The following is a 94,965-nucleotide window of genomic DNA, read 5'->3' as shown; positions in this document are numbered from 1 at the left end:
GAAAAACTTTAAACTGGAATACACCAGAAGAGGAAATCAGGAATCTTGTGCGCTAAATTCTTGAACCTACCTTAAATTAAATCGAAAATTAGGAGAAAAATGAATAACCTATCAAAATTACTTACTATTTTGGAAAATGAAGATTTTTCATTTTATCTAAAAAATCAAGAAGAGAGAATTAATCTTCTTCCAAGTTTCAATATAGATGAGATATCAAAAGACTTACTAAAGCTGTATTTTCAATTTTTGCCATTCAATAGCTCAAAAACCAGGCAAGACTATTATTTTAACATACTTATAAAGATTCTTAGCAAAAATACAGAATTTTTCCGATCATACATAATAATTTTTAACGAATTAGAAGAAGATGAACTTTTCATATTAAATCATCTAAAAAATAGTGAAATCGATATAATCGATGAACTTGATTTAGATAAAAAAAATAATCGATTTATCAATCGAAGAATTACACGGACAACCTTTCCAATCGAAATACTTTCTCATAAGGAAAATGAAAAATTATATATCGATCATTTAACTTCCAAAAACTTAATCACTTGGCCTATTAACAAGCAAGATCCAATTATTGAAAATAATTCACAAACAGGCGTTCGACGTTTTAGCAAAATTATTCTAACTTCTTACGGAAAATCTTTCTCTGAATATATTTTTAATTGAGTATTCTATGAAAGCTAATATCCAAAGTAATTTTTATGACAATTTACAAAGAGCGAGAGATTTAGCTCAAGTATTTCTAAATACGCAAACTTTGAATAATCAAAGTCCTAGTTTGTACGATGATGATATTTTAAGAGCAGCGGTCGTTTTTCTTCATGCTACTTTAGAAGATTTACTAAGAGGTACGTTTAAATTTTTAATCGGCAATAAAGGACCGTTATTATGGAAAAAAATACCACTATACGGATACACTGATCGAAACCAACCGAAAGGATTCACTTTCGAAAATTTAGAAAGCTTTAAAGATCCAAAAGTAAAAGAATTATTCGATAAGTCAGTAGACGAGTATCTAAATTACAATAACTATAATAAAATTCAAGATATCTGCATTATGTTTCAGGATTTAGATATTAATAATAGGCAATTTAAGGAGATTTTTCCAATACTTGAAAAAATGATTGAAAGACGCCATAATATTGTTCACAGAGCAGATAGACAAGGAACATTAGATGAATTAAATTTCAATTTGACACCGATATCTTACACAGAACTTCTCAACTGGATCAATAATCTAGACAAATTTGGTGAAATACTATTTAATTCTATATAAAATAACGTCGCATAACAGCAACTAACCGCTGCGCTTCGGCACTTGCGGCCTCGCTTGGTCTGCGACACATAGGCTTTCTGTCACTCGTTTGCATCTGTAAACTCCGTGCCAGTCCCTAACGTCCCGTTCCGGGACTCAGGGTCAGCCTACGTCGGTTAGTCTAGTTCGTTATACGCAATAAGTGTAACCTAAAACAAGAATGAATAAATATATTTCAACAATATTTCTTATTTCTATAACTTACGCTATAATTGCAATATTTTTCATCTCAACTCCTTGCCTAGATGGCGAAGAAAAGACAACTTACTTTAGCCTACTTAATGCAACACTACCTCTTGGTTTTTCGATAATAATATTTCTACTAGAGTCTAACAGAGACAAAAAGAAAGATTTAGAAAATATTCGCATCAGAAAAATCGAAGAAATAAATAAAACAATAAATTCCTATAACACTATAATCTTAAAAAGTATAAAACGAATAAATTCATTAGCAAGTGAATTTGTCCGATTCGAAGAAATACTAAAACGATTTAATAATGAAACACATTTTAAAGACCTAATCAATTACTGGAGACAATCCCTACTCTCAAATCCCGATGCGAATAACATTCCAGAAGTTAGAGAACTTATGGAAGAGAAAATATCCATAATTGCCAAAAACTACCTTACAAATGATTTCTTCAAAACCGAACTGGAATATCTTTCCGCACTATATCCCATAGATTTAGATAAGCCCTCTTTCGACTTAGCTGACAGTCTCTTTGTATTTCAAATAAGAGAAAAAATAGCCATCGATAAGAAGCTATTTAAATTATTTTCAATTACAATAGATATTCTAGGTGATGGAAACTTAAACAGAATCATCGGAAAGACTTACAACAACACAATAGAATCTTACAAATCTTCATATAAGTCAAAAACAAGAGCTAAGGAAATTGACGAACAAGAACTAACAAGCCTACTGTGTTCACTCTTTATAGATCAATTTAATCTAATTGAAAAAACAGTTCTTGAACTGACAGTATTACTAGAATTTATCGATATTTTTAGCAAAAATTTTATACAAATATATAGCAAATACAAGGAAGAGTTTGGAAGTGACCTAGCATACATGGTTAACCCAAAAAGTTTTGACAGGGAAATTCCGGTTAATAAATATATTCGAAAAGAAACAGTAGATGTTTACTACCAATAGTTCGCATAAAACACTTACTGCGTATAACAACGGCGAATCGCTGCACTTCGGCACTTGCGGCCTCGTTTGGGCTGCGCCACATTCCTCTCCGTCACGCTTCTCGCTCTGCAAGAAGGCGCGCCGACGCTAACGCCTACTCCGTAGGCTCAGCTACGAGGAACGTCGATTAGCCTAGTTCGTTATTTGCAATGGCGAAAAATAAGCCTAAAATTAAGAAAAATCAACATTGACAAAGATATATACTACGATATATACTACTTACATGCAAACAGCAAAAATCTTTATAAACGGAAGAAGCCAAGCAGTAAGAATTCCAAAGGAATTTCAATTTAAAGGCGATGAGGTCTTTATTCAAAAAGTTGGAGAAGCCGTAATTCTTGTTCCAAAAAATAAAGCTTGGAACGCCTTTCTAGATGGTTTAAATGGATTCTCGGATGATTTTATGAAAGATGGGAGAAATGAATTACCTGATTCTGAAAGAGATTCTATCTAATGTTTCTACTTGATACTAATATTTGTATTTTTCTTATTAAAAAGAAAAATCAAATTCTAATAGATAAAATTAATAAAAATTATAACAAAGGTATTTTCATTTCAACTTTAACCCTCGCTGAACTTGAATTTGGAATTCAGAACAGTGAGCAAAAAGAAAAGAATAGAATTTCATTAATCGAATTCCTTACTATTTTCGATGTTTTACCTTTTGAAGAAAGAGACACTCAAGCTTTTGGAATTATTAAAGCTGATTTAAGAAAATCAGGAAACTTAATCAGTTCGATAGATGCTTTATTAGCAGCCCAAGCTATTTCTAGAAATTTAATATTCATAACTAACAATACAAAAGAATTTAAAAGAGTTAAAAACTTAATCTTCGAAGATTGGTCTCAATAATATCGCCACTGCAAATAACAGCGACTAACCGCTGCGCTTCGGGACTTGCGCCCTCGCTTGGTCTGCGACACATAGGCTTCTGGCACTCCTCTTGCTTGCGCAAGCGTCGTTCCAGTCCCTAACGTCCCGTTACCGGGACTCAGGGCCAGCCTACGTCGGTTAGTCTAGTTCGTTATACGAAATTTGCGCAAATTTACTTTGTTAAACTAAAAATAAGGAAAAGTTTCTCTTGACAGTTCAAAGAAAATGTAATACAAATGTATTACAGGGTCAATATGATAAGCCTAAGATTACCAGAAGAACTAGAAAAAAAACTTTCAGAAGTTGCAAAAATTGAAAACAAAAGTAAATCAGAAGTAATTAAAGAATCTTTAGTTTACTATATTGATCATTTTGCAAAACAACCTTCTGCCTATGAATTAGGTGAAAAGTATTTCGGTTTATATAAAAGTGGGATTTCTGACAAATCAACTAACCATCAAAAATATATTAAAGATGTTTTAATCAAGAAACAAAAATGATTAAAGCCATTATTGATACTGGACCTATAGTTGCCTTTTTTGACGAATCTGATAATTATTGCCTACAATGCAGATCATTTCTTAAAAATTTTAAAGGCAAATTATTCACTACGCTTGCGGTAGTAACCGAAGTATCTTACTTATTATCTGATAACAAAAGAATACAAAAGGCATTTATCGAATGGATTGATAACAATGCGATATCAATTTTAAATCAGGATAATGAACAATTTAGTTCAATTCTATTTTATATGGAAAAATATTCCGATCGACCAATGGATTTTGCGGACGCTTCGCTTTTGACAATTTCAGAGGTATATGAAATTCCCAATATTTTCACTTTAGATAGTGATTTCAGGTTTTATAAATCAAAGAAAGGAAAATCTTTAAAAATCATAAATGAAAGCATGATTAAAGGTTAATAAAGCGCAAACTTCGTATAACAGAGACTAACCGCTTCACTTCGGGACTGGCGCCCTCGTTCGGCCTACGACACATAGGCTTCTGGCACTCCTCTTGCTTACGCAAGCGTCGTTCCAGTCCCTAACGTCCCGTCCGGGACTCAGGGCCAGCCTACGTCGGTTAGTCTAGTTCGTTATGCGCAATTTTAAAAATAGGATTGAATATGAAAAATCTGACAATAACTCTAGCTTTGCTTACAACATTAACTTGTTATTCAAAACGTTCCAACAATACAGTAATTGTTAAATCCAAAAATGGCGTATCTTTAAAAGCTGCTCCAGGAAATTCTGAAAAAACTATAACGAATATTTCAGAAGGTACTAAATTCAGAAAAATTCAAAATTCAGAAATTCAAATTGAGAATAGTGAAGAGTGGATTGAAGTAACAAATGAAAACTATAACGGATATTTATTAAGTTCTCAAGTTATCAGCTTAAAAGCCATTCCTCAAACAAAAATTATTCCAGAAACACACTACAAAACTACGTGCGCAAAAAATTACTATTCTATTACAAAATTGCCCACTTTTAATAATATTACGAAAATTACACTCAAAAAATCAACAAATCACAATTCAAACATTACTATTTCAGAGAGATTAAATATTAATAAAGACCAAATTGTAACTTTCGATTTAGATCAAATTTACTCAAAAAATATTCCCGAGAAGCTGAGATTTATACCAGAAATAAAAAATTTCTTAGCAATTACCGAAATAACGGAAGCGAGGGAATATGAAAGAAAAGTAAATATACTATACTTAAATTTAAATAGTAATATCTATTCCATTAACCTAAAACATCTAATTATAGAAAACGAATGTGTATCTTATGATGCATATAAGTTTTATGAAGAAGATCTTCCATTTGTAGATTACTCTCTAATTGTTAGCGAATCTCCTTCTGGTTTAGACATTAAGTATCAAAAGTTTAAATGCGCATATAAAGAAAGCCGAGATTTCCTTTCAACGGAAATTTTGGAATCTACATTAACGAAAGTCTCCATTGATGAATCCAATTTGATTCTAACAGAATATTGCTTTGAAGGAAATTTCCCTGATATAAACAGGAAAAAAACAGAAAAAAGCAAGAGTATATTTGACAATTCTTATAAAGATTACTTCTTATAGTTAAAACTTCGCATAACAGCAACTAACCGCTTCACTTCGGGACAAGCCCTCGTTCGGTCTGCGACACATAGGCTTCTGGCACTCCCCTTGCATCCGCAAGTGTCGTGACCAGTCTCTAACGTCCCGTTCACGGGACTCAGGGCCAGCCTACGTCGGTTAGTCTAATTCGTTATGCGTAATCGCTCAAATTTAATCCTCAAAACATAGGAAACACTTTTTTGTATGCTAAAAACATCGAAAACAGAGGCAAAATTACCTCATTCAATCGCTTGACTTTTACACAAAAACGACCAATTTTGAGATATGGCGATTGTAGAACTTCTAGATTCTAACTCTATTCAAAACTCCTTAAAAAATTACAAAAAGGAATTGGATATTCTAGGAGTGGAGACCATTCATCTTTTTGGATCTGTCGCTAGAAATGAAGCAAAACAAAATAGTGATATTGATTTCCTGGTCAAATTCAAGTCTGGAATGAAAAATTTTGATAATTATATTAATCTAACATTTCTACTTGAAGAAATTTTTAAAGTAAAAGTTGATTTACTTACTACTGAATCTATATCTGGTTCTCTCAAAAATTCCGTTGAAAGTGAGTCAGTATTAATTGAAGTCTGACTTAGATTATATTAAGCATATATATAATGAAATTCTCTTTCTAAAAGATGAATTATCAAAAACTGATGAAAATTCATTTCTTAATAATAATGTCCTAAAACGAGCATTTGTCCGAAGTATCGAGATTATTGGCGAAGCCTCTAACAAACTTTCTGATTCTTTTAAGAAAAAACATAACCAACCTGAATGGCGAAAATTTTCTGCAACGAGAAATCATTTAATACATGGCTACTTCATCGTTGATTATGATATCGTTTGGGATCTTGTTAAAAATAAAATTCCAATCCTTGAAATTCAGATTAAAGAAATTTTACAAAAAGAAAAAACACTTTTTGATTAACTTCCGCGACTACGCATAACAGCGACTAACCGCTTCACTTCGGGACTTGCGCCCTCGTTCGGTCTACGACACATAGGCTTTTGTCACTCCTCTTGCCTTCGCAAGCGTCGTGCCAATCCCTAACGTCCCGTCCGGGACTCAGGGCCAGCCTACGTCGGTTAGTCTAGTTCGTTAGTCGCAATGTCGAAAATAATTTAAAGAAATGAAAATACCTATCTCCCTTTTGATTATATTAACTTTTGCTCCCTTGGTTACTTATATCTATAATTTTGGTTTCGGTTTTTCAGATAAAATCGAAACTTGGGGTGTCTTTGGTGACTTTATAGGTGGAGTTCTTAACCCGATTTTAAGTTTTTCCACACTCATTGCAGTTTTATACTCTCTAAAAATACAAAGAGATGAATTTACGGAAGTTCAAAGAAAAGAAAGTTTTCAGATTTACGAAAACAAAAAACATAATTTCGAAACTACTTTTTTTAATTTTATTAACCACCTGAACAACCTGATTAATTCATTTCAACAAAATATAGAATACAGTAGTAGCCTAGAAATTGATATGGTAAATACCCAACCCGGCAGAGTAACATTCTATCAAAACATTGCCGATAGTTTATCTGAATTTGAAAAAGATAGCGAACAAAATATTTATTCATTAATACAAAATGCAATCCTAAAAATTTATTTCAAATATATCTGGAACATATTAAAATATATAGCTGACACAAAACTAATTGAAGAAAATGAAAAACACTTTTATTGCGAAATTTTCAAATCACAATTAAGTTCTGATGAAATAAAGTTTATTACGAAAGCGCTATCTAAAATAGATAAAAAACTTTATGATAAATTATTAGTTTTTGATTTTTTTACTGATACTTTTTCATCTGGGCCTGATTAAAAAATATCGACACTGCAATTAACAGCGACTAACCGCTTCGCTTCGGGACTTACGCCCTCGCTCGGTCTGCGACACATAGGCTTCTGGCACTCCTCTTGCTTACGCAAGCGTCGTTCCAGTCCCTAAAGTCCCGTCGGGACTCAGGGCCAGCCTACGTCGATTAGCCTAGTTCGTTATACGAAAGCCCCAGGAAATTTCTGTTAAGATTAAAAAAATATGAATTTAACTGAATATTCACTTGACTGAATCAAATTTTTAAGCCACAAATTGAGTGTGTGGGAAATTGAATCTACTGAAGAGATAGATAATTGGCTTCGAAAACTCGATTTAAGCACTAAAGAAGAAATCCTTGCTCACTTTTATCTTTTACAACAAAAAGGACCTCTTCTAGGAAGACCTTTTGCTGATTCAATTCAAGGTTCTAAGATCAAAAATCTTAAAGAACTTCGTATTCAAGTTAAGTTAAAAGTAATTAGAATCTTTTTCGTTTTCACAGAAGGAAGAATTGGCTTATTACTTGCTGGTGGCGATAAAAGAGGAAATGATAAAAGGTTTTATGAAGAAATGATTCCAATGGTAGAAAAAATTTACACGAATTGGTTAATCAAAAACGGGACGAAAAGTGATGAAAACAAAAGTAAAAAGAAATCCAATAGAAAATCTTGAAAAATCGCTTCCTGCTGAAAGTATTGCGAGAGCAAAACATAAAGCTGAACAAATGCTTTTTCAGATTAATCTAGCCGAATTAAGAAAACTTGTCGGACTAAGACAAGAAGATATTACTAATTTTTCACAATCTGGACTCTCTAAACTCGAATCTAGGAAAGATATGAAAATTTCTACTTTAATTGATTATTTGGATAGTCTCGGAATGGATTTAGAAATTAAAGCAAGACTAAGAAATAAAAAAGATGGAAAGTCTAAAAAAGAATTTGTTCTCCTAAAAGCCTCCTAAGTTTTTTATAAATAATATTATTCTATAGTTGGGGCCTTCGTATAACAGCGACTAACCGCTGCACTTCGGCACTTGCGGCCTCGTTTGGGCTACGCCACAATCCTCTCCGTCACGATTCTTGCCTACGCAAGATTCGCGCCGACGCTAACGCCTCATTCTGAGGCTCAGCTTCGAGGAACGTCGATTAGCCTAGTTCGTTATGCGAAATAATTGCAGAATTAATCAAAAACTGAAAATCACGATAAGGAAATAGAAGTTGACAAAACCATACTTGCCTATATACTTGTTCCAGAGCTGAGAAAAGGTGAATAAAATGCCACAACTATCATTATATATAGATCAAGATACGCTCAAAAAAATTGAATTAGCTGCCAAAAAGGAAAAGGTTTCTATATCTCAATGGGTTAAAGGAAAATTACAGAGTTCTTTTGAAAAAAAATGGCCTGAAAATTTTTTCCAGTTATACGGTTCAATAGAAGATAATTCCTTTAATAAACCAGAATCCTTAGACTTTAAAAATGATAACAAGAGAGAAGCTTTTTGAATTATTTTTTAGATACAAATATATGTATTTATTTCCTAAAAGGTAAAAACGATAAAATTGAAAACAATATTAAGAAACTAAATCCAAACAGAATTAAAATTCCATCTATTGTAAAAGCAGAACTTTTATTAGGAGCACTCAAAAGCCAAAATCCTAAAAAAAATAGAAATGTCATCTTAGATTTTCTAGATCCTTTTGAAATAGTCGGCTTTAATGATATAGAATCTGAAATTTACGCGGAAATTCGTTCAAATTTAGAATCAAAAGGATTACCAATTGGACCAAATGATCTTATTATTGCTTCAATCGTATTAAATAACAATGGTATTCTTGTCACAAATAATGAAAAAGAATTTGCAAGAATAAATTCTCTTAAACTCGAAAATTGGACTTAGTAAAAGCAATTACTACGCATAACAGCGACTAACCGCTTCACTTCGGGACTTACGCCCTCGTTCGGTCTGCGACACATAGGCTTTTGGCACTCCTCTTGCTTACGCAAGCGTCGTGCCAATCCCTAACGTCCCGTTCGGGACTCAGGGCCCAGCCTACGTCGGTTAGTCTAGTTCGTTATGCGCAATAACGCAAAAATGAACACGATTCACAAAGATTCAGACAATTCCAACTATTAAAGGAGTCAAACTAACAGGAATAATAAATTTCTTTTCAAAGATAAGAGAATTAGGAAAGTAAAAAAAGATGGCTATTCAAATCAAAGACACACCTACTCTTAAAGGTCAAGATGCCGATTTCTTCTTTGAGTCTTTAGATAAGAATGAGACAAAAAAAATAGAAAAACAAGAAGTTGTCAAAATTCAAGCAAGCTACAAAAAAATCTCCGACCTACTAGAAAAATAAAACTTGATGGATTGGGAAAATATCCGTCTTTATCGACTTGATAGTAAAAAATCTATCCTACCTTTTGATTGTGGTGACTCTGATCTAAACGATTTTTTATTAAATGACTCTCTAGTATATACTGAAAGTTTAATTGCTGTTACTTACATCTTTGAAAATTCCAAAAATCAGAATACAGTAGCATTCTTCAGTGTTATCAATGATAAAATCTCTGCCGAACAAACAAATAATTCAGGATGGAAAAAATTTAGAAAGTCCATACCTGAAAAGAAAAGATTTAAAAGTTATCCTGCAGTTAAAATCGGAAGATTAGGTGTTGCCATTCAATACCAAAATCAAGGTCTAGGATCAGATATTCTAAACTATATTAAGGGTCTATTTCTAGATTCAAATAAAACTGGCTGTCGATTTGTAACCGTAGATGCATATAATAACAAAGAGACACTTAGCTTCTATGAGAAAAATGGATTTGTTTACCTTACTCAATCAGATACAAATGAAGATACAAGACTAATGTATTTTGATTTAATCACTCTCGTATAATGCGTTTCTGCGCATAACAGCAACTAACCGCTTCACTTCGGGACTTGCGCTCTCGTTCGGTCTCCGACACATAGGCTTTTGTCACTCCTCTTGCTTACGCAAGCGTCGTGCCAATCCCTAACGTCCCGTTCGGGACTCAGGGCCAGCCTACGTCGGTTAGTCTAGTTCGTTATACGACATGCTTGGAAGCTCATATGACTAATTTTAAATCTGTTTGAGAAGTTTAATCGAAGAAACCACAAAAAGTCAATTTTTGAAATCTAAGTTTCATAAGAAAATATCATCAAATCATAAGTAATAGTGCTTGACACCAGTATTGAATTGTGATAAAATCCTTCAGAGACAAAGAAACTGAAGCTATTTGGAATGGTGCTCTATCTAAAAAATTTCCAAAGGAAATTCAAAGAACCGCTAGAAGAAAAATGATCCATATCGATAGTGCGAAAAATCTAGATGATTTAAAAACACCACCAGGAAACAGACTGCACCAGCTTACTGATGACCGATCTGGACAACATTCAATTAGTATCAATATGAAATATAAAATCTGTTTTAATTGGAATAATGGTTCTGTCGAAAATGTCGAAATTATAGATTATCATTAAGGAGATTCTGTATGAATAAAGAACTTATGAACATTCATCCTGGGGAAATTCTATTAGAAGACTTTCTTAAACCTATGGAATTATCTGCTTACAAACTTGCGCAAAGTACTCTTATCGATCAAAAAAGAATTAGTGAAATTATTCATGGGAAAAGATCAATTACAGCAGATACAGCCCTGCGTTTCTCTAAATTCTTCGGAAATTCTCCTGAGTTCTGGCTCTCTATTCAAGCTCATTATGATTTAGAAATCAAACAATATGAATTGAAAAATGAGTTAAGAGCAATAAAAAAATATAAAGAGCAGAAAGCCAGTTAAACCCAAGCACGTCGTATAACAGCGGCTTAACGCTTCGCTTCGGCACTACGGCCTCGCTCGGTCTGCGACACATAGGCTTTCTGTCACTCGTTTGCATCCGCAAACTACGTGCCAGTCCCTAACGTCCCGTTCCGGGACTCAGGGTCAGCCTACGTCGTTAAGGCTAGTTCGTTATGCGAAAGTAGCTAAAATCAAAAGAATTCAAAAAAAAATGGGTAAAGATTAAAGAAATAAGCAGATTATTTGCGATAAAAATTAGCTTGAAAACTTACTTTTATTGGTAAAATCTAATTATATGTCAGTAGCTGTGAAGAATATCTCGGAATTCCAGATTTTCCTCAAAAATTCCAAATTACTTTCAAAGTATAATTTAGATAGGCTAGGAGTTTTCGGATCTTTTGCTAGGAAAGATTCGAATTTTCATGACATTGACATTTTAGTTGAAAATGATATAGATTTTCAATCGGCATTATCTTTAAAAGAAGAACTTGAAAAAAAACTAAATCTTAAAGTAGACTTAGTTTTAAAGAAATATGCAAACCCAATAATTCTACATAGGGCAAATAAAGAAATGATCTATGTTAAAGAATAGAAAAAATGATCTTCTTTACCTTCTCAATATAATCGAATACATCGAAAAAATTATTCTCTATTCAAATAGTTTTGAAAATCCTGAAACTCTTTACGAAACTAATGATCAAATGAATTATAATGCTATTTTGAGTCTCCTAACTCAAATTGGTGAAAATAGCACTAAACTCAGTGACGAAACAAAAAATGAATACTCATATCCTTGGAAAGATGTAGTTGGTCTAAGGAATCGAATAGCACATGATTACACTGGTATTAACATTTTCATAGTATTTCAAACGATAAAATATTCCTTACCTAGCTTAAAAGAAAAAGCTTACCAAATTATTCAGGAAGGAATTTCTGAAAACATTTTCGATAAATCCGAATTACTTTCAACGAAAGAAAGTTATTATTATTCACATATTGATTTCAAAAAATTAGAATTTGAACAATAGCTACCTTCGCATAACAGCGGCTACGCACTGCGCTTCGGCACTACGGCCTCGCTTGGGCTGCGCCACATTCCTCTCCGTCACGCTTCTCGCTCCGCAAGAAGACGCGCCGACGCTAACGCCTGCTCCGCAGGCTCAGCTACGAGGAACGTCGATTAGCCTAGTTCGTTATGCGCAATTTTTAGGTAAAATTATAAGTAGCCAAAAGAGCGAGCATCCGTGCTCGTAAAATAATAAAATGTTAAATTCATTTGGCAAATTTCTATTACAGTCAAAATTTTTCTTTTTTAGTAACTTAGCACAACGGTATATAAATGAAAATGAAGAATATACTATTTCTAATTTTGATAAATTTCAGCTGTTTAACCGTTGAAAAGTCAAAACAAATAATTATAAAAGACGGATTTCGGGAATTATCCCCAGGTATATATTATTTCATAAATGAAAATGATAACTATTTTGAAATGTATAAACAAAATGGTTATACTCTCGAAAAATATATAAGCAAAAATATACAAGCTGTCGTAGAAAATTTTTTGAACTCTGCTTTTGAAGGAGATCTTAATAAACTGAATGAGTATATTGGAAACGAAACAATATCAGAATTTGAAGAAAGATGCAGAAAATATGGAATTATAAGAAATAATCAAAATGAATACTTAAACTTACTTTTTAGCGATCTTAAAACAAGGAAGAAAACTTGCAATAATTCCGGTTATTTTTCATTACATAATATTTTTAAAATAAAAAAAGAACAAATATTCAAATTTGATGGGAAGAGATATTTTTTTCTCGTCTGGCTTAACCCAACGTATGAGGAAGATAAATTCTATTTGGATGAAAATTTCAAAACCTCTAAAATCGGTCTTCCGTGGGAAGGGAATGTTGAGCACGGCTCTGATTTTGTCATTTATTATTTAAATCAAAATTTTATTGAAGTCGGTGTATATGGATTTACCTTCAATTCAAAAAAAAAAGCTACAGCCTAACAAGTTCGCAACCTTATTATGCTGCCGATAAATTAGAAGAGTATAGGCAAAAATTTAACCAAAACTAATATAATTGCAGCGCCATCCGTGGCTTAGTCTTTATCGATAACCCCTAAAAACTGCGCATAACAACGACTAACCGCTTCACTTCGGGACTTGCGCCCTCGTTCGGTCTGCGACACATAGGCTTCTGGCACTCCTCTTGCTTGCGCAAGCGTCGTTCCAGTCCCTAACGTCCCGCCGGGACTCAGGGTCGGGAAACGTCGAGTAGCCTAGTTCGTTATGCGTAATGGGCAAAAATAATTGTAAACTTATAATTCGGATAAAAGAAAACAAAAAAGTATTGAATTTGTACCGTTATTCCGGCACACTTGAAAAGTGATAGAATTTACAGCTTATAAAGGCGAAAAATTCACTGTTGAATGGTATTTTGATGAAAAAGAAAAATCTGATGTTCTAGATTATTTCAATGATCTTCCAGATGATTTAAAGATTAAAACTTTGGCTTTGTTCAAAAGATTTGCTGACATTGGTGAAATTAAAGACAAAACTAAATTCAATTTTGAAGGTGACTCTCTATTCGCTTTCAAACCAATGCCCCACAGGTTTCTTTGCTTTTTTGTTAAAGGGAAGAAAATAATCATTACTAACGCTTTTGTTAAGAAAACTGATAAACTACCTAAAAACGAAAAAATTAGAGCTATTAAAAGAAGGGAAGATTATGAAACAAGAAGTAAAAAAGGCATCTACTACTAAATCTACATTTGATCGTTTAATGAAAGATAAATCCTTCAAAGCTAAATTTGATAAGGAATATGATGCACTCAATCTTTCTGAAACACTAATCGAACTAATGGAATCACAAAAAGTATCTGTTAGAGAACTTTCAAAAAAAGCAAATGTATCAAGCACGGTTATTCAAGAAATTAGAAGCGGCAAACAAGATAATCCAACATTACTTGTCCTTTCTAAATTAATTCACACTTTAGGTGGTGAAATAGTAATTAAGAAAGGGAAGAAAACATTAGCTAGTGTATAAACCACACGTCGTATAACAGCGGAAACGCTGCGCTTCGGCACTTACGCCCTCGCTCGGTCTGCGACACATAGGCTTCTGGCACTCCTCTTGCTTGCGCAAGCGTCGTTCCAGTCCCTAACGTCCCGTTGGGACTCAGGGCCAGCCTACGTCGTCTCCCCTAGTTCGTTAGCCGCAATGCTTTAAAATTATGATTGAATACATATACAATTCACTAAGAAAACTATTTTCAGCAGATCCAAATAAACTATTGGAATATGATAGAATTTTTTCTCTTCAATTTATTGAGAAAAATATAAAAATCCTTAAATTCGAAAACTTCGAAGCAGAATACTTACTATATTTTGAAAAATATGTAAATGAACGATATTTAAGGAATGAACATCTAAAGAACACTTATCATAACTTTAGAGTAAATAAGCAGATTAGATTTACGGAACATTTTCAAGACGAATTGTTCAAAATTCTCTTCAGCTTAGGAAATCAAAAAAAGAAATTCTATCATTATACATCATTTGATTCACTAGTTAGCATTTTACAAAATAACACAATACGATTTAGCGGAATTGCAGGCTTAAATGATAAGTCAGAGACTTACTACTCTGACTATTTGCTAAATAAAAATATTAAAAATCCATTTCATCATACTAGAATTAAAAGCTTTAATTCAAAATTTATTTTATCTACTTCTCTTAACAAAGACGAATTAAATCAATGGCGATTATACGGAGACAACGGAAGCGGAGTTTCACTAGAATTCGAAACCAACTTTCAAGGTAATGGTTATTATTTTCTATTCGGTAAAATTGCATATGGAAGTGAAATCTTCAATATTATTTTAGACCTTATAATTGGCTTAATTCAAGGATATAACTCTTTCGCAATATTCAACCAATTGAGTATATGGAAGAATTTTGTAAAGCATGAGGATTATTAACCTGAAAATGAATTAAGAATCATTTTCTATAATATGAATAAATATGGAAATATGAAAAACTTAAATTTCAGGAAAAATTCTTTTGGCATATTCTGTCCTTTCGTTGAATTTGATTTAAATAATCTTCCATTCTCTTTGACTGGAATTCAATTAGGACCGAAACTTTCTGATAAAGACTTAAATCGTGCTCAATTAAGATATTTTTTAAATGCAAAATCATTAAATCATGTAACAATAGATTTTTCAGGTAAAATCATTATAGATAAAAAGCACGGCGGCTAACAGCAACTAACCGCTTCGCTTCGGGACTTGCGCCCTCGCTCGGTCTGCGACACATAGGCTTTTGTCACTCCTCTTGCTTACGCAAGCGTCGTGCCAATCCCTAACGTCCCGTTGGGACTCAGGGCCAGCCTACGTCGGTTAGTCTAGTTCGTTATACGAAATCGCAAAAAAACTTTCCTAAAATAAGAAAAAAGAATTTGACTCATCTCATATTGAGATATTCCTGGATTAAGTGCATATTATTAGTTGGAAGAAACTTGATGATTTTATTAATAAACATCCGAATTCTGAATCTTCCTTAAAAACCTGGTTTAAAATAGTAAAAAACACATCTTTTAAAGATTTTAATGAATTAAGAAAGATTTTTAACTCTGTTGATCAGGTCGGTAATCTTACAGTTTTTAATATTTCTGGAAATCATTTTAGATTGATTGTGGCAATTCATTACAATAGACAAAAAGTTTTTGTAAGGAATATTTTAACTCATAACGAATATGACAAAGGTAAATGGAAAAAGGAGAATATATGATTCAAGAAATTGAAAAAGTTAAGAATGTTTGGCAGGATGTTAAAGATATTCTCTCTGTTCCACACACTGATAAACAATATAAAAAACTTGTGAAAGTTTTAGATGAACTTATTGATGAAGTTGGTAATAATGAAAAACATCTACTTGCTCCTCTTCTCGAAACAGTTGGTAATCTGATTGAAGAATATGAAAATGATCACTTTATTCAGCCTAATGCTGAACCAATCGAAGTTTTAAAGTTTCTGATGGAAGAAAATAATCTTACTCAAAAGGATTTAAGTGTTTTGGGTAGTCAAGGTGTTGTTTCTGAAATATTGAATGGAAAAAGAGATTTAAATGTTCGGCAAATCAAGGCTTTGGCTGAAAAATTCAATATTTCTCCTGCTGTTTTTATCTAATCTTATAACTTGCGACTTCGTATAACAGCGGTTACCGCTACACTTCGACACAAGGCCTCGCTCGGCCTACGGCAAATTCCCCTTCTGGAATTCGCTTGCAAACGCAAGCTACATGCCAGTCCCTAACGTCCCGGCGGGACTCAGGGTCGGGGAACTTCGGTAACACTAGTTCGTTATGCGAAAGTTTGTAAAAATCACAGGAAAGAGAAAATGAAATACTTATATATAACTCTATTAATATTTCTTACACTACAATGCAACAGACCAAAAATAGAAGAATATGAGTATGAAAAATACGGAAAAGTAACCGGTGATGTGACACTTAGAGAATCTTACACTAAGGAATCTGAAAGAATAAAAACGATAACTAAAGGTTCAATAATTTTACTCACAGCAAAAATAGAAAAGACTTTAAAAACTGGCGAAGTGGTAATTTGGTATAAAGCAAGATCTTACTCAGGAGAGGAAGGGTATGTTTTCGGTGATTTTGTCACACTTATCTCCCTAGATATAGCAAAAAAGGAATTATTAAGAAAAAGAAACCAATTTGAAATTTATCTTAAAAATCTAATCATTATCGCTACTTCAGAACGAATAAAATCATCAAATCAGTTTCCCTACGATATTCTGACAGATATACAAATAATTACTCCTCTCGAAGAAACATCTTCCTCTTCATATAACCTCTTGGATGAAAGGAGCTCTCTTACAACTTGATACGACACAAGTTGTTTCTACAGTAAATCTATTCATAGATATTGACTATGACAACCTGGATCATTCAATTATACGGGTAAATCATACAGATTTAAATAGTTTTCAAAAACTAGAAGGGATAGATCCAAATAAAGCTATAGACTTACTTTCAAAAATTCTATAACTAATTCCCATTATATTCATGGAAAAAACTAAAATACTATTCGATACTAACGTCTTTAATGAAATCCTGGATGGAAAAATACCTTTTCCTAATCCAAATAAATATACTTTCTATGCTTCCCCACTACAATTGGCTGAAATTCACAATACTAAAAATATATCGAGAAAAGAAGATCTCCTAAGAATATATAATATAATAAACCCAGAAATTTTTGGACTTAAAAGTATGATTTGGGGTTATATGACTTGGAACACAATGCAATGGAACGAAACTGGCGGAGAAGAAATTTCAATTCTAAAACAAAAATTAGATGGAAAAAAGAAAAAGTCCAATAATATAGAAGACTCACTTATTGCTGAAGTAGCAATAGCCGAAAATATTCTGTTCGTAACTAACGATCAATTACTATATGAGGTCATGCAAGAGATGAACCAAAGAGTAATTAAACCATCAGAATTAGAATTTATCGCGTAAAACAAACCTTCGCATAACAGCAATTGAATCAATTGATTTTCAAAATCTTCAAAAATCGCTGAAAGTGAAAAAATATAGAATATCAATTTTGATACATGACCGGCAGATAACCGTTACCAATGTCCTGAAGTCATGCCAAAAAAATTAACGATGCCAATCCAACAATGAAAGAAGCAATTAAAAGAATCTTATCCTTGCAACATATAAATGATCGCAGTTGTAAGGAAGTAGATTTTAATAAATCTGAATTCGATAGACTTAAAACAACTATTGGCTTTAAGCTTAGTAGTTCAAAATTCAGAAAAACCAAAACGAGAAAATAAAACCTGATAAAGCTTTGATTTCATCAATTCTGCATACACACAGAACATAGTTAAAAAGATAAAATGAATAGGTGATAATATTTTTTTTAAAAAATATTATCTGCGAAACACGCTACTTTTATTTAATTTCACTAAAGTTAATTTAAAAAAAAATGAGCTATTTAAATATAAAAATATCTTGGAAATTTGTGAAAAAAAATGACTATCGCTTTGTTTATATATTCTTTTTCATAAAAATTTTTTATTTTATGCCAGATGCTACTAATATTGAGGCTAAATCTTTTTTTTAATTATATGCTGCGTTACATAACAGTAGCTACATCTATTCATATTAGAACTTTCCTGCTATGAATACAAATATTCCATAGAAAAAAATCAGTAAATTTTTGAACAATTTCAGGCACAAGCTTCAATGCATCAAAAAATAAGTTGCTATGTATGCAATATATGCAACAGAATAATGAACAAAATATAAAATTCAATAAATATGAATCAAATAAATACTATTCCAACACTAGAATTTAAAACACAAAACAAATTTGAAAATTGGCTCAAAAAGAATCATGAAAATTCAATTGGAATTTGGTTAAGAATATTCAAAAAAGATACCGGATTAAAATCTATAAGTTACTCAGAAGCACTTGATGTAGCACTATGTTATGGCTGGATAGATAGTCAAAAACAAAAGTTTGATGAACAATCTTGGTTGCAAAAGTTTTCTCCTAGAACTGCAAAAAGCATTTGGTCGAAAGTAAACACTGGACACGTTGAAAGATTAATCAATGAAGGTAAAATGAAATCACCAGGTTTAATAGCTGTTGAAAAAGCAAAGGCAGATGGTCGATGGGATAAGGCATATGATTCGCCAACAAAAATGATTATCCCAAATGACTTTTTATTAGAACTAAGTAAAAACAAAAATGCAGAAGATTTTTTCAAGAAGCTAAATAAAACAAATCTTTTTTCTATTGGATTCCGAATCCATACAGCAAAAAAAACAGAAACAAGAGATAAACGCATTAAAGAAATAATCGAAAAGTTAGCAAAAGGAGAGAATATTTAATAACTACTTTATCAATAGGAAAACCAGCAATATTTATATTTTTCAGTTTGTTTTGACTTAAGCTCAAATCAAACTTTGTCTTTTTTAGGATTCGAAAATTTACTTTGTGTTTAGAAAAGTCTGATTACATTTGGAGCAAACCATTTTAATTCTTCGTTAACTAGTCGATGTTTTAAACTAAAATCTAAGACAATAAATCCTTCTCACAATTTGACTCAATATAATAGCTATTAAAACTACAAACAATTTATCAAGCTAAACCACATCTTTAGATTCTAAAACACTAAAAAAATCAATTGTAAGGTTTTAATGGAAACCTTACAATTGTTCATAGATAGTTTGTTCGAAAAAGGGAAAGAAACAATTGTTGCAATTTATTTATACAATATGGCAATTATAATTATTAATAAGCTAACATCCCAAAATAGAGTAAAAGTATGAGTAAAAAGAAGAAATTAACTTTAAAACAATCAGAAGACTTGATTAAAGAACTTAGAACTCGCTTCGAAAAAAACAGAAACCGCCACAAAAACCTCGAATGGGAGAAGGTCCAAAAGAAATTAGAATCAAATCCTGATAAACTCTGGTCTCTTTATGAAATGGAGAAAACGGGAGGAGAACCAGATGTGGTAGGATATGATCAAAATACAAATGAATACGTCTTTATTGACTGTTCCCCAGAATCTCCAAAAGACCGTCGAAGTATATGTTATGATCTCAAAGCTTTAGAAGAGAGAAAAGAAAACAAACCCAAAAATTCAGCTGTAGGTATGGCAATGGAAATGGGTATTGAGTTATTAACAGAGAAACAATACAGAGAATTACAAACTTTAGGCAATTTTGATACAAAAACATCAAGCTGGATATTAACACCTGCTAGCATTAGAAATTTAGGCGGAGCATTATTTGCCGATTTTCGTTACAATACGGTTTTTATCTATCATAATGGTGCTGAATCTTACTATGCAGCGAGAGGATTCCGAGGATCACTACGAGTATAAATAAATTAGCTGTTAGTTACCACACTGAATGTCAAACATAGACAACCGATTGATATTCCAGGATTACAAAATATTTAGTTTATAAAAAAAAACTAAATCACAACACCTGTTTATCGATTCCTTGCATAGAAATATAGTTTGGCAAACTTTCAATACGAACCATCCATTTTCTAATATTCTCATAAGGAAATAAATCAACCTTTCCTTGGTGACAAAGCGCTATATAAGGATATATTGCTATGTCAGCTATAGTAATGGAATCCGTTGCCAACCAATTGCGATTCGTGAGTCTATTTTCCAAAATAGAGAGAACATTTTCTGTTACAGATTTTGCTTCCTCAAGATTAATAGGACGTCCCAGTAAATAATGAGATCTTAAAGCGCCTGGACCACGTGAAACTTCATTCGCTGCAGTAGATAACCACGCCACTACCTCGGCTGATTGAACAGGATCCATTGGGAACCAAGAAGACTCAGCATAAGCAAGAGCTAAATAAACTAATATTCCTTGACTATCCCGGAGAACGTTACCTTTATCTTTAAGAACTGGGACTTGACCAAAGGGATTCATAGCCAAAAACGAAGCAGCTTTATGTTCTTTTTCTAATCCATTTACAATTCGACTTTCATATTTTAAGTTTATTAAAGACAACATCAATCTTACTTTGTAGCAATTTCCCGATAAAGCAAATTCAAATAATTCAATCATATTTTTCTAATAACTAAAATTCGATATTCATGACAATAAATTCTTAACTTCATTATCCATAATTTTTCTAATATGGATGTTTTAACTAGATTTAACCTTAATTTTCCAATCAACGAATTTTCTTTGTTAAAATGGGTACATCTTGTACTATAAAATGTGTGGTTATTTTCTGTACGAATTCTTATTTTTTCCACAGCATTGCTTACACCTACCACTCGTAAGGAAGTGAATACAAATTTCGAAGAAAAGGCATCAGTTCTTTGCGAAACCAAAGAACTACACAATTCAATTGAAATTAAAAATTAAATGTTAAAAAAAATTGAATAGTTGAAATGTAGATACCAGAATTCTAGTTTTAATTCCTATCGCTGATCATTAGCCTTCGTTTTAAATGGACAAAGGCAAATCACAATCTTAGATGAAAAAAAATTAATTTATATCATCGATTTTGATATCCTCAGGTGATGGTTTTCCTACCCCGTTTTCTATATAGTTTTTTAAGCTAAGAAGAAAAGTCGCCCATTTCATACTACAATGAGCAGTAAACTCCGTTTCCAACTTCCAATCTTTATGTCGAAAAAATAAAATTGTCAATTTCTCTCCACTGGAAGTGTTTCCTAATTTCAATTGGAAATCTATATGGGATTCTATCCAATCTTCTGGCCCCGATATACATTCCCATAATACACGATTAGGTGTTAGTTCTTGGACTTTCATTTCAATTACATTCCCATGCCCAAACCCAAATGAAATCATATCTCCTACTGTAGAAACACCTGATGTAAAATCTCCACCAACTTCCTTTGTCCACCAATTGGCTAAACCTGATTTAGTGGTCAGTGCGCTGATCACTTCTTTCTCTGTAGCCCGGATCCCAACTTTGTGATAAATTCCCATACAACACTCCTTAAATTTATTCTAATTTATTTATCTTCTAATACAACCAAACTCTACTTACTAAACCATTGATCCAATCCTTCCAAGATACTTGTCCATCCGTAGTTGTGATTCTTTATCTGAATATCGTTAGTTAGCATTTCATGAACTAAGGTTACCAAAGTTTTTGGTTTTTGAGATTTTTCTTTTGAATTCTCAATGATAACATCAGATAAATCAGTAAATGTTACAGTAACAAGTGTATTACGGTTATCTGTCGCATGAGAACACCAAGTAAAAACTAGTTTATTAGGTTCATCAATGGTAATGTATTCACCAGTATGAGGAAGAATTTTCCCATCAAGACTCATATTGATTAAAAACTTTCCACCGGGTCTTGGATCTAAGGTAACAGATTCAATGCCAATTAGTTCACCAGACAAAAACCAGCGAGAAAAATCTTTAACATCGAGCCAGGCTTGAAATAAACTCTTTCGTTCCGCGTTAATTTTTCTTTCTACTTTTAACACTTGGTTGTTCACGAACTTTCTCCTCAAAAAATGCTTCTAAATTTGCTAATTTATTTGTCCAAAACTCTTGATGATAAATAATCCAATTACTTGCTTCTGTTAAAGTTTGGTTTTGTAGTTCCAACCGATAACTGCGCCCATCTTCAGGTGCGCGAACTTTTTTAACGAGTTGTGCTTCGGTTAATACTTCTATGTGTTTAGCAACCCCGGCAAAAGACATTTCAAATGGTTCCGCAAGTTCGGAAATACTCAAAGACCCCTTTCGAAGCCTAGCCAACATTTGTCTTCTTGAATGGTCCGCAAGAGCAGCAAAAACACGATCCAATACTAGTTCTTTCTTCTTAAATTCAACCATTAGGTTGAGTAAATTAGTCAGTATTTTTTTAGTCAATTATTAAACTAAATGGTTGAATAATTTTTAAGCAAATTCAAAATAAAAGCCGAGGCCTCACTACGTAAGATTGGTGTTTCAATAAACACTGTCGCGATACAAACTACATCTACTTACCCAAATCACTTCATTCATATGGAGTTTACAACCAAAGATGATTGGAGAGGATAGCCTTTCAGGAGCGTATATGAGTTGGATTTTACTCTTAATCGCAGGTCTTTTCGAAGTTTTATTTGCTTTTTGTTTAGGCAAAACAAAAGACACGACTGGAACAGAAACCTATCTTTGGTATTTGGGATTTTTAATTTCGCTAATTATCAGTATGGGTTTACTTATTAAAGTAACACAAACGCTACCGATCGGAACGAGTTATGCGGTATGGACCGGTATTGGTGCCTTAGGAACTGTAGTGATTGGCATTCTATTTTTCAAAGAGCCAATGGAATTTTGGAGACTATTTTTCCTCTCGACTTTAGTATTATCTGTTGTGGGCCTCAAAATAGTATCACATTAAATGTCAGTAATGAAATCTATCTCTACATCTAAAAAAAACTTACCTGAATTTCTAAAAAATTTGCAAAATTCACTATTTGATCCTTTTGAATTATTAATTGAAGAAGTTTACTTAGACGAAGAAAGCAAAGAATATAACGCATGTTACCTTAAAACTAAAAATATAAAATTTATATTTAGAACCGCCAAATCTACTCCGAAAAAAATAGGACAGTTTGTAACCTTATGGAAACGAAGTAAAAATGGACCGATTGAACCTTTTCTATATAAGGACAATATTGATCTTTATATCATAGAAACAATCAATCAAAACAAAACCGGTTACTTTCTTTTTTCCAAAGTGGTCCTTAATGAAAAAGGAATTTTATTTGGTAAGCATATAGGTAAACGAGGATTTAGAGTGTATCCGTCTTGGGATAAACCGAATAATAAACAAGGAATCACAACTCAAAAATGGCAATTATCCTATTTTGTTGAATCAACAGATATTAAAGATAATTTGAAAGCTTTGAAAACTCATTTAGAGATTTTTATAAAATAATTTACCAAATTGATTTTCCTTGGAAGTAAATCGATTCGGACTATGTCCGGTATATTTTTTAAATTCTTTAATAAAATGTGACTGATCATAGTATAAATCTAATAACCCAAGTTTCTGAAAATGAATGATGTCTGTTTTCGCCCATGTTTTGTAAATTGATTGAAATCTCTCAATGGATGAAATCAACTTTGGAGAAACTCCGACATAAGATTGGAACAATTTATCAATATAACGTTTGCTGTATCCTATATCCTCAAAAATTTCCTGAATGAAATATTGTCCTTTTTGTATTTGTATCTGACTAACCACATAATTCACGATTGGATTTTCTCTATTTAATAAATTTTTCATATAGATTAAGAATTCTTGAATACTGTCCGAAATCCGATATGGATCTTTTATGTTACTAATTGATTCTTCTAAATTGTTTACTGGTTTACCAAAAATATCAGAGAAATATAAAATCTTATTTGTTGATTCATGTAATGGGAATGGAAAGATTTGATAACCTCCTATAGTGGTCAATCGGAAGATAAGAGTATTGATTTGATATTCAGATGAACGAATTGAAACTGGATGATCCCATATCCCCGTAACCAAAATTTTTGATAATGGGTATTCATTAGTTAAGCCAAATTCTTCGGTTTTTAATTTTCCACAAACAGGAACGATTAACTTTGCACTACTGTGCGGTACAACAATTGCACTATCCGAGCTAGGAATGCCTATTCCACTTTCAAACCACCAGATACTTTCGATAATTTCAGCCAATTCAGCTCTTATCTTTAGAGATAATAATTTCAATGATTAGTTCCCTTTTTTACAATACCTTTCCACTTTTAAATTGTAAATTAAAATCAGAATACAATTATTTCAATTCAATGGAGATTTTAAAATGAAATCTAGATGGAGACTTATCACTGCAATAGGATTAATGATTTTTTTTCTTATTGGTCATACAATTGGCAGCCTTACTAGAAAGGATTTAAAACTAGAAAACTCAATTCAGACATTGCAAGCAATGGAAAATACACTTGTCGAACTTCCTGGTGGCTTATCTAATCATACAGTTGACGATTTTTATCAAGGTATGAGTCTTTCCTTGGATATATCCATTTTACTCGTCATCGGCATTTTAACAATTTGTCTAACAGATGGGCAATTACCTGGTCGGCCAAAAAGTAAAATTTTATTATTTGCCTTTTTCTGGACTGCGTGCGTTTCGATTATAAGTTTTTGCTATATCTTTCCAGTACCTGCTTTTACATGTCTTTTCACCGCAACACTATTAGCAATAGAGTGGTATATAGTATATTTTAAATCCGACAGGATTTAACTTTATGTAAATGCGAAATTTATGCAGGTATTTTTCTTTACCATTCACTTGAAATCGAAAGAAAGGTGGTATGAGCAAAATTTTCCGTAAAACCTTGTCTACTCGTCACTTTGATTTGGACTGGAATCGACACGTCACAAGTCGTACGTATGAACGGTTTGCTTACGATGCACGCTGTGAAGTTTTAAAAGAATTTGGTTTTCCCATAGAACTAATGTTAAATTCAAATATTAGTTATTTTCCAGGTTCAACCAAAGTGCGTTTTCTGAACCAACAATTTGTTAATTCAGAAATGACAGTAGAGTCCCAAGTATATGGATTGGAAGATGGAACCCTACTTTGGAAACAATCTATATTTGGATCGGATGGGAAAAATGCATGTGAAATAGAAACAACTTCTAGATTGGTTCAGGAAGGAAATACAATCCGCATCCCCAATGTTCCTGATATCAGTTTCAACCCTTATCAATTTACAATCCATCCAAAACCAATATTACAAAATACTGTTGAACATGATTATTATATTCCTTTCAGCGATATGAATTGTTTCTGGAATTTACCGTCAGATTCTATCTGGAAAATTTTTGAAGAAGGTCGTTTTTTATTTTTTAAAGAAATTGTAGATTTGAATTTAATCAAAGAAACCGATTCCACAACTTTTTTTATGGGCGGAGAAATTTTAATCCATAAACAACCTGATCCTGGCTCACATATAAAAATTTTAAGTTGGATTGAGAGTTTTGAAAAAATTCGATTCTACTTCAGACAAGACGTTTTAGACTCTAATGGTAATCTGTTGGCAAGCATGAAAGACGAACAGCTGTTTGTTTCTCTATCAAATTCTAGACCAAGAAGAGCACCAGCTGCATTTTTTGATAAAATAGAAAGGTTTATTGAATGATAGGTATTTTTTGTTTGAGAAGCGATTCTTCTTCTGATGTTAATTCCCTGTATTCACCAAGAACCAGTGTCGGATCCAATTCTAAATTTCCCATTTTCATTCGTTTTAAATAAACTACCTCTTTTCCCAAACTTTGGAACATTCTGCGTATTTGTCTATACTTACCTTCTTTTAACCAAACAGTTACTCGATGTGGTTCAGAAGGATCTGGAATGGCTAACCTTGCAGGTAGGGTTTTATATCCATCATCTAACACAATCCCATTTTCAAACGCATGAATGTCTTCATCTGAAACTGGCGCTGAAATTTCTGCATAGTATTCTTTTTCGACAAAATGTTTAGGAGATGTATAATAATGGGCAAGTGTTCCGTCTGTTGTAAATAATAATAGACCTTCCGTTTCTTTATCCAGTCGACCCACAGGGAATAAATTCATATTCCTATGCCTCTCGCTCAAATAATCCATTACCGTTTTTTCCCGAATATCTTCCGTTGCAGTGATACAATCGGGGGCTTTGTTCATCATAAAATAATAGAATTCTTTTCGTATTAGAGCTTCTTCGTAATAAACAACTTCATCTGAAAGAGAAACTTTAAATCCAGGATCTTTAATTACCGAACCATTGACTTTAACATGGCCCTGGTGGATCTCCTTTTTGACATCCGAACGAGAACCCAATCCGTAATTTCCTAAAACTTTATCTAATCGCTCTTTTGTCATAATTTGTTTTCAACTTCTAAATCCTAAATAGTTATGGCAACAAGGAAATCTTTAGGATTGTTTTCCTTACCTGCAAAAAAATGTATCTAAAACAATTGGCTAAAACAATCTAACGAGTATGTCCTCAACCTTTTTTAGGATTTTGAAAACTTCTCGTATTGCCTTCGACCTGGCTTATAAAAGTTCTCCAGTTTTAACCGCGCTCATCTGTATTTTAACGATCGCCAATGGTTTATTTCCATCCACGTTGGTTTGGATTGGAAAATTAATTATAGATTCCATTTTAATAAGCCAAATTAAATCAGAAGATTGGATTGAATTACTACAATCAGATGCCGTTAGGTTAGTTTATGCAGAAGGTCTGTTAACGATTCTCTATTTTGGTACACAGAAATTATATAACATTGCTTATACACTACTTAGAATTCGTTTAGGCCAAGAAGTAAACGAAAGAATACTATCAAAAGCTATTCGTTTGGAACTAACACAATTTGAAGATTCTGAGACATACGATAAAATGACTCAGGCAAGAACCGAAGCTTCTTCAAAACCTCTATCGATGGTCACAAGATTTTTTACCATCGCACAATCTTCAATCACCATAATTAGTTTTTTTGGACTATTGATTAAACTTTCCCCATTGGCTTCTTTAATTTTAGTGATTGCTGCGATTCCTTCTTTCATTGCTGAAACTAAATTTTCCAACCATAGTTTTCGATTGTTTCGTTGGAAAGCAAAAGAGACAAGGGAGCAGGTATACCTTGAAACTCTTATGGCAAGAGAAGACAATGCAAAAGAAATTTTACTCTTCGACTTAGGAAAAGAGTTTTTAAATCGATATAAAGAAAATTTTCATAAAATTTATACCGAAGACAAAAAGCTAACAATCCATAAAGGTATGTTTAGTTTTCTTCTGGGACTTCTTAGCCAATTTGCTTTTTATGGTTCTTATGTTTGGATAGTCAGTCTTGCCTTATTACATAAAATTACTTTAGGTGAGATGACAATGTACCTTGTTATTTTTAGACAAGGACAAAATACATTTTCAAATGCATTGTCTGCTTTCGGCGGAATTTATGAAGATCATTTGTATATAGAAAATCTTATGGAATTTCTTGATTTACCAATTCTAAAACGATTTGGAAATAAAAAAGGGAATCAACATAGGTCAGGAATTGTTTTTGATTCTGTTTCTTTTTTATATCCTGGAGCGAAAGAGCCTTCCCTGTCCAATGTTAGTTTTGAATTAAAAACAGAAGAAAAACTTGCTATTGTAGGAGAAAATGGATCAGGGAAAACAACTCTAATCAAACTTCTAACTCGGTTATATTCACCGACATCTGGCAATATCTACCTAGATGGAATCAATTTAGAAGATTGGGATGAGAAAAGTTTACGCAGAAGATTCGGTGTTATTTTTCAAAACTTTGTCCAATACCAATTCAAAGTAGGAGAAAATATTGGAATGGGTGATGTCCAAAAAAAACAATCGGAAGCCGAATGGATTTCTGCTGCAAAACTTGGTATGGCTCATGATTTTGTTACACGTTTAGAAAAAGGTTATTCTACAAGGCTTGGCAAGTGGTTTCAAGATGGTCGTGAACTTTCGGGAGGCCAATGGCAAAAGGTGGCCCTATCACGCGCTTTTATGCGTACAAATGCAGACATTTTGATCCTTGATGAACCTACATCAGCAATCGATGCAGAAGCAGAAATGAAAGTTTTTGAACATTTTAGAGAGCATACGCAAGATAAAACTGTGATCCTCATCTCACATCGATTTTCCACAGTAAGAATGGCGGATCAAATTTTAGTGTTAGAGCAAGGCAAAAAAACCGAATGGGGAAGCCACGAAGAACTACTATTCAATAAAGGAAAATACGAAAAACTCTTTCGGTTACAACAGGCTGGATATCAATAGGGCCATAGAGACAACCGATACTATAAAAGAACGTTCTAAATGAACTATACAGGATAGGAAATGGAAGATAATTATTCTAATTTAGGAATGCGAAAACTTAAAGTTCTTATCGATTCTTTTGGAGAAAGATCCAAAGAGATTGGCCTTGTTGCAGCTTCTATCCAACAAGTGGCAAAACAGACAAACTTACTTGCGTTAAATGCATCGATAGAAGCAGCAAGGGCCGGTGAACATGGAAGAGGATTTGAAATTGTAGCAAATGAAGTTACCAAATTGTCTTTTCAAACCTCAGAAGCTACAAAAAAAATCTCTGAAATTTTATCACGAATCAATTTAGAAAATTCTTCCGCAAACGCCGATGTCATCGAAATGGAAAAACAGTCTGTGGTAGACTTTGCCGAACTTTGGACAAACAATATAGCGAAAGAATTAGAATCTAAATTTTATATTATGGCTACTTCATTGTATGGTTTAAAATTTCTAATTCAAAGTTTGGTTCATGCAAATATTGGAATGAAACGAGAACACTTACTTCTTATTTTACAAGAATACTTAATTCAAAATGAACAACAACTTGCCTATGCAATTTGTTGTGAACCGAATGTAATTGATTTGATGGATTCGGAATATGCAAACAAGGAAGGTCATGATGCAAAAGGAAGATTTGTTCCATACTGCCATAGACATTCCGGAAGAATTGCTATCGAACCATTGCAAGGTTATGATACGGACGGGGAAAACGAATGGTATACCCTGCCCCGTGACCTAGGTGAAGATGTCATGATGGAACCTTATGATTATCCCATTGAAGGGAAAACAGTAAAAATGACAAGCCTCATGACTAATTTGTATTTACATTCTAAATTTGCAGGCATCCTTGGAGCCGATTTTTCTTTGGAACAATTACAAGCAGAACTCTCCCCGAAAAAAATATTCGGAATTGGAAAAACCACTCTCATTACCTTCAATGGAAATTTTGCCTCCCATCCTGACCGAGACACCTTGGGAACCTACGCAGATGTACTTACGGAGGATGCCAAAAAGGCTATACAAAGAGGCGAAAGTTATACTTTTATTGATCAATCAAACATGGCAAGAATCCTTAAGCCAGTCCGAATTGGGCAAAGCAAAAGGCCATGGAGTATCATGGTCGAATTCAATTTAATTGCCGCTCTTAAAAAATAACCAGTCTAATCTGCGATGGAAAGTTCAATCGCAGAAAACTTAGAATCTCAAATTGTAAATCTTTACAAAGAAAAGGAAGAACTAGAATCCAATTTAGGTACATCGGATGCGGATATGATCCTAAAGGAATTCTATCAACTAGAATCGGATTTAAATCGCCTTTACAAGTTCAAAGAAAATTACAAACGAATCGATACCAAACAGGTTATTGTTGAATCTATTCGTGCAGCCTACATCCCAAACCATCGACTTTCAAAATAGAAACGAATAAGTGGATCGAAATAACTATGGAATTAAAAATCATTAAAGACAGATTACAAAATGAATCCTTTGCAAGATCGGTGAAGGAAAATCTAGAAGATTGGTCCAAAGGTTTTGAAAGATCAAAAGAGGATGAACAAAAAATACATGAATGGCTAAACACTCTAATTAACAATTTTCTCAAAATTTTAGAGGATATTGAAGATGAAGAAGAATTGAGAGTCATTTTATTTTCAAAGTACGTTGAATTAAAATGTTTATGGAAACAGCTAAATACACAAATACAATATCAAAATTTTAATAAAGGAGAGGCCGACCCACAATTATTGATCCAGGCATCTCTTATTACCTATATTTTAATTGCAATAGAACCTCTCATTCACGAAAAAGATTTGTTAGAAATCCAACAATTTCTAACAAAACCAATCCGTGAAATCCTAATTGAAGAACCTAACGGCATGTCATCTTCAAACGAATCTGATTCAATCGCAGGACAATTGGATCAACAAATTTCTTCCTTATATTATGACAAAGAAAAACTGTTTCAAAACCTAGGTACTTGCGAGCCTAAAGAGATTATCTCAATTATAAAAAGTATGAGAGAACAAGTAGCGGATTTAAAATCAGAAATGCAGGATAGTTGTTTGATAGATGGAACAATCCAGTTTACAGGAAAAAGAAAAGTAAGGATCATGAAAGCCTAAAACTACCAAAAAATGATACCACCATTGGACATTACCAAAATCTCTCAAGTAGACTAGATCAAAGATACTTGCTCATCCATATCCAGTCAAAATTCTGGTTTTATGGACATTGATTCTTTGTTACAGGATTTAAAATCTCTTTTGGACTCACCAAAGGAACTTGTAACCATTCCCGAAGAAAAACGCTTAGAACTTATGATTCTTTGTGGGAAAATCTCTCGTCCCGATCGAAACGAAGTTAGAAAAAGAAACAGAACCGTTCGTGTTGAAAAAAAACAAACTCTAAAAAGTCAGGAAAAACAAAAAACCGCTCTAACAGGAATCAGGCGAGCAAGAGAAAATGCTGTTTTCCAGGCTCCACTACAAATATCAAATACAGCAGGATGGTCTTGGGATAAAGCAGAAGAACTGGCAAACCCGAAACCTTGTTATATTTGCAAAACTCCATTTACAAAACTTCATTTTTTTTATGATTCTATGTGTCCGAGTTGTGCAGAACTCAATTATTCCAAAAGATTTCAAACAGCTGACCTTCGCGGAACCGTCGCTGTCATCACGGGATCTCGTTTAAAAATTGGATACCAAGCAACCTTACTTTTGTTACGTTCCGGCGCAAGAGTCATTGCCACCACAAGGTTTCCGAATGATTCGGCGATTCGTTTTTCCAAAGAAACTGACTTTCACTTATGGAAGGATAGGTTACAAATTTTTGGTTTAGATTTAAGACATACTCCGAGTGTTGAAATTTTTTGCAAATTTTTAGAAAATCATTTAGAACGATTAGATATTTTAATTAACAACGCAGCCCAAACGGTAAGACGACCTCCAGGTTTTTATTCTCACCTTCTTGAGGCAGAAAAGTTATCTGTATCTGAATTACCGCAAGAGGCACAAAAATTACTTAGTTTTTACCAACATTGCAAACAAGAGTTAGATTCTTATAGGTCAGATTCTGAAATGAAAGACACCGCAACAGCCCTTGCTGTGAGTTGGAATCACAAAACTCCCGGCGTAGGAATTCGTTCATCTGCTGCACTTTCCCAAATTCCTTATTCCCATGACAATTCAAATGAATTAGAGGCAGTGTTTCCTGAAGGCCAATTAGATGCCGACTTACAACAAGTTGACCTTCGCAAAACAAATAGTTGGCGATTAAAACTTGGCGAAATCAATACTTCAGAAATGTTAGAAGTCCAATTAGTGAATGCTGTTGCTCCTTTTGTACTTTGTAATCGACTTGTAGGCATCATGCGTCGAGACAATACAGGAAAAAAACATATCATCAATGTTTCAGCGATGGAAGGTAAATTCCATAGATTTAAAAAAGAAGACCGTCATCCACATACGAATATGGCCAAAGCGGCATTAAATATGATGACTCATACGTCGGCTGAAGATTTTGCAAAAGACGGAATTTTTATGAATGCCGTGGATACAGGTTGGGTGACCGATGAAGATCCCATTGAACTTGCAAAAAGAAAACAAGACCTTCACGATTTCCAACCTCCTCTCGATATAGTGGACGGGGCTGCAAGAGTCGTTGATCCTTTGTTTGACGGTGTTAACACAGGCAAACATTGGATAGGTAAATTTTTAAAGGATTACTTTCCGATTGACTGGTAGAAAAAAAATTTTTTATTTTCTGCAAACGTAAATGAATTTAAAGTATTAGTTCAGGATTTTCTCTCCATCTTTGCAAAAAGAGTGGCAGCAGAGTATCCAAACCCATCGGGAACACTCCCGCCATTTAACTTTACCAAGATGGAAATGATCGCATAGTGGTGTACTGTATGCGAAAGTAAAAATAACAACTCTCGATTGGTATGACTAAGTGTGATCGGAACTTTTTCCGTAGGATTGTAGTTTTGTGAAATCGTAAGAGATTTGGGTTCTATGGATTTGGTTAAAAATTGGGATACATAGTGCTTTAACGTTGTAATGGCAAACAATCGATCGGTTTCAAGAAGAGGATTCCGATTTCTTTTGTCGTAATCAATATGACCGGCACTCACCCCATTCCAAAACATCTCGTAATGTTCAATGATGTGTCGAAAGTGTTCTCCAATGGAAGAGGCAAGGACTTCGTGTTTTTGTTTATATCTTTCGTTCGATATAGATTCGAGAAGAGTAACCCCTTGCTGCAAAATTTGGACGTTCTCAGCAAAGATTGGATTCATACATTGAGTCTTAGACTGACCGAATCTCTTCTCATTCCAAACAATTTTCAATACTTTAAGCCATAAAATGCAGTTTTTTAGAAACAAACAGCCAATTTTCGCAGTATCCTGACGTTTCTCTCCTCCGAAACAATGTCTAACAACATTTAAGGTAATTATCCTTTTTTGAAATTAACAATTCAAATCACAGACAATTAAAAAATCGCGATTCGCAATTTTAAACTTAAACACGTTGACTGACTAGTCAGTATCTTCGTTTATGGAAAAATGGGGTCGAAAATGTATTTTATTTTTCTCATATTTCTTTCTGCAATCTTTGCGATGACCCTGGGTATACCTGATGCTCCCTTCCCGCAAGGTGACGAAATTATGCATATCCGTTCCGTTCGGGAAAGTTTGGAAGTGGGAAGTTATACTCTCCCGGTTTTATCTGGACTTCCGAATCCATATAAACCACCTCTTCTCTTCTGGATGGGAATGTTATTTGATAAAATATTTGGTATAAGTTATTTTTCCGAACGTTTCGTTTCCTTTTTATTTGGTCTCGGAACTTTCGTTTTATTCTATAAATTTTACCAATCCTTAAGTAAGTCAGATAAAGAAACGAAACTTGCAACCATAGCATTTGCTTTCTCTTTCCTTTCTTTAAAATTTTTCGGGCTTCTGATGATGGAAGGCGCAATGGTATTTTTTACCTTACTATATGTTTTTTTATTTTTTAGATCGAAAGAAGAGAAAAACTTAACGTATGTTGCGTGGGGAAGTTTTTTTGTAGGATTCGGGTATTTACTTAAAGGCCCCATCCTTCATATATATATAATTTTATTTTTAGTTAGTTACATTTACTTAAAAATGATTCGAGTGAGAAAGGGACATTTTCATATTTCTTTCCAACCACTAATCAAAGAGAAACAAACAATACTATTGTTTTCGCTCTCCTTTCTCATTCCCATTCTCTGGATATCCTATTTGTATTTATTTACAAATTCCGGAAAAGAGTTATTAAGATTCTTTTTTATCACAGAGAATATGGGAAAATTTTATGCTGCGAACCAATCAGGGCTTAGAATTTGGGGAGGTTGGCTACTTTATACAATCCCATTTACCATCCCACTTTTTTATTCTGTTTGGATATTCTTCAGTAAAACTTCCAATCAAAAAAACAGATTTTTGGGAATGGTTTTGTTGGCGTTTTTATTGTTAGTTACTATTTTCCACCTAATGCCAAACAGAAAAGATCCATATTATGTAACTCCTTTTATTAGTTTTCTATTTCTAGTTCCTGCTTTAAAAAAAGAAACTTGGGAGACACTAATCCTTTCCCATTATAATCAATATTCGATTCCAATTGTATACTTTCTATTGACCGCTATGGCAGTGGTCCTTCGAGTTCCTTTATTATTCGCAGTTTCTCTTACTGGAATTGTTTTATCACTAAGTGCGATGGCATTTCAAAACAAAAATAAAAGATTCTATGGAGTTTTTATCACACAACTTCTAATCCTACCTATCATCATTTTTTTATTTGTAAGGCCTATGGCGGATCCAGACATCACAGAAAAGCTTACAGATGTTAAAGGAAAGGAAATATGTGTGATTGCTGAGAATCCATGGACCGCAATGGATGTTCAAAATAAATTAATTAATTCTAAAGTAAAATTTGCCCTCCCACTTACCTACAGGGACACCTGCCCCGAAGCTGAAATGATTGTCACCTTCTCTGAGGTAACTTTGACGGAAAATTGGAAGAAAGTTTCCTCTTGGATGCAATGGAAACAACATTTGAACTTAGATACAAAAGAGACCTTGAGAGCATTACTGAAAGTGGACAAACGTATTTTTCAATCGGAAGTGAGCGTTTGGAAAAGGGAGGAAATACGATGAAAAAATACGGAATCCTTCTCTTTTTCTTGGCACTAGTTTCTATTTGGGACATCTCCAAAGACAACACTCCAAAGTTTGGACAAAAGGCAAAATTAGATCAATCATCGGAATGCAAAGATCTTTGCGGAAAAGCAAGTCTTTGTTTAAAAGAAGATCAAAAGAAATTACAAGATCCTAAAATGTACCAATTTGCCTGTGAAATTCTTTGCACGAAACAATTCCAATTGTTTGGCGAATGTTCCAAAGCCATCGCAAAATCTTGTGAAAGTGGTGAGTTATGTATCAAAAATCAAACAAAGGGGCTTTTTTAAAAACAAAAGAAGTTAAATGACCAGTCATGCAAAATAAAACAAGTATCATATTACCAACTTATAATGAAGCCGGCAATATCAAAAATTGTGCCGAAACCATCTCTAGGATTTTAGAAAAAGAATCTTTAGAGTTTGAAATAGTCATTGTGGATGATAACTCCCCTGATGGAACTTTTGAAGTTGCAAAAGTCCTTGCGGAGTATGACAAAAGAATCAAACCCTATGTTCGCACCACAGAAAGAGGACTAAGTTCTGCTGTCACTTACGGATACGAAAAAGCGGAAGGTGACAACCTAGTGGTTGTAGATGCCGACTTTCAACACGACTATACTAAAATTCCGGATGTGATCCGATTACTTAATGAAAACGATATTGTTGTTGCGACACGTCGTAGTGCCGACGGTGGTTATGGTAATTTTCCCATACTTCGAAAGTTAGCAAGTCAGTTTGCTACAAAAATTTCTGAGTGGTTGTTTCCTGTTCCAATTACTGATCCCATGAGTGGATTTTTTGGAATCCGAAAATCAATTTATTTAGAAACAAAAGAAAAACTCCACCCTCGGGGATATAAAATTCTTTTTGAAATTTTAGGTTCAGTTCGTACTGAAAAAATTGCTGAAGTTGGTTATACCTTCGGTCTCCGTACATGGGGACAATCGAAACTAGATTCTGGTGTGATCTTTTATTTTCTTTGGGACCTAATTTCGATTAAATGGAACCAATGGAGGTCATCGCACTCTTTCCAATTTCGTTCGAAAAGAAGAAATTCACATATTCATCCTTAATCAAACTTTAGGGTGAATTAGAAAAAAATTTGAAATATAAAAAATATTTCGAATCCTTTTTCTTTTCAAATCACTCAGGTATTTTTTTCTTTTACCGTCCATTGTTCTGTGAGGGAAAAAATGGTCACAAAAACGGTAGAAGAAAATTGTTATCGAATTGAATCCAACCGATTGGATGTATATTCTGCCGCAAGTTTAGAGGAAGATATGACAAATATCTTTGAAAAAGGAGCCACCTCTCTTTACTTAGATTTTTCCCAGGTAGAGGAAGTATCTTCTGCCGTCCTTGGACTTCTTTTATACAAAAAGATGATCTATAGCAAGAAAGGTGTAAGGTTAATGCTTATCAATGTAAACCCACAGATTCAAAAAATATTGAAAATTTTGAATCTTAATGCACATTTACTTCTTTAGTTTGTGTTCTAAAACAAGACCAGAATGTCCTGGAATCTGAATCGTTTCTCCAAAAACTCCCGCAGCACCAAACTGATACAATACTTTAGATCCTTTAAGGATAGGTTCCTGTATTTCTTTTTCACCAAAATTTAAATACACGGTAATCACCTTATCCAAAAGAATCCTTTCAAAACACAATAGATCATTAGAACTTGTGGATTTTGTTTTAAGACTTCCCGTTTTTAAAACCTCAGATCCTTTTCTTAAATGAAAAAGCGACTTGTAATGGTTCCAAAGAGAATTTTCTTCTTTTCTTTGACCACTGACTGTATCCGATGTTTGGAACTTGCCAACAGGTAACCAAGGCCTTCCAGTAGAAAATCCAGCATTTTCATCAGTATCCCATAACATGGGCAGACGACAATTATCTCTATTGATATAAATTCCAAGAAGATTGGATAAAAAAAGAGGTACAAACCGATTCATTTTGGCAATGGGATCTTTTCCAAGGAAATTGGAAATCCTTCCTTCTTTTCTACCGATTTCATCTCCATAATATACGACAGGAATGCCTCTTGCTAAAAACTGGAATGCAGAAAGAACTTTTGCCTTTCGGATATCACCACCTAACCGGTCTATATATCGTCTTTGGTCGTGGTTACCCAAAACATAAGTTGGAGTGAATGGTGCATGAAATTCTTTTTCGTTTTTTTCTAATAGGTTTTTAAAAAATTTGGCATGATAATCAAAATGAATTAACTCAAACTGAAATACTAAATTGAGCCCATCGGCTTTATCTCCCAAAAAAGATTTTAAAACTTTGTCAGATCCACTCACCTCACCAATCAGAAATGGTTTTTGTTTGTATTTAGAAATATGTTTTCTTACTTCTTTGGCAAATTGAAATGATTCGGGTAAATTTAGATTATAAGTTTTTTTTTGAAAGAACGCCTCATCGTGGTTATCTGGTGTAGGGAAATATCGAAGGCTAAACGGATTGTTTTTGAAACTTTCATCTTTATAAATGGAGTTAAAGATATCTAATCGAAACCCATCGACTCCTTTTTTTAACCAAAAATCCAAAACACCAAACATGGCTTTTTTAACTTTTGGATTTCTATAATTAAGGTCTGGCTGAAAGGATAAAAAATTACTATAATAATACTCACCGGTAGTTTTGTCGTAGTTCCAACCGGAAGTCCCTACCATTGATATCCAATTATTAGGTGGTTTGTTTGTCCCCTTTTTCCAAATATAAAAATCCCTTTGGGGGTTTTCTTTGGAAGATTGGGATTCTAAAAACCAAGGATGTTTGTCCGAAGTATGGTTCATCACCATATCAAGAACCACTCGCATCTTACGTTTGTGAATTTCTTTGATGAGTTTGTCACAGTCATCCATTGTGCCAAACCGTGGATCAATGGACGTGTAGTCAGAGATATCGTAACCAAAATCTTCGCCCGGGCTTCTGTAAAAGGGGGAAAACCAAATGGTTTCCACACCCAAATCACGAATTTGGTCCAAACGCCCAAGAATCCCCTGTAAATCGCCGATCCCGTCTCCATTGGAATCTTGATAGGACCAAGGGTAAATTTGATAAATTGAAGTTTGTTTCCACCATTCCATTTTGTTTTCCATGACTTTTCTAAAACTTCCCCGTTATTTCAGTTGCCTCTTACCTAAATACCGAATTTCTGTTCTTTATACAAGCAGGTAGCAATGGATAAAGAAAAAATCAAACTTTCCGGTTTCAACAATCTGACAAAAGTTTTGAGTTTTAACCTCTACGATTTTTGCATCACTTTGGATGACGAACAAAAAGGTAGATACGTAAGTTATATCCACGACAAATACAATGCTAGCAAAATTACAGAAATCTCTAAAGAGATTGTCAAACGAATTGATGCCAATATCCTTTCGGTTTCTGCACAAGACTACGATCCTGTAGGGGCTTCAGCTATGGTTCTAATGAGTGATGTGAAAGGTGGCGGAAATCCAATCCCTACGGCACAGGTCAGCATGCACCTAGACAAATCACATATCACTGTCCACACCTATCCCGATGCGGCAGATCCTGATGGGATTTGTTCTTTTCGAGTGGACATTGATATTTCCACTTGTGGTGAGATCATTCCTCTCGACTCCATTAATTTTTTATTCGAAGCCTTTGAATGTGATGTGGTTTATATCGATTATGTAGTTCGCGGCTACACACGATTAGCGGATGGTAGAAAAATTTACAACGATCACCATTTCAATTCCATTTTGGATTTTGTAAAACCAGAAATCAAAAGAAACTATACCTTCCTTTCTGATATCAATATGCCACAAGACAACACTTGGCAGACAAAAATGATGATACGAGAACTTGGTCCAGAGAACTATTTACTCAATCCAACGGATATTTCTCATCCTGATGTTCCAAATAAAATGAAACTACTCAGAGAAGAAATGAAAGAAGTTTACCACATGATCCATTAACATTTGTTAATGATTATCATATAATATTTCTTGTTTCAATTCAATCCATTCTTTCTCTCCCAATTTCGGTATTAAATACATAGTATCACGGTTGGGTGGGACTAAAAAAAATTGAGTTCCATGTTCGTCTCTTTGTTTTAACGATGGATGAATTGGAAGATAAGCACCTAACTTGCGATAAAAAACAATTTCTTCCTCTGTCTCTGGCCTTAATGCCTTAATCTGTATGCTTTTTTGGTAATAGGCCAAATATGAGGATATTGCTTCTTCTGATTCACTAGGATCGGTGACTAAAAAATAGAAGGATGATTGGATTTCCGGAAATCTCTCTTTAAAACGGCGAAGGGCCTCCAGTGCTAAAGGACATTTTTTACCACAACCCACAAGACCTGGATAAATCAAAATCCAAGAATCCCGTGGTTCTTTAGAAAATTTTTTCGAACAAAAAGGACAGTCCACTAATCGTGATTTTCCACCAAAGAAAGAAATCATAAAACTTAAAACGAAAAGAATTAAGATCCCGAAACCAAAAAGTAGGATTCTTAATAAAAATGGATTAAGATTTTTCATCTTCGATGATTGCCGCTAAGGTTTCTACCGAATCTTTCAAACCATTAAATATAAAATTTCCTTTATCAATGAGGCCAATCATATTCGCGCAAGTGCCTAAATTGGTTTGTGTTTTAACATTTAGGTCAAAAATGGATTTAGAAATATCATCCATACTTGTGGATTGTTCTTTACTGGAGACTTGCATTTCTTGAGCAATTTGATCCAAAGTAAGTAAGGCTTGTTCTTGTTTTTCAAATGCAGAAAGAGTTCCTGTAATTTTAACCGTCAGCTCTCGCATTCCTTCTTCTGAAGAGAGAATGGACTTCACAAAACTTTGAACGGTTTGGTTGATTTGATTGGACTGTTTGAAACTTACTTGGATGGCCGATTTAATTTTTCCCGAAATGGACGAAATGTTTTTAGTAGCTTCTGCAGTGGAATCCGCAAGTTTAGAAATTTCAGAAGCAACCACAGCAAACCCCCGTCCTGCATCACCAGCACGAGCCGCTTCAATTGATGCATTTAACGAAAGTAAGTTGACCTTTTCTGCAATATCAGAAATTAATTCTAAAATTTCTTCCATTTTTTCAGAATCATCAACAGCAACTTCCATCGATTGGTAAAGACCGGAAAATTCAGTTTCTGTTTTTTTAACACTATCGGCTGACTCTTGGATTTTGGAACGCATCACTTCTAATGAAGAAACAAAACCCTCACTCAAACTAAATAAATTCCGATTTAATTCCTCAACCGTTTTCACTTCACCAATCTGGCGATTGGATCCTTCTAAAATCAATTGGCTGGAAGCAGCAGTTTCTTCTGTGGCCGCAGAAATGGCTTCAATCGATGAGGATTGTGTTTGGAATGAAGTTTGGAATTCCTTTACTTTCTGCGAAATCAAATTGGAGTTTTCTATAAATGTTTTTGTACCAGTAGAAACTTCATCTAGAGCTGCTGTGACACCAGCAATCACAGTTTCCAAATTAGTTTGGGATTCGATTTGTTTTTTTAAGTCAGTTACAGAGCGAATGGAAAAATAAATGAGAATCCCCGTTTCAAATACTACAAATAAAGCATGGGTAACAACAATATCAAGTCCTGTTCCATAACTGTAAACCATCACTTTGGTTCCCCAAATCACGGTACCAAATTCTTGGACATAATTTCCCACTAAGTGGTGTACGGCGATGGTAGCAGCGGCAACAAACAAAACCCTCCAATCTTCATAAACAAAAAGAATGGCAAGAGCACTAAAAACATGAAAGTGCATCTCGATCCGGCCAAATTGTGCCTGGATCATAAGAGCACTAAACATCATAAGAGTTGCTCCGTTCCATGCTCTAAGAAAAAAAGAGCCACGTGCTATCTTATAAAAAAGAAAGGAAACTAAAGAAATCGCGAGAGCAGAAAGGGTTACTACGGTTGTCGCTCCATAACCTAAAGAAAGAAAAAAAACAAGAGGAGTGTGGGCCAAAATCGCCCAAAGAAAAAATGTATCTACTTTTTTTTGGCGTTCCGAAAGAACCGCTGCCAATCTAATATCCATATGCTAATAGACGAATTAAAAACAAGAAAGTCTAATCAATAAATTATTTGTTCATAAAATTTTAATCTTTCATGTTCTGGAATGATGATATTTGGATTTCTGATCCATTTTTTTTTACGTACAAATACAAATGTATGGGGTCTTTTTAGTGCCGGTTCCATCCACTCTGTTTTGCAAAATGAATCCAAAGAAAGCCAGAATTCTCTCTTGCGTTGTCGAAAATAGATTCTGAAACTTGTTTGCAGAAGGTATATTTTGGAACCATTCAATGATCCCATAAACGCAGAAACTCCACACACAGGAGACACAACGGATCCAATATTTTTTATCCAACTACCTAAAAATATTGCCAGTTATTCCATGACTTCACAGGCCATTTTAGAAGAACTTCGTGTGCGCCATAGACGTCTAGAAATGCATGGGAGCGCTGAAATCACACCCTCTCTACTGCTTACGGTTGATTCCATTCCTGAATTCCTTTCCAAACAAGTACAACTTACCGAAAGTCATAAAACACAAATCGCCATTGCCGAAGCTCTAAAGGAACTGGCAGGTCTTACGGAACATAACAGGGAACCTGTAGTTTATTTTTATCCATTTTTGTTGCCAGTGGATCAAAAGCTGACTATGCGAATCAGCATGATAGCGCCACAAAACAGAGAAAAGACGGATATTACTCCCTTTCGTCGTGCCTGCTTTAAATACAGCGTTGACTTAATAGACCAATTATTAAAAAACCGAGCCAGTCGCGAAATTATTTTAGATGAAGTACATCCAGGCTCAACTTTAGTTCGGACAGACCAAAAAGGTAATACCTATTTTTTTCCAACAAAACTCAGTTATGAAACAGAACTCGAATTAATGATTCGCAAAACAATGGAATCTTATGGATACATTCCCATGAAAGATTTCATCCAGGATGTAATCACAAGAGGAAAAGAGACTGCTAAACTAGTAGAAATCATTCCGGGATACCATCTGATTTTACCAAATGGTACACATAACCCTGAATATGCACGTCATTTGGCAGTGCAACTGGACGGGTTAAGAACTTTTTCCTTTCCTTATCTCAAACGGTTTGCCAATGAAAACAAATATGTTGGTTTTTTAGACAAATTAAACGAATTGGAAATTGGTATTCCGACTCATACCGAAGAACTTCTAAAACTGGGAATTAATCTTGTTCCTAAACTCACCACTCTACTCGAAGAATTTCCCTTTGATAAATTCACAACCGAAGAAGGCAAACGAATAGGAAATAACATAAAAGATAGTCTTTTAATTTTAGATAAACTTTCGAAACGTTTAAAAGAACAAAAAAAAGAAGATTCCGAAGAGGCAGTCTCTTCACTCATCAAAACACTTGGAAAACGAATCGAGGATAATACTACAAATACACTCACTCTCACTAAAATCGATTTAATTTCTGAAATAAAATCTTTAGGACTAAAAACAGAAAGGGAAGTAACAGACGTTATTTCCAAAATAGTTTCTTCTCTTTCTGAAACCTATGGATGTTTGGCTATGAAAGAAGAAACATTTCATATCCTATTTGCATTGGATCAGAAAAAACTTTCGAAAGTAGAAGCCAATACTTTGGCTCTAGCCAAAACAGATTTAAATTATCGAAACGAACTTCCTATCTTAGACCAAATCCGAGTGATCTTAAAAAATAGATCGGATGAAAACATAGATAAAGAAGAAATTCTAGAAAAAGTAGTGGAGGAAGAAAATGATACAAACCAAACGAGTTCCAATGAACCAAGATTTTCTTTTTCAGCACTCCAGGAAAAATTTCATGTCCCCATTGGTGTTTTTAGTTTTTTAACTTTAGCATCAGTAATTACTCTAATTTCTTTATTTCTAGGTTCTCTAGATTATATTGTAAGTGGATTTATGTTTAGTTTCCTTGTGGGACTTTTTTTTGGATATCTCTATCGTAACGATGGAAAAAAGAAACAAATTCCAGAAAAACAAACATCCACTGTTCCCAAAGAGAACCGGTCTCTTGGAATTGCAAAAGTGGCAGAAGGTTTTATATATCCAAAAAAGTTTAATAGCATTGCCGAAAAGGTTTATGATTTTAAAAGATTACGAAATCACATTGAAGATTGTGTAGAAGATATCAAAAACCAACTCCCGGCAGTTGATCAAAAAAAAGACACAAACAAAATTGTGGCAGAGATTGAACATGCCATCTTACAGATTTCTGTTGTAATGAAAATCCCTGAAGCCATCCAGTTAAAAAACAGGCCTAAGGAACTTATCCTTTCTAAAGCAGACTTTCGCACTATTTTATTTCGAACCCAACTCGCAGAATACTATCGTAAAGAAGCAAGCATTTATAAATCTGACCGAGACCAAATGGATTACATTCAGTTTATCATCAGGGAATTAGAATTTGGCTATAACAAATATTTGAAATGATAAACCTGGTTTTATGAAGTCATTTGTATACACAACAATTACTATTTTATTTCTAACATCCTTTTCCCATTGTACAAATAAGGATGTAGTCAATGCAGAGGAATGGTTTGAAAACCACAAGGAAGATCGGGTCCTAAATCTTTCGAACAAAGAAGTGGGAGTCCTGCCGGCATCCATTGGAAATTTGACAAAAGTAGAAGAACTTACCCTCCAATACGACTCACTCAAATCGCTCCCAAAAGAGCTGGGTAACCTGAAACAATTAAAGATCCTCAATCTTTTTGGTAACCCTCTCCAAACCCTGCCAGAAGAAATTGGAAATTTAGAAAACTTGGAAGTACTACTTCTAGGAAGAACGGAACTGACTGAAATTCCTCCTGTTTTAACACGATTACAAAAATTAAAAACTTTGGCAATGGATGAAACCAAAGTGCAACTAACAGAGGCCGACGTAGAAGTGATCGCCGCACTCCCCCATTTAGAAATCCTTGATTTAAGCCTTATGAGGGAGTATAAAACTCTTCCCAAAAACCTCGCAAAACTTAACCATCTAAAACAACTCGTTTTACAAAAAACCCTACTCGAAAAATCCGATGTGGTAAGACTACGGGACGAACTCCCCAATGTCCGAGTCAAACTCTAGGAACTGCAGATTTTTTTTCCGTTTTCTCTTTGGCCTAGACCACAAACATTGGTCTTACTATGGCCAAACCAGAAACGGAAAATCCCTATTCTAAAACGGTTCTTCTCCCTGAGACCTCCTTTCCCATGAAAGCCGACCTGGCAAATCGTGAACCAGGTCAAATTAAAATTTGGAAGGAGAAAAAAGTCTTCCAAAAGATGAAGGAAATTCGTAAATCCAAACCTTCGTTTGTATTACACGATGGACCTCCTTACGCCAATGGAAATTTCCATGTTGGACACGCTCTCAATAAAATTTTAAAAGATATCATTGTTAAATCAAAATCTCTTTCCGGTTTCCAAACCGATATGATTCCTGGTTGGGACTGTCATGGACTTCCCATCGAAGTACAGGTGTTAAAAAATCTTGGTAAAGAAGCAAGGAACACTAGCCCAAGCGAACTTCGAAAAAAATGCCGTGAGTATGCGGCTGAGTTTGTAGGAAAACAAGGGGAAGATTTAAGTCGATTTTTATGTTTCTGGGAAGAAGATAAAAAGTATCTCACCATGGCTCCTGAATTTGAAGCAAGGATCGTGGAAGTATTTGGATCCCTTTTTGAAAAAGGATATATCTACAAAGGAAAAAAACCTGTGTATTGGTGTATTGATTTAGCGACTGCCCATGCGGAAGCCGAGATCGAATACCAAAACCATGTCTCCCCTTCAATTTATGTAAAGTTTGCAGTAAAGGGCGAGGCCGACACTTACTGTTTGATCTGGACCACCACTCCCTGGACACTTCCGGCAAACCTTGCGATTTGTTTTAATGAGGAACTAGACTACTCTCTTTTCCAATCTGATTCTCACGGAAGACTGATCCTTGCGGATGGATTAAAAGAATCTGTAGAACAAAAAACAGGGATCACTCTCACAAAAATTAAATCGTTAACGAGCACCGAACTGGGAAAGATGACCTTCTTACATCCGTTTATCGATCGTGAATCCATCCCTCTTTTTGGAAATCATGTGACACTCGATGCGGGAACAGGTTGTGTCCATACTGCCCCAGGCCACGGAACGGATGACTACCGTGTAGGAACGGCAGCAGGACTTCCTCCGCTTTCTCCTGTTGATGATTACGGTCGTTATACGGACGAATTTGAAATGATGAAGGGAATTAAAATTTGGGATGCCAATCCTAAAATTGTAGAACTCCTAAAAGAAAAAAATGCCCTCGTGCATTATTCTGAATTCACTCACTCCTATCCTCATAGTTGGAGGAGTAAAAAACCTCTCATCTTTCGTGCAACACCACAATGGTTTTTTTCCATCGACCACGATGGTCTCAGAGAAGATTCTCTAAAAGCGATCGACAACGTAAAATGGATTCCTGATTGGGGAATCACTCGCATCCGCTCTATGGTAGAATCAAGACCTGACTGGTGTTTGTCGAGACAAAGGAACTGGGGAGTTCCCATTCCTTCTTTTACTTGTAAATCTTGTGGATTCACACACCTTGATGACAAAACGATCAAACACTTCATCCAGATTGTCAAAAAAGAAGGGATCGAAGTTTGGTATGAAAGAGAAGCAAAGGATCTTTTACCAGAAGGAACCAAATGTACAAAATGTGGTTCTGAGGAATTAAAACAAGACAAAGATATTTTGGATGTTTGGTTTGATTCAGGAGTTTCCAGCTTTGCCGTATTTGGTGATTCATTAAACAACGAACCTGCCGACTTATATTTGGAAGGTTCCGATCAACACAGGGGATGGTTCCAATCATCTCTTTGGCCATCCATGGCGATTAGAAAAAGGCCTCCTTACCGATCTGTCCTCACACACGGTTATGTGTTAGATGAAAAAGGTCATGCGATGTCCAAATCCCTTGGAAACGTGATCAATCCCACAACAGATATCATCAACCAATACGGAGCCGATATCCTTAGGCTTTGGGTTTCCACCCAAGATTTTCGAGACGATGTCAAAATTGGAAAGGACTCGATCAAAACGGTGGCGGAGGCTTATCGCAAAATCAGAAATACCTTCCGCTATCTCTTAGGAAATACCAAAGCAGAAGTTCTTCAGTGGAATTTGAAAAAGGAAAATTTAGAAGCCATTGATCAGTATTACCTTCATAAATTAGCAAAACTGAATGAAGATGTTAAAAAATTGTATGAGAACTATCAGTTCCATCAGGTTTATCATCGAATTCTAGTTTTCTGCACAGTGGATTTATCCCAAGACTACTTTGAAATCATTCGGGACAGAATGTACTGTGATGGCAAAAACTCAAAATCCAGAAAATCTTCTGAATATGTTTTGGCAGTCATTTTAGAAACCTTAACCAAACTCCTCTCACCGATCCTTTCGTTCACAACGGAAGAAGTATGGACGGAATTTGGTTTAAAAGATTCTGTATTTTATTCTGATTTTTCAGACTTATCTTCCTTACTTGATTCCGATTTAGAATCCCAATTTGCACCTGTCTTTGAAACAAAAGAGGTGGTGCAAAAAGCTCTCGAAGAAGCAAGAAAATTGGGAAAACTCGGGAAATCATTGGAAGCTGAAGTTCTCATCTCAGGAGATTCCTTAAAAGATACAAAGTTTTCCAAAGACGACCTAAGCCTATTCTTTGTGGTATCGGAAGTTTCCTTCGATAACAAAGAAATTAGTGAAGTGTTTTCGGAATGGAAAGGAGAAAAAGCTTCTATCCAAATTCGTAAACCTCGACACTATGAATGCCCAAGGTGTTGGCGTCATGTTTCTACTGTGGAAGGAAAACTCTGTGTTCGTTGTGAAGAAGTGGTTTCCCAACTTTAAACTTTAGGTTGCAGTAAAGAAATTACTTCAGTACACAAACTTTAAACTAAAAAAGCCGATGGGTGTTTTGGATCTATGCAAGCATCCATCAGCTTTTTTTATTCTTTTAAGATTCCTTCTCCAGAAAAAAGAAACAAAATCACAAAAGGAAAGTTTGGTGTGAATACCTTAAGAGGCTTTTTTTCGAAACTTTCTTAAAAACCTTCCCAAAATAATATCTGCTTCGGGTAGTTTGGTAATCCCTGCCACCGTAAAGTATAAAACCACTGCCGGGAGAATCGAAACCACAAGACAAAGCCGACTTACATTGGCAAAACCAAGTCCAAAGCTATCGGAAAGATAGGTAACTAAAAAAGGTTTTATGATCCATTCAGAAACAACTAACCAAAGAAAAAGTCCAAAGAGGGCCGGCACCATTTTCAAAATACGAAACCAGACAGTGAGAAAGGGAATTTTTACTTGGTGGGCTTTCAAATAATACAATAATAAGGAAGAAGTCACCGAAGCACTCAGAGCCGAGGCCAAAGCAATGGCAGAATGTTTTAAAAAGAACATAAGCCCAATGCTCACCAAGATACTTAAGAAAAAAGAAACCAATTGGATTCTTAAAGGAGTTTTTGTGTCAGAAAACGCATAATAGGAAGAAACCAAAACTTTATTAATACTATAAAACGGAATCGCAAAAGAATAAAAAACCAAAGGATAAAAAGCAGTGATCGTTGCTAAATGGTCCCAACGTCCCCCGTAATAAATCGAATCCAAAACCGTTTCCCCAAGTACCGCCAAACCAATGCTTGCTGGAAGAGTTAAAAAGAAGGCAAACGACAATACATCAGATATTTCTTTGGGAACATTTTCTTCTCTACCTTCGCGAAGGTCCTTCAAAAGAGAAGGCAGGATGGTCGTGGCAAGTGCCACTCCAATGATTCCCGTAGGAAGTTGGACAAGCCTTTGGGAATAATCCAAACTTACCACAGCCCCAAGTCCTGGGTTTTGGTTTTGGATGTAGTTGGCGAGGAAAATATCTACTAGAAGTCCGATTTGGTAAAAACTTCCTCCAAGCGCAGCTGGTAACATCAATTTAAAAATTTTACGAATGGCAGGATGTTTCAAATTCAAACGAAAGATGGGACCATATCCATTTTTGTATACATACCAAGCTTGGACGAGAAGTTGTAAGACCCCTCCCGTTACAATTCCATAAGCAAGAACAAAAACTTTTTCCCGAATTTCATGATAAAAAGGAAATATAAAAATAAAAACGATCAAATAACTAAAGTTAAGGATGATGGGAGATAAAGAAGGAACAAAATAATTATGATGTGAGTTAGAAATCGACATAAAAATCGAAGACAAACTGGCAGTCATTATCAGAAAAAACAAAACTAACGAAAGTTCAACGACAAGTGCCCCATATTCAGGTGACCCACCCACAAGTGCCGGCAAAAAACCTGCTGCAAAAAACCAAAACAAAGCTACAAATAAAGACAAACAAAGGAAAAGGAAACTGAGAACAGTTCCTGCCATCACCCTAGCTTCTAAAATGCCGATCTTTTCATATTCAGAAAAAATTGGCATAAAGGACTGGCTAAGTGTTCCTTCTGCCAATAAATTTCGAAACATATTGGGAAGTCGGTAGGCCACACTGAATGCAGAAGCAACCATCCCTGTTCCAAAACTAACAGCCATAAAGTGGTCACGCACAAGACCCAAAATTCGAGATAAAAATGTATAAAAAGATAGGGCAAGTGAACGCCTGGCACTTGACTCACTTCCCTTGGCTTGTTTTGTCATAAGACCAGACTTTAGAGTGGATTCAATTTTTCAAGAAAACGCACAGAACCGTTGGTACTCATTTCGAACTGAGTGGAACACCCAGGACATTCGTGTTTCCCAAATTTATGAAGTCTTAACCTTGTTCCGCAAACTTCACATTGGATGATACGTTCCATGGTTTCTAATTGTTTTGTTTTCGATTGAATGTAACTTGGAATCGTAATTCTTTTTTCTTCCGAACCTGAAGAGGTTTTATAAACTGCAAACCTTCTCTCCAATTCATGGTTTAAAGTTTCTTTGATTTCCAACCTTAGGCTATTTAGTTTTTCTTCTAAAACTAATTCCATAGGAGAAGAAGAGTTAGGTTGGGTCGGGGAAACTGGTTCCTCTACTTCTTGTTCTGGGATGGATTCCAATTGAGATACGGGTTCTTTTTTTTGAGATAAAGAATCTTTTTCTCTGGTTTTGCCTGTAAAATAAAAACGAATCCGATTTTCACTTCCCACATGAGATTGCGGTGCTGGCTCCGTGAGAGGTTTCATTTCGGGAGGATTCTGACGTTTCGGTTCCATTTTTAAAAGAAAAGATTCTGCCTGATTGTGATCCCTGAAAATCGGAAGTTTATCGAAAAGACCAACAAGAGTTAGAACATCTTCGACTTCTTGTTTCACTCCATAAATGGCGTATACGGCACCAATCTTAGTAATCTGTTTATGGATTTTCACCATCACACTGATTCCGTTGGAGGTAATAAAATCTAAAGCCCCGAACTGGAACAAAAATTTTCTGTATCCCTTACCTAATTGCGATTCAAAATAACGGTAAAAATCTTCAGCGCTAGTTCCGTCTAAACCACCTTTCAATTGGATTGAAAATACTTTATCTTTGGCTTCCATAATCTATCCTAAAAAGATCGCATCGCGAACGGGTGTTTCTTTAGAACCTGGGGAAACATGAGAAACCATTGGTCCCTCTGAAAGAATTTCCACTTCACTTTCTGGTCCAGAACTTACATTGGTTCCTTCGATTGGTACTTCCGTTAAATCGACAATTGGTTCCACGTGACTCTCTGGTGTATCCATTGTTTCTAATGTTTTTTTCTCAAACAAGGGAAGGTTCTTTGCCTCTTTAGGTAAAACGGAAGAATCTTTTGCAACTAACATCGTATAGGCCACGAAGGCACCTGTTAAAACCAAACTTACAATGAATGCAAATAAAATATAATTTAATACCATCCATTCCACAAGTTTCCATTGGTTTTCAAAAAGTAATCCTAAGTTCCCTCTTTCATATACTAAAATCACAAGTCCTGACACATCCAAAGTCCCTGGTTTGTATAATGGAGAAGTAAGCCTGACCGTATTCGATTTAGCCAGTGGCAAATAAGATAGAACCCATTCAAAACCTGACCTAACCTTTGGATCTCGTTTGGAATTTAAGATGGGATTTTCTCCATTTTCAGGTTCAGACCATTGCCATTTTTTCATCCGTATCCCTTTTTTGAAAAACGTGGAACGGAGAAGTGCCTCATCAGGTTTTCTATTTTTTAATTCTTCTGGGGTGTAGATGGTATCCGTAGAAACAAGAAGAGTGGCATCTACTGAATACAAACTGATTTTTTGAATGTAAAACTCTTCGGGATCTTTTTTTGATTGTTCTACATACCGATGGAACATTTTTTCTAGTTCCACATAACCTTCGTTCTGTAGTCTTTGTTCTGAACTTTTTGCCAAAGCCAAAGTTAAATCACGGGCTCTATGGTCAGAAACAAATTGTTCTTGGGTGAGAGCATTTTGTAAAGATTCATAAAAAGTCCAAACCACAGCACTGAGAGCCAAGGCCTCACAGAGGAAAAAGAAAAGTATAAAGGATAGAAAAAAACGTGAATATTTCATAGATCCCCCTTATACCTTTCGGCTATCCAGGAGAATTTACAGAGGAAAATACGTTAGAATTTAAGGGAGTAAGTCTATGAATGTTTTCGTAAAAATCTCTACAAATTCCCTTCGTTTCTTCGGGAAATCCTTATCTTTTCCCAATCGAAGGAGCGATGTCATGTCTTCCGACTTTGCGCCACAAGGATTGATGAGAGAAAAGGTAGAAAGATTGTTCAATCCATTTAAGGCGAAACCAAAGCTTGTGAAATAGGACTTAGCAAAGATGCCCTCGGAGACAAGTTTTCGTTTGTGTTCTTCTGTGGTATAAAGTCCCGGAGCCTTTGGATTTTCTTCCACGGTTAAACCCCAAGTTTCTTTAATAGAGACCACCAAACTTTGGTTTAAGACACGTAAAAAATCACCCAAACTTAAATTTCTTTTTTTCAAATCGATATGTAAGTATCCCACAATTTGGCCTGGTTCATGGGCAGTAAAGTCCCCTCCCCTCGGCAAGGTGACCATCTCTACCCCAAGAGAATTCAGGTGAGAAGGCGAAACCAAAAGATTTTCCGCTTTCGCACCTATGCCTCCTGTCAAACATGGACTGTGTTCTAAAAAGAGCATGGATTCCCTTCGATTTTTCCTGGAATTTTCCTGGAATTTCACGTATCTTAAGTACGGAACGATCGAAGGAAACAGGTAAGAAGGAAGTCCTTTTCGATGGAGAAACTTTGTCATGCGATCCTTTGGATCCTCGAAAAATCACCCAATGGGAGAGCCCGCCTGGATTTGGCGAAACTGCTCTACTATTCGGATGGTGTTCATTTCCAAAAACATGCGGAGATGATCACAAGAGGAGACTATATCCACTTAGAAGACTCCCCTTACCCCGTCAAACTGAACGAAGCACTTTTATTTTTGAAAGAAAAGGGACATATCGATGCCATTCCCAAAATTGAAGGGAATGGCATCCAAGGATTTACGTTACGATTCTTAAAACCCTTAGAGGGACTTGTCCTTTCTCGGGAAGACAAACGAGTGATGATGAAGGTTCTCGAAGCCTTTCGTGGCCGGGTAGTGGATGAAAATCGCCATTACCCCAACCTCTACGAAAATTATGTGGTCACTCCCCTCTTCGATTCCATTCCGTTTTCCGTCGATCGGATCAATACGAAAATCCATGTTCTTGTCCAAAAAAGCCTTTTGAATCTATCAGGCAAAATGTTTAGAGTTTTATTTGAGAGGTCAGAATGATCATCACTGTTTGCAAAGGCAAAATCCATAGAGCCATCGTTACCGAAGCGGAGCTCCACTACGAAGGTAGTCTTACTGTTGACCAAGACCTAATGGATTTGGCAGGAATGAAACCTTACGAACAAGTAAGCGTTGTGAACGTCAATAACGGTGCCAGGTTCGAAACCTACCTGATCGTGGGGGAACGCGGTTCTGGAACCATTTGTTTGAATGGGGCAGCGGCAAGGCTCGGAATGAAAGGGGACAAAGTCATCATCATCACCTATGGTCAGGTGGATGAAAAGGACCTTTCGGCAGATTACAAACCCAAAGTGGTCTTCGTAGATGAGAACAATCGTCCGAAAAAAGCCTAATTTCCCTAATTTTTCTAGGTCATTTCTTCGATACTAACTGTATAAACCAAATTGGTAGTCGGAACATGAACAAAACAATATTCGCCATTTCATTCACCCTACTCACTTGTGCACTTTTTGCACAAGAAACAGGGAATACACAAGGGACAACGGGAGCGGTTGCTTCCAAAGACGGCCGTGACTTGTATCCACTTTCTATTTATGATGCAAGAATACGCCTCAAAGGTGTAAACTTTGTTAGACGACATGCTGATACAGGAAAAGGCGAATTTTTGGATGTCCAAGTGGAATTAGAGTCTCGAGTTCCAGATAACCAAGAATATGCAATTTATGTTCTTGCGGGATACGAGGGAGACCGGACCAATCCGGACGAAAGAAGACTCATCCCTTACCCTGCTTGGAGAAAAGCAGATCCTGAAAAAGACGAAAGAACTTTATACTTTTCGAATGTAATGCCTACTCCGGTCACTGCTAAAGAAATCTGGGGCGAAGAAACTTATGCTAAGAAAAAAGCCGAAGTAGAAAAACGTCATTTCGCAGGGTTTGAAGCAGAAATGCCAGAGCCTAGTTTTACAGAAGTTGTGGATTACCTATGCAAAAACAACGCAAAAGCACTCCCCTTCACTCTGTTTGGCGAAACTGGGCCAACGAAAGATAAACAAGTGATTTATAACTATGTAGCACAAACTGAGGATGAGAAAAAACGCCAAGTGCATGAAACTCTTCCTAAACATACTTATACCATCTACAATAATAAGTATCGTGCGACGATCACAAGTCACCACTACACACAATACAGACCAAACTTTCTTACCTTTAACAAAGTGGCTGTTCTCATCTTTGATACAAAGAAACCAACCAATAACCTTCTTTTTAGAAAGTTCATTGATATTTCTGATTTAAAAATTACTTACTAATTTGATTTTCCAAGGCCGAAGTTTTGGCCTTGGTTTCCGACAAGATTGGCCATCCAAAATCCGTTTGGATTTTTAGTGGTCGGTGCCTTCCGGGCGGATGGGGGGAGATTGTTCCGAAGCCCTAACCCTCCACTCTTCCTCGGGATGGTTCAAATGCAACCAACCGTTGGCAAAATCCCAACGACCATCCAAATCTAAAAAATCCCAGAAAATAGCCTGGTTCATGTATTTGTAGGTGTCGAGGAGGTCCAGTAAGTCTCTTTGTTTCCTGGGCGAATTTTCCATTCTACTCCAGTTTCGGTAGGATGGCCCCCCGGTCGATGTTTTTTATGGACAAAACGAATCGATTCTGCCGAAAATGATACCAGACTATGGCAATCACAAAGGAAAAAAAGGCTGACTTTAACGACAAACTGGTAGATTTCAAAAACTACCTTGAGGAACTGAAAAAAGAAGCCAATATCTACAAAGTCCAAGCCAAAAAAAGTAAGGAGATGGAACCTTATTTTAATCTCTCTCTTGCCATTAACTCCATCAAAACGATTAACACTTGTATTGTGATCAACGAACTCTCCACAGCCATTTTAGAAATCAATAATAACAACTATTTAGAAACTGCCAGGAAAGAAATTTATAACTGTATATCCTATATTGAAAAAACAGTGGGAAACAATGTGGATGGTTCCCTCTCCGAAAACAAAGAACTACTTTCAAAGATTGAAAGGTTTACTCCTACACAAAGACTAAACCTTATCAAAGGCTTACTCCAAGCCATAAAAAAAACCACTACTGCTTTTGGAACCAACTCTAAGTGGAAATGGTCTTGGCCAGACATCCATTTCCGAGTGGCAGCTTGTACTAAAAATCTTTTCGACTTCATTGCTTATGAAAAAGAACAAGATTTGGAAAATCCTTATTACTATATCCGCAAAGAACATTTCAACCTTGTCATTGAACTTGCTAACCAAGCAGCCCAGGATTATAGGACAAAATTTGAAATGTCTACACAAGATTCCACAGATTTGAAACATTCTGTTGAAATGTTGGAGATGAACCGCAAAATTTTTCAAATTACTGGCGAAACTGAGGATTTGGAAAAAACAAAAACACTCATCGAGTCCTTTCAACAAAAAATCGCAGACCTCGAATCCGACGATAAAAAGAAAAAAAAGAAACAATAATCGACGTTTTTCCCTAGAATCCCCAGTCTAGTTTATAGAAAGGCATTACTTTTCAAAAGGAGATTTCGAAATATGGCACTAACGGAAGTCACAGACGCCAATTTCAAAGCAGAAACTGCTAAGGGCGTAGTACTCGTGGATTGTTGGGCGGAATGGTGTGGGCCATGTCGCATGGTGGCTCCTGTTCTTGATGAATTATCACAGGAAATGGCTGATATCAAAATTACTAAGTTAAATGTTGATTTCAATCAAAAGACAGCTCAGGAATTGGGAATCCAGTCTATCCCTACCCTTCTTCTCTATAAAGACGGAGTATTAGTAGATAAAGCCATTGGTGCTTTACCGAAACCACAAATTAAAAAATTTATAGAAAATCACAAGTAGGAAATAAATTATCCCCTAATGGTCAGTTCAGAACCGAATGGTTTTACCGCGCTCCCTAGAGGGGGATATTTAGTCGATACAACCGAAGGGTACATCCAAATTGGATCCCCTCCGGAAACAATTAAAGACACCATGGGGCTTGAAAAGAAAACCCCTCTGGTGTTTGTCCTCCCCAATAAGTTTTTTCATGTTGAAAAAGGCATCTCTATTGCGGAATTAGAATTTCCCATTTACTTCAACTTCTTCTTTCGCGGTGGAAAAAAAACATTTATCGTATGTTCGGCAGAACAAAAAGAACAGCTAACGATTGTTCTTGGGGAATCTCTTATGGGACCACAGGAACTAAACCTGGCATCAGAGTTTATTGATGGAACGATGAGTTTTGGTTTTCCCGATATCAAAGCAGAAATGGCCCATTTCCGTAGTTACAAAACAATGGAAGAAGTGGTTGAATTTATTTTATTTGATGAAAACCACAAAGCACAGTTTGGAAAAATCACTATCGAACAACTTCCCTCCAATGAATTTCTCATTGTGGATGGAGATAAAAAAATTAAAACTCCTGGGGAAGTTGACTTTCATGTGAAGTATGACATTGGAAAGAGACTCGAAGAACCTTTCCAACCCCCTATCATTGGAATCACTTGCCTTGGGCCTTCTCACGGTTTTGATCCTACAGACAATACTTCCGGTTTTATCATTTGGCTCAATGGCCAAGGGATTATGGTAGATCCTCCAGTGAATTCTACCGAGTGGTTACGAGAATCCAATGTCAATCCTAAGTTTATCAACTCCATCATTCTCACCCACTGTCATGCCGACCACGATGCGGGAACTTTCCAAAAGATATTAGAAGAATCTAAAATCACGATCTATGCCACAGCCACAGTAATGGAATCTTTCCTAAAAAAATATTGTAGTTTAACAAAGATTCCGCGAAGAGAAATCACAGACCTATTTGATTTTATACCTGTTGTCATTGGAAGGCCTACCATCATCAACGGGGGAGAATTTTATTTTCATTATGCACTGCATTCCATTCCTTCCGTGGGATTCGAATTTTTTTTCCAAGACCAATCCTTTTATTATACCTCCGACCACTTAAATGACCCAGAAGCCTTGGAAGAGATGTATAAAAAAGGGGTATTTCCCGAAACAAGATACCAGTTCCTCAAAGATTTCCCTTGGGATCGTAAAATCATTTACCACGAAGCAGGTGTTCCGCCCCTGCATACAAAGATTAGTTACCTGGCATCCTTACCAGAAGAAGTACAAAAACGAATTACAGTCTATCATATTGCTGCCAAAGATATGCCTGAGGGAAACCATCTAACACTTGCTAAGTTTGGAATTGAAAATACTTTGTATCCGGAAATCACACCTCCCAAACACCAAGAGGCTTTCCAACTTTTAGAAATACTTTCGCAGATTGATATTTTCTCAGGATTCCCGATTGAAAAAGCAAAGGAGTTTTTGCAAATCGTTAAGGAAGAAAAGTTTCGGCGTGGGGAACAAATCATCAAAAAAGGAACCCACGGGGATAGGTTTTTTATCATTGCCTCTGGAAATGTTCGCTTTGAAGGTTTATCCGGTGACCCAACAGCCGTTAAACGGTATGGTACTTACGAATACTTTGGGGAAGCATCCCTGATTTTGGATACAGCACGCCAAGCGGATGTGTATGCAGAAACAGATGTGGTAGCACTTACCATTGAGAAAACCAGATTCTTTCAGTTCATCCGTGGATCGAAACTCCACGAAAACCTTACCAAACTAAATAGCATCAGGGAAACCAATACTTGGAAAACACTTACCGAATCCCAAACCTTCCGGGGTCTAACCAGTTACCAAGTCACACAACTCGAACTCATCTTAAAACTGGAAACAGTCAAAAAGGAAGTGGCCCTAATCGAAGAAGGCCAAACCTTCCATAATGCTTTTATCGTTAGGTCGGGAACCGTTGTGGTCATGCAAAACCACAAAACCATTCGGGAATTGGGACCCGGGGACTTTGTAGGGGAAATATATTCTCTCACAAAAAATCTTCCTTCCAATTTTAGCTTTGTGGCCTGGCCGGGAACGGAACTCTATGTGCTTTCGGAAGAAGATGCCATCCAATACATCAAGAAAAATCCTGGTGTCTATATGAAGCTGAACACTGTTTATAATTGACCTCAATTCGCCATTTTTGTAACATTTCCATATCAAGGAGTCACAAATCATATGGAGCGTATCCTCCCCTTTACTGAAGAACACCATCAATTCCGCGAGATGGCTCGGAAATTTTTTGAAACAGAAGTAAAACCACATCACGAAGAATGGGAAAAAAACCATATCGTACCTAAAGAAGTTTGGAGAAAGGCAGGAGAAAACGGTCTACTCTGCCCAGATGTCCCTACCGAATACGGCGGTTCTGGCGCTGACTTTCTTTATAATATCATCATCATTGAAGAATCTTCAAGAGTGGGAAATAGTGGATTTTTTATCTCCCTCCATAATGACGTGATTGCCCCTTATATCTCCACTTATGCAAGTGATGAACAAAAGAAACGTTGGCTTCCTAAATGCGCATCAGGCGAATCAATCTTAGCGGTTGCGATGACAGAACCAGGTGCCGGATCTGATTTAAAATCTCTTCGCACGAGTGCCGTCGATAAAGGTGACCACTTTGTAGTGAATGGACAAAAAACTTTTATCTCTAACGGACAACTAGCAGATCTTATCATCACCGCAGTCAAACACGACAACGGAACCATTTCCCTTGTAATGATTGAAGAAGGAATGAAAGGATTTGAAAGAGGTCGTAACTTAGATAAAATCGGTCTCAAAGCCCAAGACACTTCTGAATTGTATTTCAACGATGTGATTGTTCCAAAATCAAACCTCATCGGCAAACAAGGACAAGGTTTTCGTTACCTCATGCAAAAACTCGCACAAGAACGTTTGGTTCTTGCAGTTGCTGCTGTGGAAGCAACAAGACTTGTTCAAACCATCACGCTCCAATACATCAAAGAAAGAAAAGCATTCGGTCAAAAGATTGGGTCTTTCCAAAATACAAAGTTCAAAATGGCAGAAATGGCAACGGAACTTGAAATGGCACAAGTATTCTGTGACAAAGTGGTCATGGAACACATGAAAGGTGAAAACACTACAGCAGAAGCATCTATGTGCAAATGGTATGCGACAGAAATGCAAAAACGTCATACTGATGAGTGTTTACAATTCTTTGGTGGTTATGGTTATATGATGGAGTATCCAATTGCAAGAGCTTACCTCGATGCAAGGATCCAAACCATTTATGCAGGAACTACAGAGATTATGAAAGAAATCATTGGACGAAGTTTAGGACTTTAGTCTCCACACATCCAAGATTTCCCATTTTCAAAATACAAACGACAAAAGTCTTTTAAAGAACCCGGTCCAATTTGGTCCGGGTTTTTTGTTTTCAAAGAGTGATTTTGATCGAATGAATTCTCGAATCCTTATACTCAGATAAAAAACAAATTTCTATCTAAGTATAATAATCGCATAGTGATTCTATTTGACAGAATTCCCTGTCTAAACTTTCGAATCCGCCTGAACTTCTTCCGTTTCTTTTCGTAAATCGGTTGTCAGCCGCATGGAACAAAAATGAGGGCCACACATAGAACAGAAATGCGCTTTTTTCATTCCATCCTGTGGGAGTGATTCATCATGATACGAACGTGCAAGTTCCGGATCAAGGGAAAGGGCAAATTGGTCTTCCCATCGAAACTCGAAACGAGCTTTACTGAGTAAATCATCTCTTTCTTTGGCACCAGGATGTCCTTTGGCAAGATCGGCCGCATGAGCAGCAATTTTATAAGCAATCACTCCATCTTTAACGTCTTGTTTGTTTGGAAGTCCCAAATGTTCTTTGGGTGTCACATAACAAAGCATAGCTGTTCCGTACCACGCAATCATCGCAGCTCCAATGGCCGAGGTGATATGATCGTAACCTGGAGCAATGTCTGTCACAAGTGGCCCCAGTGTGTAAAAGGGAGCTTCCATACAAATTTCTTCTTGGAGACGGACATTCTCTTGGATGAGGTGCATCGGAACGTGACCCGGACCTTCTACCATCACTTGCACATCATCGGCCCAGGCACGTTTTGTGAGTTCCCCCAATGTTTTTAATTCGGCAAACTGTGCTTCATCGTTCGCATCATTGATACAACCTGGCCGGAGGCCGTCCCCTAGTGAATAAGAAACTCCATATTTTTGCATCACTTTGGAGATTTCATCAAAATGCTCATAAAGGAAATTTTCTTTTTTATGATGGTTACACCATTTCGCAAGGATGGAACCTCCCCTAGATACAATCCCCGTAATTCTTTTGTCTGTTAGGTGGATATAATCCCGAAGAACCCCCGCATGAATGGTAAAATAATCCACACCTTGTTCTGCCTGTTCTTCCAGAGTTTCTAAAAATACACCAATGTTTAGGTCTTCTACTTTTCCTTTTACCTTCTCCAAAGTTTGGTAGAGAGGAACGGTTCCAATCGGAACTGGAGAATTCCGAATGATCCATTCTCTCGTTTCATGGATATTTTTTCCCGTAGAGAGATCCATCACAGTGTCAGCTCCCCAATGTAAGGCCCAACGAAGTTTTTCTACTTCATCTTCGATGGAAGATAGGATAGCAGAATTTCCAATATTGGCATTTATTTTTACTAAAAACTTTTTCCCGATGATCATTGGTTCCAATTCCGTATGACGTTTGTTTGATGGAATGATCGCCCGACCAATTTTTACCTCATTCAAAACGAATTCAGGAGTCATCCCTTCTCTTTTGGCCACATACATCATTTCTTCTGTAATGATATCTCTTTTGGCATAGTAGAGTTGGGAAAAATTCTTGTCCCCTCTCGCTTCTCTGGTTTGAATCCAAGGTTCTCTGAGTTTCGGGATTCCTTTTTTATAATCGTATTCATTTTCATGAATACAAAACATACCTTCCGTACGGTAAGATTGAAACTTAGTATTGTTAGAAAGTGTTATGGTTGTTTCTGGAATGGTGATGGGATGGGTGGGGTTTGTTTCCATAGTCAGGTTTCCTTAACCGGATCTAACCCAATGGAAAAAACTTGAGAAAGCAAAAACAGAGAGAAAAACTCTATTCTAAAAAACTAAGGAATAAACCTTAATCTGAATTTCTTCATTTTTCACGTTTCCCTTCGCAAGCATTACCAGGATCAGGTTCAAAAAGGGTATTTCTCAGCCAACCCCTGCCCCAATGAACATTGTGACAAAGGAAATAGCACCCCTAACGGTTATCTCTCAAATGATGACAAAAGATTTTTTTGGCAAGTCAATATTAACGGACCAAAAGAATTCAGGCATGTTTCGTTTTATTGACCCGAGGTAGATACTTAGCTTTCATTTGGGTGTATTTGACCTTGGATAAGATACTTTTTTCCCAATCGGCCGGAAATTCATCACCGATAAAAAACCGAAACATTCGTTGAAAAATGGATACTTGTTTCCAATATACTGTATTTTTTGCAGCTTTGTATAAATTTTTAAACTTTTGATTGGATAAAAAACTCTTTTTCACTTCTGGATATCTTTCCATTAACATTTCAAATATATAAAGTGTATGGTCCCCTTCATAATATTGTTCTATGATTTTATCCAAAACGATATTGGCAGAACTAATATCTTTCGAAAGAAAAACCCAATAAAATGTTGAATTGAAATAATACTCACAATGCATCACATCATCTGTATTTTTTAGGGCTTCGATGACGCGATCCCTTCCCGAATACAATGTTTGACCAATCAGTAAAAATCGACTAATGAAATTATCTCCCATTTTCATCATCGTATATAAAATATCAAAATGTTGTTTTGCCTCTCTTTCTGCTTTTTCCTCAGAGATTTTTTCTGCTTTTGAACAAAGTAAATGGTAAATTTTAACAAACTCCATTACCGGTGTGGATTCTTGATAAAAAATCGATCCAACAGTTTCGGCAAATTCAATTTGAGGTAAGTAAGTTTTACTTCTTAGTTCATCAAACTTTGTTTCAGAAATTTTAGTTTTCATTAAATTGTAAGATTCTTTTAAACTAGGTTCTAATTCTAAAAGATAAGGTATAATCGTTTGTTCGAAAAAAGGAGAATATTCAGCTTCTTGTTGGATTGGGTCCGTTGTATCAAAATAAATCCAACCAACATGAGGGATAAAAAAATAAATTTCAGAATTTAGAAACCCTTGCTCCAAATATTCTATCAGCTCTTCTTTGAATTCCAACTGAATGTCAAAGGGGGTTTCAAACTCTTCTAATAATTGACGAATGATAGAATATGGTTTTGAATTTAAAACTTCTTTAGTTATTTGGAAAAAATCGGAAGCCTCCCACTTATAATTATCAACTAAAAAGTTTTGAAGATTTACAAAGGATCTGGCGGCAATTGCATTGAAAGCTAATGCATACTTTTCTTCGAACCTATCACCAGAATATGATACAATGGCTAATTCTACTTGGATGGGACCAATCGTTTGGGAAATAGATGGAATTATATTTGCAGTTTCCTCTTCCTCTACTCTGGTTATATAAAAAATTGGCATCGCTAAATGGTTGTCGAGTAAATTCTGGATGAGCGAAACCATTGTTTTTCCATAGACTTTCAATTCATTTTCTTTTATAGAATCAACATTTAATTGGAAGGCAAAATAACTTTGGTTTAAATCAGGTACACAAAGTTTTCTAAGTGTGGAAAGTACTTTCGAGGCTTGGTCTGTGATCATCAATTCTCGTTTATGAGAATCTTCTAAGTTTTGCAAAAAAATCGGTGCGTATATTTTGAGTTGGTCTAACCTTGAAACACCTGATAGTCGAAACATTGCCATACACAACCTCCAAACATTCATATATACTAACATTTGGAAATAGTTGTAAATAAATATTAGAACAATTCTAACTCATTGTTCAGAAAATCTTGATTTGACTCAAAGTGCCTCTATTTGATTCACAAAGGCATTCTATGAGCCAATGGCCACTAACTAAGCTGTGGCTCTTTAGGTTATTTGACTTCTCGACCTTGCCGAATCATTCGATTGATATAAACTTGTAAGTCTTGTTTTCCCTTGGTACCAATTTCTGTAAATTGAACCCCGTACACCCCTGATTCCTTCGATTTTTTACCAACCTGTCTGATCACACCGCGAGCTAAAAAATCTTCTAAATCACCAGGTAGGGCCACAAGGATTTCAACGGTTTCATGCATATCCCATTCATCAAAATGGTTAGGAGCAATGATTCCAATACCACCCATACTTATGTCACTCGCAGTTAAAACGTCCAAAAGGGCAGTCCCCATCAAATGGATTGCTACAGGTTCATTTTCAAGTGGTTGTACTCGGACGTATTTCCGTTTTTCTTGGATCGGTGCCATGTTTTCATAATCTATAGAAATTCTAACTTGTAAACTAGGAAATAGATCTACGTTCATTTGTTAAGAAAGCATAGACCAATCTCCGATATTTGGTATATTAGGGGCGACATGAAATTACGCATAGGTATCCTTTCCCTCACATTTAGTTTGGTATTTGTCCCAAATGGACTCGTCCATGCAAAGGTGACCTGTACGGGAGATGCTTGCGGAATACTACCAACAACCATTCAATCTCAGCTGAATAGTGTCGACCAAGCCCTACAATTCCAATACACAGACAAAGTACTCGCTACCATGTCAGAAGCAGCGGTTGTATCCAATATCAACTCATCCCTTATGGGCCCAGGAATTGTGAACCGTTTCCAGGTGGGAGTGGGATTGTCAATTGCAGGTCAAAAAAAAGAAGATATCAACGTAGCCTACCAAAGCCTCAGTTTCCAAAAACTTCCAAATGTGGGAGCAGCACTTGCACCTAACTTTATTGTGGCGATCAATCTCGGTTGGTTAATGGGGGGAGGACCTTCCGATACGGAACCCGAATTAAAAACTTTTTTACATCGTTTCAATTTATATCTGCATGGATTCAAATTTAACTTTGCACAAGGTGATGTACAAAAAGCAATAGAGTCACAAAATAAAAACATAGAACTTGGTGGTGACATTACCTCTGGCGGATTTACATTACGATTTCATATCATTGAAAACTATTCCGATGGAATTGGACTTTTCGAATTCTCTGGAATTTCAATGGGACTTGGACTCCACTACCAAAGACAAGTGATCGACTTAACTTATAACGACAATAAAACACAAACCTTAACCCTTGGTCCTGCAATTGGAACTTGGGGTGGGGCCACAAAATTCAATTATTCGAGTACTGTCACAAGTGTTCCTCTGGATGTTCGCACTGGCTTTCGTATGTTTTATTTCTTCACTCTATTTGCCGGTGCGGGAACTTCCATGAACTTTGGAAGTTCGAATTTAAATTTATCTAGATCAGGCCCAATCAACTTAGCCCTTGATTCCAATGCAGTTTCAGCTTCTCTTTCTCCAGAAATTGCTGCCCAAATTCCCGCTTCTGCTTTAGGCCAAACAAAATCAGGAACACTCACCATGGATTTAAGTGGAAAAGCGCAAGCACCTAACACAACTAACTTTCTCATTGCCGGAATTGAAATTAATGCCCTGATCACCAAACTCACCTTAGAAGCAATCGTAGCACAAAATGTACAATCCGTTATGTTTGGTGCAAAATTTACCTTTTAACTGACACTTGGCACCATTTTTGCAATTTCTTTAGAACACGGCTATTTTAGAAGCAGTGAGGTTTTTTCCAAACACTTACTGTTCATTTTTTAAGCAAAATGCTGAACCAAAGGGAGAATTCTATGGCAACCACTATGCAAGAAATCAAAAAACCCATTCTACATGTTTCTTGTGTCCCAAGAAAAGATACGACCCTGCTGAAAATTTCTCTATCCCAAGATGATTTAGGAATCCTCTACCGAGTTACCTCCGTACTCTACAACCATGGTTGGGATATTTTAGAAGCGGTGGCAGAAACTGCCAGTGACGGGCATGTCCAAGATTTGTTTGTGATTCGGAGTTGGGACGGAGGCGAAATGACAGAAGAACTTTTGTCAAAAATCCGAACGGACCTCTACTCTCTGTTTTACGAAGGAAAAACTGTTGCGATGTATTTACGGGAAAATGCGAAAGAAGAAGTTTTGGTACGTAAAATCGGAGATTCTGAAGCTAGTCTCAAACTTTATAATCCTATTTCCTCCGATTTCACCGTTATGGATTTACGGATGAAAGACATTCCAGGGATTTTATTCCAAATTACGGAGTCTCTTTTTCATTTAGGCATTGATATCATTAGTTTTACAGCCAATAGTTTTGATGGCAAAATCCGAGATAGTTTTCTACTTCGTACTTCTCTCACCGGTGAGAAGTTAGATGAGAAACTAATGTTTCCCATGCTTCGTGCGAAATTAGAATCTTTCCTTTAAGCCGTTTTTTCTTTTTGCGTCCAAAGTAAAAACGCAAATCCAACAAGAAGGACAAAGGATACAAAAAAAGCTAAACTAGGTCCTTTTTGAAAGTATAACAAAGAGAATACGACTGGAGACACGGCTCTTCCGAGGGAACCAAAACTTCGAAAGAGTCCCAGGGATCGTCCTAGATCCCCTTTTCCACTCTCAAGTGAGGCAAAAGAAGACAAACCTGGATTGACCAGTGCACTTCCAAAAGCCAAGAAGAATAAGGAAATAAATAATCCCGTAAAATTGGTTCCAAAGGAAACAAGTAACCCCATCCCAATCACAACAAGGACTGCCCCATAAAGAGAAATTCTTTTTTCCGAAATTTTTCCAGAAAGTCTCCGCACCACACCACCTTGCACGAGTATGATGATGATTCCGATATATAAAAAAGTGAAACCTATTTCTTTGGGAGAAAACTGGAAGGTATCAGAAAGAAAAAAATTCACAACAAATTCAAAGCCAGAAAAACTAAGTACAAAAAGTAAATTTAATAAGGAAATTCGAACCAAATTCCGGGATTCGATTTTTCTTAAAGATAAAAATGGATGGATCTCTTTTTCTGGTATCACTTCCGGTTTGTTATGTGGTAAAAACACAAAAACTAAAATAACCGTAAGAAGTGAGACAAGAATCGCAAATAAAGCAGAAGCAGGAAAAACTACCATCGATCCTTCCTTATAAAAGGAATCCAAAAAGTTCCACTGGGAACTGATTCCCCCAAGGAGCGGGCCCATTACAAATCCAAGACCAATTCCGGCTCCCAAAAATCCCATTCCTGCAGCCCTTGATTTTTCATCGGTTTGGTCTGCCATAGCAGCCGATGCTACAGACAAGTTTCCCCCCATCATTCCTGTAATGACCCGGCTAAGAACAAACATCCAAAACTGCGAAGAAAACAACCATAGTAAATATCCAATGGTATTCCCAAGAGTCGTAAAAAGTAAAATGGCCCTCCTCCCTGAGTGGTCAGAAAACCTTCCCCAAACCGGTGCTGCAATGAACTGTAAAAAACTATAAATACTGCCCAATATTCCACCAAACAATACGAAGGTGTATTTTGTATCTCCACCAAAAGACAAAAGATTTGCGGCAGAATAGAACATTCTGAACAAAGTATCATCACCTTTGGATAAGAAAAATTCTAAGGTTTTGGGAAATAATGGAAACAGAAGGGAAAAACCCATCATGTCTGTAAAAACAATCAGGAAAAGAATGAATTTGATTCGTTTTGGGGACGTACTCATCTAGACTAATCTCCAAGCACAAATAAAAAAAGCCACAGAAAACTCTGTGGCCATTTCTTAAATTTTAAAAACTAAAATCAAAAAAACTATTTTGATTTTGCTTTTTCAATCAGGACTTTTAATTCATCTAACGTTTGTTTCAATTTTTCTTTCACTTGAGGAGGAATTGCCGTATCAATTTGTTGGTAAATGGATTGGTAATTGGCCTGAAGTTTAGCTAGAACTTCATCGTAACTTGCATTGGTTTTCCCGATGGCACCTTGCGCATCAGCAATTGTTTTGCTTAAGAGATCACGAATTTTTTGGGACTCAGCGGATTTGTCCAATTCCCCTTTTGACTTTAGATCATTGTAAACTTTCTCTAAATCAACCACTGCAGTTTTTAACTTTTCTTCGCCGGAACGAAAGAGAGCAATTCCAGCATTCACAACATCCATAACTAATTTTTCCATACAACTTCCCTATGATGGGGTAAGACCCCTATTTTTGGATTCTAAGTTTAGGAAATTTGATATGGGATTACAATTAAAAAATTCGAATGTACGGATTTTCTATGTGACATAGTTAAGAAAAGAACTTCTCTTAACTATTTTCGATGAGTTTCTTGATTTGGTCCCGGATTTTTGCAGCGGTTTCGTAATCTTCTGTTTTTAATGCGTTTTCCAAAGTTTCTTCTAAAATTTGAAGATTTGATTTTGGTAGGGCTTGGATTTTTTTCTCAGAAGAAATACTCTCCCCTTGGATTTCATCTTCCTTCATAATAATCCCAGTTTCATCTAATACGGATTTGGCGATAAAAATAGGAGCATTAGCCCTTAAGGCAAGGGCAATGGAATCAGAAGGCCTTGCATCCAAAGTGATGATCTCTTCATCTTTTCGAAGTTGGATTTTGGCATAAAACGTACTATCGATGATTTCTTCGATGGTGATTTTGAGAACTGTGGCTCCAAGAGAAGTCAACATATACAACATAAGGTCATGTGTCATTGGTCTTGGGGGTTTGGTTCCATCAATCACAGTGGTGATGGAATGAGTTTCCAGTGGCCCGATGAAGATGGGAACCACACGTTTGTCTTCCGAATCTTTCGGACGCAGGAATACAGCAAAACCCACATTGGTCAGGCTGATATCAGAGATTTTTACTTCATAAAACTCCATAGAATATCGTTACCTTTCCTATTTTGTGGGCCCAGAAGGGCTCGAACCTTCGACCCGCAGATTATGAGTCTGCTGCTCTAACCAACTGAGCTATAGGCCCCACTGACTTCCAATCTTTCGGGGAAATAAGTAGAGACAAGCATAAAACAAAAGATTGGTAGTTAAAGCGGAAGAAACAGGTTGGATTCAAAGAATTCTGTGAGGTCTTTGCGATCTGTTTTCCATTGGACCCAGATCCACAATCCTGGTTTTGTATCTAGGCCAATCCAAACTTGGTTACGAAGGGCATTTTGGTTTCGAATTTGGTCTGCCTGGAAAATTTGAAAGTTGAATTTTCCGACAGTCTTTTGGATTTCTTTGGGTTCGATTCCCCGAGTAAAAACGGATTCTTTCCAAAGAAATTTGTCCATCAATGGCTCGTTCCAAGGAAGAGTTCGCACCACCATAAAAAATCCATCTCGTTTGGCAGGATAGATGGTGAGTTTTTTGTTTGTGGTAGATTCTAATTTTACCACCACAGGTTCGGGAAAAACAAAAGAAAAAGTCTCCCAAACAAACTTTTGATTTGGTTCTACAACCGTCTGTGAAAGGATCGAAAAGGTAGGGATTCCCAAAAATAGAATAACCATCCAAAACCCTTTCATATTCATGGAAATATTAGACAAACAATCTATCTGGCAAGTCCGAAATTCCTATTTAGGAGTCTATGTCCACTTCCCCTATTGTTTTAAAAAATGCGATTATTGTGATTTTTATTCGGAAGGGATTGGAGCTGCACCAGCTAACGATGAACAGTCGCTTTTTAAGTCTTACCAAAAAGAAATTTTAGATAGGATTTCTCATTTTCCTGAAATCAAAAAACGCACTATCGATACCGTATTTTTTGGTGGAGGAACTCCCTCCAAAGCATCACCTGAACATTGGAAAAACCTTTTAGATTTTTTACGTTCCGAGTTTTCTTTTTCGGAAAACCCAGAGATATCGATCGAAGTAAACCCGGAAGATTTAAGTTCGGAACTCCTTGAGAAATACCATTCCATCGGGATCAACCGCGTGAATGTCGGGGTTCAAACTCTAGAAAAAAAGGGACTCGAATTCCTCGGTCGTCATTATGACGAAGATCGTTACCATTCTCTTGTGGAAATTCTCACCAAATCTCCTATCAAACGAGTGGGAATTGATTTGATGTATGGAATTCCCGGTGTATCGAAAGAATCGTTTTTATCAGATTTAGATCTATTTTTAAAGGCGGGCCTTCCCCATTTGAGTTTGTATTCTTTAACGTTAGAAAAAGGAACCCAGTATTCTCGTGATGTAACAGACCATAAAAAGTTGGAACCTGAAGAGAACCTCCAATCTGAAATCCTCACCCAATTACCCAGCATTTTAAAAGAACAGGGATACCTTTGGTACGAAGTTTCCAATTATGCCAAACCAGGGTTTGAATCCTTACACAATTTGAAGTATTGGACCTATGAACCCTATTTGGGCCTTGGTCCAGGAGCGCATGGGATGATTGCAGGGCATAGGTATGGCAATCCAAGAAATGCAGCACTCTACCAAAAAAAAGAAACATCCACTAAGTATGAAAAAATCGATCCTTCTACTGAACTGAGTTTTACCTTATTTCGGCTCTTTTCTCCTTTTCGGTATTTGGATTTTATTGAAACGTATTTGGATACAAAGACCAAATCCAAATACATAAAAACCATTGAAGCTTGGGAAAAAAAAGGTTTATGTTCGATCGAAAATGAAATCTTTCAATGGAAACCAGAGGCATTACTCTTGTTAGATGATCTTATTTTAGAAATTACACTCTAAATTTTTCAGATTTCTTTCTTAAAATTATCTTAAAAAAAGATTGCCCATAGACCCCTCTCGAAAAATACTGTTCGTATCCCGGGCCTGTAGCTCAGTTGGTTAGAGCACTCGCTTGATAAGCGAGGGGTCACAAGTTCAAGTCTTGTCAGGCCCATAAAGAAACGGGGCGTTAGCTCAGCTGGGAGAGCATCTGATTTGCATTCAGAAGGTCATCGGTTCGATCCCGATACGCTCCAAAAACCCGTTTCCCTTTCCTTACCATTTCAAAAATTTCTTGCTATCTAGTTAGAATTCCTATAAACCTTGAGACATGTCCGTAAAAGATATTCTAAAAGACAAAGCGTCCTCTGTTCTTTCCATCGAAGAAGATAGAAATGTATTGGAAGCCACTCAGATGATGGTGGGTGCGAAAGTAGGATCACTCATTGTTACCTTCCAAGGAAAACTGGTAGGAATCTTTACGGAACGAGATTTGATGCGAGTGGTAGCCAAAGACCATGCCAACCTAGACAAAATCAAATTAAAAGATGTAATGACAACACAACTCACCGTGGCTGGACCCGATGAAGACGTGGATGATATCTTAAATAATATGATCACAAAACGTTTCCGCCATATGCCTGTGCTTGACGGTGATAAAATCATTGGTCTTATCTCTATTGGAGATGCAGTCAAAACAAAACTGACTAGAACACAGGCAGAGATGAGTATACTCAGAGAGTATATGTACGGGCCGCACTAAAACAATCGATTTTCTGTTAGGCGATCAATTGTTTTTTCTAAGACAATTTCCAAGTTCTTAGTATCTTCCCTGTTATAAGCAATTAGTTTTTCCAGAGCTTCTTTATTATTGGTTCTTTGGTATTCAAACCATAACAAAGGGGCCTGCCTTCCATCCATCCCTGCAATCTCTTCTGGACGAACAAGACCCAGTAACACTTCGGATTTTTTTAATCCCCCCTTGATTCCAATAGAATGCAAAAGATTCATCAAATCAAGTTGGGGATTGGTGACGCGATAACGAAATTCCCTTTCTAAAAAGGGTACATCAAATCTTTTCCCATTGTATGTCACAAGGATATCTTCGGGAGAAATGGAATCAAAAAGAAATTCTAAGTCCTTTCCTCTTTCAAACGTTAACATCCGTTTGTCTTGGTAAAGACTCACAACCGTGGTGACCGATGATTCCGAAATTCCAGTTGTTTCAATGTCTAAAAAACAAAATCGTTCGGGGAAGTTTTGCCAAAGCCTCCAGTATTCAAGGCTCGGAAGTTCATTGGTAAAAAAAGAAAAATTGGCTTCGGATAGTTCGTGTTCTAATTCTTCTCTTCGTTCCTCTAAAATGGAAACAGAAGGAAGCAGAGGATCGTTTTTTTGTTTTTGGTATTGGAGGAGAGATTCCCAATCATATACACCTACACCAAACAGTTGTTTCTCTTTTTTTTCACCAATTCCTGGAAACAACTGCAAACTAGACTTTAAATGAGATCCGTACATTCACTCCATCGCTTTAGGCCTTCTGCCATTCGCTCTTCCGTTTCCCCAAATCCAATCCGAAGGAAACCTTCTTCTTCAAAATTAGATCCAGGCAAAACAAACACACCTGTTTTTTCAAAAAGCCTATCGGCATATGCTTCAGAAGATATACCCGGCTCTAACATAAGCCAACCCACAAGCCCCCCTTGTGGTACAGTAAAGTCTTTGGTATGGGGGAGTTTCCTCCAAAGTGAAGTAAACTTTGCGATATTGTTTCTCACCCGTGTTTGGATCCCAGGTAAAAATGATTCTTTGTTTTCCAGAAGTCCAAGGGCAATTTTTTCGGATATGGGAGAAACAGTATGAGTTAAGTAGTCTTTAAAAGAACGTGCCCTTTGTACAAACGATTCTTCTGCGACAAGCCATCCAACCCTTAGCCCTGTGACTCCAAAACATTTGGTAAAGGAACCTGTTCCAAAAAAAGAATGATTGGGATCCACTCCCGTTTTTCCAAGAGAACCCTCTCCCGGTAAAAACCGGTAGTGTTCATCAAAAAGGACCAGTTTCTTTTTTTCCCGAAACCAACTGAGGAGGTTTTCCCATTCGGCATCTGGAAAAGTTTTTCCTGTAGGATTGTGAGGATGGTTTAGGATATAAAGATTAGCATCAATTTCTTTCCAAGTAGAGGCAAGGAATGCTTTTTCCTGTGGGACTGGAATGATTTCGGCGCCGAGCATTTTAGGAATTTCATAGAGAGCTTGGAAGGCGGGCCAAATGAGTGCCACCTTGGTTTTGGGTTTTACCATCATATGAAATGCTAAGTACAAGGCCTCACCAGTTCCTGTGGTGACAAGAACCTGTTCGGGCGAAACTCCGGGATAAAGCTTGGCAATGGCAGAGCGCAGTTCCAGGGAACCTTGGTTCGGTGCATCGTTCATGGGTAGGTCGAGAAGGTCAGAAACAGAAATACCTGCCATCCCTAGCACTTCTTCTAAACGAAAAAACCCAAGCCCACTCTCTCCTAAATTACAAAATGCCTTTAAGCGAAATCGTTCCAATCGATCTTCAATGAAAAATTCTCTAGGTTCCAAAATTGATTTCCAGACTACTTAGCTTCAAAAGACTAGTATGTAAGCTATGTTGAAACCAGAAGACAATATCCTATCTTGGACGAAATCACCTTTTTCATCGGAAATCCAGAATGAAGCCAAAAAGGCTTACGAAGATTGGAAGGAAGGAAAGAGCTCCGAACTCGTAGATTCCTATGCTGTCCCCCTTACATTTGGAACGGGAGGAATTCGTGGGAAAATTGGAAATGGAATCGGCAAGATGAACCTCTATACAGTGGGTCGTGCTGCCCTTGGTTTTCTCAGTTACTTACGAGATACACAAAAAAATCCATCGATTGTCATTGCTTACGACTCAAGAAGACTCTCTAAAGAATTTGCAGAACTCTCTGCAGGCATTGGTGCCAGACTGGGAGTGAAAGTTTTTATTTTTCCAAAAGTGACACCGACCCCACTTCTCTCTTATGCCATCCGTTATTACAAAGCCAGTGGTGGGATTGTCATCACAGCTTCGCATAACCCACCTGAATACAATGGATTCAAAGCCTATCTTGCCGATGGAGGTCAACTGGTGCCCCCGGATGATTCTCTCATCATAGGAAGGATTAGTGGGATAAACGATTGGTCGACCATTCCCCTTGTTAAAAAAACAGATAAAGATTATAAAAAATTTGTAAAACCGGTAGGACCAGTTGTTTTCAAAACCTACTTAAAGGATTTAAAACAAGCAGGAATTCTATCTTCGGTAAAACCCAAAACAAGAAATGATCTGGGGATCGTATATTCACCGTTACATGGAACTGGCGGAGATTATATGAAAGAAATGTTAAATTTCTTTGGATACAAATCTGTATTTTTAGTTCCTGAACAAAAAAAACCGGATGGGGAATTTCCAACGGTAAAATATCCTAATCCAGAAGAAAAAGAAGCTCTCGCCTTATGTGAGTTTCACGCCAAAAAGAAAAAGGCTGCCACTTTCATTGCCACAGACCCCGATGCGGATAGACTGGGTGTGGGAGTTCGCCGCTTGGACGGAGAATATGAATACCTAAATGGAAACCAAATTGGTTCCATTATGGCAGCTTACCTTTCGGAACGAAAAAAATCGAAAACCAAAACCTATCATTTGGTAAAAACCATTGTGACTACGGACTTACAAGAAGCGATTGCCAAAAAAAACGGAATCAAAATTAAAAACGTACTCACTGGATTTAAATACATTGCAGAAGAGATGAAACAAATTGAGAAAAAGAAGAACAATATCTTCTTGTTTGGTGGTGAAGAGTCTTATGGATATTTGCCAGTTCCCTTTGTTCGGGACAAAGATTCTCTCTCGAGTGCTTTACTTTTTGTAGAAATCCTTGCAGAAAAAGGTGACCTCCTTTCTTACTTGGATGCCATCTATTTAAAATACGGATTGTATCGTGAAAGTCTGTATTCACTTACGTTAGAAGGAAGTTCTGGCCAAGACCAAATTAAAAAATCCATCGAGACACTTCGGTCGGAAAACTTAATTGGGAAAATCATTGGAGGAAGAAAGGTTGTGGGAGTCCTTGATTACGAAACACAAAAAGCGGATGGGAAAGCCAAGGCTTCTGTGTTCAAAGGAATGCCAAAATCGAATGTCATCCAAGTGGAACTGGAAGGAAATGCCAAACTCACCATTCGTCCCTCCGGAACCGAACCAAAGGTAAAAGTATACTCTTCCTTTGCTTCTCTAAAAAAACCGAAAAAACAATCAGAAATCTCAGGACTTTGGGATTCTCTCGGACAAGAAATCTCTAGGGCAGAAACAGAGTTTTTACAATTAGCAGGTCTAAAATGAGTAATAATACCAAAACCAAATTTGAAGAAATCAAAAAACTTTCCGACAAGTATCTCCTAAACACATACAACCGTTATCCGGTTGCTTTTGAATATGGTGTAGGAGAGATGATCTTCGATCAGGATAACAAAGGTTATATTGACTTTTTAGCAGGAATTGCCGTTTCCAATTTAGGACATGGAGAAGCGGATTTAATTGAAGCCATGCGAAACCAAATGGACAAAATCCTTCATTCATCTAACCTCTATTATTCGGAAGAACAGGCAAAACTAGCCGAGGTCATTATCGAAAATAGTATTCCTGGAAAAGTATTTTTATGTAACTCAGGAACTGAGGCAAATGAAGCTGCTTTTAAACTCATGCGTAGGCATGGAGTGAAAAAAAACATTGATAAACCAGTGATCCTTGCCCTCCATTCCAGCTTTCATGGAAGAACTCTTTCTGCGATGACTATGACAGGAAACGAAGCCGTTCGTTCTGGATTTGGAGAATTGGCTTCGGATGTTTATTTTGTGGAAGCCAATAACGAAGATTCTCTCATCCAAGCCTTCGAACAGTATGGAGACTCTGTTGCCGGAATCATTATGGAACTTATCATTGGGGAAGGTGGAGTCATTCCGCTTAGCCAATCGTTTGTCAACTTAGCTCGCAAACTCACAGAAGAAACGGGTTCCCTTCTTGTTTTTGATGAAATCCAAACAGGAATGGGTAGAACCGGAAAGATGTTTTGTTTTGAACATTACGGAATGTATCCTGATGCTTTTACTCTCGCAAAAGCACTTGGTTCTGGTTTTCCGATTGGTGCCCTCGTAGTTGCCAAAGAATACGAAGGCATTTTAGAACGAGGGATGCATGGTTCTACATTTGGCGGAAACCATTTGGCCTGCGTTTCCGCCTACGAAACATTCAAAATCATATTATCACGTAACTTACTCGACCATGTGTCGACCATCTCAGAACAAATGTTTGCCCGTTTGAAAACCATGATGGAATCAACAGGAAAAATCAAACAAGTCAGAGGACGAGGGTTACATATCGGTGTGGAATTGTATTCCGAATCAAGACCCGTTGTGGAAGAATGTTTGAAACGTGGGCTTGTTGTGAATAGCACAGCAGGGAATGTCATTCGTATTATACCTCCTCTCATCTTAAGCATCGAAAAAGCGACAGAAGGATTGGATATTTTAGAATCAGTATTAAAGGATATGAAATGAAAAAAGTAGCAGTACTTGCCGGTGACGGAATTGGACCAGAAGTAATGGATGTGGCCCTATCAGTGGTCAAAAAAGCATTAGGAAACAAATCTTCTGAATTTACCTTTGAACACGCATTAGTTGGCGGAGCGGCCATCGATGCCACAGGATTTCCTCTTCCTGAGGAAACCCTTAAACTTTGTGAATCATCCAGTGCTATCTTTTTTGGATCTGTGGGTGGACCCAAATGGGAAACCCTTCCGCCCGATAGACAACCAGAACGTGGGGCCCTCCTCCCACTTCGAAAACATTTTGATTTGTTTGCCAACCTCAGGCCTGCGATCATCTATCCAGAATTAAAAAAAGCAAGCCCCATTAGAGGAGATATCATCGGGGATGGACTCGATATTTTAATCCTTAGGGAATTAACATCGGGAATTTATTTTGGAAAACCAAAAGGGAGAGAAGGAAGTGGACCTGAAGAATTTGCATTCGACACAATGAGATATTCTCGTCGTGAAATCGAACGAATTGCACGCACAGCCTTTGATGCCGCAAGAAAACGAAATAAAAAAGTAACAAGCATCGATAAAGCAAATGTATTAACAACTTCGGTATTGTGGAGAGAAGTGGTAGTCGCACTTCATAAAGCAGAATACTCGGATTGTGTTTTGGAACATCTTTATGTGGATAATGCAGCGATGCAGCTCATCGTGAAACCAAAACAATTTGATGTCATGCTCTGTGAAAATATGTTCGGAGATATCCTTTCAGATGAAGCCTCCATCATCACTGGTTCCATTGGAATGTTACCTTCGGCTTCTCTTTCTGAATCAGGGTTTGGGCTCTATGAACCATCAGGTGGCTCGGCTCCAGACATTGCAGGAAAAGGAATCGCAAACCCCATCGCACAAATTCTATCGGGGGCTCTCATGTTACGATACTCCTTCGGATTGGAAACGGAAGCTGTGGCGATAGAAAATGCCATTCGAACAGTTCTAAAGAAGGGATTTCGCACAAGAGATATCGCCGAAGAAGGCACATCCGTCCTCGGTACGAAAGAAATTGGTGTTGAAATCGAAAAGGCACTTGGATAAACTACGGAAGAACTATTATGCAAACAGGCATCGGACCGACAGGCAGACCTTACCAAATTCTCATTGCTGAGAATTCCAAATTTCAATCCAAACAACTCCAACAAATTTTGGAATCGGAAGGTTTCAAAATCATTGGAGTTGCCGAAACGGGAAAAGAACTTTTGCAAATGTACAAAGACAATCGCCAACAGATTGACCTTGTCACCATTGAGATTTTTCTTCCTGAGGTCGACGGTTATGCCGCTTTCTGGGACATGAAAGAAATGGGTGTTCTTCCAAGGATTCTTTTTATCTCTGAAGAGAACACACCTTCTGTGATCAAAGCGCTTTTGGAAAATGGGGCGATGGATTATATTGTCAAACCAATCAAACGAGAAAAAATTCTAGAAAAAATCAAAGAAACCTTACTTAAGATTCCCAAAGTATAAAATTTAAATTCCTGCCTTCTTCTTTGGCTCTGTGGCTAAAGTAAAGAGGGCTTTTGTATACATTCGTATGGGAATTTTGGATTCCACCTAAACGAGGAAACCTCTCTTTCACCCGCTTTTCAATCGCAAGTCCCACATCTAATAAAAACTTCTCGTTTCCCTTGGAACAACATACCTCTTCCCCGAATCCAGAGAAAAATTTTGCCACATCGATTCCGACTTCATAATCAGATCCTTGGATATAAGGACCAATTTCCATATAAAGCTCATCTTGCGCGTAACCAATTTCTATGGCTCTTTCCATCATTCGTTCTGTAATGCCAAGGTTTGTGCCCTTCCATCCAGAATGGATGATGGCAACAAACGGTCGTTTTGTGGAAAATAAATATACAGGAACACAATCTGCCGTGCGAACCACAAGCAGTTGATTTGGTAAATCTGTATATAACCCATCCCCTTCCCAAATGAAGTTCGATTTTGCCTCTTCTCTAAGTGAATCTGTACTGACTTGATGGATAGAATCACCATGCACTTGGTTTAGGACTACCAAATCTTTTGAATTACCAATCCACTCTTTACTCAGCCATTTTTCTATATAAAGCTTCCAAACTTCCGGTGTTTTGGGATAAGAGGGAAAATCATTTTCTAAACCACTCACGGATGGTTTGCCAGCAGTTCCATACTGAATGTTTCCATAATCTGTCGAGATTTCTTTAAAAAATTCCATTTTCGATTTCTAAAACACTCTCACTTTGTTTGTATCCCAATGATTCAACTTGAATTGCAAAAAGAGGTCATCGCAATTCCAATCACTACGAACACAGAGTGATTTAAATTTATTTGGATCATAAACCCTGACATAAAAACGAATCGGAATATTTCTCCAAGTATACTGGATATTGGGTAAGGACATACTAGGAAGACGATTATCTAGTAAGATTTCTATATTACGAGTCACTAAATCATTTGGGTCCAATTCACCTTCATGACCAATCCTTCCCCGAGTTCCAACTTTCTTCTTTGCAAATTCGCGATCTGTTAAACCTGATTCCGCTTCAAACGCAAAAGAAGGTCTTAAGTAATATATAAAATGTGCCTGTGCACCAAAAAAGGCTACACGGAACTCAGAAAGTGCATCTGTATCATAACCAGAAGTCCGAATCAAATGGTCCTCATAAAACATTCGTTCTTCGACGATTCCATGCCAATCAGGAATTCTAGTTTCTTTAACTTTTAAAGGATCTATATACACTGCCGTAGATAAAATAAATAAAAAAGCCACAAGAACTTGGTTTTTAGAATAGAATCTAAAAAATAAATTTTTTTTTTGAGATTCTATTTGAGAATCCATATCCCATTCATGGATCTGCCGAAACGCCAAATAAGAGAGATATGGCAATATGGGAATCCAAAATCGAATCCCCATAAAATCCCCACCCACATACAAAACATAAAGGATGTATAAAACAACTGAGGAAAAAAGGAATCTGTATTCTTTTCGATCCAGGAAGGTCTTATATATTTGAATTCCAGAAAGGATCAAAACGAAAAGATAAAGTGGATAGGACTTTAAGAAATAAAGAAGATAATAAATCCCTTGGGAAAAATAGGCTCCCTTATTTCCTTTTGCATAAAAAGTATTCGGGAAGATATCATCATAATAAAAAAAACGAAAACATAAAAATCCCAAAAACAAAAAGCCAAATAAAACTGGTTTCCATCTTCTCTTTCGAATTATCCAATCCAGAGAAGCCGAAGATAAAAAAAGTGCCCCTTCGGGACGAACCAGTGCAGAAAGGAAAAAAACTAAAAAAAGAAAATCATTTTCTTTTTCCCATAAAAGAAAACCAAAACAGACTAAAAATGTAAAAAGGGAAGTTTCTAATCCCGAAGTGGCAAAGATATGAAGGTGAAAAAATAATGCCAAATGCACCAAAAGGAGGGGATATATTTTACCAAAGGAGATACGATTCTCTTCATAAAAGAAAACCAAAAGAGTCATCAAATAAAAGAAAATCCCAAGGAATAGAGAAAGAAATTGTGGTTCCAGTTTTAGAAAATAACCAAAGGAAAGAATAAGAGTCCAAAGAAAATTTGTATAACCCTCTACCCTTTCCCCTAAATTAAAAACAAGTCCAGAGCCCTCATACAAATTTCTTGCATAAACAAAACTGATATAAGCGTCATCGCAGATCCATTTCCACTTGTAACTTTGGTACAATGCAAAAACAAAAAAAACTAGAGAAAGTATATAAAAAGAAATCAAATTCCGTTTAAACATTAACATGAATTAATCTAACTCAAAAGATTTAATAAACTCTTCAATGATTTGAATGTGATCCATCTCTGGAGTAGGATTTTCTTCCGAAGGTTCATACAAATAATCATCAAAAACGTGAAAATCAAAAATTTTTAACTCAAAGTCTGGTAATGTGATGATGATATTTTCTGCATGAATATCAAAGATCAACTTCTCTTCTTCGGCTAAATACTTTGTCACTTCGATCACACGATTAAAATCTACTGCAATTTTTTTTAGTTTGGATTTGGAAATCACACCAAATCTATGTGAATCAAAATTCAATTTCCATTTAGGAAAAAGTTTCTCCATAATTGGATTTTGGTCTAACTTTTCATTGCGAATGGTAAATTCCTTTAAATGTTTACCGGCAAGTAACGGTTGTTGGTCGCAAGGTGTTAAAGTGACATTGGGAATTCCAAATGGGTTATTTCTAACTCGCATTCCCATAAAAAAACGAGTGGGTACCACTAAATCGGGGATGAGGGACTTTAGTTTCCAATAATGTAATCTTTCTAAACCCAAACGTTTGAATTTAAAATCGATTTCATCTTTTTTGGAATCACGAGAGGTTTGGTTTTTTAAATAATTTCGTAACTCCATCTCTTCCGGTTTTAAAAACCGAGAAAGGTCTTTGCCAACTTCTTTGAACAAAGATCCAAAAATTGCATCAGAAGGTAACTTGGACTTTCCAATTTTGACCACTTGGTTCCAAGGAAGTTGATAAACAAATTTATAAGATCCGCGGCCAATGTATCCCCCTTGAGACAAAGGCATAAAGTTATCTAAAAATTCACGATCATAACGGTAGGTGATTCGGAAAACATGAGAAACAGGAAAAAGTTTTTCATAAAGATTACGAAAGAAACCTGACTTTCGTAATACTTCATCAACGGGAAGGTCCTCAATGGGAATGGGGATTTCTTTTTTATCTGGATCGACAAACAACTCTTTGTCGAGACCTTTCTCCAAAAGCTCCAAAAACTGGGGGATTTTTCCCCAGTTTGGATATTGGTTCCAGAGTTGGGAAATCCGATCACGAATCCCCTTGATCGGGCCCTTTTTTTCAGACATACTTAATTTCTACTTCCAACGAACAACCGCTTCGTAATCTGAAAATTTTTCCTTACTCGAAACTGCATTTGATAAACTTTTATCTTTTTCTTCATCATACCACCAGTAGTCGGAAGAAAAACTTTCATCTCCATATTTACCCAAAGGCAAATTCGGAACTCCATATTTTTGCCAATAGAGTAATCTTGTACTTGGTAAATGCCATAACAAAACATAAGGATATTCTTTATAAACAATTCGATCGATTTGTTTCAAAATTTCATTTCGTTTGGAAACAGAAAATTCTGTTTTTTGTTTTTCGATGAGTTTATCCACTTCCGAAATTTTTAATCCAGGTAAGTTGGGTTGTCCCTCTTCATCAGCGTATTTAGAAAGCCATTGTGTTTCAGGATCTTTAAATATACCGGATCCCCATGCAGCCCAGGTCATATCAAAATCGTATTTATCAACTCGTTCACTCCATGCCGCCAAATCTAAAGTATCAATGGATGCACGAATTCCGACTTCTTTTGCTTTTTCTAAAAATACTGTGAAATACTTTTCAGTTTTTTTATCTCTATCTAAAATTGAAAATTGGAATGGTTTGCCATCTTTTTCCAATATCCCTTCTGCATTGGGTTTCCAACCAGCCTCTGCCAAAAGTTTCCTTGCTTTTTCAATATTGAATTCTGTAGGTTGGTTTGGATTTTTTTCGCCACCTAAGTAAAAATCAGGATAATAACTATTCGTTGGATCATATTCACCATACGCAAGTTTATCGATCATGAGTTTACGATCGACAAGTAGATTCATTGCTTCTCTCACTCGTTTATCAGAGAAGATGGATCGTCTAGAGTTCATTGCCCAACCCTGAAATCCGATGGGTTTTAAATTGAAAATCCTTTGTTTTGCGATCCAATTTTTATCAAATGGTTCCCCTTTTGCTTCTTCCACCCAAACATAAGCCGAATAAACTGGATAAATATCGATATCTCCCTTTTTGAATGCTTGGAGCGCCACTGCCTCTTCGTTATAAACCTTATAAACAATCTGATCAAAGTTATTTCGTCCTGTATTGAAAGGATAAGCTCTTTGCCACCAGTCCCCTCTTCTTTCTAATTTAATATAACGATTCTTTTTAACTTCAGTGATTTTATATGGACCAGAAACAACAGGAAACTCCATATTCTCCTTATTAAAATCTTTTCCCTCAAAATGATGTTTCGGTAAAATAAAAATAGAAGATGCAACGTCATTAAAATTATTCCAATGAACTTCCTTTGCTTCAAAAACAACTGTTAGGTCATCTAATTTAACAGGTTTTAAAAATCTTGATAGGGAAACACGGAACACTGCAGTTCCATTTTTTGGATTCATAATTGTATCATAAGTAAAAATCACATCATCTGCAGTTACTGGTTTACCATCCGACCAACGTGCGTTTGGATCCAAATAGAATGTAAATTTCTTTTTGTCAGGAGAGATTTTCCAATCCCGTGCTAAATGAGGAATGGTTTCTAAAGTCAGCGGATGGTAGCCAGTCAGCGGTTCATACAAACTAGTAAAAATCCTTGCTGTAGTTGTAAACTGGTCCAGATAATAATTTAAAGATTTTGGGAACTGGTGGGAATAAATGCGAATCCTTCCCCCTTTTTTGGCTTTGGGATCAGCCACAGGATTTTTCATACGAAGGGCAGTGGGGATAGAAGCCATATCCCCTTCCCAAGGAAGGTCATTCACCTTGGACATAGACTCTTTTGTCTCTTCTTCCGAACAATGGAGGAAGAAAGCCATTGATAAAAGTCCTGTCAAACTAAACAAAACTATCTTGCGTAAGGAGGAACTGTACTTGAATATTTGAACTTTGTTATGAAACATCCCTTCCATCAAATCCGTTTGTACGAGATTGGCTCAAGGCTTTTTTGTTCAAAAATGAAAGAACCTCTCGAATTCGCCCTTTCTTCTCTGAAAGATTCTCTTCCTTTTGTATGGGCTGAGGAAATTTGGCTGATGGGAGTCTGGAAAAATAGCCCTAAGTCTCAATCCATTGCCCGTTCAATGCCGGAGCTGCAACCAGGATTCCTAGCGGTCAAACATCCTCTTTTTGCGGAAGATGTCTACGGTTCACCATATTCGATTTATTCTTACACACCAGACCCATTAGTTTCCGCCAATGACAACCTAACAAACGTATACAAACAGATCCATGAATGGAATAAAAAATTAATCTTAGACTTTGTTCCAAACCATATGGCAATTGACTCCCCACTCATCGAATCGGATCCCCATTTATTTCTCATCGCCACTGATTCGGTCTCTGCAAAAAATTCATTTTTGCATGCAAATGGGAATCGTTATGTTCATGGCCGCGATCCTTATTTTGACGGATGGACCGATACCATTCAATGGGATTTTTCCAACCCAGATGTCGAAAAAAAACACATTCAAATTTTAAAAGAAATCGCAAAAGTCTGCGATGGTGTTCGTTGTGATATGGCAATGTTACTCCTTCCCGATGTATTTGAAAAAACTCATGAAAAAAAATCGGTATATGACTGGAAACGAGTGATTGATACAGTAAGGCAAAACTATCCAAATTTTAAGTTTTATGCAGAAGCCTATTGGGGAATGGAAAATCGGTTACTCGACTTAGGGTTCGATGCCACTTATGATAAATCTTTTTACGATACTCTCAAAGAAAACCAGTTTCACTTTATCTCTCAAAGTTTAAATGAAAATACAAAATTATCCAAAATACGTTTTTTAGAAAATCATGACGAAGAAAGAGCCAAACACCAATTTGGTGAAAATTCCCATACTTACTTTAGTTTACTTTCTTTCTCTGAATGTATTTTATTATTCCACGAAGGGCAAAATCTAGGTTTGACCAAAAAAATTCCCGTTCAAATGATTCAAACAGATCCCGAAAACTCGAATCAGGTCACAGAAATGTATTACAAACGCGCAATGAAAACCATTACCAAAAGAAATTCGAGTAGCATGTTTTACCAACCAAATTACATAGAATTCAATGGCTCTGCGGTTTTTACCAGAGCCATTCAGACCGGAGATGAGACGGAACTAATCTTATGGAATGAAACCAATAAAAAAGTTTCTGGTTGGATTCCCTTCCAAGAAGGAATCCAATTTCAATCTATCCTAACCGACCTGGTGTCAGGTGTCGAATTCCCACAGACAAAATCAGAAGAAGGAATTTATTTTAAATTAAATCCAAACCAAGCACAGTGGTTTATTTTTTAACTCTTTCCGCAAAAACTACACCTTGGATCATTCGTAAGTTTTCCAAAATTTCTTTTAGTTGGTCCAAATGATCCACTTCTAACATAAATTTGGCGGTGAGTGTTCCATTGGGATGGGATGATGCCCCTGCTTCCAAAATATTTGTTTCTGTGCTAGAGATGGATTCCACCATTGATAAGTAAATTCCTTGTACATCTTTGGCACGCACTTCGATTTGAATCGGAATGGGTTCTCCTGGGCCTTCCCAACGAACTGGAATGGTTTTCATCCACTCGAGTTGTTTACTTGCCGTCGTACAATCTTTTTTATGAACACTCACGCCCCGTCCCCTTGTGATGAATCCAATGATTTCATCTCCTGGGATGGGCGTACAACAAGAGGCCACTCTTACTGGCACATCGTTCCAACCCGCAACAGAAATTCCAAATTCTTTGGATTCTTCTTGGTGCGGATTTGTTTTATGAGTTTTTTTGATTTTTACTTTTTTGATTTCTTTGATTGTGTTTTCATCAATCGCAGATGATTGTGTTTCTAAAACAGAACCAATGGTTTCTCTTTGTGAATCTTCCTGTAGTTTTCTAAAATAAGCACGTAACTTCTGTCTGGCGCCAGATGTTTTAACAATCCTTAACCAAATAGGAGATGGTTTGGAACTTTTTTCAGTGATGATTTCAACCTGATCCCCAGACTTTAATTCCGTACGAAGTGTAACCATCCTTCCATTGACCTTACCACCGCGAGCATGTAATCCCACATCGGTATGAATTCGGAATGCATAATCGAGAACTGTTGCGCCCTTAGGCATCTCGATGATTTCGCCCTTAGGAGTAAAAACAAAAACCTCATCTTCATGCAGGTCATATTGTAATTCCTCCATAAATTCTTTGGAATCAAGGCTTGGATCCTGCCATGATTTCAAAATTTCCAACCACTTCATACGGAAGGCATTTTCCACACCATTCTGTAAAATGACGGAGGTTTTGGAAAGGTTCGTTGACTCTTTATAAGCCCAGTGGGCTGCCACCCCGTTTTCTGCAATGGCATTCATATCCTTGGTTCGGATTTGTACTTCCATAGGTCGACCATCAGGTCCAAATACAGTTGTGTGTAAGGATTGGTAAAGATTGGTTTTCGGAGTGGCAATATAATCTTTGAACCTACCGGGAATGGGTGTCCATAAAGTATGCACGATTCCAAGAACCCCGTAACAATCTTTAATTTCATTAGTGATGATTCGAACCGCACGAAGGTCAAAAATTTCAGAAAATGATTTTTCTTTAGTAACCATCTTTCGGTAAATCGAATAAAAATGTTTCGCACGACCTTCAATTCGCGCATCAATACTAATCTCAGCTAACCTTTGTTTGAGGATAATTTTTATTTTTTCAATGTATTCATCACGTTCTGACTTTTTGGCTGAGACACGTTTTTTGATTTCTTGGTATTCTTCTGGATGTAAAGACTGGAAGGCTAAATCTTCTAATTCAAATTTAACTTTATAAACACCTAGACGGCCGGCAATGGGTGCATAGAGAGACAAAACTTCTTTTGCGATTCTTTTTTGTTTTTCTTCGGGTTGGAATTTTAAAGTACGAACATTATGAGTTTTATCAGCAAGTTTGATGAGCATCACTCGCACATCTTTGATGGTTGCAAGTAACATCTTGCGGATATTTTCAGCAGCTTCCGTTTCTTTCGATTGAGATTTTATCTCTGAAATTTTGGTCACACCTTCCACAAGGGCAGCAATGTCTTCCCCAAATTCACGGGCCATATCCTCTTTAGTGTAACTTGTATCTTCTACAACATCATGCAAAAGTCCTGCGGCAATTGCACGTTCATCCAAACCAAGTTCGTCTAAAACGGAAGCCACATTCATGGGATGAATGATATAAGGTTCTCCCGAAAGACGTTTTTGTCCTTCGTGCATTTTATCGGCAATATGGTATGCTTTTTCGATTAATGTGGCTTTTTCTGGCCCAAGTCGTTTTTGGACCGCTTCAAATAACTCCTGTTTATCTTTGATGTCTTGGTATAATCCCATTATTTAATGTCCAAACTTATATCTAAAAATTTTACCGTATGAGTTAAATAACCCATACTCACACCTATATCTTGAAATTTAGATAGAAATTTTAATTTATCAGGAGTGATCCCACCAGAACATTCAATACGAATTTTTGATGATTTCTCTTTGATGAGTTCAATTGCTTTTTCTGTATCTGAATCGGAAAAATTATCTAACAAAATAATATCAGGATTTGAGGCGATAGCTTCACTAACCTGCGATAGGCCATCTATTTCTAGTTCTATTTTTTTGCCTGGATTAGCATTTCGAACAATTTGTACAGCAGATTGGATGGATCCTGCTTTTGCGACATGATTGTCCTTTAACATGGCCATCTCAGACAAATTTAAGCGGTGATTGGCTCCTCCTCCCATATACACTGCATACTTAGCCAGTTTTCTATAACCAGGAAGAGTTTTTCTTGTATCTAAAATCAGGAGATTGGGAAATTCTTTTGTCACCTTACTTGCATTTGTCGCAATTCCAGAGAGGTATTGTATAAAATTCAATAGGATTCTTTCCATCTTAAGAACGTCTACAAGGGATCCTTCCAAAGTTCCAATGACGGCTCCCTTGGTAAGGGCTGTTCCATCGGAAAGAGTTGGTTTCCATTTTACATTCGCTTTGGTTTTTCCAATGAGACAATGTATTACGGCAAGTCCGCACAAAACCCCTTCTTCTTTGGCAAGTAACTCAGCTTTACAACTTTCATTCGAGTTGAATAGAGAATCTGTAGTGATATCTCCTGCAGGCAAATCTTCTTCTAAGGCAAGGGTAACCAGAGCCTCAAAGTCTTTTTCTGAAATTTCTGTGACAGGTGTTGTATATCCTCTGATCATATTTTCCTATTTTTTAGACAAAAAAAAAGCTGTCTTTACGACAGCTTTTTTTCCTTTCACCTAAGACCTGTTTACGCCTTAGGAGCTTTTCCAATTTTCCCTGTTTTCGGAGGGATATTTAATTTTTGTTTTGGATAAATTAAGTTTTTGTTACGAATCGATTTACGGTTTGCTTCAAAAATTCTTGGCCAAAGTTTCGCATCATTATAGATATCTTCTCTATCAGCAATTCTCCAAAGGCAATCGGCAGGATTTGATTTTTCTACAGTGTAACGTTTCCAACCACCAGTTAATTCTTCCACTTGTGAAGAAGAAGCTTTGTCAGTTGTCTCTTCTGGGGAATTTGTTGTAGTGGTAGTGTTCGCTGTTGTATCATTTTCGACTGTTTTACGATCTTTTTTCGCAACAGTAGTTTTCCCTTTTAAAGTTTCGATTTGATCAATGGAGATTTCCGCCAAACGGATGGCTTCTTCTGATTGCGCAATAGAATCATCGAACTTTTCTTGTTCTAATAAATTTTCAGAGGCTTTTAGAGACTCATTAGAAGCACCTAGGTTTTCTTGAGTGCTTGCATAAGATTCTTTTGCATTTGATTTCAGGTAAGTTTCCGCGTTTAATTCGCTAAACCGAGCATTTGCATCTTCAACCACTTCACGCGCTTGCATGTTACGGTTTTTAGCGTGGTCTTTCACTGCATCTGCTAGGAGTGCTGCGGAAGCTAAACGAGCAGATTTAATTTTTTCATCAGCAGTTTTTAACCTGCCAGCTTCAATGTCTTCTCTTGCCGAAGCAATTTTGGCTTTTTCTTCATCAATGGCAGGATTTCCGCCTTTAGAATACGTATAAGCTTTTTCTAATAATGCATCTACTTCATCCGCAGATTGGCGCATAGAACCTGACCTGTCAAGAGCCACTTTTTTTGCATCTTGGCTGATCTTTGCTGCTTCTACAAAACTATTATGTGCGTCTTCATATTCTTGTAAGGCAACTGTACGTTTTAGTTCTTTTGCCGTTTCATCTTTGTCTTCACGAAGGTAAGAGGCAAGGCTTGCATCTGCTTGTGCTAACTTGGTTTCCCCAGCATCACGAGAAGCTACTGCTTTTTTAAATTCTTCAGGAGTGTATTCGGAAGCATAAGCTTCGTCAGCTGCATCAATGGCAGTCACTGCTTCTTCACGAGACTTTGCTGCAAGTTTTGGTAATGTTTTTTCTAAAGCATCATAAGCTTTAGAAATGGCATAGTCTGCACTTTTTTTAGAATCGGATGCTTTCTCTTCAGCTGCAAATTCATTGGCAGAGGCCAAACTTTTTTTAGCTTCCGAATATTCTTCCGGTGCAAATTCTTCTGCTGAAAGTCTTTCCGCTCTTTCCACCTGCGATTTTGCCAGAGCTAGTTCTTTTAATGGCAATTCTTGAGCGCAATTAACGAATCCAACAGAAAACAATACCAATCCAGAGAGAAAGACCGCTGTCTTTTTCTTTCTTAACATAACAAACTCCTTAATGTTTCTTCGGGGGGATTTTGTAAGAGAGAAGCGCAAATACGCTTCCCCTGTTACTTAAAAGCTGTGACGGCTTCGTCTTCGCTGTCAAAAATTTCAAAAAATGAAGTTAACTTAGTGAGTTCAAATACCTTACGAACAGAACCTGCTACGTTGATAATTTTCAGCCCACCTTGGTATTTCTTCAAGTTGGACAAACTTGAAATTAAAGCTCCAATTCCGGAAGAGTCGATGTAAGATACCTTCTCGAGATTGATGACGATGCAATACTTTTGTTCTTCGATCAATTTAGCGATTACATCCTTGATCTCAGGCGCGTTATAAAGGTCGATTTCCCCGTTAATATCGAGGACTACGATTTTATCTTTTTCCCTTCTGGTAATTTCCATGTGTGTCTAGAGACTCCTCAATGAAGCTACAATCTATGTAGAAATGACGGTACAATTGCATTCAAAAAAAAGAGATACGTCAACCTAATAATTTTAGCTACCAAACAAATTTTTCCAATGGTCATAAAAACCCTGAAAATTGCCTATTTCTATGGACTTTCGCATCTTTTCCATGAAGCTTTGCATAAAATATAAGTTATGATACGTTGAGAGCGAAAAGGCAGTCAATTCCTTCACCTTATGTAGATGCCGGATATAGCCAAGGCTATATGTTTTACATACCTTACATCCACACTCTGGGTCAATGGGGCTTTCTGACAAACGATGTGATTCATTTCGCAAATTGATTTTGCCCTGAGAAGTGAATACTTGCCCATTTCGTGCATTTCTTGTCGGTAGAACACAGTCGAACATGTCGATTCCGTTCTTTACACCTTCCAATATATCGACAACCGTACCGACACCCATCAAATATCTCGGGCGAGCGTTGTCAAAAAATGGTGCCATACATTCTAAAATTCGAATGTATTCCGGTCTTGGTTCTCCAACACTAAGGCCTCCAATGGCAATTCCAGGAAAATCGATATTTTGTAATGTATCTAAACTTCGTTTCCTTAAGGATTCATTAACTCCACCTTGGACAATCGGAAATACATTCTGTCCATTGGGTTTCTCCATCCAATAGTGATAGGATTCCAAGGCCCAGCGATGGGTTCTCTCCAAAGCCAATTCCAATCGTTTTAAATCACTTCCATAAGGAGCACAATCATCAAGGACCATCATGATATCGGAGCCTATGGAACGTTGCATATCTATGACAGAGGAAGGTGTGAATTTATGATGGCTTCCATCAATATGAGATTGGAATCTGACTCCGTCATCTTCAAATTTAAAGAGACTGGCTAAACTGAATACCTGGAATCCACCGGAATCGGTGAGTAATGCCCTCTTATAAGACATGAAGTTTTTAAGACCATGAAAGTGATCTAAAACTTCTTTTCCTGGTTTTAAATATAAATGATAGGTATTGGCTAGGATTAAGTTATAACCTAGTTCATCGATGTCTGAGGAAGAAAGCGATTTGATACTACCCCTGGTTCCCACCGGCATAAAGATAGGAGTTTCAATTTGAACTCCGTTAAGTATGAGTGTTCCAGTCCTTGCGTAAGATCCAGGGTCTTTCGATTTTTCTTTAAAAATAGAAGACACTATTTTTTGATTTTATGTTCGCAAGTTGCAAAGTTCAAACAATTACCAAAAATATTCAAACTATGTCCAGTGATGGTAAATCCATTTTCAGAAGCAGCTTTGTTTTGTAATTCTTCAATTCGTTCATCGATGAATTCTACAATACGACCACATTGCATACAAATGATATGATCATGGTGTTCATGACCAATGATATGTTCATAGTATTTGTAATCTTTACCAAAATCGTGTTCTTCCAGTAATCCTGCTTCAACCATAATCGCAAGGATTCTATAAATGGTAGCCTTGGAAATTCGATCCTTATTGTCTTTTAGTTCATCCAAAAGACCTTCGGCTGTAAAATGATTGTGAGAAGAAAAAATCTTTTGCGCAACTAACAAACGTTGGTTGGTAATCTTTAGACCTTTTTCTTTCAAATACTCTTCGAAGGCGAGCATCTCTTTTTTTGTGTCGTCGTTGGCAATCGGATCGTTTTGCAAGGTTTATCTCCTAATGATTCAACTAATTCAAATTCCCAGAAAGAGAATAATACCAAGCTCTCTCTGATTCTTCAGCAATTCGAAGTGCCATCACCCGAAGCAGGCGATTCTGAGCTTCCAATTCTGATTCCCGAAATCCAATCTGAGTAGAAAAATGAACTCGTCCAGGAATTTCACTGCGTTCCATAGGGATTTTGTTTCCCGTCTCCGCCTCAATGATCTCCACCCGAGTGACTACAAATAGTTCCGAGGTAATTTGTCTGTCGGCAAGATCCATAAGATCTCCGACCTGTTGGTAGTGAACAATCTCTGCATACAACCTGTATTTCGCGAGAGTTTTTTCACGGGTTGTGATAAACCTTCCTCGTCTGTCAATTTCTTCCATAATCATTTGGGTAAGGCGAGTGTGCATTCCCGGTGAGTAGGTATTGTTTCTCACATTTTGAATATAGATCATCCGTTTGGAATCAGGGACGGGGACTCCATCAATTTTTGGAGGTCTGCCCGGTTCTCTGGATAAAAAGGCACAACCAGTAAAGGCGAAAATAAGTAAGGATAAAATGCCTTGTTTCATAGTGAAATGTTCCCTGTCATCTTAGGTCCTAAGTCTAGTTTGTCAAGGGAATCGAAACGAAGGGAAATTCTTTAGATTTCAGGAAAGACATGACAAAGGAAGTGGGAGGATTCTCATTCTCCCATGAGGTTTTCTCCTTTGTGTCGTCACATTTTTTTGCTATGTCTCTGCCCGTTGGCCCTTTTAAGCCAATCAAAAATTCCAGAGATTCCCCCAAATGAAGTGGGTTTTCCCCTTCCCTATTACTCACCTGTATCAGGAACCTTTGCCGAAATTCGAAATCACAATTTACATTTGGGATCGGATTTTAAATCTTATGGGCTCAATGGTCATAGCATCTTAGCTACGTTTGATGGTTATATTGAAGAAATCAGTTATTCTAAAACAGGTTATGGTCTTTCTCTTAACCTTTACAATCCAAAATACAAAGTTAAATCCAAATATGCCCACTTACATTCCTTTGGTGGTAGTTTGTATGATTTAGAACTTTTACGCAGAGCGGTCCTACTTATGGGAGATCCAACCGGATTCCAACTGAAACTCACACCAGGAATGTTTTCTGTAAAAAAAGGTACTTCTCTCGGTAAAACAGGAGAATCCGGATCGGGGATTTCTCACCTTCATTTGGAATTTCGATCCGAAAAAGGAATCATCAATCCCCTTTACTTTCCAGAAATCCATCAAAAAGATACCACTCCTCCCACCATCCTTTCTTTGTATTTGGAAGGAGATCATTTAGAAAATCCAATCCTTCTTACAGCAAAGGAAAAAACAAAAGGTAAATATGATTTATATACAGATTCAGGTGAGTTATTTGAGTCCATTCCGCTTACGGGGAAGATTCGCTTTCGAATGAGTGGATATGATTTTATTCGTTCCCGTAATAAAAACAATGTGTATGGAATGGATTTGTCTGTGAATGGATCACCAATCTTCAGTCGTAATTTTGATTTTTTATCTTACGAAGATGGTTCCAAAAAACACCAGTTTTATGATATCAACAGGTCTTCCCTTGCCCCACCTGTCTATTTTTATCATATGTATGAACAGTCAAAAAACTTTAAAGAAGAAGGTTTTTCCTTAGATCTGGAAGGATACAAACCCAAAGAAACATTACAACTCGAGTTATCGCTTCGAGATGCCACAGGGAACAAATCATCCGTATTTTTTAAAGTGGTTCATGAAAAAAATGAAACGGAAACAAATCGATTCTCCAAAAACAAAAGAACTGGAAACAAATATAGTTCCAATGATGGGAAAATTATTTTAGATTTTTCCAAAACCGAAGTTTCCGGGGAAGGATCTTTACTTCTGACGGAAGTTAGTGAAAAAGAAGTTCCTTTTAAAATTCCAACAGGTTTACCGCTTAAAGGGAAAATCTACCAAATCGATACTAAAAAAATGAGTTGGAAAGGAGAGGGCCTTGGAGAATGGAACATTGGTTATATGCCAACAAACAAAGAATCCCTTTATTTTTATGATTCTTCTATTGGAAAATTCCAATCCATCACACATAAGAAAAAAGCAAATGGGTTTAGCTTTAGACTAACAAAACTTGGATACATTATGGTTTTAAGTGATGAAACACCACCCACGATTTTTCCTATGACTTCTCTTGCACGTTATATCGAACTTCCAGAAGTAAGAAACCATTGTTTTGAAGACAGGTATTATGTATTGGGAGATACAGGAAGCGGATTTCGAACTAGTGTTGATCTTACGATCGATGGACAAACTTATCCTTATGAGTATGATCCCGATAGACGCGCCATACGAGTTACCATTCCGAAAAGCCTACAAAAAGAAAGGCCTTATCTTCTTTTGGAAGCTAAGGCCTTTGACTTCGCCGGAAATGTTTCCGAACCGTTTGTAGATTTAATTTCTACTAGCGGATGGAGTGAGGAACTTCAGGCCTCTTGTCCTGTCATGGAATAACGAGTAATATCTAATACTTCGTATACCGTTTCGGTGGCACCGAACACGAGAGTTGCTTCGTTTCCAGTGTGTTTTCCTAGAAGTGATTTTGCCAGTGGAGACTGATAAGAAATGATATTCTTTTCTGTGTCCGCATCCCAAGCTCCGAGAATGGAATACGTTACTACTTCTCCAGTCTGTTTGTTTTTCAAACGCACTGTGGTTCCGATTCCCACTTTGTCAGATTTGACATCACTTAAATCAAGGATCCTTGCACTTTTAAGCTCTGCTTCCAATCGTTTGATGGCCGCTTGTAACTGAGCTTGTTTTTCCATCGCTGCTTTGTATTCTGCGTTTTCTCGTAAGTCCCCTTTTTCCTGGGCCTCACCGATATCACGAGAGTTTTCTGCCATCTCCACGTTTACGAGATGTTCAAACTCAAGTTTCTTCGCATTAAAAGCACGACGAGTCACAAGTACTACATCGGTTGGAAGGTTTGCTAATGGATCATCATCTGCATCTTCTTCTGAATCATACTCGTCCCAAACAATGTTTGGTTTTAGTTCGTTGATAAGAGCATATAGTTGGTCTTTTTCTAAATCAGTTACATAAGGAACTTCTTTGAAAAGAGCAAAAAGTTTACGAACATATTCATCGTCTGCGTTCGTTAAGATGTCACGAAGAAGACTATTATCCTTACCAAACAAAATGTCCATTGCTTGGTTTTTGAGTTTGGTGCCTTTGTCTTCGATCTTCGCAAGAGGTTTTAAAATACGGAACACTCGAAGAACTAAATCTTCCTCACTTACTTTCAACCAATCAAACTTCCATGCATGAGAAAGAATCGATTTTGCCACCCAAAGGAAAACTTCTGGGTTTTCTTTAGATTTATTACAAACAGTCTCAACAAACAAATTGAGTTCGGCAAACTTTTCATCTGCTACCAAGTTTTGGAAAACCGATCGGTTAACCTTTACCGGAACTTCAAAAAGAAGTCCAATCAGAATATTAATCGCTTCTGGGTGGTGTTCACGAATGAGATCTTTAAATCCTTTTTTGATATCCGTGTTTTCCAAAGCCTTGGAAATTTTTAAAGCGTCATCTTTCGAAAGAGATTGGATGAGAGTAGCTAGTTCTTGTTCACGAATCTTATGTGAAAATTCTTCTGTTGGCCAAGCTTTACCAGCTTCCTCTAAATAAAGATAAGCAGAAAGTTTTCGAACAGAATCTCTTGCCGCTTCTTCTTCGATATAATGAGAGATGAAAAAATCAGCAGCTTCTGCCGCTTCCTCAGCATCACGAACCGCTTCCATAGCAATTTCTAATTTTTTATTAGCATCAGTTGTAGCTTGGAATTTTTGAGTCAGAGTTTCTGCATGAGTGATTGGTTTTTCATGATAAACGACTTCATCCTTTTTCTTAGGATTCATTCCGATGTTCGCTTCTTTTTTAAGAACCGATTTCACCTTCGCCCACCATTTAGACCACTCATCTGCTTTTAAGAAAGTTCCAATGAGTTCATTCTTCATGTCTCCAATGATCATTCGGTTGTCATAGGATTTCAGAAGTTGTTTTAAAAACTCAGGTAAGTTCTCAGCAAACATAGCATTGATACTTTGTTTGTCTTCGTAATGTTGCACCCAAATATGATCTTTCTTCAAAGGTTTGAGGGAAGTGATCGCCATTTGGATCGAAAGTTTATGATCCTTTTTCTCTTCAAAATCAACAAAAATAGAATCACCGGTTTGGGAGATAGAAGTGATTTTACCAACACCCCAGTTTCTATGCATTACATAGTTACCGGTATCAAAAACGATATTTCTTTCGAAGTTAGTGATACAAAGTTTAACCGGCTTACGGTTGTTACCAAGTTCACTCATTTTGAGGAAGTCTTCTAGAAGTGAATGTGCTACGTATTTTTGTTTGTATGCACGAATGAGTTCGTTTCTTGCTTTTTGAGAAGCAGGTTCATGTTCTAAAATTTTCTTTAAGAAGTAGATGACATGATCCCAGTCTTCCATTGCCTTAAAAGGTTCAACAATTGGATAAAGAAGGCCAACCAACCTGGTTTTTTCTCTTTGTCCAAGAAGGATACGTTCCATTTTGTCGAAGAAAGCAACATCTTCATAATTGTTTTGAACGATGGTCGGCCAAATTTCCTCCATCGGAACGTACTCTTTATTTTTGGCATACATCTCAACGGCAAGTTTGAGATAGGAGATCGCTTTCGGTTTGTCCTCTTCCATAATGGAAAAACCATATTTTTTTGCAATCTCAGGGTTCTTACGATCTTGTTTTGCGAGTTTTTCAAGAACGGTTTTTAGTTCTTTATTCTTCTTAAGTTTATCAAGTGCTTCTGCTTTCACACGGAGTGCAAGTCGATGATCCCCAAATCGTAAAATGGAATCAGTAATATATTCGATGATAGTCCATTTTGCATGAGCTTTAAAAGCATCCAAAATGTTCTTCACCAAATTGGCATCTCCCATGGAATCTTCCATGAAAGAAATGATCATTAACATGTATTTGGCGGAGATGGACTCAGGATGTTCTTTGAAATGGTCTTCAATTTTTTGTTTAGCTTCTGCTAAACGATTTTCTGCCTTATATGCATCAATGACGTCGTCAAAGATTTTGAATTTAGAAACGGGAACCGTTCCTGCATCAGCACGCACATAAATTTCCTCATTAAAAAGAGGTGTTAGTTTGTCGTTGTCGGCGATTTTGTTTGATTTGTCTTCGGTAATAGTATCAGGCATGAAAAGAATCTCCCTCTTCGTATTTCCAATAAAGGGTGTTCAAAGTTCCTATAAAGTTGTTACGGTAAATTTAGCGATGAATCCGCGAAAAGAACAGTCCTAGAGTTCATTTTTTAGGTCCATTCGATTCTGTAAAGCCAAAAAACCCAGCCGAATGGCTGGGTTCTTCTGGTCCCAAAGGCAGTCCCTTGGAGTGAATAAGGAAACTACTTATTTTGGGAAGACCCGTTACTTCCACCACAATCGCGAATTTTCGCACCTGTGGAAATGGCACCAGACTTCTGAAGCATTTGCTCCATTTTGACCTTGGTCTTACAGTCTTCTTCATCAAAATCTAAGTTTGCCCCATCAAAGTGAACTTCGAATGTATCTGCAAGGACACGGAGTTCATCAAAGAAAAGGTAAACTGTTTCTGGACCAGTTGTGGTTCTAGAACGAATTTTGAATTGTTTGAAAATTAAGTTTCTAGTGGCTGGGAAGGCATTTGCCTCTTGTGGGATTCCTGGAGGGATCGTGATATGAAGCGGTCTCCAACCTACGAAGTCCAAAGATCCAAAAGGGAAAATATGGCTATTGCCATTGTAGTCTTCAATCCAACCTTCTAAATCGTATTCGTTACCACGACCAAGAACCCAAACAGAAATGGCCTTTACGTTTCCTGGAGCTTCAATTCCATAAACTTTTTCTAATTTCTTTTTGTTGTCTGCATCGATATAAGGTCTCGCACGAGTCACTTCATATTCTGGAGCACGCGGCGGACGAACGGTCACTACGTTATTTCCTGGAAAAGTGAATTGGAATTTTACTGCCAATACTTTTGCGTTTCCAGCATCTACGTTTTTCACGTCACCTGGTTTTCCAGGAACTAGTTTAACTTCTCTCATCACAAGAGGAGATTTTACAGGGTCATTGAGAACTGGAGAATACTTGTTGTTCTCATCGTATTTCATGTCCCCTGTACCATCTTTATTCACACCATCTTTGTCTGTGAATACTTCCCAACCATAAGGTGCAGAAGAAACAGGAGAGTCCCAAGATTCGATAGTGATGGCTTTGAGTTCCATAGCTCCAATATCGTTTCCAATTGGTGTTGCCACCCCATTAGAAACTTTGTATTGCGCCTGTGCAAAACCAATAAGTGCTATGGACGATAGAGCAAGTAATGTTAGGATTTTTGTTTTTTTGTTTTCCATTGTTCCTTTCTCCCGCTTACCAATTGTCCTTAATTTCAGATCCAGGGTATTTCGCTTCGGATCTGTCGGTTCTCACTTGGAGGTCATCTACGTAAAAGTAAAAGTCCCCTGCTACTTCGTGAACATCAGATGTCACAAAAAGAGAAACGAAATGTAGGTTTTTATCTAAAAGTGCAAATCTTGTACTTTGAGGGATAAAACCTGGAATGGTCGCTGTCAGT

104 protein-coding genes, 3 tRNA genes and 1 pseudogene (1 of these 108 only partly in view) are annotated in these 94,965 nt (G+C 36.6%); 69 read left to right on the top strand and 39 right to left on the bottom strand.

Features of this window, described 5'->3' with window-relative positions; all coding sequences use genetic code 11:
* Nucleotides 1-99: 99 nt before the first annotated feature.
* The 32 genes from EHR07_RS17430 (at nucleotide 100) to EHR07_RS17280 (ending at nucleotide 20,101) form a co-directional block, all read left to right on the top strand.
* Complete coding sequence (locus EHR07_RS17430; protein WP_135746217.1) at nucleotides 100-678, top strand: Abi-alpha family protein; 579 nt, start codon at nucleotides 100-102, stop codon at nucleotides 676-678.
* A 7-nt stretch (nucleotides 679-685) separates the two neighbouring features.
* Nucleotides 686-1,288, top strand: coding sequence for a HEPN domain-containing protein (locus tag EHR07_RS17425; protein ID WP_135746216.1), 603 nt, complete (start codon nucleotides 686-688; stop codon nucleotides 1,286-1,288).
* A gap of 199 nt (nucleotides 1,289-1,487) precedes the next feature.
* Nucleotides 1,488-2,483 carry a hypothetical protein gene (locus EHR07_RS17420; RefSeq protein ID WP_135746215.1) on the top strand — a complete coding sequence of 332 codons (996 nt, stop codon included), beginning with the start codon at nucleotides 1,488-1,490 and terminating at the stop codon, nucleotides 2,481-2,483.
* A gap of 262 nt (nucleotides 2,484-2,745) precedes the next feature.
* A complete protein-coding gene (gene vapB, locus EHR07_RS17415; protein WP_135633696.1) occupies nucleotides 2,746-2,976 on the top strand; it encodes a type II toxin-antitoxin system antitoxin VapB in 231 nt (76 codons plus the stop codon).
* Nucleotides 2,976-3,374 carry a type II toxin-antitoxin system tRNA(fMet)-specific endonuclease VapC gene (vapC, locus tag EHR07_RS17410; protein WP_135633697.1) on the top strand — a complete coding sequence of 133 codons (399 nt, stop codon included), beginning with the start codon at nucleotides 2,976-2,978 and terminating at the stop codon, nucleotides 3,372-3,374. The genes vapB and vapC (EHR07_RS17410) overlap by 1 nt, the downstream gene beginning before the upstream one ends.
* 275 nt (nucleotides 3,375-3,649) lie before the next feature.
* Nucleotides 3,650-3,895 (top strand): ribbon-helix-helix protein, CopG family, encoded by a 246-nt coding sequence (locus tag EHR07_RS17405; RefSeq protein WP_135746214.1) that lies wholly within the window; start codon nucleotides 3,650-3,652, stop codon nucleotides 3,893-3,895.
* A complete protein-coding gene (locus tag EHR07_RS17400; RefSeq protein ID WP_135746213.1) occupies nucleotides 3,892-4,317 on the top strand; it encodes a type II toxin-antitoxin system VapC family toxin in 426 nt (141 codons plus the stop codon). The genes EHR07_RS17405 and EHR07_RS17400 overlap by 4 nt, the downstream gene beginning before the upstream one ends.
* 203 nt (nucleotides 4,318-4,520) lie before the next feature.
* Entirely contained in the window at nucleotides 4,521-5,486 is a 966-nt protein-coding gene (locus EHR07_RS17395) for a hypothetical protein (RefSeq protein ID WP_135746212.1), read from the top strand.
* A gap of 303 nt (nucleotides 5,487-5,789) precedes the next feature.
* Nucleotides 5,790-6,104, top strand: a complete 315-nt coding sequence (locus EHR07_RS17390; protein WP_135746211.1) for a nucleotidyltransferase family protein — start codon at nucleotides 5,790-5,792, stop codon at nucleotides 6,102-6,104.
* Nucleotides 6,094-6,444, top strand: a complete 351-nt coding sequence (locus EHR07_RS17385) for a HepT-like ribonuclease domain-containing protein (protein WP_135599689.1) — start codon at nucleotides 6,094-6,096, stop codon at nucleotides 6,442-6,444. The genes EHR07_RS17390 and EHR07_RS17385 overlap by 11 nt, the downstream gene beginning before the upstream one ends.
* A 202-nt stretch (nucleotides 6,445-6,646) precedes the next feature.
* A complete protein-coding gene (locus EHR07_RS17380; protein ID WP_135746210.1) occupies nucleotides 6,647-7,342 on the top strand; it encodes a putative phage abortive infection protein in 696 nt (231 codons plus the stop codon).
* A gap of 273 nt (nucleotides 7,343-7,615) precedes the next feature.
* Nucleotides 7,616-8,008 (top strand): type II toxin-antitoxin system RelE/ParE family toxin, encoded by a 393-nt coding sequence (locus EHR07_RS17375; RefSeq protein ID WP_135746209.1) that lies wholly within the window; start codon nucleotides 7,616-7,618, stop codon nucleotides 8,006-8,008.
* Nucleotides 7,968-8,297, top strand: a complete 330-nt coding sequence (locus tag EHR07_RS17370) for a helix-turn-helix domain-containing protein (protein ID WP_135746208.1) — start codon at nucleotides 7,968-7,970, stop codon at nucleotides 8,295-8,297. The genes EHR07_RS17375 and EHR07_RS17370 overlap by 41 nt, the downstream gene beginning before the upstream one ends.
* A gap of 313 nt (nucleotides 8,298-8,610) precedes the next feature.
* The gene (locus tag EHR07_RS17365) at nucleotides 8,611-8,841 is read left to right on the top strand and encodes a toxin-antitoxin system, antitoxin component (protein ID WP_135746207.1); all 231 of its coding nucleotides are present in this window, start codon (nucleotides 8,611-8,613) and stop codon (nucleotides 8,839-8,841) included.
* Nucleotides 8,838-9,236: a type II toxin-antitoxin system tRNA(fMet)-specific endonuclease VapC gene (gene vapC, locus EHR07_RS17360; protein WP_135746206.1), complete on the top strand. Its 399-nt coding sequence runs from the start codon at nucleotides 8,838-8,840 to the stop codon at nucleotides 9,234-9,236. Before EHR07_RS17365 ends, vapC (EHR07_RS17360) begins: the two co-directional genes overlap by 4 nt.
* Before the next feature lie 304 nt (nucleotides 9,237-9,540).
* Nucleotides 9,541-9,699, top strand: a complete 159-nt coding sequence (locus EHR07_RS19115; protein WP_167483382.1) for a hypothetical protein — start codon at nucleotides 9,541-9,543, stop codon at nucleotides 9,697-9,699.
* Between the two features lie 6 nt (nucleotides 9,700-9,705).
* Nucleotides 9,706-10,242 carry a GNAT family N-acetyltransferase gene (locus EHR07_RS17355; RefSeq protein ID WP_135746205.1) on the top strand — a complete coding sequence of 179 codons (537 nt, stop codon included), beginning with the start codon at nucleotides 9,706-9,708 and terminating at the stop codon, nucleotides 10,240-10,242.
* A 323-nt stretch (nucleotides 10,243-10,565) separates the two neighbouring features.
* Entirely contained in the window at nucleotides 10,566-10,847 is a 282-nt protein-coding gene (locus EHR07_RS17350) for a type II toxin-antitoxin system RelE/ParE family toxin (RefSeq protein WP_135746204.1), read from the top strand.
* An 11-nt stretch (nucleotides 10,848-10,858) separates the two neighbouring features.
* A complete protein-coding gene (locus EHR07_RS17345) occupies nucleotides 10,859-11,164 on the top strand; it encodes a HigA family addiction module antitoxin (RefSeq protein WP_135746203.1) in 306 nt (101 codons plus the stop codon).
* A gap of 295 nt (nucleotides 11,165-11,459) precedes the next feature.
* Nucleotides 11,460-11,756 carry a nucleotidyltransferase family protein gene (locus EHR07_RS17340; protein ID WP_135746202.1) on the top strand — a complete coding sequence of 99 codons (297 nt, stop codon included), beginning with the start codon at nucleotides 11,460-11,462 and terminating at the stop codon, nucleotides 11,754-11,756.
* Nucleotides 11,743-12,192 carry a HepT-like ribonuclease domain-containing protein gene (locus tag EHR07_RS17335; protein ID WP_135746201.1) on the top strand — a complete coding sequence of 150 codons (450 nt, stop codon included), beginning with the start codon at nucleotides 11,743-11,745 and terminating at the stop codon, nucleotides 12,190-12,192. The genes EHR07_RS17340 and EHR07_RS17335 overlap by 14 nt, the downstream gene beginning before the upstream one ends.
* 317 nt (nucleotides 12,193-12,509) lie before the next feature.
* On the top strand, nucleotides 12,510-13,178 hold the full coding sequence (locus EHR07_RS17330) for a hypothetical protein (RefSeq protein WP_135746200.1): 669 nt from the start codon (nucleotides 12,510-12,512) through the stop codon (nucleotides 13,176-13,178).
* A 378-nt stretch (nucleotides 13,179-13,556) separates the two neighbouring features.
* Complete coding sequence (locus EHR07_RS17325) at nucleotides 13,557-13,934, top strand: type II toxin-antitoxin system RelE/ParE family toxin (protein ID WP_135746199.1); 378 nt, start codon at nucleotides 13,557-13,559, stop codon at nucleotides 13,932-13,934.
* Nucleotides 13,900-14,217 carry a helix-turn-helix domain-containing protein gene (locus EHR07_RS17320; protein ID WP_135630730.1) on the top strand — a complete coding sequence of 106 codons (318 nt, stop codon included), beginning with the start codon at nucleotides 13,900-13,902 and terminating at the stop codon, nucleotides 14,215-14,217. Before EHR07_RS17325 ends, EHR07_RS17320 begins: the two co-directional genes overlap by 35 nt.
* Nucleotides 14,218-14,404: 187 nt before the next feature.
* Nucleotides 14,405-15,151: a DUF2971 domain-containing protein gene (locus EHR07_RS17315; RefSeq protein ID WP_135746198.1), complete on the top strand. Its 747-nt coding sequence runs from the start codon at nucleotides 14,405-14,407 to the stop codon at nucleotides 15,149-15,151.
* Between the two features lie 33 nt (nucleotides 15,152-15,184).
* Nucleotides 15,185-15,433 carry a hypothetical protein gene (locus EHR07_RS17310; protein WP_135746197.1) on the top strand — a complete coding sequence of 83 codons (249 nt, stop codon included), beginning with the start codon at nucleotides 15,185-15,187 and terminating at the stop codon, nucleotides 15,431-15,433.
* 232 nt (nucleotides 15,434-15,665) lie between these two features.
* Nucleotides 15,666-15,962, top strand: a complete 297-nt coding sequence (locus tag EHR07_RS17305) for a type II toxin-antitoxin system HigB family toxin (protein WP_135746196.1) — start codon at nucleotides 15,666-15,668, stop codon at nucleotides 15,960-15,962.
* Nucleotides 15,959-16,360 carry a helix-turn-helix domain-containing protein gene (locus EHR07_RS17300; RefSeq protein WP_135746195.1) on the top strand — a complete coding sequence of 134 codons (402 nt, stop codon included), beginning with the start codon at nucleotides 15,959-15,961 and terminating at the stop codon, nucleotides 16,358-16,360. Before EHR07_RS17305 ends, EHR07_RS17300 begins: the two co-directional genes overlap by 4 nt.
* Nucleotides 16,361-16,570: 210 nt before the next feature.
* Complete coding sequence (locus EHR07_RS17295; RefSeq protein ID WP_238778109.1) at nucleotides 16,571-17,077, top strand: SH3 domain-containing protein; 507 nt, start codon at nucleotides 16,571-16,573, stop codon at nucleotides 17,075-17,077.
* 181 nt (nucleotides 17,078-17,258) lie between these two features.
* Entirely contained in the window at nucleotides 17,259-17,714 is a 456-nt protein-coding gene (locus EHR07_RS17290; protein WP_135746194.1) for a hypothetical protein, read from the top strand.
* A gap of 810 nt (nucleotides 17,715-18,524) precedes the next feature.
* Entirely contained in the window at nucleotides 18,525-19,100 is a 576-nt protein-coding gene (locus EHR07_RS17285) for a YdeI/OmpD-associated family protein (protein ID WP_135746193.1), read from the top strand.
* 437 nt (nucleotides 19,101-19,537) lie between these two features.
* On the top strand, nucleotides 19,538-20,101 hold the full coding sequence (locus EHR07_RS17280) for a DUF4256 domain-containing protein (RefSeq protein ID WP_135746192.1): 564 nt from the start codon (nucleotides 19,538-19,540) through the stop codon (nucleotides 20,099-20,101).
* Nucleotides 20,102-20,198: 97 nt separating this feature from the next.
* On the opposite strand, the gene EHR07_RS17275 is transcribed toward EHR07_RS17280, so the two are convergent.
* From EHR07_RS17275 to EHR07_RS17260, 4 genes are all read right to left on the bottom strand, one after another.
* Nucleotides 20,199-20,810, bottom strand: a complete 612-nt coding sequence (locus EHR07_RS17275) for a glutathione S-transferase family protein (protein WP_135746191.1) — start codon at nucleotides 20,808-20,810, stop codon at nucleotides 20,199-20,201.
* Nucleotides 20,811-21,239: 429 nt separating this feature from the next.
* Entirely contained in the window at nucleotides 21,240-21,707 is a 468-nt protein-coding gene (locus EHR07_RS17270; RefSeq protein ID WP_135746190.1) for an SRPBCC family protein, read from the bottom strand.
* A gap of 53 nt (nucleotides 21,708-21,760) precedes the next feature.
* Entirely contained in the window at nucleotides 21,761-22,228 is a 468-nt protein-coding gene (locus tag EHR07_RS17265; protein ID WP_135746189.1) for an SRPBCC family protein, read from the bottom strand.
* A complete protein-coding gene (locus EHR07_RS17260) occupies nucleotides 22,191-22,571 on the bottom strand; it encodes an ArsR/SmtB family transcription factor (RefSeq protein WP_135746344.1) in 381 nt (126 codons plus the stop codon). The genes EHR07_RS17265 and EHR07_RS17260 overlap by 38 nt, the downstream gene beginning before the upstream one ends.
* A 223-nt stretch (nucleotides 22,572-22,794) precedes the next feature.
* Here EHR07_RS17260 and EHR07_RS17255 point away from each other — a divergent pair, with 223 nt between their 5' ends.
* Entirely contained in the window at nucleotides 22,795-23,121 is a 327-nt protein-coding gene (locus EHR07_RS17255) for a DMT family transporter (protein WP_135746188.1), read from the top strand.
* Nucleotides 23,122-23,661 carry a MepB family protein gene (locus EHR07_RS17250; protein WP_135746187.1) on the top strand — a complete coding sequence of 180 codons (540 nt, stop codon included), beginning with the start codon at nucleotides 23,122-23,124 and terminating at the stop codon, nucleotides 23,659-23,661.
* Here EHR07_RS17250 and EHR07_RS17245 read toward each other — a convergent pair.
* On the bottom strand, nucleotides 23,641-24,465 hold the full coding sequence (locus tag EHR07_RS17245; RefSeq protein WP_238753388.1) for a helix-turn-helix domain-containing protein: 825 nt from the start codon (nucleotides 24,463-24,465) through the stop codon (nucleotides 23,641-23,643). The genes EHR07_RS17250 and EHR07_RS17245 overlap by 21 nt on opposite strands.
* A 91-nt stretch (nucleotides 24,466-24,556) precedes the next feature.
* On the opposite strand from EHR07_RS17245, the gene EHR07_RS17240 reads away from it, so the two are divergent.
* Together EHR07_RS17240 and EHR07_RS17235 are read left to right on the top strand one after the other, a co-directional pair.
* Nucleotides 24,557-24,997: an LIC_13387 family protein gene (locus EHR07_RS17240; RefSeq protein WP_135746186.1), complete on the top strand. Its 441-nt coding sequence runs from the start codon at nucleotides 24,557-24,559 to the stop codon at nucleotides 24,995-24,997.
* Between the two features lie 70 nt (nucleotides 24,998-25,067).
* Complete coding sequence (locus EHR07_RS17235) at nucleotides 25,068-25,898, top strand: acyl-CoA thioesterase (RefSeq protein WP_135746185.1); 831 nt, start codon at nucleotides 25,068-25,070, stop codon at nucleotides 25,896-25,898.
* Here EHR07_RS17235 and EHR07_RS17230 read toward each other — a convergent pair.
* The gene (locus EHR07_RS17230; RefSeq protein WP_135746184.1) at nucleotides 25,888-26,619 is read right to left on the bottom strand and encodes a pseudouridine synthase; all 732 of its coding nucleotides are present in this window, start codon (nucleotides 26,617-26,619) and stop codon (nucleotides 25,888-25,890) included. The genes EHR07_RS17235 and EHR07_RS17230 overlap by 11 nt on opposite strands.
* Nucleotides 26,620-26,761: 142 nt before the next feature.
* Here EHR07_RS17230 and EHR07_RS17225 point away from each other — a divergent pair, with 142 nt between their 5' ends.
* The 6 genes and pseudogenes from EHR07_RS17225 to EHR07_RS17205 all read left to right on the top strand — a co-directional run bounded on the left by EHR07_RS17225 (nucleotide 26,762) and on the right by EHR07_RS17205 (nucleotide 32,313).
* The gene (locus EHR07_RS17225; RefSeq protein ID WP_244288973.1) at nucleotides 26,762-28,540 is read left to right on the top strand and encodes an ABC transporter ATP-binding protein; all 1,779 of its coding nucleotides are present in this window, start codon (nucleotides 26,762-26,764) and stop codon (nucleotides 28,538-28,540) included.
* Nucleotides 28,541-28,600: 60 nt separating this feature from the next.
* A pseudogene (locus EHR07_RS19375) lies at nucleotides 28,601-28,867 on the top strand (methyl-accepting chemotaxis protein); the annotation flags it as partial.
* A 42-nt stretch (nucleotides 28,868-28,909) separates the two neighbouring features.
* Nucleotides 28,910-29,725 (top strand): cache domain-containing protein, encoded by an 816-nt coding sequence (locus tag EHR07_RS17220; RefSeq protein WP_457609477.1) that lies wholly within the window; start codon nucleotides 28,910-28,912, stop codon nucleotides 29,723-29,725.
* A gap of 15 nt (nucleotides 29,726-29,740) precedes the next feature.
* On the top strand, nucleotides 29,741-29,986 hold the full coding sequence (locus tag EHR07_RS17215) for a hypothetical protein (protein WP_135746181.1): 246 nt from the start codon (nucleotides 29,741-29,743) through the stop codon (nucleotides 29,984-29,986).
* Nucleotides 29,987-30,066: 80 nt separating this feature from the next.
* Nucleotides 30,067-30,690, top strand: a complete 624-nt coding sequence (locus EHR07_RS17210; protein ID WP_244288972.1) for a hypothetical protein — start codon at nucleotides 30,067-30,069, stop codon at nucleotides 30,688-30,690.
* 102 nt (nucleotides 30,691-30,792) lie between these two features.
* A complete protein-coding gene (locus EHR07_RS17205) occupies nucleotides 30,793-32,313 on the top strand; it encodes an SDR family oxidoreductase (RefSeq protein ID WP_135746179.1) in 1,521 nt (506 codons plus the stop codon).
* 50 nt (nucleotides 32,314-32,363) lie between these two features.
* On the opposite strand, the gene EHR07_RS17200 is transcribed toward EHR07_RS17205, so the two are convergent.
* On the bottom strand, nucleotides 32,364-32,867 hold the full coding sequence (locus EHR07_RS17200; protein ID WP_135746178.1) for a DinB family protein: 504 nt from the start codon (nucleotides 32,865-32,867) through the stop codon (nucleotides 32,364-32,366).
* Nucleotides 32,868-33,146: 279 nt separating this feature from the next.
* Between EHR07_RS17200 and EHR07_RS17195 the strand changes: the two genes are divergently transcribed.
* The 4 genes from EHR07_RS17195 (at nucleotide 33,147) to EHR07_RS17180 (ending at nucleotide 36,261) form a co-directional block, all read left to right on the top strand.
* Nucleotides 33,147-34,751 carry an ArnT family glycosyltransferase gene (locus EHR07_RS17195; RefSeq protein ID WP_135746177.1) on the top strand — a complete coding sequence of 535 codons (1,605 nt, stop codon included), beginning with the start codon at nucleotides 33,147-33,149 and terminating at the stop codon, nucleotides 34,749-34,751.
* Nucleotides 34,748-35,062 (top strand): hypothetical protein, encoded by a 315-nt coding sequence (locus EHR07_RS17190; RefSeq protein WP_135746176.1) that lies wholly within the window; start codon nucleotides 34,748-34,750, stop codon nucleotides 35,060-35,062. The genes EHR07_RS17195 and EHR07_RS17190 overlap by 4 nt, the downstream gene beginning before the upstream one ends.
* Nucleotides 35,063-35,088: 26 nt before the next feature.
* Nucleotides 35,089-35,847 carry a polyprenol monophosphomannose synthase gene (locus EHR07_RS17185; RefSeq protein ID WP_135746175.1) on the top strand — a complete coding sequence of 253 codons (759 nt, stop codon included), beginning with the start codon at nucleotides 35,089-35,091 and terminating at the stop codon, nucleotides 35,845-35,847.
* 120 nt (nucleotides 35,848-35,967) lie between these two features.
* Complete coding sequence (locus tag EHR07_RS17180) at nucleotides 35,968-36,261, top strand: STAS domain-containing protein (RefSeq protein WP_135746174.1); 294 nt, start codon at nucleotides 35,968-35,970, stop codon at nucleotides 36,259-36,261.
* Here the strand turns inward: EHR07_RS17180 and EHR07_RS17175 are convergent.
* Entirely contained in the window at nucleotides 36,250-37,881 is a 1,632-nt protein-coding gene (locus tag EHR07_RS17175; RefSeq protein WP_135746173.1) for an alpha-glucosidase, read from the bottom strand. The two genes, EHR07_RS17180 and EHR07_RS17175, sit on opposite strands and share 12 nt — an antisense overlap.
* Before the next feature lie 81 nt (nucleotides 37,882-37,962).
* Between EHR07_RS17175 and speD the strand changes: the two genes are divergently transcribed.
* Entirely contained in the window at nucleotides 37,963-38,724 is a 762-nt protein-coding gene (gene speD, locus EHR07_RS17170) for an adenosylmethionine decarboxylase (protein WP_135746172.1), read from the top strand.
* 6 nt (nucleotides 38,725-38,730) lie between these two features.
* Here speD and EHR07_RS17165 read toward each other — a convergent pair whose 3' ends face one another.
* Together EHR07_RS17165 and EHR07_RS17160 are read right to left on the bottom strand one after the other, a co-directional pair.
* Entirely contained in the window at nucleotides 38,731-39,294 is a 564-nt protein-coding gene (locus EHR07_RS17165; RefSeq protein WP_135746171.1) for a thioredoxin domain-containing protein, read from the bottom strand.
* Nucleotides 39,281-40,810: a methyl-accepting chemotaxis protein gene (locus EHR07_RS17160; RefSeq protein ID WP_135746170.1), complete on the bottom strand. Its 1,530-nt coding sequence runs from the start codon at nucleotides 40,808-40,810 to the stop codon at nucleotides 39,281-39,283. Before EHR07_RS17160 ends, EHR07_RS17165 begins: the two co-directional genes overlap by 14 nt.
* 267 nt (nucleotides 40,811-41,077) lie before the next feature.
* Between EHR07_RS17160 and EHR07_RS17155 the strand changes: the two genes are divergently transcribed.
* From EHR07_RS17155 to ileS, 3 genes are read left to right on the top strand one after another with little or no spacing between them, the layout of a single operon-like run.
* On the top strand, nucleotides 41,078-43,249 hold the full coding sequence (locus EHR07_RS17155) for a hypothetical protein (protein ID WP_135746169.1): 2,172 nt from the start codon (nucleotides 41,078-41,080) through the stop codon (nucleotides 43,247-43,249).
* Nucleotides 43,250-43,262: 13 nt separating this feature from the next.
* Nucleotides 43,263-43,892 (top strand): leucine-rich repeat domain-containing protein, encoded by a 630-nt coding sequence (locus EHR07_RS17150; RefSeq protein WP_135746168.1) that lies wholly within the window; start codon nucleotides 43,263-43,265, stop codon nucleotides 43,890-43,892.
* A gap of 59 nt (nucleotides 43,893-43,951) precedes the next feature.
* The gene (ileS, locus tag EHR07_RS17145; RefSeq protein WP_135746167.1) at nucleotides 43,952-46,693 is read left to right on the top strand and encodes an isoleucine--tRNA ligase; all 2,742 of its coding nucleotides are present in this window, start codon (nucleotides 43,952-43,954) and stop codon (nucleotides 46,691-46,693) included.
* A gap of 168 nt (nucleotides 46,694-46,861) precedes the next feature.
* On the opposite strand, the gene murJ is transcribed toward ileS, so the two are convergent.
* From murJ to lipB, 4 genes are read right to left on the bottom strand one after another with little or no spacing between them, the layout of a single operon-like run.
* On the bottom strand, nucleotides 46,862-48,487 hold the full coding sequence (gene murJ / locus EHR07_RS17140; protein ID WP_135746166.1) for a murein biosynthesis integral membrane protein MurJ: 1,626 nt from the start codon (nucleotides 48,485-48,487) through the stop codon (nucleotides 46,862-46,864).
* Between the two features lie 11 nt (nucleotides 48,488-48,498).
* Nucleotides 48,499-49,365 (bottom strand): STAS domain-containing protein, encoded by an 867-nt coding sequence (locus tag EHR07_RS17135; RefSeq protein ID WP_135746165.1) that lies wholly within the window; start codon nucleotides 49,363-49,365, stop codon nucleotides 48,499-48,501.
* Between the two features lie 3 nt (nucleotides 49,366-49,368).
* Nucleotides 49,369-50,364 (bottom strand): LIC_12071 family protein, encoded by a 996-nt coding sequence (locus EHR07_RS17130; protein WP_135746164.1) that lies wholly within the window; start codon nucleotides 50,362-50,364, stop codon nucleotides 49,369-49,371.
* A gap of 60 nt (nucleotides 50,365-50,424) precedes the next feature.
* Nucleotides 50,425-51,084, bottom strand: coding sequence for a lipoyl(octanoyl) transferase LipB (gene lipB / locus EHR07_RS17125; protein ID WP_135746163.1), 660 nt, complete (start codon nucleotides 51,082-51,084; stop codon nucleotides 50,425-50,427).
* On the opposite strand from lipB, the gene EHR07_RS17120 reads away from it, so the two are divergent.
* The 3 genes from EHR07_RS17120 to EHR07_RS17110 all read left to right on the top strand — a co-directional run bounded on the left by EHR07_RS17120 (nucleotide 51,067) and on the right by EHR07_RS17110 (nucleotide 52,870).
* Nucleotides 51,067-51,600, top strand: coding sequence for a type II toxin-antitoxin system antitoxin SocA domain-containing protein (locus EHR07_RS17120; RefSeq protein WP_135746162.1), 534 nt, complete (start codon nucleotides 51,067-51,069; stop codon nucleotides 51,598-51,600). The genes lipB and EHR07_RS17120 overlap by 18 nt on opposite strands.
* Nucleotides 51,597-51,953, top strand: coding sequence for an aspartate 1-decarboxylase (gene panD / locus EHR07_RS17115; RefSeq protein ID WP_135574270.1), 357 nt, complete (start codon nucleotides 51,597-51,599; stop codon nucleotides 51,951-51,953). The genes EHR07_RS17120 and panD overlap by 4 nt, the downstream gene beginning before the upstream one ends.
* Nucleotides 51,954-52,018: 65 nt before the next feature.
* Nucleotides 52,019-52,870 carry a hypothetical protein gene (locus EHR07_RS17110; protein ID WP_135746161.1) on the top strand — a complete coding sequence of 284 codons (852 nt, stop codon included), beginning with the start codon at nucleotides 52,019-52,021 and terminating at the stop codon, nucleotides 52,868-52,870.
* Between the two features lie 72 nt (nucleotides 52,871-52,942).
* Here the strand turns inward: EHR07_RS17110 and EHR07_RS17105 are convergent, their stop codons facing one another.
* Nucleotides 52,943-53,155, bottom strand: coding sequence for a hypothetical protein (locus EHR07_RS17105; RefSeq protein WP_135574274.1), 213 nt, complete (start codon nucleotides 53,153-53,155; stop codon nucleotides 52,943-52,945).
* 86 nt (nucleotides 53,156-53,241) lie between these two features.
* Between EHR07_RS17105 and EHR07_RS17100 the strand changes: the two genes are divergently transcribed.
* The 4 genes from EHR07_RS17100 (at nucleotide 53,242) to EHR07_RS17085 (ending at nucleotide 57,789) form a co-directional block, all read left to right on the top strand.
* A complete protein-coding gene (locus EHR07_RS17100; protein WP_135746160.1) occupies nucleotides 53,242-54,051 on the top strand; it encodes a hypothetical protein in 810 nt (269 codons plus the stop codon).
* A 72-nt stretch (nucleotides 54,052-54,123) separates the two neighbouring features.
* Nucleotides 54,124-54,435: a thioredoxin gene (gene trxA, locus EHR07_RS17095; RefSeq protein WP_004786415.1), complete on the top strand. Its 312-nt coding sequence runs from the start codon at nucleotides 54,124-54,126 to the stop codon at nucleotides 54,433-54,435.
* Nucleotides 54,436-54,453: 18 nt separating this feature from the next.
* A complete protein-coding gene (locus EHR07_RS17090) occupies nucleotides 54,454-56,607 on the top strand; it encodes a cAMP/cGMP-dependent 3',5'-cyclic-AMP/GMP phosphodiesterase (protein WP_135746159.1) in 2,154 nt (717 codons plus the stop codon).
* A 51-nt stretch (nucleotides 56,608-56,658) separates the two neighbouring features.
* Nucleotides 56,659-57,789: an acyl-CoA dehydrogenase family protein gene (locus tag EHR07_RS17085; RefSeq protein ID WP_135746158.1), complete on the top strand. Its 1,131-nt coding sequence runs from the start codon at nucleotides 56,659-56,661 to the stop codon at nucleotides 57,787-57,789.
* A 204-nt stretch (nucleotides 57,790-57,993) separates the two neighbouring features.
* On the opposite strand, the gene thiC is transcribed toward EHR07_RS17085, so the two are convergent.
* The 3 genes from thiC to EHR07_RS17070 all read right to left on the bottom strand — a co-directional run bounded on the left by thiC (nucleotide 57,994) and on the right by EHR07_RS17070 (nucleotide 61,851).
* Nucleotides 57,994-59,499, bottom strand: coding sequence for a phosphomethylpyrimidine synthase ThiC (gene thiC, locus EHR07_RS17080; RefSeq protein ID WP_135746157.1), 1,506 nt, complete (start codon nucleotides 59,497-59,499; stop codon nucleotides 57,994-57,996).
* A gap of 289 nt (nucleotides 59,500-59,788) precedes the next feature.
* Nucleotides 59,789-61,306, bottom strand: coding sequence for a hypothetical protein (locus EHR07_RS17075; protein ID WP_135746156.1), 1,518 nt, complete (start codon nucleotides 61,304-61,306; stop codon nucleotides 59,789-59,791).
* A 173-nt stretch (nucleotides 61,307-61,479) separates the two neighbouring features.
* The gene (locus EHR07_RS17070) at nucleotides 61,480-61,851 is read right to left on the bottom strand and encodes a PilZ domain-containing protein (RefSeq protein ID WP_135746342.1); all 372 of its coding nucleotides are present in this window, start codon (nucleotides 61,849-61,851) and stop codon (nucleotides 61,480-61,482) included.
* A gap of 108 nt (nucleotides 61,852-61,959) precedes the next feature.
* On the opposite strand from EHR07_RS17070, the gene EHR07_RS17065 reads away from it, so the two are divergent.
* Together EHR07_RS17065 and EHR07_RS17060 are read left to right on the top strand one after the other, a co-directional pair.
* Entirely contained in the window at nucleotides 61,960-63,117 is a 1,158-nt protein-coding gene (locus EHR07_RS17065) for an Lsa36 family surface (lipo)protein (protein ID WP_135746155.1), read from the top strand.
* Nucleotides 63,118-63,239: 122 nt separating this feature from the next.
* Nucleotides 63,240-63,863: an ACT domain-containing protein gene (locus EHR07_RS17060; protein ID WP_135746154.1), complete on the top strand. Its 624-nt coding sequence runs from the start codon at nucleotides 63,240-63,242 to the stop codon at nucleotides 63,861-63,863.
* Here the strand turns inward: EHR07_RS17060 and EHR07_RS17055 are convergent.
* From EHR07_RS17055 to EHR07_RS17035, 5 genes are all read right to left on the bottom strand, one after another.
* Nucleotides 63,860-65,140 carry an MFS transporter gene (locus EHR07_RS17055; protein ID WP_135746153.1) on the bottom strand — a complete coding sequence of 427 codons (1,281 nt, stop codon included), beginning with the start codon at nucleotides 65,138-65,140 and terminating at the stop codon, nucleotides 63,860-63,862. The genes EHR07_RS17060 and EHR07_RS17055 overlap by 4 nt on opposite strands.
* Nucleotides 65,141-65,226: 86 nt before the next feature.
* Nucleotides 65,227-65,592: a phasin-related domain-containing protein gene (locus tag EHR07_RS17050; protein WP_004785784.1), complete on the bottom strand. Its 366-nt coding sequence runs from the start codon at nucleotides 65,590-65,592 to the stop codon at nucleotides 65,227-65,229.
* A gap of 130 nt (nucleotides 65,593-65,722) precedes the next feature.
* Nucleotides 65,723-66,298: a bifunctional nuclease family protein gene (locus tag EHR07_RS17045; protein WP_135746152.1), complete on the bottom strand. Its 576-nt coding sequence runs from the start codon at nucleotides 66,296-66,298 to the stop codon at nucleotides 65,723-65,725.
* Between the two features lie 26 nt (nucleotides 66,299-66,324).
* A tRNA-Ile gene (locus EHR07_RS17040) sits at nucleotides 66,325-66,398 on the bottom strand.
* A 61-nt stretch (nucleotides 66,399-66,459) separates the two neighbouring features.
* Nucleotides 66,460-66,942, bottom strand: a complete 483-nt coding sequence (locus EHR07_RS17035; protein ID WP_135746341.1) for a hypothetical protein — start codon at nucleotides 66,940-66,942, stop codon at nucleotides 66,460-66,462.
* Nucleotides 66,943-66,946: 4 nt separating this feature from the next.
* Here EHR07_RS17035 and hemW point away from each other — a divergent pair, with 4 nt between their 5' ends.
* From hemW to EHR07_RS17015, 4 genes are all read left to right on the top strand, one after another.
* On the top strand, nucleotides 66,947-68,119 hold the full coding sequence (gene hemW, locus EHR07_RS17030; RefSeq protein WP_135746151.1) for a radical SAM family heme chaperone HemW: 1,173 nt from the start codon (nucleotides 66,947-66,949) through the stop codon (nucleotides 68,117-68,119).
* An 80-nt stretch (nucleotides 68,120-68,199) separates the two neighbouring features.
* Nucleotides 68,200-68,273: transfer RNA gene (locus EHR07_RS17025), tRNA-Ile, on the top strand.
* Nucleotides 68,274-68,282: 9 nt separating this feature from the next.
* Nucleotides 68,283-68,355 (top strand) — tRNA-Ala (locus EHR07_RS17020).
* A gap of 74 nt (nucleotides 68,356-68,429) precedes the next feature.
* Nucleotides 68,430-68,861, top strand: coding sequence for a CBS domain-containing protein (locus EHR07_RS17015; RefSeq protein WP_004786810.1), 432 nt, complete (start codon nucleotides 68,430-68,432; stop codon nucleotides 68,859-68,861).
* Here EHR07_RS17015 and EHR07_RS17010 read toward each other — a convergent pair.
* Both EHR07_RS17010 and EHR07_RS17005 read right to left on the bottom strand, forming a co-directional pair.
* Entirely contained in the window at nucleotides 68,858-69,616 is a 759-nt protein-coding gene (locus tag EHR07_RS17010) for a ribonuclease H-like domain-containing protein (RefSeq protein ID WP_135746150.1), read from the bottom strand. The genes EHR07_RS17015 and EHR07_RS17010 overlap by 4 nt on opposite strands.
* Nucleotides 69,598-70,686, bottom strand: coding sequence for a pyridoxal phosphate-dependent aminotransferase (locus tag EHR07_RS17005; RefSeq protein WP_135746149.1), 1,089 nt, complete (start codon nucleotides 70,684-70,686; stop codon nucleotides 69,598-69,600). Before EHR07_RS17005 ends, EHR07_RS17010 begins: the two co-directional genes overlap by 19 nt.
* Nucleotides 70,687-70,732: 46 nt before the next feature.
* On the opposite strand from EHR07_RS17005, the gene EHR07_RS17000 reads away from it, so the two are divergent.
* From EHR07_RS17000 to EHR07_RS16985, 4 genes are read left to right on the top strand one after another with little or no spacing between them, the layout of a single operon-like run.
* Complete coding sequence (locus EHR07_RS17000) at nucleotides 70,733-72,487, top strand: phospho-sugar mutase (protein WP_135746148.1); 1,755 nt, start codon at nucleotides 70,733-70,735, stop codon at nucleotides 72,485-72,487.
* Entirely contained in the window at nucleotides 72,484-73,701 is a 1,218-nt protein-coding gene (locus tag EHR07_RS16995; RefSeq protein WP_135746147.1) for an aspartate aminotransferase family protein, read from the top strand. Before EHR07_RS17000 ends, EHR07_RS16995 begins: the two co-directional genes overlap by 4 nt.
* The gene (leuB, locus tag EHR07_RS16990; protein ID WP_135746146.1) at nucleotides 73,698-74,777 is read left to right on the top strand and encodes a 3-isopropylmalate dehydrogenase; all 1,080 of its coding nucleotides are present in this window, start codon (nucleotides 73,698-73,700) and stop codon (nucleotides 74,775-74,777) included. The genes EHR07_RS16995 and leuB overlap by 4 nt, the downstream gene beginning before the upstream one ends.
* A gap of 17 nt (nucleotides 74,778-74,794) precedes the next feature.
* Entirely contained in the window at nucleotides 74,795-75,205 is a 411-nt protein-coding gene (locus EHR07_RS16985) for a response regulator (RefSeq protein WP_004785265.1), read from the top strand.
* Here the strand turns inward: EHR07_RS16985 and EHR07_RS16980 are convergent.
* From EHR07_RS16980 to EHR07_RS16965, 4 genes are read right to left on the bottom strand one after another with little or no spacing between them, the layout of a single operon-like run.
* Nucleotides 75,186-75,932, bottom strand: coding sequence for a purine nucleoside phosphorylase YfiH/LACC1 family protein (locus tag EHR07_RS16980; protein ID WP_135746145.1), 747 nt, complete (start codon nucleotides 75,930-75,932; stop codon nucleotides 75,186-75,188). The genes EHR07_RS16985 and EHR07_RS16980 overlap by 20 nt on opposite strands.
* 9 nt (nucleotides 75,933-75,941) lie before the next feature.
* Nucleotides 75,942-77,492 carry a hypothetical protein gene (locus EHR07_RS16975; RefSeq protein WP_135746144.1) on the bottom strand — a complete coding sequence of 517 codons (1,551 nt, stop codon included), beginning with the start codon at nucleotides 77,490-77,492 and terminating at the stop codon, nucleotides 75,942-75,944.
* Nucleotides 77,493-77,495: 3 nt separating this feature from the next.
* Complete coding sequence (locus EHR07_RS16970; protein WP_135746143.1) at nucleotides 77,496-78,578, bottom strand: hypothetical protein; 1,083 nt, start codon at nucleotides 78,576-78,578, stop codon at nucleotides 77,496-77,498.
* A 9-nt stretch (nucleotides 78,579-78,587) separates the two neighbouring features.
* Nucleotides 78,588-80,435 (bottom strand): extracellular solute-binding protein, encoded by a 1,848-nt coding sequence (locus EHR07_RS16965; RefSeq protein WP_208739821.1) that lies wholly within the window; start codon nucleotides 80,433-80,435, stop codon nucleotides 78,588-78,590.
* A 54-nt stretch (nucleotides 80,436-80,489) separates the two neighbouring features.
* On the opposite strand from EHR07_RS16965, the gene EHR07_RS16960 reads away from it, so the two are divergent.
* Nucleotides 80,490-81,818: an alpha-amylase family protein gene (locus EHR07_RS16960; protein ID WP_135746141.1), complete on the top strand. Its 1,329-nt coding sequence runs from the start codon at nucleotides 80,490-80,492 to the stop codon at nucleotides 81,816-81,818.
* Here EHR07_RS16960 and EHR07_RS16955 read toward each other — a convergent pair.
* The 7 genes from EHR07_RS16955 to EHR07_RS16925 form a co-directional block, all read right to left on the bottom strand.
* Nucleotides 81,808-83,862, bottom strand: a complete 2,055-nt coding sequence (locus EHR07_RS16955; RefSeq protein ID WP_135746140.1) for a RelA/SpoT family protein — start codon at nucleotides 83,860-83,862, stop codon at nucleotides 81,808-81,810. The two genes, EHR07_RS16960 and EHR07_RS16955, sit on opposite strands and share 11 nt — an antisense overlap.
* A complete protein-coding gene (gene nadC, locus EHR07_RS16950) occupies nucleotides 83,862-84,725 on the bottom strand; it encodes a carboxylating nicotinate-nucleotide diphosphorylase (protein ID WP_135746139.1) in 864 nt (287 codons plus the stop codon). The genes EHR07_RS16955 and nadC overlap by 1 nt, the downstream gene beginning before the upstream one ends.
* A gap of 71 nt (nucleotides 84,726-84,796) precedes the next feature.
* A complete protein-coding gene (locus EHR07_RS16945; protein ID WP_135746138.1) occupies nucleotides 84,797-86,215 on the bottom strand; it encodes a lipoprotein LipL71 in 1,419 nt (472 codons plus the stop codon).
* A 65-nt stretch (nucleotides 86,216-86,280) separates the two neighbouring features.
* A complete protein-coding gene (locus EHR07_RS16940; RefSeq protein ID WP_002975418.1) occupies nucleotides 86,281-86,616 on the bottom strand; it encodes an STAS domain-containing protein in 336 nt (111 codons plus the stop codon).
* Between the two features lie 93 nt (nucleotides 86,617-86,709).
* Nucleotides 86,710-87,825, bottom strand: coding sequence for a tRNA guanosine(34) transglycosylase Tgt (tgt, locus tag EHR07_RS16935; RefSeq protein ID WP_135746137.1), 1,116 nt, complete (start codon nucleotides 87,823-87,825; stop codon nucleotides 86,710-86,712).
* Complete coding sequence (locus EHR07_RS16930; protein WP_051012788.1) at nucleotides 87,825-88,262, bottom strand: Fur family transcriptional regulator; 438 nt, start codon at nucleotides 88,260-88,262, stop codon at nucleotides 87,825-87,827. The genes tgt and EHR07_RS16930 overlap by 1 nt, the downstream gene beginning before the upstream one ends.
* A gap of 64 nt (nucleotides 88,263-88,326) precedes the next feature.
* On the bottom strand, nucleotides 88,327-88,878 hold the full coding sequence (locus EHR07_RS16925; RefSeq protein WP_135746135.1) for an LPS assembly lipoprotein LptE: 552 nt from the start codon (nucleotides 88,876-88,878) through the stop codon (nucleotides 88,327-88,329).
* A 123-nt stretch (nucleotides 88,879-89,001) separates the two neighbouring features.
* Here EHR07_RS16925 and EHR07_RS16920 point away from each other — a divergent pair, with 123 nt between their 5' ends.
* Complete coding sequence (locus tag EHR07_RS16920) at nucleotides 89,002-90,813, top strand: M23 family metallopeptidase (RefSeq protein WP_135746134.1); 1,812 nt, start codon at nucleotides 89,002-89,004, stop codon at nucleotides 90,811-90,813.
* Here EHR07_RS16920 and greA read toward each other — a convergent pair.
* From greA to flaA2, 3 genes are all read right to left on the bottom strand, one after another.
* Nucleotides 90,786-93,551 carry a transcription elongation factor GreA gene (greA, locus tag EHR07_RS16915; protein ID WP_135746133.1) on the bottom strand — a complete coding sequence of 922 codons (2,766 nt, stop codon included), beginning with the start codon at nucleotides 93,549-93,551 and terminating at the stop codon, nucleotides 90,786-90,788. The two genes, EHR07_RS16920 and greA, sit on opposite strands and share 28 nt — an antisense overlap.
* 206 nt (nucleotides 93,552-93,757) lie before the next feature.
* Nucleotides 93,758-94,744: a flagellar filament outer layer protein FlaA1 gene (gene flaA1 / locus EHR07_RS16910; protein WP_135746132.1), complete on the bottom strand. Its 987-nt coding sequence runs from the start codon at nucleotides 94,742-94,744 to the stop codon at nucleotides 93,758-93,760.
* Between the two features lie 16 nt (nucleotides 94,745-94,760).
* Nucleotides 94,761-94,965 carry the final stretch of a flagellar filament outer layer protein FlaA2 gene (gene flaA2, locus EHR07_RS16905; RefSeq protein ID WP_015680398.1) on the bottom strand. Its footprint extends 512 nt past the window's final position, so 205 of the gene's 717 nt are visible here — the last part of the coding sequence; the start codon falls outside the window, past its right edge — the gene reads right to left on this strand; the stop codon is at nucleotides 94,761-94,763.

Origin of the sequence: Leptospira bandrabouensis (assembly GCF_004770905.1) — a bacterium.
Lineage (GTDB): Bacteria > Spirochaetota > Leptospiria > Leptospirales > Leptospiraceae > Leptospira_A > Leptospira_A bandrabouensis.
This window is presented reverse-complemented; position numbering and strand designations above follow the sequence as displayed.

Excerpts from the sequence above, each read along its gene's own strand:
- trxA (WP_004786415.1), top strand. The coding sequence starts at position 54,124 with ATGGCACTAACGGAAGTCACAGACGCCAATTTCAAAGCAGAAACTGCT.
- EHR07_RS17315 (WP_135746198.1), top strand. The coding sequence starts at position 14,405 with ATGATTGAATACATATACAATTCACTAAGAAAACTATTTTCAGCAGAT.
- EHR07_RS17335 (WP_135746201.1), top strand. The coding sequence starts at position 11,743 with ATGTTAAAGAATAGAAAAAATGATCTTCTTTACCTTCTCAATATAATC.
- EHR07_RS17310 (WP_135746197.1), top strand. The coding sequence starts at position 15,185 with ATGAATAAATATGGAAATATGAAAAACTTAAATTTCAGGAAAAATTCT.
- EHR07_RS17355 (WP_135746205.1), top strand. The coding sequence starts at position 9,706 with ATGGATTGGGAAAATATCCGTCTTTATCGACTTGATAGTAAAAAATCT.
- EHR07_RS17275 (WP_135746191.1), bottom strand. The coding sequence starts at position 20,810 with ATGATTGAATTATTTGAATTTGCTTTATCGGGAAATTGCTACAAAGTA.
- EHR07_RS17320 (WP_135630730.1), top strand. The coding sequence starts at position 13,900 with ATGAAACAAGAAGTAAAAAAGGCATCTACTACTAAATCTACATTTGAT.
- EHR07_RS17090 (WP_135746159.1), top strand. The coding sequence starts at position 54,454 with ATGGTCAGTTCAGAACCGAATGGTTTTACCGCGCTCCCTAGAGGGGGA.
- EHR07_RS17295 (WP_238778109.1), top strand. The coding sequence starts at position 16,571 with ATGAAATACTTATATATAACTCTATTAATATTTCTTACACTACAATGC.
- EHR07_RS17260 (WP_135746344.1), bottom strand. The coding sequence starts at position 22,571 with ATGGTTGAATTTAAGAAGAAAGAACTAGTATTGGATCGTGTTTTTGCT.
- EHR07_RS17130 (WP_135746164.1), bottom strand. The coding sequence starts at position 50,364 with ATGAAATATTCACGTTTTTTTCTATCCTTTATACTTTTCTTTTTCCTC.
- EHR07_RS17100 (WP_135746160.1), top strand. The coding sequence starts at position 53,242 with ATGGCAATCACAAAGGAAAAAAAGGCTGACTTTAACGACAAACTGGTA.
- EHR07_RS17250 (WP_135746187.1), top strand. The coding sequence starts at position 23,122 with ATGTCAGTAATGAAATCTATCTCTACATCTAAAAAAAACTTACCTGAA.
- EHR07_RS17420 (WP_135746215.1), top strand. The coding sequence starts at position 1,488 with ATGAATAAATATATTTCAACAATATTTCTTATTTCTATAACTTACGCT.
- speD (WP_135746172.1), top strand. The coding sequence starts at position 37,963 with ATGGATAAAGAAAAAATCAAACTTTCCGGTTTCAACAATCTGACAAAA.
- EHR07_RS16925 (WP_135746135.1), bottom strand. The coding sequence starts at position 88,878 with ATGAAACAAGGCATTTTATCCTTACTTATTTTCGCCTTTACTGGTTGT.
- EHR07_RS17255 (WP_135746188.1), top strand. The coding sequence starts at position 22,795 with ATGAGTTGGATTTTACTCTTAATCGCAGGTCTTTTCGAAGTTTTATTT.
- EHR07_RS17205 (WP_135746179.1), top strand. The coding sequence starts at position 30,793 with ATGGACATTGATTCTTTGTTACAGGATTTAAAATCTCTTTTGGACTCA.
- EHR07_RS16975 (WP_135746144.1), bottom strand. The coding sequence starts at position 77,492 with ATGTTAATGTTTAAACGGAATTTGATTTCTTTTTATATACTTTCTCTA.
- EHR07_RS17370 (WP_135746208.1), top strand. The coding sequence starts at position 7,968 with ATGAAAACAAAAGTAAAAAGAAATCCAATAGAAAATCTTGAAAAATCG.
- EHR07_RS16955 (WP_135746140.1), bottom strand. The coding sequence starts at position 83,862 with ATGGGATTATACCAAGACATCAAAGATAAACAGGAGTTATTTGAAGCG.
- EHR07_RS17330 (WP_135746200.1), top strand. The coding sequence starts at position 12,510 with ATGAAGAATATACTATTTCTAATTTTGATAAATTTCAGCTGTTTAACC.
- EHR07_RS17105 (WP_135574274.1), bottom strand. The coding sequence starts at position 53,155 with ATGGAAAATTCGCCCAGGAAACAAAGAGACTTACTGGACCTCCTCGAC.
- EHR07_RS17395 (WP_135746212.1), top strand. The coding sequence starts at position 4,521 with ATGAAAAATCTGACAATAACTCTAGCTTTGCTTACAACATTAACTTGT.
- EHR07_RS17015 (WP_004786810.1), top strand. The coding sequence starts at position 68,430 with ATGTCCGTAAAAGATATTCTAAAAGACAAAGCGTCCTCTGTTCTTTCC.
- EHR07_RS17000 (WP_135746148.1), top strand. The coding sequence starts at position 70,733 with ATGTTGAAACCAGAAGACAATATCCTATCTTGGACGAAATCACCTTTT.
- EHR07_RS17300 (WP_135746195.1), top strand. The coding sequence starts at position 15,959 with ATGATTCAAGAAATTGAAAAAGTTAAGAATGTTTGGCAGGATGTTAAA.
- EHR07_RS17200 (WP_135746178.1), bottom strand. The coding sequence starts at position 32,867 with ATGAATCCAATCTTTGCTGAGAACGTCCAAATTTTGCAGCAAGGGGTT.
- EHR07_RS17220 (WP_457609477.1), top strand. The coding sequence starts at position 28,910 with ATGGAAAAACAGTCTGTGGTAGACTTTGCCGAACTTTGGACAAACAAT.
- EHR07_RS16965 (WP_208739821.1), bottom strand. The coding sequence starts at position 80,435 with ATGTTTCATAACAAAGTTCAAATATTCAAGTACAGTTCCTCCTTACGC.
- EHR07_RS17230 (WP_135746184.1), bottom strand. The coding sequence starts at position 26,619 with ATGACAAAAGAGCGATTAGATAAAGTTTTAGGAAATTACGGATTGGGT.
- EHR07_RS17290 (WP_135746194.1), top strand. The coding sequence starts at position 17,259 with ATGGAAAAAACTAAAATACTATTCGATACTAACGTCTTTAATGAAATC.
- EHR07_RS17190 (WP_135746176.1), top strand. The coding sequence starts at position 34,748 with ATGAAAAAATACGGAATCCTTCTCTTTTTCTTGGCACTAGTTTCTATT.
- EHR07_RS16985 (WP_004785265.1), top strand. The coding sequence starts at position 74,795 with ATGCAAACAGGCATCGGACCGACAGGCAGACCTTACCAAATTCTCATT.
- EHR07_RS17175 (WP_135746173.1), bottom strand. The coding sequence starts at position 37,881 with ATGGAAAACAAAATGGAATGGTGGAAACAAACTTCAATTTATCAAATT.
- EHR07_RS17150 (WP_135746168.1), top strand. The coding sequence starts at position 43,263 with ATGAAGTCATTTGTATACACAACAATTACTATTTTATTTCTAACATCC.
- EHR07_RS16970 (WP_135746143.1), bottom strand. The coding sequence starts at position 78,578 with ATGTCTGAAAAAAAGGGCCCGATCAAGGGGATTCGTGATCGGATTTCC.
- EHR07_RS17400 (WP_135746213.1), top strand. The coding sequence starts at position 3,892 with ATGATTAAAGCCATTATTGATACTGGACCTATAGTTGCCTTTTTTGAC.
- EHR07_RS17240 (WP_135746186.1), top strand. The coding sequence starts at position 24,557 with ATGAAATCTAGATGGAGACTTATCACTGCAATAGGATTAATGATTTTT.
- EHR07_RS17050 (WP_004785784.1), bottom strand. The coding sequence starts at position 65,592 with ATGGAAAAATTAGTTATGGATGTTGTGAATGCTGGAATTGCTCTCTTT.
- EHR07_RS17010 (WP_135746150.1), bottom strand. The coding sequence starts at position 69,616 with ATGTACGGATCTCATTTAAAGTCTAGTTTGCAGTTGTTTCCAGGAATT.
- EHR07_RS17365 (WP_135746207.1), top strand. The coding sequence starts at position 8,611 with ATGCCACAACTATCATTATATATAGATCAAGATACGCTCAAAAAAATT.
- EHR07_RS16960 (WP_135746141.1), top strand. The coding sequence starts at position 80,490 with ATGAAAGAACCTCTCGAATTCGCCCTTTCTTCTCTGAAAGATTCTCTT.
- leuB (WP_135746146.1), top strand. The coding sequence starts at position 73,698 with ATGAAAAAAGTAGCAGTACTTGCCGGTGACGGAATTGGACCAGAAGTA.
- EHR07_RS17430 (WP_135746217.1), top strand. The coding sequence starts at position 100 with ATGAATAACCTATCAAAATTACTTACTATTTTGGAAAATGAAGATTTT.
- EHR07_RS17215 (WP_135746181.1), top strand. The coding sequence starts at position 29,741 with ATGGAAAGTTCAATCGCAGAAAACTTAGAATCTCAAATTGTAAATCTT.
- EHR07_RS17235 (WP_135746185.1), top strand. The coding sequence starts at position 25,068 with ATGAGCAAAATTTTCCGTAAAACCTTGTCTACTCGTCACTTTGATTTG.
- EHR07_RS17135 (WP_135746165.1), bottom strand. The coding sequence starts at position 49,365 with ATGGAAGCCAAAGATAAAGTATTTTCAATCCAATTGAAAGGTGGTTTA.
- vapC (WP_135633697.1), top strand. The coding sequence starts at position 2,976 with ATGTTTCTACTTGATACTAATATTTGTATTTTTCTTATTAAAAAGAAA.
- EHR07_RS17075 (WP_135746156.1), bottom strand. The coding sequence starts at position 61,306 with ATGGCAATGTTTCGACTATCAGGTGTTTCAAGGTTAGACCAACTCAAA.
- EHR07_RS17185 (WP_135746175.1), top strand. The coding sequence starts at position 35,089 with ATGCAAAATAAAACAAGTATCATATTACCAACTTATAATGAAGCCGGC.
- hemW (WP_135746151.1), top strand. The coding sequence starts at position 66,947 with ATGGAAATATTAGACAAACAATCTATCTGGCAAGTCCGAAATTCCTAT.
- EHR07_RS17195 (WP_135746177.1), top strand. The coding sequence starts at position 33,147 with ATGTATTTTATTTTTCTCATATTTCTTTCTGCAATCTTTGCGATGACC.
- murJ (WP_135746166.1), bottom strand. The coding sequence starts at position 48,487 with ATGACAAAACAAGCCAAGGGAAGTGAGTCAAGTGCCAGGCGTTCACTT.
- EHR07_RS19115 (WP_167483382.1), top strand. The coding sequence starts at position 9,541 with ATGGCTATTCAAATCAAAGACACACCTACTCTTAAAGGTCAAGATGCC.
- thiC (WP_135746157.1), bottom strand. The coding sequence starts at position 59,499 with ATGGAAACAAACCCCACCCATCCCATCACCATTCCAGAAACAACCATA.
- vapB (WP_135633696.1), top strand. The coding sequence starts at position 2,746 with ATGCAAACAGCAAAAATCTTTATAAACGGAAGAAGCCAAGCAGTAAGA.
- EHR07_RS17285 (WP_135746193.1), top strand. The coding sequence starts at position 18,525 with ATGAATCAAATAAATACTATTCCAACACTAGAATTTAAAACACAAAAC.
- EHR07_RS17405 (WP_135746214.1), top strand. The coding sequence starts at position 3,650 with ATGATAAGCCTAAGATTACCAGAAGAACTAGAAAAAAAACTTTCAGAA.
- EHR07_RS16980 (WP_135746145.1), bottom strand. The coding sequence starts at position 75,932 with ATGGAATTTTTTAAAGAAATCTCGACAGATTATGGAAACATTCAGTAT.
- EHR07_RS17070 (WP_135746342.1), bottom strand. The coding sequence starts at position 61,851 with ATGGCACCGATCCAAGAAAAACGGAAATACGTCCGAGTACAACCACTT.
- EHR07_RS16930 (WP_051012788.1), bottom strand. The coding sequence starts at position 88,262 with ATGCTCGCCTTCGAAGAGTATTTGAAAGAAAAAGGTCTAAAGATTACC.
- EHR07_RS17380 (WP_135746210.1), top strand. The coding sequence starts at position 6,647 with ATGAAAATACCTATCTCCCTTTTGATTATATTAACTTTTGCTCCCTTG.
- EHR07_RS17180 (WP_135746174.1), top strand. The coding sequence starts at position 35,968 with ATGGTCACAAAAACGGTAGAAGAAAATTGTTATCGAATTGAATCCAAC.
- EHR07_RS17390 (WP_135746211.1), top strand. The coding sequence starts at position 5,790 with ATGGCGATTGTAGAACTTCTAGATTCTAACTCTATTCAAAACTCCTTA.
- EHR07_RS16995 (WP_135746147.1), top strand. The coding sequence starts at position 72,484 with ATGAGTAATAATACCAAAACCAAATTTGAAGAAATCAAAAAACTTTCC.
- EHR07_RS17165 (WP_135746171.1), bottom strand. The coding sequence starts at position 39,294 with ATGAAAAATCTTAATCCATTTTTATTAAGAATCCTACTTTTTGGTTTC.
- EHR07_RS17035 (WP_135746341.1), bottom strand. The coding sequence starts at position 66,942 with ATGAAAGGGTTTTGGATGGTTATTCTATTTTTGGGAATCCCTACCTTT.
- EHR07_RS17270 (WP_135746190.1), bottom strand. The coding sequence starts at position 21,707 with ATGGGAATTTATCACAAAGTTGGGATCCGGGCTACAGAGAAAGAAGTG.
- EHR07_RS16940 (WP_002975418.1), bottom strand. The coding sequence starts at position 86,616 with ATGGAAATTACCAGAAGGGAAAAAGATAAAATCGTAGTCCTCGATATT.
- EHR07_RS17060 (WP_135746154.1), top strand. The coding sequence starts at position 63,240 with ATGGCAACCACTATGCAAGAAATCAAAAAACCCATTCTACATGTTTCT.
- EHR07_RS17045 (WP_135746152.1), bottom strand. The coding sequence starts at position 66,298 with ATGGAGTTTTATGAAGTAAAAATCTCTGATATCAGCCTGACCAATGTG.
- greA (WP_135746133.1), bottom strand. The coding sequence starts at position 93,551 with ATGCCTGATACTATTACCGAAGACAAATCAAACAAAATCGCCGACAAC.
- EHR07_RS16945 (WP_135746138.1), bottom strand. The coding sequence starts at position 86,215 with ATGTTAAGAAAGAAAAAGACAGCGGTCTTTCTCTCTGGATTGGTATTG.
- flaA1 (WP_135746132.1), bottom strand. The coding sequence starts at position 94,744 with ATGGAAAACAAAAAAACAAAAATCCTAACATTACTTGCTCTATCGTCC.
- ileS (WP_135746167.1), top strand. The coding sequence starts at position 43,952 with ATGGCCAAACCAGAAACGGAAAATCCCTATTCTAAAACGGTTCTTCTC.
- EHR07_RS17120 (WP_135746162.1), top strand. The coding sequence starts at position 51,067 with ATGGAGAAACTTTGTCATGCGATCCTTTGGATCCTCGAAAAATCACCC.
- EHR07_RS17065 (WP_135746155.1), top strand. The coding sequence starts at position 61,960 with ATGAAATTACGCATAGGTATCCTTTCCCTCACATTTAGTTTGGTATTT.
- EHR07_RS17110 (WP_135746161.1), top strand. The coding sequence starts at position 52,019 with ATGAACAAAACAATATTCGCCATTTCATTCACCCTACTCACTTGTGCA.
- EHR07_RS17280 (WP_135746192.1), top strand. The coding sequence starts at position 19,538 with ATGAGTAAAAAGAAGAAATTAACTTTAAAACAATCAGAAGACTTGATT.
- EHR07_RS17085 (WP_135746158.1), top strand. The coding sequence starts at position 56,659 with ATGGAGCGTATCCTCCCCTTTACTGAAGAACACCATCAATTCCGCGAG.
- nadC (WP_135746139.1), bottom strand. The coding sequence starts at position 84,725 with ATGATCAGAGGATATACAACACCTGTCACAGAAATTTCAGAAAAAGAC.
- EHR07_RS17055 (WP_135746153.1), bottom strand. The coding sequence starts at position 65,140 with ATGAGTACGTCCCCAAAACGAATCAAATTCATTCTTTTCCTGATTGTT.
- EHR07_RS17345 (WP_135746203.1), top strand. The coding sequence starts at position 10,859 with ATGAATAAAGAACTTATGAACATTCATCCTGGGGAAATTCTATTAGAA.
- EHR07_RS17340 (WP_135746202.1), top strand. The coding sequence starts at position 11,460 with ATGTCAGTAGCTGTGAAGAATATCTCGGAATTCCAGATTTTCCTCAAA.
- EHR07_RS16920 (WP_135746134.1), top strand. The coding sequence starts at position 89,002 with ATGAGGTTTTCTCCTTTGTGTCGTCACATTTTTTTGCTATGTCTCTGC.
- panD (WP_135574270.1), top strand. The coding sequence starts at position 51,597 with ATGATCATCACTGTTTGCAAAGGCAAAATCCATAGAGCCATCGTTACC.
- EHR07_RS17425 (WP_135746216.1), top strand. The coding sequence starts at position 686 with ATGAAAGCTAATATCCAAAGTAATTTTTATGACAATTTACAAAGAGCG.
- lipB (WP_135746163.1), bottom strand. The coding sequence starts at position 51,084 with ATGACAAAGTTTCTCCATCGAAAAGGACTTCCTTCTTACCTGTTTCCT.